Here is a 111,097-nt window from a genome sequence, read left to right on the forward strand (position 1 = left end):
GCACTGGGCACGCGCATCGAGTTCGTGACGCCGCACTGCGATCCGACGGTGAACCTGCACGACGTCTATCACGTGGTCGAAGGCGGGGCGCTGGTGGCGATCTGGCCGGTGGACGCGCGCGGGAAGCGATAGCCCGATGCAGGCGGTGCGCCCGGCATAAGCAAACTCGGAAAGCGCATTTCCCAAGCTACGTGGCGGCGGGCACAGTGCGGGGCCAATGCCCATCCTCCAAGACACCCCGCGCGCGGCGCGCGCCAACGCGGCGCCGGCCGCGCCCTCCTCGCAGCAACTCCTCGCGCGATTTCACCCCATCTTCAACCGCATCGCCGTGCATGCGGCGCAGCGCGAAAACGATCGCGAACTGGCCCATGAGCCGGTCGCCTGGCTCAACGCCGAACGCTTCGGCGCCCTGCGCGTGCCGGTCGAATACGGCGGCATCGGAGCGTCGGTCGAGCAGCTGTACGACCTGCTCATCGAGCTCGGCGAAGCGGACTCCAACCTGCCGCAGATCCTGCGCGCGCACTTCGGCTTCATCGAGCGGCTGTTCGCGGAGATCGATCCGTCGCTGCATGGCCCGTGGATGCGGCTTGCGGCCGAAGGCGTGATCTTCGGCAACGCCACCACCGAACTCGGCGAAGGCGCGCTCGGCGCGCTGCAGACCACGCTGTCGCGCGACGGCGATGCGTGGCGCCTGGACGGCGACAAGTACTACAGCACCGGCACGCTCTACGCCGACTGGATCTCGGTCTCGGCCCAGCGCCTGAACGCCGATGGCAGCAGCGACCGGGTGATCGCGCTCGTGCCCTCCGAAGCCGAAGGCGTGGAGCGCGTGGACGATTGGCGCGGTTTCGGCCAGCGGCTGAGCGCATCGGGCACCACGCGCTTTCGCAACGTGCGGGTGAAACCCGAGAACGTGCTGCTCTACGTGCGTGACCAGCCGACGCCGCTCACGGCGCATTTCCAGCTCACGCACCTCGCCACGCTGGCGGGCATCGCACGGGCGATCGTGCGCGACGCGGTCGCCTTCGTGCAGCCGCGCAAGCGCGTCTACAGCCACGGCAGCGGCGACACGCCGCGCGAAGATCCGCTGGTGCAGCAGGTCATCGGCCAGTTGGCGAGCACCGCGTTCATCGCGGCCTCCACCGTCCAGGCAGTTGCGCGCGGGCTCGGCGAGGTCGACCGCTTCCGCCAGCGCGGCGAGCCCGTTCCCGAGAGCCTGCTGTTCGAGGTGGAACTCAACACCGCGAAGGCGCAGGCCGGCATCGTCGATGCGGTGCTGCAGGCGGGCACGCGGCTCTTCGACATCGGCGGCGCCTCGGCGCTGCAGGAAGACCGCCGGCTCGACCGCCACTGGCGCAACGCGCGCACGTTGGCATCGCACAACCCGACGATCTACAAGGGGCGCGTGGTCGGCGACCACCTGCTCAACGGAGCAAGGCCGACGTTCTACTGGGCGGTGGGAGCGATTGCGGCCTGAGCTGGGTCAAGGCGCAAGAAGAAGGAGACAGGAGAGGGAAGCGAAGCCTCAGACGCGAGGCAGCGCGGCAAGGAAAGTGGAGACAACGATTGCTGCAGCGCGATCCAGCTGCAGGATGTCGGCCACATCGAAGGCGTGCGGCGCGGTGCGCCCGCTGGCGCCGAGGGGCTTGCGGATCTCGACAAGCACTTCGGCCGCGAGTTCGCGATCGCTGCGTGGCCCGCCGTCGGGGTGCATCACCCACTCATCGACTTGATCGAACGGAATGCTGCGGAAAACCCCGACGATGGGGATGTACTTGTAGCGATCCTCGCCCACCAGGATGGGCACGCTGAGGTTACAAAAGAACGTGGTGGTCGACATGCGGGGCCGCCGTCGCTAGGCAAAGCTGTCGATTGTTAAGGAGTGAGCGTTCAGGAGCCATCCTTCCAAGGGACTACTCCCCGGCAAGACGTGACCTTCTGCACACAAAGTGATTCCATTTCCATCCATCCCTCCCATAAAACAACTACTTAATTCTTACACACAGATACCCGATGTGTGTTAAATGCCGATTTATTCGGCAATCAGAATGCGTAAATCGTTCGGAAAGGGAGACGCCGCGCTTTCTTTCGGAGCGCGGACGATGCAACGCAACGGAGGCTTGCGGGTCAGGCGGGTGGATCGAAACGCGGTGCGCGGCGCTCGATGTTGGCCTTCACGGCTTCGGCCTGGTTCGCGCTGCCGATCAGCGCCTTCTGCTCGACCGATTCCGCCATCAGCAACTCCGCGGCACTCTGCGACATGGCCGCGTTGAGCAGGCGCTTGCCGGCGCGAATCGCATCGGGACTCTTGCCCGCGATCTCGTGCGCCATCCGCAGCGCCTCGGCCAGCGGGTCGGCCGAGAGGCGCGTGGCAAAGCCGATCTGCAGCGCCTCTTCGCCCGAGAAGATGCGCCCGGTGAAGGTGAGCTCGCGCACCACGTCGTTGCGCGCCAGCTCGCGCATCAGCACCATGCCGGCCATGTCGGGCACGAGGCCCCATTTGATTTCCATCACCGACAACTTCGTGTCGGGCGCAACGATGCGCACGTCCGCGCCCAGCGCCACCTGAAGGCCACCGCCGAAAGCCACGCCGTGCACCGCGGCGATGACCGGGACCGGCACGTCGCGCCAGACCATCGCGACGTGTTGCGCGGCATTGGAGATGTCGTGGGTGCGTTTCACCAGATCGGCCCCTGCCGCGCCCTCTCCCAGCACGCCCTCGCCGGCGCCCTGCTGCATGCGCTCGAACGAAGCCATGTCGAGCCCCGCGCAGAACGCCTTGCCGCGGCCGGAAATCACCACGGCGCGCACCGACGTGTCGCCGCGCAGGGCTTCACCGGCTTCAATCAGCGCATCGAACATCGCGGGGTCGAGCGCGTTCATCTTGTCGGCGCGTGCCAGCTGCAGTTCCACCACGCCGTCGGGGTGGCGGGTCCATTCGATGCGATCGCTCATGCGGGTCTCCTGTGGGTTTCGTTGGGTTTTGGCCAGTATCGCCCGGCACAGTGCCTGGGCGATGATGGCGGCTGTCGCCTACCCAACACCTCTGCCATGCCGCTGGACCGTCGCCATTTCCTTCTTCAATCGGGTTCGGCCGCCGCCGTGGTGGCGCTGTTCGGCCAGGGCTGCGCGGTGCCTTCCACGGCGCGCAGCAACGGCGATGCGCTCGGGTTCACCGGCGTGCCCGTGTCCCTGCGCGACACGGTCGTCGTGCCGCCCGAATACGAATGGCAGTTGCTCTACCCCTGGGGCACGCCCACCGGCATCGCGGGCCAGATGCCGGCCTTCGCGCCGGACGGTGCCAACAGCGCCGCCGACCAGGCGGTGCAGGCCGGCATGCACCACGACGGCATGCACTTCTTCGCGCTCGACGCGCGCGGCGAGCGCGGCCTGCTCGTGATGAACCACGAGTACACCGACGAGCAACTGCTGCACGCCGACGGCGTCAAGGTGTGGACCGCAGACAAGGTGCGCAAGTCGCTCCATGCGATGGGCGTCTCGGTGATCGAAATCCGCCGCACATCCACCGGCTGGCAGCAGGTGCAGCCCTCGCCCTTCGCGCGCCGCATCCACGGCAACACGCCGATGCGCATCACCGGCCCGGCCGCGGGCACACCCTTGATGCTCACCCTCGCCAACCCGGCCGGCGATCAGGTCTTCGGCACCTTCGCCAACTGCGCGATGGGCGTCACGCCCTGGGGCACGTATCTCACCTGCGAAGAAAACTTCCACGGCTACTTCGGCGGCCCGAAGGAAGCGGCGACCGGCATGACGGACGCACAGCGCCGCTACGGCACGGTCCCGGGCACGCAGTGGGTCGAGTACTGGCGCTTCGACGAACGCTTCGACCTCAGCCGTCATCCGAACGAGCCGCACCGCTTCGGCTGGGTGGTGGAGATCGATCCGTTCGACGCCACGTCCACGCCCGTCAAGCGCACGGCCCTCGGCCGCAAGCGCCAGGAGAGCGCCACCTGCACGACGTCGAAAGACGGCCGCGTGGTGGTCTACATGGGCGACGACGCGCGCTTCGAATACATCTACAAGTTCGTGAGCCGCGAGAAGGTGCAGCCAGGCATCGACGCTGCAGCGCGCGCCGCCAACCGCCACCTGCTCGACGACGGCACGCTCTACGTCGCGCGCTACGACGCCGGCGGACGCGGCCGGTGGCTCGAACTCACGCACGGCCGCAACGGCGTCGATGCGGCCAGTGGTTTTGCCGACCAGGCCGAGGTGCTGATCCACGCGCGCCTGGCAGGCGACATTGTCGGCGGCACGAAGATGGACCGCCCCGAGTGGATCGCCGTGCATCCGCACAGCGGCGAGGTGTACGTCACCCTCACCAACAACAGCCAGCGCGGCGACGCCGGCAAGCCCGCGCCCGATGCCGCCAACCCGCGTGCCAACAATCTTTTCGGCGGCATCCTGCGCTGGCGCGAGGACGGCGGCGATGCGGCGAGCACCGGCTTCGCCTGGGACCACTTCGCGCTCGCCGGCGACCCTGCAGAGGCGGGCGGCGGTGCGCGGTATCCCTCGACCGATGCCGACATGTTCGGCAGCCCCGATGGCCTGCACTTCGACAGCGGCGGCCTGCTCTGGATCCAGACCGACATGAGCGGCCAGGTGATCGGCAAGCCTGCGTACGCCTCGCTCGGCAACAACCAGATGCTGTGCGCCGACCCGGCCACCGGCCGGATCAAGCGATTCCTGACCGGACCGAACGGCAGCGAGATCACCGGCTGCGTGGTCACATCCGACCGCCGCACGCTGTTCGTGAACATCCAGCATCCGGGCGAGGCGCGCGACGATGGCAGCACCACTCACAACAGCGCATGGCCCGACGGCACCGCGCCGGGCAGCGCGCGGCCGCGTTCGGCAACCCTGGCGATCCGGCGACGCGACGGCGGCATCGTCGGCACCTGAAGAGCAGGCAGAAGGAGACCCCACCCATGAGCATCCGCATCGTTCGACTAGGTACGCCTCGGGCACCCGGCGAGGGCCTGCGTATCGGCACCGTGCGCCGTCCGCCGCGCGGCGTTCCGAAGACCGAGTTCGCTTCGCAGGATTGGTACGACGTCTGGTACCCCAACCTCGCGCCGTCCGCCGAGACGATGAAGCTGGGCCAAGAGGCGCAGGCGACGCAGGAGCCCGCGCAATGGAACGCCTTCGCGCGCAAGTACAAGTCCGAGATGGCCGAAGCCGACGCGAGCCGCAGCCTCGACCTGCTCGCCGCGCTGTCGCACAGCACCGCACTGGCGGTCGGCTGCTATTGCGAGGACGAATCGCGCTGCCACCGCTCGCTGCTGCGCGGGTTGCTGGCCGAGCGCGGCGCGGACATCGAGGGCTGAATCACACCTGGGGCAAGGCCTGGAACGCGGGCAGGCTTTCCGCGCGTGCGGCATATGCCGTCAGCAACGGGAAATTGGCCGGCGCAATCGCTTCAGGCGTCATCAACTGCGTGAAAGACCAGGCCACGGCGGCTGAAACGCCGGCCTGCGTCATCGTCGATTCATCGGCCGGCAGCGGCATCGCAGCGACTTCTTTCTCAAGCGCCGCGTACGCCGCGACGAGCTGCCCCTGCACCCGGTCGAGCCATGGCCGATGCAGCTTCTCGGCGGGGCGCAGGTTGTGTTCGTAGACGATCTGCACCGTCTTCTCGCAAGCGGCCAGCGCCAGCCCGGTGATGCGCAGCGCGCGCTGCCGCTGCGCCACGTCGGCAGGCGTCAGGCTGCGCCCGGCCAGCGCTTCCGCGTAGTCGATGATCAGCGTGGAGTCCATCAGCACCGTGCCGTCGTCGCACACCAGCGTGGGCGCCTTGACCACCGGGTTGATCGCGCGGAACTGCTCGAAGGTGCTGAAGACCGAGACCGGGCGGTGCTCGAACGCAAGGCCGAGCAGCCGCAGCGAGATGGCGGCGCGGCGCACATAGGGGGAATCGAGCATGCCGACGAGTTGCATCGTTTGTTTCTCCTGAAGGGTGTGCGCCACGATATCGGCGGCTGCGCTCGCGCCGAATGGCAACCCATCGAAAATCGGGGCCGCAAACCGATCACCCATCGGTCATGAAACACACCATGAACATCGACAAGAAGGACCGCCTGATTCTCGAAGCCCTGCAGACCGATGCGCGCCAGAGCCTGGCCGCGCTGGGCAAGCGCATCGGCCTCTCGCAACCGGCGATGAGCGAGCGCGTGCGCAAGCTCGAGGATGCGGGGGTGATCGAAGGCTACGGCGCCCGCGTCAGCCTGCGGGCGCTGGGCGTGGGGCTGCAGGCCATCATCCGCATCGAGACCACGCATGCGGGCATCGCCAAATACCTGAAGCTGTTCGATGCCATGCCCGAGGTGCTGAGCGCCGACCGCGTGACCGGCGAAGACTGCTTCTTCGTGCGCTGCGCCATCGCCGAGCCGGCCGACCTGCAGCGCGTGGTCGACGCGCTGGCGGTGGACGGCGCGGTGACCACCTCGCTGGTGCTGTCCAGCCCCGTGAACAAGCACGTCACCGTGCATGCGGCAAAACCGCCGCGCAAGTAACCGTCAGCGCTGCGCCTTGTCCTTCTGGTTCTGCGCCTCGATGCGTTCGCGCGCATCCTTCCAGTCGGTGTCGCTCCACTGGCGCAACTCGTAGAAGTTGCCGCCGTTGGCCAGCGCGTTGGCGCCGTCCATCATGATGCTCTGGCCCGTGAGCCAGTCGCATTGGCCTGGGGCCATCAGGAAGGCGGCGATGTTCTGCAGCTCGCTCATGCGGCCGGTGCGGCCCATCGGGCTCATCTCCTTGGTGCGCGCGCCCGGCTCCTCCCCGGGGTTCAGGCGCTTGCTCATGCCTTCGGTGGGAATCTCGCCGGGGCCCACGGCGTTCAGGCGGATGCCGTGCCGCGCCCACTCCACCGCGAGCGACTTGGTCATCACCTCGATGCCGGCCTTGCTCATCGCCGAGGGCACGACGTAGGGGCTGCCGTTGTCGACCCAGGTCACGATGATGCTCATCACGCTGCGGAAGGGGTCGCCCTGCTTCCATTGGCCCGACTTGGCTTCAGCAACCCAGCGTTTGCCCACCGCCTGCGTCACATAGAAGCTGCCGTGGAAGACGATGTTCGCGATCGCATCGAAGGCGCGCGGCGAGAGGCTCTCGGTCGGCGCGACGAAGTTGCCCGCCGCGTTGTTGATGAGCCCCGTGAGGCCGCCACTCTGGAACAGGCTCTCGACCATTTCGTCGACCTGTTGCGCGATGCGGATGTCGACGCCGAAGGTGTCGATGCGACGACCCGGGAACTGCTGGCGCCACTCGGCCGCCGTTTCCTCGCAGACCGACTGGCGCCGGCCGCAGATGGCGATGTCGGCGCCCAAGCCGAGGAAGCGCTCGGCCATCGCGCGGCCGAGGCCGGTGCCGCCGCCGGTCACGAGGATGCGCTGGCCGCTCATCAGGGAAGGTTGGAACATGGGGTCTCCTTGAGTCACGTTGGATCGTGCGGCAACGGCAAGAACGTGCGCTGCCATCGCGCATGCTACGCGCGGAGCCGACGTGACGGCTTGCGGAATCTGGCTCCCGCGCGGGTCGGGTGAGAATGTCCTTTGACCTGTTCTCCGGATCGACAACCATGTCCAGCCTCACCCCCTTCCTGCCGCTCGAAGGCGTGCGCGTCCTGAGCCTTGCGCTCAACCTGCCCGGCCCGGCCGCGCTGCTGCGCTGCCGCCAGATGGGCGCTAACTGCCTGAAGCTGGAGCCGCCTGCCGGCGACCCGATGGCGCTCTACAACCAGCCGGCGTATGCCGCGCTGCACGAAGGCATCGCCATCGAAACCGCGGACCTCAAGACCGAAGCAGGCCAGCAGCAACTGCACGCCGAACTTGCCAAGACCGACGTGCTGCTCACCTCGTTCCGCCCCTCCGCACTGCGCAAGCTCGGCCTCGATTGGCCGGCGCTGCAGGCGCGTCATCCGTCGCTGTCGCAGGTGGCCATCGTCGGTGCGCCGGGCGAGCGCGCCGAGGAGCCGGGCCACGACCTCACCTACGTCGCCGAGAGCGGTCTCGTGACCGGCACCGAGCTGCCGCCCACGCTCTACGCCGACATGGGCGGCGCGCTGCTCGCGAGCGAAGCGGTGCTGACGGCCGTGTTGCGTCGCGCCCGCGGCGGTGGCAAGGCAAGCGGCATTTATCTGGAAGTGGCCCTGAACGCCTCGGCCGACTGGCTCGCCCTGCCGCGCACCTGGGGCCTGACGCAGCCCACGGGCGCGGTCGGTGGCGCGCATGCGGGCTATCGCGTGTATCCCTGTGCCGATGGCCGCGTGGCGGTGGCGGCGCTGGAGCCGCATTTCGCGAATCGCCTCTGCGAAGCGGCCGGCGTGACGCCCCCCGACATGATGGCCACGGCCACGCACAAGGCGCTGGCCGCATGGCTCGCGACCCGCACGCGTGCCGAGCTCGATGCGATGAGCCGCGAGCGCGACGTGCCGCTGCTCACGCTGGCCGATTGAAGGCCCGGGTTTTCAGCGACCGTCGCGCTGCCGGTCTTCGCGCTTGAGCGCGAGGTAGGTGTCGAGATCCACCTCGTGCAGTTGCCGCGGGTACTGCTCGGCCGCCGTGAACCAGTGGCGCTGGCGGCGCTCGTCGGCATCCTTCGCATCGCTCGACAGGTAGGCATCGAGCGTGAGGAAGTAGCGCATCGCATTGCGCTCCACCAGCCCCCGCAGGCCCCGGATGTACTCGGGCTTGCCGTCGGGCGCCTTGCCCATCACCGTGAAGCCGACCTTGTCACGGCCGAAGGTCGCAAGGTAGGCCTGGGTGGCGAGCCGCACCATCATGTTGTGGTCGTAGCCGTAGCTGAAATGCACGAAGCTCTTCTGCGCATCGAGCGCAATCGCTTCGAGCGTGACGCGGTAGTTGCTCGTGCCGAACGGCCCGCTCGCCGCCGAAAGCTCGACCGACAGGTGCTCGGGTGTCGCGCTTGCCACGCGATAGACGAAGGGCAGCTCGAAGGCCTGGTCGACCGGCTTGTCATAGCGCCGCACGACGTAGAGCGTGAGCGTTTCGCGCCCCTGCGCCGTGCCGGTCTTGCAGCGCCGGTTGTTGATGTGCAGCGTGAGCAATTCGCACCAGTGGGCCGATCCCTTGAACGCGGCCGTGACCTCCGACAGCGGATGGTCGATCACCGCGTAGACGTCGCCCTCGAGCCCGCCGGGCGTTTCGCTCGAATCGAGCTGCACGGGGCGGCCGAAGCTGCTGTGATCGAGCTTGTCGTGGAGGCGCTGGTGGGTGTCGCGCAGCGCCTGGGCCGGCGCGGCGGACTCGGCAGGTGCCGCGCAACAGGCCAGCGAGGACGCGAACAGGACGGCGCCGCACAGGGTGCGTGTCCACGATGCCGGCAGGTGGGGCGAACTGCTCATGGGGCCACACCATACAACGGAGCGATCACTTTTGGCTTCAGTCGGCTTCTGTTTCGGGTGGCGTCTTCGCACCGCGCCGCATGAGCAGCAGCATCGCCACTGCGAGCAGCACGGCGCCCAGCCACTGCCGGGGCGCCATCGGCTCGGCGAACAACAGCGCCGCCAGCAACGCGGCCACCAGCGGCTCGATCAGCGTGCCGACCACCGCGGCCGTCGGCGACAGGCGCCGTGCGCCCCAGGCGAAGGCCAGGTAGGCCACCGAGGTCGTGACCACGCCGGTGTAGGCCGCGCCCAGCCATTGGGCCGCGCCGCTGGGCCAGGTGATGCCGCTCGGCCACGCGACCGCGAGCATGCACAGCGCCGCCACGCTCATGCCCCACGCCGACGCGGTGACGGCCGGCACCCGAACCGGCATGCGTGCGTTGCCGAGCACCACCAGCGCGTAGCAGAAGGCCGAGCCGAACGACCAAGCGAGGCCGGCGGCGTGCCCGGCTGGCAGCGGGCCCCATCCCTTGGCCGGCATGACGAGCAGCGCGACGCCTGCGAGCGCCAGCACGAGGCCGCCGAGCAGGCGCAGGCCGAAGGGCTCGTAGCCGCGCGCGACCGAGACGAGCGCGACGATCACCGGCGCGCAGCAGATCGAGATCACCGTCGGCAACGCGGCGCCCAGGTGCGCGATGCCCGCGAACCAGCAGCTCACGTTGAGCGCCATCGCGGCGCCGGTGCCGACGACCTGGAACTGCTCGCGACGGGCCAGGTCGCGCCAGCGCGCATCGGTGGCCTCCGCCATGCGCTGTGCCCGCCAATGCAGCCACCACAAGAGCGGCACCCCGAGCGCGAAGCGCGCCAGCGACAGGCTCTGCGGCGCGATGCCGCCATCGATGAGGAATTGCGCCACCAGCGCGCCGCCGCCCCACAGCGCGCCGGCCAGCAACACGCCGCCCCAGGCCAGGGCGGCAGACATTCTTGCGTTCATTGTTGAAAGTTCTCCATGACGCCCGCCGCTCTGTTTGTAGAGGGCAGGCATGACCATCCGGCCGTCACCCGGCCTTGCAGGAGGCGGACGACGGCGACCACTTGCGGGTCTGAGCGCGGCGCGAGGCGCGCGTCAGAGGCAGGTCGGCGGAGGGGGAGAGTGGTGCAGGTGCATGAGCGGCCGATGATAGAAGCCGGGTCTTGGAGGGGCAAGGGAAAGCACAAAGGAGAATTGCGGCCATGTGCCCTCCTCCCGCCCGCCACGAAACATGAAACGCCAAGGTCGACTCGTCCGCTGGGAGGCCGACCGCGGCTTCGGTTTCATCCGCAGCCCTGAGATATCGGCCGATGTGTTCGTGCATCAGCGCGACTTCAGCGACCGGCGGGTGTTGCCGCAGGTGGGCATGGCGCTGAGCTTCGAAGAGATCCATGTCGGCGGCAAGGGGCCGCGTGCCGTGGCGGTTCAGGCGATATCGGCCAATGCTTCGCGGTCCGCGGCGAAGCACACGCCCATCAACAGCCATCGCCGCTCTGCTCCGAAGCGCGCGAATCCGCGTCGCGCGGGCGCATCCGATGCTCCGGCTTCTTGGGGCCTGCTTTTCCTTCTCGCGTACGGAGTACTGCTCGGTGCGGCCGTCTGGTCCGGCCGCCTGCCCCTGCTGGTTCTGGGCGCAGTTCCGGCGCTGAGCCTGCTGGCCTTCTCCGCCTATGCCTTCGACAAGAACGCCGCGCAGACCGGCCGCTGGCGCACGAAGGAAAGCACCCTGCACCTGCTTGCGCTGGCGGGCGGCTGGCCGGGTGCCTGGGCCGCGCAACGGCTGCTTCGCCACAAGTCGAGCAAGCAGAGCTTTCTGATCGTGTACCGCGCCACCGTCGTGCTCCATTGCGCGGCGGTGCTGGCCTGGGTGTTCTGGCTGCGGGGTATCCCTGTCCTAGACTGAAACGATCCCAACCAGGAGAAACCTCCATGCCATTCGTTCGAATCGAACTGTCGGATGCCTCGCCGGAAACGCTGGGCCCGGCCATCGGTGACCTGATCTACCAGGCGATGACCGAAACCATCAATGTGCCCAAGGACGACAAATTCCAGGTCATCACCCGGCATGCCGCGCAGGACCTGGTTCATCCCAAGAGCTACCTGGGCGTCGAGTACTCGGCGGGTTTCGTCTTGATCCAGATCACGCTGAACCAGGGGCGCACGATCGAGATGAAGAAGGCCTTCTACAAGCGCGTGGCCGACGACCTGCACGAGAAGCTGGGCATCCGGCGCGAGGACGTGTTCATCAACCTCGTGGAGGTGATGAAGGAAAACTGGTCGTTCGGAAACGGCGAGATGCAGTACGCGTAGCGGTCGCCCGCTACCCGCCCGATCAACGCATCTTGCGCGATGAAGGCTTGTTGACCGGCTTGCCGCTGCCGCCACCACTGCCGTTATCGCGAGGCGGCAGACCCGTGTGCTGCGTGAGCATGCGGCCCTTGGAGGGCTTCACCGGCGCGAGCCTGACGGGCGCCGAGGCCTTGGCAGCCGCCGGCGCCGAAGTCGAGTTCTTGCGGCGCGCGCTCGTGTAGCCGCCATCGGTCAGCGGCTGCCACGTCGGGATGAGGTGATGCTTGCCGTTGCCGATCAGGTCGGCGCGACCCATGCTCTTCAGGGCTTCGCGCAGCAGCGGCCAGTTGTTGGCGTCGTGATACCGCAGGAACGCCTTGTGCAGGCGGCGGCGCTTGTCGCCGCGCACGATGTCCACCGTCTCGCTCTCGCGCGTGATCTTGCGCAGCGGGTTCTTGTTGGTGTGGTACATCGTCGTCGCCGTGGCCATCGGGCTCGGATAGAACGTCTGCACCTGGTCGGCGCGGAAACCGTTCTTCTTGAGCCAGATCGCCAGGTTCATCATGTCCTCGTCGCTGGTGCCCGGATGCGCGGCGATGAAGTACGGAATGAGGTACTGCTTCTTGCCCGCCTCGGCCGAGAACTTCTCGAACATCTGCTTGAACTTGTCGTAGCTGCCGATGCCGGGCTTCATCATCTTGGTGAGCGGGCCCTGCTCGGTGTGCTCGGGCGCGATCTTGAGATAACCGCCGACGTGGTGCTGTACCAGTTCCTTCACGTACTCGGGCGACTGCACGGCCAGGTCGTAGCGCAGGCCGGAACCGATCAATATCTTCTTGATGCCGCGCAGCGCACGCGCGCGGCGGTAGATCTTGATGAGCGGATCGTGGTTCGTGCCCAGGTTCGGGCAGATGCCCGGGTACACGCAGCTGGGCTTGCGGCACGCCGATTCGATCTCGGGGCTCTTGCAGCCGAGGCGGTACATGTTGGCCGTCGGACCGCCGAGGTCGGAGATGGTGCCGGTGAAGCCGCTTACCGAATCGCGGATGGCTTCGACCTCCTTGATGATCGATTCTTCGGAGCGGCTCTGGATGATGCGGCCCTCGTGCTCGGTGATCGAGCAGAAGGTGCAGCCGCCGAAGCAGCCGCGCATGATGTTCACGCTGAAGCGGATCATTTCCCACGCGGGGATCTTCGTCCCGCCGTCGTGGCTGCCGTTTTCGTCGGCGTAGCGCGGATGCGGGCTGCGCGCGTACGGCAGGTCGAAAACGTAGTCCATTTCCGCGGTGGTGAGCGGAATCGGCGGCGGGTTGATCCACACATCGCGCGCCGTGGTGCCTTCGCCGTGCGCCTGCACGAGCGCGCGGGCGTTGCCGGGGTTGGTTTCCAGGTGCAGCACGCGGTTGGCGTGCGCGTAGAGCACCGGGTCGCTGCGCACCTGTTCGTAGGAAGGCAGGCGGATCACCGAGCGGTCGCGCGGCGGAACGCTGATCTTGCCGCGGCTTTGCAGCGCGGGGTTGGGCATGAAGGTGAGCGGCTTGATGGCCGGATTCACCACCGACTGCACCGACCGAAGCGCCGGCGATCCGGCAGCTTCCGCGGCCTTGGCCACGTCCTGCGCCTCGTCTTCCTTCGCGCAGGTGGCGCCGTTGGCCTTGGCCTGGTCCGACACCATCAGGTACGGATTGACGTGCGCCTCGACGCGGCCGGGCTCATCGACGCTGGTGGAGTTGATCTCGAACCAGCCTTCGGGCGTTTCGCGCCGCACGTAGGCGGTGCCGCGCACATCGATGATCTGCTGCACCGGCTCCTTGGCGGCCAGGCGGTGCGCGATCTCGACGATGGCGCGCTCGGCGTTGCCGTACAGCAGCAGGTCGCACTTGGAGTCGACGACGATGGAGCGGCGCACCTTGTCCGACCAGTAGTCGTAGTGCGCGATGCGGCGAAGCGAACCTTCGATGCCGCCCAGGATGATCGGCACGTCGTTCCAGGCTTCCTTGCAGCGCTGCGAATAGACGATGGCGGCACGGTCGGGGCGCGCGCCGCCGATGTCGCCGGGGGTGTAGGCGTCGTCGCTGCGGATCTTCCGGTCCGCCGTGTAGCGGTTGATCATCGAATCCATGTTGCCGGCTGTCACGCCGAAGAACAGGTTCGGCTTGCCCAGCGCCTTGAAGGGCTCGGCGCTCTGCCAGTCGGGCTGGGCAATGATGCCCACGCGGAAGCCCTGCCCTTCGAGCATGCGGCCGATCACCGACATGCCGAAGCTGGGGTGGTCGACATAGGCATCGCCGGTGACCACGATGATGTCGCAGCTGTCCCAGCCGAGGGCGTCCATTTCCTTGCGTGAGGTCGGCAGGAACTTGGCCGTGCCGAAACGGGCCGCCCAGTACTTGCGGTAGCTGGTCAGCGGCTTGGCGGCGCGCGCAAAAAAGGAGACGTCGACGGGGGCGTTCATCAGTGGGAAGTTAGGGACAGCCTGTGCACGGCGGTGCTGCGGTGCTGTCGTGGGCAACCCGCGATTTTAGGGTTTTCGAGCATGTCTGTCGCTACAAACATCCAGTGACCGGGCTCTAATGCGGCCTTCAATTGATTGCCAAAGTCAAATACTCGAATGACAATGGCAACCATGTCCACGCCCTCGCCCACCACCGACGTTGCCGCCGTCAAGGCCATCCGGCAGTTCAATCGCTTCTACACGCGCCAGATCGGCGCTCTCGATCCGTACCTCGGCAGCGCCATGTCGCTCACCGATGTGCGGGTGCTGTACGAGCTGGCGCACCGCGAAACAGCGGTCGCCAGCGAGATCGGCCGCGACCTCGGGCTCGATGCCGGCTACATGAGCCGCATCCTGCGCCGCTTCGAATCCGAGGGCTGGCTCACGCGCGAGCCCCATGCGCGGGATGCCCGGCAAAGCGTACTGCGGCTGACCGAGGTCGGCCATGCGGCATTCGCGCCGCTGCAACAGAAATCGCGCGACGAAGCCGCCGCTTTGCTCGCCCCGCTTGCCCCGGCTCAGCGAAATCAGCTGGTGCGGGCGATGTCCACGATGCAATCGCTGCTCGATCCGGCCGCCGCGCCCGCCAAACCCCAGGCCGCGATCCTGCGCGACCCGGCGCCCGGCGACATCGGCTGGGTGGTGCAGCAGCACGGCGAAATCTACGCGCGCGAGTACGGCTGGGACAGCAGCTTCGAGGCGCTGGTGGCGCAGATCGCGGGGGAGTTCCTGCTCAAGTTCCAGCCCGAATGGGAGCGCTGCTGGATCGCCGAACTCCATGGCGAACGCATGGGCTCGATCTTCGTGGTGCGCAAGTCGGCCAGCGTGGCGCAACTGCGCTTGTTGATCCTGTCACCGGCCGCGCGCGGGCTGGGCCTGGGCGGCAAGCTGGTGGACGAATGCATCGCCTTCACGCGCCGCAAGGGCTACAAGAAGATGGTGCTGTGGACCAACAGCGACCTCGTGGCCGCGCGCGCCATCTATGCCAAGCGCGGCTTCCAGCTCGTCAAGTCGGAGCCGCACGAGAGCTATGGGAAGCAGCTCGTGGGCGAAACGTGGGAGATGAAGCTGTAGCGCCTATTGCATGAACCAGCCGTGGCTCACGACGAGCGACTGGCCGGTGAGCGCATTGGTCGGAAAGCCCGCGAACAGCAGCGCGACACGGGCCACGTCCTCGGTGGTGGTGAATTCGCCATCCACCGTTTCCTTGAGCATCACGTTCTTGATGACCTCCTCTTCGCTGATGCCCAGCGTCTTGGCCTGCTCGGGAATCTGCTTCTCGACCAGCGGGGTGCGCACGAACCCGGGGCAGATCACGTTGGCGCGCACGCCGTGCTTGGCGCCTTCCTTGGCGACCGTCTTGGCCAGGCCGATGAGCCCGTGCTTGGCCGTGACGTAGGGCGCCTTCAGCAGCGATGCTTCCTTCGAGTGCACCGAGCCCATGTAGATCACGCTGCCGCCGCGGCCCTGCGCGTACATGTGCTTCAGGCACGCCTTGGTGGTGAGGAACGCGCCATCGAGGTGAATGGCGAGCATCTTCTTCCAGTCGGCGAAGCTGAACTCCTCGACCGGATGAACGATCTGGATGCCGGCGTTGCTGATGAGGATGTCGATGCCGCCGAAGGCCTTGGCACCCTCTTCGACCGAGGCGTTGACCTGGTCTTCGTTGGTCACGTCGACCGCCACGCCGATGGCCTCGGCGCCCGTGGCCTTCAGCTCCGCGGCAGTGGCGTCGGCCGCTTCCTTGTTGAGGTCGGCAATGATGATCTTGGCGCCTTCCTGTGCGAACAGGATGGCGATTTCCTTGCCGATGCCGCTGGCCGAGCCGGTGATGTAGGCGACCTTGTCCTTGAGTTGCATGGTGAATGTTCCTTCGGGGTTGGGATGAAAAGAAGACAAGCAGGAATCAGGCGAGGTAGTCGTGCTCGACGGTACCGAGCGCCAGCGTCATGTCCGCGATGTAGTGCACCGCCGATTCGACCTTCAGCACCGGCAAATCGGCCACCGGTGCCAGCGCATGCGGATGCAGTTCGAGCGATGCCGGCGCGGTCCACGCGCCGTGCAGCGTGACATCGACCATGTGATAGCGCACCAGCTCGCAGATGCGGGCCGTGCCGTCGACGTGCGGAATGATCTTGAGCAGGAAGTTCGGCTGCGCGATGCCCGCAAGGATCGGCGCGGGGTCGAGTGCGCGGTGCTTGAAGCCCATCGTCGCCTTGGCCACGCGCACCTTGCCGTAGTCGAGCGTGCCGACGATCACATCGGTCTCGTAGTCGAGCGTCGGCGAGGCGAGCTTTTTCGGAAAGCCCCAGAGCTCGCGGCCGCCGGCGATCGGCGGATGGTCGTTCAGGTACATCGCATGCACATACGCGCCCTTCTCCACGCCCTTGGCGGTACGCAGTTGCACCGGAATGACCTGGCCCGATTCGGTGTAGTCGCCGAAGCCGGTGGAGTCGGGCATGCGGATGAATTCGTACTTCACCAGCGGCTCGACCACTTCGAGCGGCTCGGGCACCACGGCGCGCAATGCGTCCATGTCGGTGCGGTAGGTGACGATGAGAAATTCGCGGCGCATGAACCGGTACGGTCCGGGCGGAAAGGCGGGGCTGGTGAGCGGCATGGCGAAAGCCTGCCGCCGTACATCTTCAATGTTCATGAACATTTCCTCCTGGTGAAGTGACTGGCCCAGTCTGGCGCTGGTTTCTTAGTCGAAGCTGAACCGCGGTCGCATCTCTTCAGCGCGACAGGCCCGGCCGTTTGACGCGGCCCGGGCCGTGCTCGCCAAGGTCGAAGGTCGTCACGCCATTCACCGTGGCGTCGGCGCGCAGGGTCTCCGGATGGGCCAGCGTCGTCCGCATGTCGCGCGCGCCCGACTCCCAGTGCTCCTCGACCGCGGCGCGCGAGAACTCGTAGTCTTTCGACTCGAGCTCGTAAGGCTTGTCGCGGTAGATCAGGTGAAAGATGTCGATGGGCTCGTGCGTGAGCTGCGACTGCACCGCGAGCACGCTCGGGTCCTTGCGCAGGTTGGCCGGCAGCTTGGTGATCAGGTCGGCAATCGCTTGCTGCAGGTTCATGTTCGCGGCCATCGCATCGGTGTTCATGCGGGTGCGGCTCGAATAGGTGATGTCCTTCTGCCGCTCCATCACGCCCGCTATGTTGTGCGGCATTTCGCCGCGCGCATTGAACAGGTCGACCTGCAGCACCACCAGGGGTTCGTTGCGCGGATGGATGTCCAGCACGTACTGCAGCGGCGTGTTCGAGACGATGCCGCCGTCCCAGTAGTCGTCGCCGTCGATGTGCACCGGCGCAAAGCCCGGCGGCAGCGCGCCGCTGGCCATGATGTGTTCGGGGCCGATGCGCTGGCGCGTGTTGTCGAAGTACACCGAGTTGCCGGTGCGCACATTGACCGCGCCCACGCTGAAGCGGGCTTCACATGCGTTGATGCGGTCGAAATCGATGAGGCGCTCGAGCGTGGCCTTGAGCGGCGAGGTGTCGTAGTAGCTCAGGAGCGGCGCCGCACCGCCCATCAGCAGGGCCGGCGAATAGCGCGGCTCGAAGAATCCTGGAATGCCGACCAGCGATGCCATCGCCGCGCTGTACTGGTTCTGCGTGGCCCGATCACCAAACCATGAAGGCAGGCGCTGCGAAGGCCCGGAGGACACGAGGTGCCAGAACTCGCGCAGCCTGTCGACCCGGTGCTCGGGCGCGTTGCCCGCGATCAGCGCTGCATTGATGGCGCCGATCGAGACGCCGGCGATCCAGTGCGGCTGCAGCTCGGTCTCGCTGAGCGCGGCATACACGCCGGCCTGGTAAGCACCGAGCGCCCCGCCGCCCTGCAGCACCAGGGCCTTGCGGGCCTGGCGCATGTCTTCGCCACGCGATGCGAAAGGGTTGAGGGGCTGGGTGGATGCCGCACGGGCTTTCTTCTGGGAGGGCGTCGTCATGCATTCATTTGACACCACGCCCCGCGACAGCAACCTGACCGGGGGGTTCAAGCGCTTAAGCAGTCCCCGAAGAAAATCACATCTTCGGCAGCATCTGCCCGCGGATCTCGCCACCCGGGTTGGCCGCGGTGTGGATGTTGGCGTACCACTTGCCCGCGACCAGGTCGGCCGCCTGTGCCGGCGTGAGCGTGGCCTGCCCTTCGATCGGGCTGGCTGCGTTGGCGAACGGCAGCACCACGCCGGCATTCGCGCCAGCAGCGGCGGGACCGTGGAAATGCGCCGCGGTGGCCGGGCCACTCAGGCCCGTGTAGGTGATCTTGTACTTGAGGACGTTGGTGTCCCGGTTGAGCCAGGCCTCCGCCATGCCGCTGCCGCGCGTCATGTTGGGCGGGACTTCGCTGGCCGCGTTCATCGCGCCGCTGAAGCTGGCGGTGTTCGACTTGGACATCATCCCGCAGCCGACCAGCGCAGCACTGGCCACGCCGGTGATGAGGGCTGCGCGCAAAAAGGTGCCGTATCGGGTCATGAGCTTGTCTCCTGAAGTTGTGAAAGCTTCCACAGCATAGGCAGCGCTGGCGCCCCGCCATGTCGGCCACCGCCCCGTCTTTGCAGGTGCGCCACAGAGTGAAAGAGAATGCAACGATGACCTCCCAAGCCCTCCCTGCCGCCCGCGAAGTGGTCGATTTCTGGCGCGAAGCCGGTCCGTCGCGCTGGTTCGCCAAGAGCGATGCGTTCGATGCCGAATTCCTCTCGCGCTTCTCGGATGCACACCAGGCCGCCGCCCGCGGCGAGCTCGATCACTGGACCGACGATGCCGAAGGCACGCTCGCCCTTCTGGTGCTGCTCGACCAGCTGCCACGCAACGCCTGGCGCAACAACCCGCACATGCTCGCCACCGACGGCCTCGCGCTGGCCGTGGCGAAGAAGGCGATCGCCGCGGGCTTCGACCAGCAGTTCGAAAAGGAATTGCGCCCCTTCTTCTACCTGCCCTTCATGCATTCCGAAGTGCTCGCCGAGCAGGGGCGCTCGGTCGAACTCAACGCGGCGCTCGACGCCAACACGCAGCGCTACGCCGTGCTGCACCGGGACATCGTCGCGCGCTTCGGCCGCTTTCCGCACCGCAACCGGATGCTGGGGCGCAGCACGACTGCGGAAGAACAGAAGTTCCTCGACGAAGGCGGCTTCGCCGGTTGATCCAATGAGCGCTCAGAAGGTGTGAAGAAACCGTAGCGAGCGGTTCGAGCTTGCATCGAGGACCGGAGCCGTACTCTGTACGGTGAGGACCGCAGGTGCGAGATCGGACCGCGTGGTAGGTTTATTCACACCTTCTCAGGTGTCGTTGTGCGCGAGCGGCACGTCGCGCGTCGGCGACGGGTTGGCATCGGGCAGGCCCGCCTTGTCCTTCATCGAGCCGTAGGTGCGCGCGTAGACCCAGGTGAACTCGGCACCCAGCAAGAAGATCTGCGCCGAGTAGTACACCCACACCAGCACCACCACCAGCGAGCCCGCGGCGCCGTAGCCCGAGGCCACGCTGCTCTTGCCGATGTAAAGGCCAATGAGGTGCTTGCCCACCGTGAAGAGCAGCGCCGTCACGGCCGCGCCCACCCACACGTCGCGCCACTGCACCTTTGCGCGCGGCATGATCTTGTAGATCATCGCGAAGATCACCGTCACCATCGCGAAGCTGAAGACGAAGTTCACCACCTGGGCCAGGCTCTCCCACGCGCCGAACATCGGCGACCACCATTTGCCCAGCGCCGCCAGCGCCGCGCTGGCCACCAGCGACACCATGAGCAGGAAGCCGATGCCCATGATCATGCTGAACGACAGGAGCCGCACCCGCAGCAGGTTGAAGATGCCCGAGCTCTTGGTGCGTGCCGGTGCGCGCCAGATGCGGTCGAGCGCGTCCTGCAACTCGCCGAACACCGTCGTCGCGCCGACCACCAGCAGGCCGATGCCGATCACCGTGGCCACGATGCCCTCGGTCGGCTTGTTCACCGCCTGTAGCATGCCCTGCACCGCCGCCGCGCCCTGTGCCCCCATGAGGCCCGAGAGCTGCGCGAAGATCTCGCCGCGCGCTGCCTCCTGGCCAAACACTAGGCCCGCCACCGCGATCACGATCAGGAGCAGCGGCGCGATGGAAAACACCGTGTAGTACGCGAGCGCCGCGCCCATGCTGGGGGCGTAGTCGTTCGACCACGATGCGAAAGCTCGTTTGCAGAGATCGAAGAGCGCGCGGATTTGCATGAGCATGGAATTTCCCTGTTGAACCGGCCGGGTCATGTCGGCGCGATGCCCGGCATGTTGCAGGCCTGCCTACGATAATCGCATCCACATGCAAGCGCCCCTCTCCGATGCGGCAACGCCGCAAGACACGCCCCAGCCCCGGTCGCCACGCGACCTTTTTGTTTCATTCACCTGGCTCGCGCTGCAGGGCTTCGGCGGTGTCCTCGCCATCGTCCAGCGCGAGATGGTCGAGAAGAAGAAGTGGCTCACGCCCGAGCAGTTCCTCGAAGACTGGGCCGTGGCCCAGGTGATGCCCGGGCCCAACGTGATCAATCTCGCACTGATGATCGGCGACCGCTACTTCGGGCTGCGCGGCGCCATTGCGGCGGTGGCGGGCATGCTGACCATTCCCCTCGTCGTGATTCTCGCGCTGGCCGTGCTCTATGCGCACTACGCCGGCAACCCGCAGGTGGCGGCGGCGCTGCGGGGCATGGGAGCGGTGTCGGGCGGGCTGATCGCCGCCACGGGCATCAAGCTGATTCCGCAATTGCAGAAGCACCCGCTGGGCTTTCCGGTCTGCCTCGCGTTCACGGCGCTGGTCTTCGCGGCGATCGCGGTGTTCAAGGTGCCGCTCGGCTGGGTGCTGCTGGTGGTCGGCGGCGTGGCATGCGTCTGGACTTGGCGAAAGATTTCCCCATGAGCGCGCGCCGGGCCACTCCAAGCAAGCTCGCACCGCAGCCGAAGGCGGAGGTTTTCGAATGACCATCGCGATGCAATGGCACGACTGGCTCGCTCTCTTCGGCCAGTACCTGCTGCTCTCGCTGCTGTCGATCAGCGGCGCCATCACCACGGTGCCCGACATGCACCGCTACCTCGTCGCCCAGCACGGCTGGCTCACCGATGCGCAGTTCAGCTCGTCGGTCGCCATCGCCCAGGCGGCGCCCGGGCCCAACGTGCTGTTCGTCGCGCTGATGGGCTGGAACGTCGGGCTCAACGCGGGCGGCGGTATCGGCGCCGGGCCGACGGCGTGGCTCCTCGGTCTCTTCGGGCTGATGGTGACCATGGTGGGCATCATGGTGCCGAGCACCACCCTCACCTACTTCGCCACCCGCTGGGGCCACCGCAACCGCACGCGCCGCGAGGTGCGCGCCTTCAAGCAGGGCATGGCGCCGGTGGTCGTCGGCCTTCTCATCGCCACCGGCTGGGTGCTGGCCGCGGGTAACCATGCCGGCAACGCGCCTGCGTGGCACCTGTGGCTCTTGACCGGCGTGGCCGCGCTTATCGTCTGGCGCACGCGCGTCCACCTGCTCTGGCTGCTGGGCGCGGGGGCGCTGCTCGGCGCCGTGGGCTTCGTCTGATTTCTTCCCTCCATTTGCCTTCCATCTGTCTTCTTCAGGAAACCTCGTCATGTCTCAATTTCGCCCGCTCGGCCGCTCCGGCCTCCTGGTTTCGCCGCTCGCCTTCGGTGGCAACGTGTTCGGCTGGACGGTCGACGAGGCCGCGTCGTTCAAGCTGCTCGATGCCTGGCTCGACGCGGGCTTCAACTTCGTGGACACCGCCGACGTCTACTCGGCCTGGGTGCCGGGCCACACGGGCGGCGAGTCGGAAACCATCATCGGCAAGTGGCTCAAGCAGAGCGGCAAGCGCAACCGCGTGGTGCTGGCCACCAAGGTCGGCAAGCCGATGGGCGAAGGCAAGGTGGGCCTCGCACCCAAGTACATCCGCGAAGCGGTCGAGGCTTCGCTCAAGCGCCTGCAGACGGACCACATCGACCTCTATCAGTCGCACGACGACGACGCCAATACGCCGCTCGAGGAATCGCTCGGCGCCTTCGATGCGCTCATCAAGGAAGGCAAGGTGCGCGCCATCGGCGCCTCCAACTACACGGCGCCCCGGCTGGCCGAGGCGCTGGACGTGTCGGAGCGTCTGGGCATTGCGCGCTACGAGAGCCTGCAGCCGCTCTACAACCTGTACGACCGTGCCGTGTTCGAAGACGAACTGGAGCCGCTGTGCGTGAAGCGCGAAGTGGGCGTGATCAACTTCTACGCGCTCGCGGCCGGCTTCCTGACCGGCAAATACCGCACCGAAGCCGATGCCTCGAAGAGCGCGCGCGGCGCCAACACCACGAAGAAGTACCTGAACCCGCGGGGCCTCCGCATCCTCGATGCGCTCGACAAGGTGGCGCAGCAGTACAACGCCAAGCCGGGCCAGGTCGCCATTGCATGGCAGATCGCGCGGCCGGGCGTGACGGCGCCGATCGCCAGCGCCACATCGATCGCGCAGCTCGAAGAGCTGGTGGTCGCCACGCAGTTGAAGCTCGACGCAGGCACCATCGAAATGCTCGACCGCGCGAGCGCAGAGACGGCCGCCTGAACCGTACCTCAGCGATGAGCAGCAACATCTTCGATTCGATCGCCGCGCCCACGCTGGAGCACTTCGCTGACCTGCGCGTGCAGGTGGGCGTGCCGCAGGTGCTCGGCCAGAGCGCGCGCGGGCTGCGGCGCATCGTGCCCATCACGGGCGGCGAAGCGTCGGGCCACGGCTGGCGCGCACGCGTGCTGCCGGCCGGCAGCGACTTTCAATTGATCGTGAGCGACACGCTCTCCGAACTCGATGCGCGCTATGGCCTCGAGACCGACGCGGGCGACCTGATCTATGTGCAGAACCATGCGGTGCGCTCGGCTGCGCCAGAGGTGATGGCGAAGCTGTTGCGCGGCGAGCCGGTCGATCCGGCAGAGGTCTACTTCCGCTGCAACCCGCGCTTCGAGACGGCCTCGCCGGCGCTGCGATGGATCAATGAGCGGATGTTCGTCGGCGCCGGTGTCAGGCACCCCGCCGAAGTCGTGATGCGCTTTTTCGTGCTTGCCTAGCCGTCAACCGGGTTCAGCGGGGTCGCAAGAATCCGCTGGTAGAACGCCACGTCGAGCCAGCGGCCGAACTTGAAGCCGGCCTGCCGCACGGTGCCCGAGTGTTCGAACCCCAGCCGCTCGTGCAGGCCGATGCTGCCCGCATTCGCAGCGTCGATGGCGCCGACCATCACATGCACGTCCCGCGCGATCGCCTCGGCAATGATCGCCTCCATCAGCGTGCGCCCGAGCCCCGCACCGCGATGGCCGGCCTCGACGTACACCGAGTGCTCGACGGTGTACTTGTAGGCCGGAAACGCACGAAAGCTGCCGTAGCTCGCAAAGCCCAGCAGCTTGCCGTTCTCGTCCTCCGCACCGATCACCGGAAAGCCGTTGGCCCGCTTGGTGGCGAACCACGCGACCATGTTCTCGGGCGTTCGCGGCTTGTAGTCGTACAGCGCGGTGGAGGTGACGATGGCGTCGTTGAGGATCGCGAGGATGGCGCCGGCGTGGGCTTCCTCGGTGCAGGTGATGAGGCGCATGGTGCTTCTCTGTCGTTCAATATAAGAGAATAATAATCTCATATGAGAAACGAATCACCCCCGCCCAGCGAAGCCCCCGGCCACCTCGACGCCCTCATCGCGACCCGGCTGCTCGCGCTGCGGCAGGCCAAGGGACTCAGCCTGGCCGAGCTGGCCGAGCTGTCAGGCGTCAGCAAGGCCATGATCTCGAAGGTGGAGCGGGCACAGAGCAGCCCGACGGCCGTGCTGCTGGGCCGACTGGCGGCGGGCCTTGGCGTGTCGCTGGCGCAACTGCTCACCGAGGAAAAGGAAAAGGAAGCGCCCCAGCGGCTTCGCACGAAAGCGATGCAGGAAGTCTGGCGCGACCCCGAGGCGGGCTATTTGCGCCGCCAGGTGGCCGAGCGCGGCGCGACGGGCAGCGGGGTGGAACTGGTAGAGGTCGAGCTGCCGCGTTCGGCGCAGGTCGGCTATCCGCGATGGAGCGGCAAGCCCTATCGCCAATGCCTGTGGATGCTTGAAGGCGCGCTGCGGGTGGACTACGGCGACGAACGCTTCGAACTCGCGCCCGGGGACTGCCTGGACTTCGGCGTGGACCGGCCCCTCGTCTTCAAAGCGCTCGGGCGCACTGCCTGCCGCTACCTGCTGGTCGCGTCCGCGGACTAGCCTTGCGGTAGGCACCCTCCCACACACAGAGGCGGTCGGCGCTGGTTCGAGGTGTTCAGCACATCGGGATACTGCAGGCATCTCAGATACCGGAGGACATGATGTCTTTTGCGCTTTACATGATCGGTTTCCTGATCTTCCTGGGCGGCGTTGCCTGGGGTGCTTCAGTGGCTGGCGTTCCCACGCTCTACATCGGCATCGGTGCACTGATCCTTCTGGGCATCGGCATCTTCAGCGCGGTGGGCCGCACGCGCAGCAAAGACCCATCCTGACGCGCCGCGGCTGCGCGGGTTCACACAGCCTTCACGCCGCGCGCACATCGCCCGCATACCCCCCGCACATGGCGTAGCTAACTTCGCACGCGCACCACAAACCGTGGTGCGCATTGCCAAGTCAGCTGCCCATGCACTCCTCTTCCTGCTTCTTCTCCCCGCTCTCCACCTCATCCACGGCGCCTTGCCCGGCGCCGGTCGCCACGAGCGGCGGCCTCGCCAACATCAAGGTGGACCTGCTCGTCGTCGGCGCGAGCTTCGCGGGCCTCGCCTGCGCCCGCGCCGCGGCGCTCGCCGGACTCAGCGTGATGGTGCTGGAGAAGAAAACCAGCGCCGGCGCCAAGCTCCACACCACCGGGATCATCGTGAAGGATGCGGTCGACAGCGTCCCCTGGCTGGCCGAAGTGCCACCCGTGCTGGTCCGGCGCATCGAAGGCGTGCGGCTCTATGCGCCGAACATGCGGCACGTCGACCTGCACGCACCCGGCTACTGGTTCTGGGCCACCGATGCACCCGCGCTGCTCGACTGGATGGTCGATTCCGCCCGGGCCTGCGGCGTCGATGTGCGGCTCGGCACGCTCTTCGAGCAGGCGCTCTGGATGAACGACCGCTGGGAAGTCCCGGTGACGCACGGCCCTTGCATCACCGCGACCTATCTCGTGGGCGCCGACGGCCCGCATTCGCGCGTCGCCAAGGCGCTGGGCCTTTCGCGCAACACGCGCTTTCTCTACGGCGTCGAGCATGAATACCAAGGCGCCCGCATGGCGCCCGACCTCCTTCACTGCTTCATCGACCGCCAACTCGCCCCTGGCTACATCGGCTGGGCGCTCGACGGCGTGGGCGTGAGCCAGATCGGCCTGGCCCGCCGCCTGGGCCACAACGATGCGAACGCGCTGCGGCTCGCGCCGTTCCTCAAGAAGATCGAATCGGTGGTGTCGCCGGGCGATGCACCGCCGGTCGCGGTGCGCGCCGGAATGATTCCCTGCGGCGGCGTGCTCCCGGTCGTGGCGCGCGAACGGGCGTTGCTGGTGGGCGACGCGGCCGGCATGGTGTCGCCGGTCACTGCTGGCGGCATCCACACGGCGCTGCAGCACGGAGAACGAGCGGGCGAGGCGGTAGCGCGCTTCGTGCGCGGCGAGGTGGGTGATCCGGCGACGTGGTTCGTGCGCAGCTACCCGCGCTTCCTGCTCAAGCGCTCGCTGCGCTGGGCCTTCGACCACTTCCAGAGCGACTGGATGTTCAACCACCTGCTGGGCACGCCGCAGATGCGGCGCATGGCGGAACTCGTCTACTTCCACCGCAAGGGCGGGCCGCTGCCGAAGAAGGGCTAGCGGGAGCCGATCAGGCGCCGCGCTGGCGCATCGCCTCGTAGAGACACACGCCGCTGGCCACCGAGACATTCAGGCTCTCCACCGCACCGGCCATCGGGATGCTCACCAGCTCATCGCAGGTCTTGCGGGTCAGCTGGCGCATGCCATCGCCTTCGGCGCCCAGCACCAGTGCCAGGGGGCGCTTCAGGTCGCTTTGGTAGATCGTGCCCGGCGCGTCGTCGCTGGTGCCCACGCACCAGATGCTGCGCTCCTTGAGTTCATTCATCGTGCGCGCGAGATTGGTCACCATGAAATACGGCACCGTCTCGGCCGCGCCGCTCGCCACCTTGGCCACGGTGGCGTTGATGCCGGCCGCATGGTCCTTGGGGGCGATCACCGCATGGGCGCCGGCGCCGTCTGCGACGCGCAGGCACGCGCCCAGGTTGTGTGGATCGGTCACGCCGTCTAGCACCAGCAAGAGGGGCACGGTGCCGGCCTCTTCGAGACCCTCGAGCAGTTCGTCGAGCGAATGGATTTGGGCGGTGGGTTCGACCCGCGCCGCCACACCTTGGTGGCCGTGGCTGCCGGCGAGCTTGGCGATGCGCAGGCTGTCGGCCTCGACCAGCCGCACACCGGCTTCTTGCGCGCGCGCGATGAACTGTTTCATGCGCGCATCGCGCCGGCTGGCATCGAACAGAACCTCGAGCACCGATTTCGGCGCGGTCTTGATTCGCACGCCCACGGCATGGAAGCCGAAGATCACTTTGGGGGAAGACATCCCCCGATTATCCCTACCCTCGGGGATCGCCCCTCAGGCCCCTCAGGCGATCGGCAGACCGCTGAGCGCGCGCGTGCGCTCGTCATGCAGTTCCTGCACCGCCTGCGCATTCGGATGCACGCGCCCGGTGTTGCCCACGCTCTCCAGGTACTGGCAGGCGGCGTGGCCTTCGGCGGCCTTTTCGTATTGCGCGATCCAGGCGTCGCGCACCGGCAGCTTCTCGGGCGACACAGGCCACACGCCCGGCTGCGGCCGGATGTGCTCTCCGATGCCGATGCGCCAAGGCTTGGCGCTCAGGCGGGCACGAAAACAGTTCTGGTTGCGGCACATGCGCGCGTAGACCTTGTCCACGCCCAGCGCCTGGAAGCAGTCGGCCACCGTCATGTCGGTCGGACTGAAGACATCGTGCATCGCCAGCAGGCGAAAGCCCGCGGGCGTTCGGTACACCCGCAGGTGCCAGTCGGGATGCTGGTGCAGGAAGCGCCCGACGCGCTCGGCCGCGCGCTTTTCGGGCGCGGGGTTTGTGCTGGCCTCCCCACGCTTCTTGGCCAGGCCGATGCGGTAGGCGACGATGAAGACGACGATGGCGGCAATGAGTCCGCCTATCCAGGTCTTGGCGGTCCAGCCGCCGACGATGCCCGCAATCAGCGCCGGCACCAGCGCAAAGCCGAACACGCTGGTGCGCAGGGGTTCGTCGAAATCGATGTCGACGAACATCACGTCGGGCGTATTGAGGCAGCGTGCGCCGTAGCCGTTGCGGGTGACGACGCTCTCGCCCTGCCGCTCGACGATTTCCTCGCGGATCGGCATGCCGTCGGCGCCGTTGTAGGCCACCTTGCGTTCGCGGCGCTCGAGCGTTTCGCCGCTCGTGATGCGATCGAAGGCTTCGCGGGTGCGCTGGTCGGCATGCGCCTGCGCGGCCAGCGGGCTGTCGTCCGACCAGCCATAGCGCCGCACGGTGATCTGCTTGCCGTCCACTCGTTCCTGGATGCGGCCTTCGGCCCAGTACTGGGGAACGATCATCGCTTCAGGCGCCCTTCACGAAATACAGCCAGGCCAGCACCACGACCAGCACCACGATGACGATGGGCAGCAACTTGGAGCCCCCTTGCGACACCCGCCCCGGTTCGGCCATCGGATTCGTCGGAATGCCCGACGGCAAATGCCCGAAATCGCCGGCCGCCGGATTCTGGTGGTTTTCGACCAGCTGCTTGGCCTCGGCCAGCCCAAGGCCCGTGGCTTCGCGCGTGAGGCGGACGGCCTCGACCTTGTTGCCCTTTGCCAGCGCAGTAAGCGCAGCCGACGGCACCGCCGCTGGCCCGTTGCCCTGCATGCCCGCGCCCTCGGGTTCGCCGCGGCCCCAGTCGCCCTCCTGCCAGTCGGCCGGCGCGCCCTCGCCATTGGGGTAGCGCTCGACGGCTTCCTTGGACGACTTGAGGTCCATGCCGGTCTTGTCGCGCACGATCTTGATCGCCTCGATCAGGCTGCCGCGCTGCAATGCCGCAACGGCTTCGGGTGGAAGCTTGTCCATGGACCTCTCCTCGGGTTGTTTGTTGTTGTCTCTTCGCCGCGTCTTCGACGTTCAGGCGGCCTGTTCGACCGTCGAGACCGGCGTCTTCTCGTTGAGCGACACACGCCCGGCCTCGATGGTGATGCGGCGCTCGCAGCGGGACGCGATGCCGCGGTCGTGGGTGACCAGCACCAGCGTCGTTCCCAGTTCGCGGTTGAGGTCGAACATCAGCTTCATCACCTGCTCGCCGGTCGCGAAGTCCAGGCTGCCGGTGGGCTCGTCGGCCAGGAGCAGCGCCGGCTGGACCACGAAGGCCCGCGCCAACGCCACGCGCTGCTGCTCGCCGCCCGAGAGCACCTTGGGGTAGTGGCCCAGGCGCTGGCCGAGCCCGACGCGACCGAGCATCTCGGTGGCGGCCTTGCGCGCGTCCTTGCGGTTGGCCAGCTCCAGCGGCAGCATCACGTTTTCGAGCGCGCTCAGGTTGCCCAGCAACTGGAAGCTCTGGAACACGAAGCCCACGCGTTGTGCGCGGAGGGCGGCGCGTTCGTCCTCGTCGATGGCGAAGATGTCGTCGCCCGCGAGCTTGACCGTGCCGCGCGTGGGCGTATCGAGCCCCGCGATGATCGACAGCAAGGTGCTCTTGCCGGAGCCCGAGGCGCCGACGATGGCGGCGGTTTCCCGCGCACCGAGGGTGAAATCGATGTCCTGCAGAATGTCCAGCGTGCCGGCCGAATCGGTGACGGACTTGAAGACATGCTCGACGGCGACAATGGCATCAGACGGGGATTGGGACATGGAAAGGCTTTGGTTTTGAATCGACGTGACTTTATCTTGACCACCGCCGCACTAGGCGGTGCGGGCAGCGCGGGAACATGGATGGCCGCGGCGCACGCCCAGTCGACCGCAACCGGCAAGCCGGTCATCCTGGTGCTGGGCGATTCGCTGAGCGCAGAGTACGGCTTGAAGCGCGGCGAAGGCTGGGTACCCTTGCTGGAAAAAAGGCTTGCCCAGCAGAAGATCGCGGCCACCGTGGTCAACGCCAGCATCAGCGGCGACACCAGTTCCGGCGGACGCGCCCGCTTCCCCGCCCTCCTTACACAACACAAGCCCAGCCACGTGGTGGTGGAGCTCGGCGCCAACGATGCGCTGCGCGGCCTGCCGCTCTCGGACACCGAGGCCAACCTGCTGCAGATCACCAAGGCCGCGCAGGCCGCGGGCGCGAAGGTGCTGATCGTCGGCATCCAGGTGCCGCCGAACTACGGCGGCGACTACACGCGGCGCTTCGAGGCGGTGTTCTCGAAGGTGGCGGGCGCGACCAAGTCGGCGCTCGTTCCCTTCCTGCTCAAGGGCGTGGCGGATGCGCCCAATGCGATGTCGCTGTTCCAGGCCGACCGCATCCACCCGACGGCCGTGGCGCAGCCGCAGTTGCTCGACAACGTCTGGCCCGAACTGCGAAAGCTGCTGCCCAAGTAAATCGGGCGGCGCGCGAAAAGAAAAAAGCCGCCGCAGGCGCAGGCCTGCGGCGGCTTTTCGATGGGAACGCCAGAAGCGGATCAACCGTTCTTGGTGGGCAACTCGGGCACCGTGGGGGGATCGCGTTCGAGCGATGCCACGTCGGTTTCCGGGTCTCCGGGAGCCAGTCCGTCGCTGCTCGGGCTGAGCTTGCGATATTGCTTCTCGCGGAGCTTTTCTTCCTTTTTCTTCTTCTTGGCCAGCTCTTTCTGGCGCTTCTCGTAGCCGTAATTTGGTGTTGCCACTGCTTCTCCTTGAGGCGAGACAGTCACGGTGACTGTGCGTCGCCTACTGTAAGCGATAACGGTGCAGTCTCAAGGCGTGGCGCCGGGGGCCGTTTCGAACTCGAACACACCTTGCAAACCGGGGTAACGCTGGTGCATGAACCAGCCCATCGCACCCGCGCCGACCAGCATGGCCATGACCATCGCGAACACCATCCAGCCGATATGTTCGCCCAGCGGCCAGAGGAAGATCACGCCCAGCACCGGCACCAGCCCGCCGAGGGACGACAGCCACATCCAGCGCCTCGGGGCAAGCATCGGCTCCCAGGTCTGCGGGTCGATGCCGGCATCGATGAACACCTCCGCATCGAAGCGCAGGCGCGGCCGGGGCTGGGTGGCCAGATGCAGCAACAACGCGCGCAGCAGCGCGGCCCGGTTGCGAAAGCGAAGGACGCGGCCGGTGTCGAGGGTCAGCGCCAACGGCAGCCGGATCTCCCTGGGCTCGCCGCCCCGCACCGCCTGATGAAACACCAGCCGCTTGACGATGGCTTCGCTCGATGCGAACTCCGTCTTCACGTCATGGAAACCCATGCGCGCACGGCACACCTCGTGCCATGCCACGGCCTGCGGCGACGCCGGATCGCCCCAGCGCATTCCTTGCGCGTCGATCCGCAGCATCGCCCCCTCGCCCACCCGCGAAAACTGGCGCAGCAGATACCAGATGCCGCCGCCCAGCAGCCCGAACAACGCCAGTCCGAGGAGCACGAGGATCGCCTCGTTGCCGCGCGCGTTGGACCAGTCCTCCTGCAGCACGGCACCGGCGGCGAGTACCGCAGCCATCAACACGAAAAACGCCACGAGGCCACCGATCAGGAGCCGCGTCCCGCGCAGGTCCGGCACGCCTTCCAGCGGACCCGACTGTGCGAGCGACTCCAGCACCTGCGCGGGCACGGTCAGCACCCGCGGCGCAACGACTTGCGACGCGGGCGGCACCACCTCGCGCGCAGCACGCGGCGCGACGTGCCAGCTCTTGCGGTTTTTTCTGCCCACTGCGCGCAGCAGGCCTTACATCTGCCCCAGCGCCTGCTGCAGGTCGGCTCGCAGGTCGTCGACGTCTTCCAGCCCGATCGAAAATCGCACCAGCGTGCCCTTGTAGGGCCAGCGCGCCACGCTCGCATCGCGCATCAGGCCGATGTCGTAGGGCACCACCAGACTGATCGGGCCGCCCCACGAATAGCCGAGGCGGAAGAGCTTCAGGCTGTCGCAGAAACGGTCGACCTGCTCGGTGCTGTAGCGCTCGTCGAACACCACCGAGAACAGGCCCGCGGCCAGGTCGGTGGCGCCGCACAGTGCGCGCCAGTTGGCGTGGCCGGGCGAATCTTCCAGCGCGGGGTGCAGCACCTGCGCGATCTCCTCGCAGCCGTTGAGCCAGCCGGCCAGTTCGCGCGCCACACGATCGTGCGCCGCATAGCGCAGGCCGATGCTCGGCAGCGAGCGCAGCAGGGTCTCGACATCGCCCACGCCGGCGCCGAAGCCGATGCGCATGTGCGAGAGCTTGAGCGCGCGGTGCAGCCGCTCGTCATTGGTGACCACGCTGCCCATCAGCACGTCGCCGCCGCCGCTCGGGTACTTGGTGAGCGCGTGCACCGAGATGTCGACGCCCTGCCCCGTGCCGTTGAAATCGAAGGGCGCGAAAGCCAGGCCGGCGCCCCAGGTGTTGTCCAGCGCCGTCACCACTCCGCGCGAGCGGCAGACGTCCACGAGTGCGGGCAGGTTCGGAAATTCCATCGTGACCGAGCCCGCAGCCTCCAGCCACACCAGCCGCGTGCGATGCGAGATCTTGGCCTCCAGGTCGGCCGGGTTCATCGCGTCGTAGAGGCGATGGGTGATGCCGAAGTTGGCAAGCTCGCCCGTGGCCAGCGCCTTGTTGGGGCCGTAGGCGTTGTCGGGAATCAGCACCTCGTCGCCGGTCTTCAGGAACGCGAACGAAACCAGCGAAATGGCGGCCAGTCCACTGGGCACCAGAAGGCATTCGGTGCCGCCTTCTAGCGTGGCCAGGCGCTCTTCGAGCGTGAACGTGGTCGGCGTGCCGTGCAGGCCGTAGGTGTAGCCCGCCTTGGTCTTCCAGTCGCGTGCGCGCATGGCGGCCACGTCGGCGAAGAAGACGGTCGATGCCTTGAACACGCCGGGCTGCGGCGCGGCGAAGGTGGCCGGCGGGGTGTAGGGATGGTGGATCAGGGTCGTCGAAGGCTTGCTCATGTACCGATGCTAGCGCGCCCGTCACACGCGGGGAAACCGGGCGCCCTAGACTCGCGGCTTCGCGACCTCGCGCTTTTGCGAACCACGCCGCACACCCCTCACCAGGAGCCCGTCGATGCCGATCACGAACCCGCAGTTGCAGAACCACCCATTCCTTCAGGACATGTACCGCGACGCGTACTTTCCCGACTTCCTGGTGGACAAGTGCAAGCAGATCCTGGTCGAACTCTGCGAGGCGATCGAGGCCAAGAAACCATCCGACGACGCCGGCCTGCTGAAGCTGACGCACGCCGCCACGAATCGGTTCAACGACCTGGTCGAGGAATTCGAAGAGAACGACAGCGAACTGGAAACAGGCGCGCGCGAAGCCATTGGCGCGGACTTCGAGACCATCGTCAGGGCCTATGGGTTCGTCGATGTGGACATCGAGGACGTGATCGCCACGCGCGACTGGTAAGCGGGGCGGCGCCATCGCACAATCCGCCCGATGGGCCACAGCCTGTTCCAACCGGGGTTCGCAGCGTGCAGCTGACGCGGCCCCCTCCTCCCCATCTGCAGCCATTCATCAAGCTGCTGTGGGCCTCCGCACCCGAAGGCGCGCCGACTGAACGGCCGGGCGCCCGCGAACACGTGCTGCCTACTGGCGGCATGCACCTGGTGTTCCGACTGTCGGGTCCGCCGCTGAAGCTGTTCGGGAGTGCCGACGACATGCGCGGCCAGACCTGCGGCTACGCGATCGTCGGCGGCGCGCGCGCCGCCTCCTACATGCGCGATGTTTCGGTGGCCACACGCTCTGTCGGCGCGCAGCTTCAGCCCGGCGCCGCGCGCGCGTTGCTCGGCGCGCCCGAGGACGCATTGGCCAGCCAGCACACGCCGCTCGACGCGCTCTGGGGCGCGCGGCAGACAGATGCCGCGCTCGAACAAGTCCATGCGGCGGGCGACCTCGAAAGGCAGCTGAACGTCTTCGAAGCGCTGCTCGCCCAGCGTGTCATCGACGCGCTCGGTGCCGGCCTGCGCGGCCTGCATCCGGCTATCGCCGCAACACTCGGGCCGCTGGCCGATGAGAACCCCTCGATCACCGGACTGGTAGCGCGCAGCGGCTACAGCCATCGCCGCTTCATCGCGCTCTTTCGCGGCGCGATCGGCCTCAGTCCCAAGGAGTACGCGCGCGTGATGCGTTTCGATCGCGCACTGACCTTGGCAGGCGACCCCGCTCAAAGCTGGGCCGAGATCGCGCTCACCGCCGGCTACAGCGACCAGGCGCACCTGAGCCGCGAGTTCTCCGCGCTGGCGGGCATGTCGCCGCAGGCGTGGCGGCGGACCGGCGCCACGTCGCCGCGGCACGTGCCGACGGGCACGTCAACAGGTCAAATTCGTTCAAGACGCTAACGGCACGCCGGCTCAGAATCGGCGCCACGACAACTGCTTTCCCCCTTACGAAAGGCACCCTCATGGCGATCCACGAACTGTTTCCATACCTCTGCGTCGACGATGCCGGCGCGGCCATCGACTTCTATTGCGAGGTTTTTGAAGTGAAGGAAATCTTCCGCCTCACCGAGCCCAGCGGGCGCATCGGCCACGCGGAGCTGGACTTCCACAACGGCGCGATCCTGATGATCTCGGACGAGTTCGCCGAATTCAACATCCGCAGCGCCAAGACGCTGGGCGGCAGCGCAGTGACGCTGCACTTGCACGTGGACGATGCGGATGCGGTGGTGGCGCGGGCCGTGGCGGCCGGCGCGACGCTCGACATGGCGCCACAGGACCAGTTCTACGGCGAGCGCTCAGGGGTTTTTCGCGACCCCTTCGGCCATCGCTGGAACGTGGGCCACAGCATCGAAAAACTGACGCCGGAAGAGATGCAGCGGCGCTACACCGCAATGCTCACTTCCGGCAACGGAACGTGCGGGGCCTGATCAGGGCTTGATCAGACCGACCACTTCTCGAGCAGCTTCTCTGCGCCGAGCGAGTCATAGCCCTCGAAGGGCTGGTGGATCCAGGGGTTGGTCGCCAGGTACTCGACCGAGTAGTCGGGCGTGAAGGTCGACAGCGCCTTGGTCCAGATCACCGCGCTGCGCAGTTCGGTGATCGGCTTGTAGTTGTTGCGCAGCATGTCCATCACGGCATGCAGCGTGTGGCCCGAATCGGCCAGGTCGTCCACCAGCAGCACCTTGCCGGCGATCTCGCCCTTGGGGGTGGTGATGAAGCGGGCGATGTCCAGGTGGCCCTGCACCGTGCCGGCGTCGGCGCGGTAGGAGCTGGTCGACATGATCGCCAGCGGCTTGTCGAAGATGCGCGAGAGCACGTCGCCCGGGCGCATGCCGCCGCGCGCGAGACACAGGATGGTGTCGAACTCCCAGCCCGACTGGTGCACCTTGATCGCGAGCTTCTCGATCAGATTGTGGTACTCGTCGTAGCTGACGTAGAGATGCTTGCCGTCTTCGGTCAACATGGTCTGTTCGTTCCTGTTCAGTCTGCGAGGTAGGGGTGACGCATCATGATCGTGTGGTCGCGATCCGGGCTGGTCGACACCATGTGGATCGGCACACCCGTGATCTGCTCGATGCGCTGCAGATAGAGGCGCGCATTGACCGGCAGCTTGTCGTACTGCGTGACGCCCACGGTGCTCTCGGTCCAGCCTTCGAGGGTTTCGTAGATCGGCGTGCAGCGTTCGATTTCGTCGGCACCCATTGGCAGGATGTCGGTGGTTTCGCCGTCGAGTTCATAGCCGGTGCACAGCTCGAGCTTCTCGAGGCCGTCCAGCACGTCCAGCTTGGTGATGCACAGGCCCGACAGGCCATTGACCTGCGCCGAGCGCTTGAGCAGTGCGGCGTCGAACCAGCCGCAACGGCGGCTGCGGCCGGTGGTCACGCCTTTCTCGGCGCCCACGGTGCTCATGTGATAGCCGGGCGTGCCGGGCGTGGCCCAGTCGAGTTCGGTCGGGAACGGACCGCCGCCGACGCGCGTGCAGTAGGCCTTCGTGATGCCCAGGATGTAGTGCAGCATGCCCGGGCCGACGCCCGAACCGGCGGCGGCGTTGCCGGCCACGCAGTTGCTGGAGGTGACATACGGGTAGGTGCCGTGGTCCACGTCGAGCAGCGTGCCCTGCGCGCCTTCGAACAGCAGGTTGGCGCCGGCCTTGTGGGCGTCGTTCAGCTCGCGCGAGACGTCGGCCATCATCGGCTTGAGCAGCACGGCGTGGCGCATGGCTTCGTCGAACACGGTGTCGAAATCGACGGCCGGTGCGCCCAGCACCTGCGTGAGCACATGGTTGTGCAGGTCGAGCAGCACGCGCAGCTTGGCAGCGAAGCGCTCGGGGTGCTTCAGGTCCTGCACGCGCAGCGCGCGGCGGGCGATCTTGTCTTCGTACGCCGGGCCGATGCCGCGGCCGGTGGTGCCGATCTTCTCGACGCCGCCCTTTTCGCGGTAGGCCTCCCGCGCGATGTCCAGCGCGGCATGGAACGGCAGGATCAGCGGGCAGGCCTCGCTGATGCGCAGGCGCGAGCGCACTTCGACGCCGGCTTTCTCCAGACCTTCGATTTCTTCGAAAAGCTTGGCCGCCGACAGCACCACGCCGTTGCCGATGTAGCACTTGACGCCGGGCCGCATGATGCCGCTCGGGATCAGGTGCAACGCCGTCTTCACGCCGTTGATGACCAGCGTGTGGCCCGCGTTGTGGCCGCCCTGGAAACGGACCACGCCCTGGGCGCTTTCCGTCAGCCAATCGACCAGCTTGCCCTTGCCTTCATCGCCCCACTGGGTGCCGACGACGACCACGTTTCTTCCGGTGGTTACGCTCATGCTCGTTCCATTGCTTAAAAATTCAGATCGCTCGGACATTCCACTGGCCAGCTTGCTCGACGAGCTCGCGGTCGCAATGGAATTCATCGATTTCGCTGCCGTGTCCCGGCAGCACACAGACAACCGTTTCACCGGCCTTGCGCAGTTGGGCGATGGCCTGGCGCAGCCCCGCCGCATCGCTCCAGGGCGCGCGGATGGCGGCGCGCAGCGGGCGCGCCGGCAGCACGCCGACCAGTTCGCGCACATCGAGGCTGAAGCCGACGGCCGGGCGGTTGCGGCCGAACACGGCGCCCACCTCGTCGTAGCGGCCGCCGCGCACCAGCGAATCGGCGGCACCCGGCACGTAGATGCCGAAGCGCATGCCGCTGTAGTAGGCGTAACCGCGCAGGTCGGCCAAGTCGAAGCTGATCTGGCGTCCGGCCGAGCCGTTCAGGCCAGCGGCGAGCTGCTTCAGGTCGGCCAGCGCAGCGCTGACGGCCGGCGTGCCCTTCAGGGCTTTGGCGGCCTCATCGAGCACCGACGCGTCGCCGTACAACTGGACCAGCGCGCGCAGCCCGTCGCGTGACGCTGCCGGGAAATCCTTGGTGAGCAGGTGCAGTTCGCTCGCATCCTTGGCAGCCAGCGCGGCATGCACGCGGGCGAGCGCGGCGGCATCGACCGGCACGCCGGCAAACAGCGCACGCACGATGCGGGCATCGGCCAGGTCGACGATCACGCCGTCGCGGAGGCCCGCGGCATCGAGGCAGTCGAGTGCGAGCAGGAGCGTTTCGGTGTCGGCTTCGAGGCCGGCGTGGCCGTAGATCTCGGCCCCGAACTGCAGCGGCTCGCGCGTTGCATGCGGGCGATCAGGCCGGGTGTGAAGCACCGGGCCGCAGTAGCAAAGCCGGGCCACGCCGTCGCGGTTCAGCAGGTGGGCATCGATGCGCGCCACCTGGGGGGTGGTATCGGCACGAAGGCCCATGCTGCGGCCGGATAGCTGGTCGACGAGCTTGAAGGTTTGAAGGTCGAGCGCCTCGCCGGTGCCGGAAAGCAGCGACTCGAGGTGCTCGAGCAGCGGCGGCATCACCAGCTCGTAGCCATAGCCACGGGCGGTATCGAGCAGCTGGCGTCGAAGTTCTTCGATGTGGCGCGCCTCGGAAGGCAGCACATCGGCAATGTGATCCGGGAGGACCCAGGCGGACATGGGGATCGGGGGCGTGGTTAAACCGGGATTCTACCGGGACCGCGCTACGCCAAAACCCAAAGTAGTACCAAGCCCAGCAAGATGCTGCAAAGACCGAAGAATCGAAGCTGCCCGTCGCGCAACTGCATCAGTTGCCCGAAGCCGCGCCGCCACCCTCCCGGCGACACGAAGGGCAGGATGCCTTCGATCACCAGGACGAGCGCCAACGCGCTCCAGAAGGTCTCGGCGCTCACTGAACCCTGAAACGGATCAGCGGCGGGGTGCGTTGCCCGCGGAGCCGGAGCCCTGCATGGCACGGAAGAAGTCGGACGACGGGTCAACCACCAGCACGTCGCTCTTCTTGTTGAAGCTCTGCTTGTAGGCTTCGAGGCTGCGATAGAACTGGGCGAACTGCGGGTCGCGGCCGAAGGCCTCGCTGTAGGCGCTGGCGGCCTGGGCATCGCCCTCGCCCTTGATCTTCTGGGCGTCGCGATAGGCGTTTGCCACAATCACTTCACGCTGGCGATCGGCATCGGCGCGAATCTTTTCGCCTTCGGCCGTACCGGTCGAGCGCAGTTCGTTGGCCACGCGCTTGCGTTCGGCTTCCATGCGGCGATAGACCGATTCGGTGATCGCTTCCACATAGTCCACGCGGGTGATCCGCACGTCGACCACGTCGACGCCCCAGGGCTTGCTGCCCTTCACCACAGCCAGCACTTCGCGCTGCACGTCGGCCATCAAGGCCTCGCGACGGACCGAGATCAAGTCGCGCACGGTGCGCTTGTTGATGTTTTCCTGGAACGCATTGCGCACGACGCGGTTCAACTGCATGGCACCCGCGTTCTCGTCGAGGCCGACGTTCCGGATGTAGGCCTGCGGGTCGCTGATGCGCCAGCGCACATACCAGTCGATCACCACGCGCTGCTTTTCAGCCGTGAGCATGGGCTCGGTGTCGATGCTCGACAGCGTCAGGAGGCGCTTGTCGATGTACGACACGTTCTGGAACGGCGGCGGCAACTTGAAGTTGAGGCCGGGCTCGGTGATGACGCTCTTGATTTGGCCAAGGGCATAGACCACGCCGAACTGGCGCTGGTCGACCACGAAGAGGGTCGAGCTCAGCAGCACGAGCAAGACAAGGATCGACGAGGCGATGAATCCGATTCTGTTCATGTTCTTCTAGGCCTTTATCAACGCACGTCACGTTCACGCGAACGGCCGTCGCGTCCACGGCTCTCGCCCGTGGGCGGGGCCACCGGGATCACCGACGACTGGGCCGGTGCGGTGCCAGCCACGCTCGGGCTGGCAGCATCGACGGGCGTTGCGGCGTTGTTGCCGCTCATCTGCATGAGCTTGTCCAGCGGCAAGTACAACAGATTGGAGCCTTGCTTGGTGTCGACCAGCACCTTGGTCGTGCTGGCGTAGATCTGCTGCATGGCGTCGGTGTACATGCGGTCGCGGGTGACCTGCGGTGCCTTCTGGTACTCCGCCAGCACCGCGCTGAAGCGGCCGGCGTCACCTTGTGCCTGGGCCACGATGCGTGCCTTGTAGGCTTCGGACTCTTCCTTGAGGCGCGAGGATGTACCGGAGGCAAGCGGCACGACCTGGTTGGCGTAGGCCTGCGCATCGTTCTTGGTGCGTTCGCGCTCCTGGCCAGCCTTGAGCACGTCGTCGAACGCGGCCTGCACCTGCTCGGGAGGACGCACACCACCCTGTTGCAGGTTGATGCCGACCACTTCAACGCCAATCTTGTAGCGGTCGAGGATGGTTTGCATCAATTGCCGCACGCGCGGGGCGATCTGATCGCGCTCTTCGGCCAGTGCCGCATCCATCTTCATCTTGCCGACCACTTCGCGCACGGAGCTCTCGGCCACCTGCACGATGGTTTCAGCCGGCGACTTGCTCTCGTAGAGCCAGGCCTGTGCATTGCTCAGGCGGTACTGCACGGCGAACTTGATCTCGACGATGTTCTCGTCTTCGGTCAGCATGGCCGATTCGCGCAGGCCCGTGGAACGCACGATGGCGTCGCGGCCCACGTCGGTGGAACGGATCTGCGTGGTCACCACCACCTCGTGGCGCTGAATCGGATATGGCAGACGCCAATTGAAGCCGGCGTTCACCGTCGACTTATAGCGGCCAAACTGCGTGACAACGGCCTGCTGGCCTTCGTTCACGATGAAGAAGCCGGTGCCGAGCCAGATCAGGACCGCCACGGCAGCCACCAGGCCGAGGCCGAATCCTGCGTTTTTCATATCGGGTCTGTAGCCGTTGCCGCCACCGCCGCTGTTGTTGCCGTTGGGACGGTTTCCGCCGCCTTTGCCGCCACCGAAGAAACCGCCGAGCTTGCGATTGAGGTCGCGCCAGAGTTCATCGAGGTCAGGCGGACCCTGGTTGGGACCTTGGCCGCGGGGGCGGTTGCCGTTGTTATTGTTGTTGCCCGAAGGCGGGGGCGTCGGTGCGCCCGGAGGATCGGCATCGGGGGGCCGGTTGCCGGCTGGGCGGTCGCCGTTGGAGGACGACGGCTCGTCGCCGCGACCCCATCGGCCATCGTTCAGATTGAACATGCCCAGAAACCCTCTCCACGCTGGCTTTGCATTCATTCGCTTCGTTCTCTTGTCAGTGGCGGGATTGTGCCCAATCAAAGGGCAGCATCGTGCAATTCAGTGTCGTCCGCAGGGGTCATCGTATCGGCTACGGAGCCCGACAGCCGAGCCAGCTCGGCGCGCAGCAACGGCACGCCCTCGCCGCTTTTGGCACTGAGGAAGATGCGGGGAACCTGAACTCCATCGATTTCCATCTCGTCCTGCAGATGCAGTGGACGTTGCGCACTTTCAAGAGCGTCGAGCTTGTTGAATACCAACAGTTGCGGAACGGTGTCAGCGCCGATCTCGCGCAGGACGCTTTGCACCTCGGCCATCTGCTCGGGGTAATGGGGGTTGGAGGCGTCGATCACGTGCAGCAGCAGATCGGCATCGACCGCCTCCTGCAATGTGGCCTTGAACGCGTCGACGAGGCCGTGCGGCAGGTCGCGGATGAATCCGACGGTGTCGGAGATCGACACTTGGCGCTTCGCATCGCCGAGATAGAGGTTGCGGGTGGTGGTATCGAGCGTCGCGAAGAGCTGGTCGGCTGCGTAAGCGCGCGCCTTGACGAGCGCATTGAAGAGCGAAGACTTGCCCGCGTTGGTGTAGCCAACGAGCGAAATGTTGAAGGTCTCGCGCCGTTCGCGCTGCCGACGCTGCGTGCCGCGCTGCTTCTGCACCTTGGCCAGACGCTCGCGCGTGCGCTTGATCGACTCGCTGATCATGCGGCGGTCGAGCTCGATCTGCTTCTCGCCCGGGCCGCCGCGCACGCCTGCACCGCCGGTCTGGCGCTCCAGATGGGACCATCGGCGAACCAGCCGCGTGCTGAGGTACTGCAGGCGAGCGAGCTCTACCTGCAGCTTGCCCTCATGCGAACGCGCGCGCTGGGCGAAGATTTCGAGAATGAGGAAAGTGCGGTCGTAGACAGCGATGTCGAGCTGGCGCTCGAGGTTGCGCTGCTGCGCCGGGCTCAAGGACTGGTCGAAGATGACCTCGCTCGCCTGGTGCATGGCGGCGAGTTCTTTGATCTCGTCGGCCTTGCCGCTGCCAACGAACAGGGCCGCATCGGGCGCCTTGCGTTTGCAGGTGAGTCGGGCGACAGGCGTGAGGCCCGCAGTCTGCGCGAGCAGGCCGAGTTCCTCGAGTTCGCTGTCGAAATGGGGCAGCCCAAAGTCGACGCCGACGAGAACGGCGGCGCCTTCCTGGCGGTGGATCAGTTCAGACAAGCGGAATCAGAAAATGAAAAAGCGCGACGGAGGGGGCTCCGTCGCGCTCCGCGCGATCAGGCTGCGGCGTCGTCGTTCTCGGCAGCCGAGAAGTTGACGGCACGACCCGGCACGATGGTGGAAATGGCGTGCTTGTAGACCATTTGCGTCACTGTGTTGCGGAGCAACACGACGTATTGGTCAAAAGACTCGATCTGGCCCTGCAGCTTGATGCCGTTCACCAAATAAATGGAAACCGGCACATGCTCGCGACGCAGGGTGTTCAGAAACGGGTCTTGCAGAAGTTGCCCTTTATTGCTCACGATATTCTCCGTGTTCAAGAGTAGTTGTTGGAGAGATGACCTTAACACAGGGTTTCTGCGCTGCAGCAATAGGAGCCAAAAGCCTTGAGAAAATAACGGCTCTCAAAAGACGGAACTTCCATTCCAGCTGCAACTCATCGGCCGCCATCGGCGGCCAAGCGCCCCAAACTTAATTCAGCTGTCCTTGTCCGCAAAGGGATTCTGTGAACTCTTGAACTGGATCCGCAAGGGCGTGCCAACCAGGTCGAATTCCTTGCGGAAGCGCCCTTCCAGGAATCGCTTGTACGCGTCGGTCACGTGCTCCAGCGAATTGCCGTGGATGATGATCACCGGCGGATTCATGCCGCCCTGGTGCGCATAGCGCAGCTTGGGCCGGAACATGCCGCCGCGCTGGGGCGCCTGGAATTGCACCGCCTCCAGCAACAACCGGGTCAGCACCGGCGTCGACATCTTGCGGGTGGCCGATTTGTGCGCCTGCGCAATCGCCTGCCACACCGGACCGAGCCCCTGGCGCTTGATGGCCGAGATGAAATGCAATGACGCGAACTTCAGGAACGGCAACCGGGTCTCGATTTGCCGCTGGATCTGCTCGCGCTGATAGCTGTCGACGGCATCCCATTTGTTGATGGCGATCACCACCGCGCGGCCGCTCTCAAGGATGTAGCCGGCAATGTGCGCGTCCTGGTCAGTCACGCCTTGTGTGGCGTCGAGCAGCAACAGCACGACATTGGCCGACTCGATGGCCTGCAGCGTCTTGACCACCGAGAACTTCTCGATCGCCTCGAACACCTTGCCCTTGCGGCGCAGCCCCGCGGTGTCGATCAGCTCGAAGCGCTGGCCATTGCGCTCGAACGGCACCGAGATGGCGTCGCGCGTGGTGCCCGGCATATCGAAGGCCACCAGACGTTCTTCACCGAGCCAGGTGTTGATGAGCGTGGACTTGCCGACATTGGGCCGGCCAGCTACCGCCAGCTTGATGGGCTTGTTGACGTCGTCTTCGTCCGTCTCATCGTCCGGATCAGGCAGGTTCAGCGGCTCGAGGGCCAGCTCGACCAGATCGCGCATGCCCTGTCCGTGTGCAGCGGACACACCGTGCACATCGCCAAAGCCAAGTTCGTAGAAGTCGACCAGCTTGGTGCCGTCGTGCATGCCTTCGGCCTTGTTGGCCGCCAGCACGCAGGGCTTGCCCAGCCGGCGCAGCTCGTTGGCGATGTCGTGGTCTTGTGCCGAGAGGCCTTCGCGGGCATCGACCACGAAGATCACGACGTCGGCCTCGGCCACGGCCTGCCGCGTCTGCTTGGCCATTTCCTTGTAGATGCCGCTGCCGGCATCGGGCTCGAAGCCGCCGGTGTCGATCACGATGAACTCGTGCTTGCCCAGGCGGCCGTTGCCGTAGTGGCGGTCGCGCGTGAGGCCGGCGTAGTCGGCGACGATGGCGTCGCGCGTCTGGGTCAGGCGGTTGAAGAGCGTCGACTTGCCGACGTTGGGACGGCCGACCAGGGCCACGACCGGCTTCATGGCCGGCCTTTCGATGGCGCGGTTTTCATGGTCGGGCCTTGAGAGTGGGAAAAGAAAAGATTAGTCAGGGCGATAGCCAAACACGCCGCCCTTGGCAGTCACGACCACGACCGTGTTGCCGGCCAGGACCGGCGCAACGGTGATGGCGGAGCCATCGGGCGTGACACGATTGAGCAGCGCGCCGTCTTCTCGCGAGACGAAATGCAGCGAGCCGGTGTCCTCGCCGATGATCAGCGAGCGCCCCACCGCGAGCGGCGAGGTCAGCACACGGTTCTTGAAGCGGGTCATTTGCCAGGCGCGTTCGCCGTCGCCGCGGCGCCAGGCCGTGACGCTGCCGTCGGATTCAGTACCGTAGACAAAGCCTTCGTCACCGGAGACGCCGTCCGCGCCCGAGGCCGGTTTGCTCCAGACCAGCGTACCGCGCTGTGTCTCGACGCAACCGACGCTGGCGTAGTAGGCCCGCGCGCAAATGCTGTCACCGAAGCGGCTCACGCTGCCGGTCAGGTCGACCAGGCGCTCCACGTCGTTGGTGCCGCGCGGCGCCGCAATGGGCGACTCCCAGCGCGAGGTGCCATTGGCCGGGTTGATGCCGACCAGCCGGCCGCCGATGCCCGCGATCAGGGTATCGCCCACGGCAATCAGCACGCCCGACTTGCGCAGCACCAGGTTTTCACTGGGGCGTTGCTGCAGCCAGAGGCGGCGGCCGCTCTGGCCGTCCCAGGCGCTGATGCTGCGGTCGGCGGTCTGCACGAACACACGGCGGCCTGCGACCAGCGGTGCGGTGAAGGCCTGGGCCGCCAGCTTCTGCTTCCACAGGACCTTGCCGCCTTCGATGGCAACGAGTTCGTTGTTGGTGGTGACGACCGCGGCCATCGTGCCGTCGCTGCCGACGCCTGCCGCCAATGTGGCGCCGGCGCTCGCACGCCAGGTTTCACGGCCGGCACGGGCGTCGATGGCCACGACGGTGCCGTCGTTGCCGGCCACCGTCACGATGTCGCCGCTGACGTCGGTGGTGAGCGGGAAGCTCACTTCCGGGATCTTCACGCTCCAGGCCTGACGCACGCCGAGCGTGGCGGGGTTGGCGGGCAGCTCGGCCGGCTTCGGCTTGCCGGAGCCCGAACAGGCGGCCAACAGCGCTACCAAAACAAGAGCGGAACCTGCGCGCAGGGCGCCCGATTCAGGCATGAGACGCTTGAGATTCATGATGCGGTCAGGAGTTTTTGGGGGCTGCGGGTGTGACAGTGATGGTTGGCGCCAGGCTCTTCGGGTCGACACCGACCGCGTTCAGCTTGATCTCGACCAGGCGGCGGTAGTCGGAGGTTGCGCCGAGACCCGTCCAAGCCTTGCGGTATTCCTGCTGCGCCTCGTCGCGCTTGCCCTGCGCCATGTAGATGTCGCCCTTGCGGTCGGCCACCAGCGGTTCGAACTCCTTGGGCACATTGCCGTCGAGTTGCTTCAAGGCTTCGTCGTACGACTTGCCGTCGAGCAGTTCGGCCGCGAGCCGCAGCTTTGCGATGGCCTGGTAGCCCGGATCGACGGCGCTCTGCGCCACCCAACCCAGTGCTGCACGCGATTCCTCGACCTTGCCCTTTTCGTACAGCGTCTTGGCAGCCAGGAGGCCCGCCTGCTGCGCATAAGCGGTGCCGGCAAAGCGCTCCTTCATGTCGCCCAGCACGCGCTGGATGCGCTCGACGTCGCCGGACTGCGTGCTGCGCTCGACCTCGTCGTAAAGAGCCGCGGCCTGGGCTGCCTTGTTGCGCTGGAAGTACTGCCAGCCGTTCCAGGCCACGAAGGCGCCAGCGACAAGCAGCACGACCCAGGTAATCAGGGTGCCGTAGGTGTTCCAGAAATGCTTGAGCTGGTCGAGCTGTTCCTGTTCTTCGAGATCGAGATGGGTTGCCATGCGCTGTCAGGTGTTGGGAGCCGGGGATTGTAGGGTGGCGGCCCAGGTGGCCACCTCGGCGAGCGGCCGGGCGATTTGCGCGCCGCTGCCGTCGCGCAGAGACTTGAGAGTCACTTCGCCGCGTGCAAGTTCATCGGCGCCGAAGATCAGGGCGTAGGTGGCGCCGCTGTTGTCGGCCTTTTTCATCTGCGACTTGAAGCTTGCCAAGCCCTCGGCCGTGGCGCCGTGCATCTGCACGCGCACGCCGGCTTCGCGCAACTGCTGCAGCGTACGCAGCACCAGCGGCATGGCGCCCGCGTCGGGCACGACGGCGTAGGCATCGGGAGCCGGTACGGGAATGTCTGCGCCCTGCTCTTTCAGCAAGTCGAGGACGCGCTCCACGCCCATGGCCCAGCCCACGGCCGGTGCAGGCTTGCCGCCGATCTGCTCGATCAGGCCGTCGTAACGGCCGCCGCCGCAGACAGTGCCTTGCGCGCCGAGGCGATCGGTAACGAACTCGAACACCGTGAGGTTGTAGTAGTCGAGACCGCGCACGAGACGCGGGTTGATCGTGTAGGTGATGCCGTTGGCCTGGAGGATCGCCTGCAGCCCCTCGAAGTGCGCGCGCGATTCGGCACCGAGGAACTCGCTCAGCTTGGGTGCCGACTCGACCACGTCCTTCATGGCCGGGTTCTTGGTATCGAGGATGCGCAGCGGGTTGCTGTGCAGGCGGCGCTTGCCGTCTTCGTCGAGTTTGTCGGCATGCTGCTCGAAGTGGGCGATGAGCTGAGCACGATGCAGCGCGCGCTCGGCGGGCTGGCCCAGACTGTTGAGTTCGAGCCGCACATCGGTCAGGCCGATGGCCTTCCAGAGCGCGCTGGCCAGCAGGATCAACTCTGCATCGACATCGGGGCCGGCAAAGCCGAGCGCCTCGGCGCCAATCTGGTGGAACTGGCGATAGCGCCCGCGCTGCGGCTTCTCGCGGCGAAACATCGGCCCCGTGTACCAAAGGCGCCGGGGACCGTCGTAGAGCATGTTGTGCTCGATCACTGCGCGCACGAGGCCGGCGGTGTTTTCCGGACGCATCGCGAGGTGCTCGGCTTGGCCGTGCTTGTCCGAGCGGTCCTCGAAGGCGTACATCTCTTTTTCGACGATGTCCGTGACCTCGCCAATACCGCGCACAAACAGCGCGGTGTGCTCGAGGATCGGCGTGCGCACGTTGCGATAGGCGAAGCGGCCCATCTGCTCGCGCACGGTGGCCTCGAGCCACTCCCAGCGCGCCGATTCGGGCGGCAATATGTCGTTCATGCCTTTGACGGCATTCAATTTTTCAGCCATGAGTCTGCGGAGGTGTCAGGCGGCGACGGCGTGTTCGCCGCCGAAGCGCTTTTCGATATAGGTTTCGACGAGCTGGTGGAACTCGTTGGCGATATTGTCGCCGCGCAGCGTGAGGGCCTTTTCGCCGTCGATGAAGACCGGCGCGGCGGGCGCCTCGCCGGTGCCGGGCAGGCTGATGCCGATGTCGGCGTGCTTGCTCTCGCCGGGGCCGTTGACGATGCAGCCCATGACGGCCACCTTCAGCGTCTCGACACCCGGGTATTTCTTGCGCCAGACCGGCATCTGCAGGCGCAGGTAGTCGTCGATCTGCTTGGCCAGTTCCTGGAAGGTGGTGCTCGTGGTGCGCCCGCAGCCCGGACAGGCGGTGACGCTCGGCACGAACACGCGCAGGCCCAGGGCCTGGAGGATTTCGTTGGCGATCAGCACTTCCTGCGTGCGCGACTCGCCTGGCTGCGGCGTGAGCGACACGCGAATCGTGTCGCCGATGCCCTCCTGCAGCAGGATCGACAGCGCCGTGGCCGACGCCACCGTGCCCTTGGTGCCCATGCCGGCTTCGGTGAGGCCCAGGTGCAGCGGGTACTCGCAACGCTTCGCAAGTTCGCGGTACACCGAGATCAGGTCCTGCACGCCGCTCACCTTGCACGACAGGATGACCTGGTTGCCGGCCATGCCCATCGACTCGGCAAGCTTCGCGGACTCGATGGCCGAGGTGATCAGCGCCTCGTACATCACCTGCTTGGCGTCCCAGGGCTCGGGGCGCTGGCTGTTCGTGTCCATCAGGCTGGCGAGCAGTTCCTGGTCGAGGCTGCCCCAGTTCACGCCGATGCGCACTGGCTTGTTCCAGCGCATCGCGGCGTCGATCATCTGGCCGAACTGCTTGTCCTTCTTGTCGCCCTTGCCCACGTTGCCGGGATTGATGCGGTACTTGCTCAGCGCCTCGGCACAGGCCGGATAGTCGGTGAGCAGGCGGTGGCCGTTGTAGTGGAAGTCGCCGATCAGCGGCACGTCGATGCCCATGCGGTCGAGCTGCTCGCGGATGTAGGGCACCTGGGCCGCGGCCTCGGGCGTGTTGACCGTGATGCGGACCATCTCGGAGCCCGCGATGGCGAGTTCCTTGACCTGGATCGCGGTGCCGATGGCATCGACCGTGTCGGTGTTCGTCATCGACTGCACGCGCACCGGAGCGTCGCCGCCCACGGTAACGATGCGTGGGCCCCAGACCACGCTGGCCTGGCGCGAGCGGCGCGCCTTGGGCGCCGCTGATTCAATGGGTTGGGGTGTGCAGTCGGTCACGATTTCACCTCGAAGCGCGCTACGCCACCACCGCGGGTGACGGGCTTCAGATCGTAGGGCTTTCCGTTCACCTGCACATCGACCGCCGACGCACGGCCCACCACCACAGAAAGCGGCAGGGTGCCGGACAACCCGACAGTCTCGCCAGCCTGCAGGCTGCGGCGCAGCAGTTGTTTGCCACCGACTTCGGTCACGGTGATCCAGCACTCTTCGCGCGCAACGAAAACCAGTTGCTGGCTGCTGCTCGCGACGCCAGCGGGAGATGCCGCGCCGGGCGCGACGGTTGCAGGAGCGGCTGCAGCAGGCGCAGGCCCATTGACGGCAGCAGCGGGTGCGACACCCGCCGGCCCGGTGGGCGCCACGGCTTGCACGGGAACGTTTTCTGCCACGACGCCAGGCGTTCCCGAGGCTGCTCCGCCCGCAGGCGCTTCGCTCGTCGAAGATGCTTCAGGTTCGCCGCGCGATGTGAGGCGCGACACCGAGGCGCCGATCTGGTCGAAAACCGACTGCGGCAGCCAGAACAGCGCGCCCGCGCCGATCAGCAGGAGCACGACCACCGTCAGCAGCGCCCGCGACGGCAGCACGCTGGAGCGCCCGCCGTTCCAGCGTGGCGTGCCGGAGACGATGTTGGTCTTCAAGGTCCGGTCGGCCACCGCCAGACCCGCCTGTTTGGTGGCCGGCAGCTTGGCGAGCACTGGCGCCGGATCGATGCGCAAGGCGCGGCAGACGCTGCTGGCCAAGGCACGCGCGAAGACAGGATCGGGCAGCGAATCGATGTCGTCCGCCTCCAGCGCCGCGAGCTTCTGCGGCGGCACCTTGAGGGCGGCCGCCACCATTTCGATGTGCAGTCCGTGCGCCTCGCGCGCTTCGCGCAGCAGGTCGCCGGCCGTCTTGTGCGCGATGTCGCTTTCCTCGAGCGGCAGTGCCGCGGAGGTTCCGAACTCCGAAACCCGTTCAGTCATTGAAATTCCCGCGCTCGTACGCTGATGCCTCCCGCGATTGAGGGAAGCGGCGTTGCAGTTGGCCTCCCAACTGCGCGATCGCCTCGCGGTTGTTGAGCTTTCGTTCGATCTTGATGCCGAGCCACAGCGTCTCGGCACTGGCCGAGGGACTGTTGTTGACGCGGCGAATGTAGAACTGCGCGCGCTGCCACTCCTCGCGCTGCGCCAGCACCGACGCCAGGTTGAAACCGACCACCGGATTGCCCGCGTCGATTTCGTAGGCCTGCAAGAGGCTGCGCTCGGCCTGCGGGCGCAGCCCGGCCTTGAGCTCGCAGACGCCTTGCGTCATGAGCGTCTTGGCGCGGTCGTTATAGCTGGGTACGGCGAGCGCTTCGGTGAACTGCTGCGCCGCGTCGCCAAAGCGGTTCTGCTGGCACAGCAGCCAGCCGTAGTTGTGGCGGATGTTGGGGTCGCGCGGTGCGATCGCGATCGCGCGGCGGAAACTGTCTTCGGCCAGACCCGCATCTTCCAGGCGCATGTAGACGAGGCCGCGCAGGTTGTAGGCGTCCGCGTAGTTGGGGTCGGCCACCAGCGCCTGCTTGATCTCGTCGAGCGCGACGGTGGTCTGCCCATGCTCGAAATAGCCCGACGCCAGTTCCATGCGCAGCCGCGCGCGGCGCTGGCGGTTGGTTTCGTCGGATTCGGTGACGATCTCGGCGCCCTTGCCCGAGCTGGTGTCGGCCAGGCTGGTGGTGGTGGTCCGCGTGTTGACGCAGCCGGCGAGCAGAAACGCCACGGCGACACCGGCAAGGCTTGCAGCCAGGATGCGCTGCGTGCTCGCGGTGATCATCGGAAAGGCCTTGCTCATCGGTTCAATGCTCCTGGGAGACGGTGGGGTTCTTGCGCATCGGGTGCAAGACAACGGGACGTTCGGTTGCACGGCGCTGGGCCATGCGTTCGGCGGCGCGGGTGCGGTCCTTGACGTCGCCAGCGAGCTGCCCGCAGGCGGCATCGATGTCGTCGCCGCGCGTCTTGCGCACGGTGGTCACGAGGCCCGCCTCGCTCAGCGTCCGGGCGAACGCCAGCACGCGCGGCTGAGGTGAACGCAGCAGGCCCGAGGCTGGAAAGGGGTTGAACGGAATCAGGTTGAACTTGCACGAGACGTCGTGCTTGCGCACGAGCTCGACCAGCTGGCGCGCATGTTCGGGCTGGTCGTTCACGCCGTCGAGCATGCAGTACTCGAAGGTGATGAAGTCGCGCGGCGCATGTTCGAGGTAGCGCTTGCAGGCTTCGAGCAACTCGGCGATCGGGTACTTGCGATTGAGCGGCACGAGGTCGTCGCGCAGCGCATCGTTGGGCGCATGCAGCGAAACGGCCATGGCCACGGCGCAGTCGGTGCCCAGGCGGTCGATCATCGGCACGACGCCGGAAGTCGACACGGTGACACGGCGGCGCGACAGCCCGTAGGCGTTGTCGTCGAGCATGGTGCGCAGCGCGGGCACAAGCGCGGTGTAGTTCTGCAGCGGCTCGCCCATGCCCATCATCACCACGTTGGAGATGACGCGTTCGTCGCGTTTCAGGTGCTTGCGCAGGAAGTGTTCGGCAAACCAGAGCTGGGCGACGATTTCGCCCGTGCTCAGGTTGCGGCTGAAGCCCTGATGCCCAGTCGAGCAAAAGCGGCAACCGACCGCACAGCCGGCTTGGGACGACACGCACAGCGTGCCGCGGTCGTCCTCGGGAATGAATACGGCTTCGACGGCATTGCCGTCGCCGACGTCGAACAGCCACTTGATCGTGCCGTCCTTGGATTCGTGCTGCGTGAGGACCGGCAAGGCCTCCACGCGCGCGGTGGTCGCGAGCTTCTCGCGCAGCGACTTGGCCAGATCGGTCATCTGGGTGAAGTCGCTGGCGCCACGCTGGTGAATCCAGCGGAACAGCTGCGTGGCGCGGAAACGCTTCTCGCCGAGTTTTTCGCAGAACGCGGCCAGTCCCTCGAGATCGAAGTCGAGCAGGTTGGCCGTGGTCATGGAATCAGTCGGCAGACAGCCTCAGCGTGCGTAGACGTTGAGGCCGGCGAAGAAGAACGAGACTTCGTTCGCTGCGGTTTCAGGAGCGTCCGAACCGTGCACGGCGTTCGCGTCGATGCTGTCGGCGAAATCGGCGCGGATGGTGCCGGCGGCTGCCTTCTTGGGGTCGGTGGCGCCCATCAGGTCACGGTTCTTGGCAATGGCGTTCTCGCCTTCGAGCACTTGCACGAACACGGGGCCCGAGATCATGAACTCGACCAGGTCCTTGAAGAAGGGGCGCTCCTTATGGACCGAGTAGAACTGTTCGGCTTCGTTGCGCGACAGATGCACCAGCTTGGCGGCAACGATCTTGAGGCCGGCGGCCTCGAAGCGGGAAACGATCTTGCCGATGACGTTCTTGGCAACGGCGTCGGGCTTGATGATGGAGAGGGTACGTTCGATAGCCATTGAAATGCTTCCTGCAGCTTTGATTTTGAAGTGTTTTGTCACAACTGCAACGAGTTTGTTTCGCCACCAGTCGACAAAGCCTCTGATTTTAACCGGCCCAGCCTCCGGGATTGGTGAAAACCCCGCGAAAGCCGCGCCGCGACGGCTGGCTTTCAGCGTCCGCGTCGGCGCGAGCCTGCCGGCCCGCCGTAGCCACCACCGCCCGAGGTACCACCGCCGCCGGTGCGACGCCCCCCCGGTCCTCCGCGCTGCTCCTTGCGCTGGCGCGAGAAGCTGTCGGCGCCGATGTAGCCCAGCGAGGTCTTCATCGGATCGGGCTGGTTGGCGCCGCTCGGCTGGCGATCGTCGCCTTGTTGGCGATTGCCGCCGCCCTGCCCCTGGCGGTTGTTGCCGCCGGCATTGCCACGGCGCTGCTGCGGCGGGCCGCCGTTGCCACCACCGCCGCCACCGCGGTTGGCTCGGCCACCGCGATCGCCGCGCGGCGGACGACCGTCGCCCAGCGGATTCGGAATGGGCGCCTCGCGCCCGTCATCGCGCATCTCGCGCGGTTGCTGTTGTCCTTGCCCCTGACCTTGGCCGCCGCCATTGCGGTTGCCACGGCGCTTCTTGTTGCGTCCGTTGCGGCCACCGCCTTCGGGACCGCCAGGGCCACGTTGCTGCGGCGCCGCGGGGCGGGCCGCCGCACCGCCCGAGGCCTGGAACAGCGCACGGATATCGCGCTCGTCGAGTTCCATCCAGGCGCCGCGCTTCAGACCGCGCGGCAGCACCATCGCGCCATAGCGGATGCGAATCAGCCGGCTGACCGCATGGCCCACCGACTCGAACAGCCGGCGCACTTCGCGGTTGCGGCCTTCGGAAATGGTGACGCGATACCAGCAGTTGGAACCTTCGCCGCCGCCCTCTTCGATGGTGCCGAACTGGGCCATGCCGTCTTCGAGGCGCACGCCGTCGAGCAGCTTCTGCTTCTCTTCGCTGCTGAGGGCGCCCAGCACGCGCACCGCGTACTCGCGCTCCAGGCCGAAGCGCGGATGCATCAGTTGATTGGCCAGATCACCGGAACTGCTGAACAGCAGCAGGCCTTCGGTGTTCAGGTCGAGCCGACCGACCGATTGCCACTTGCCCTGCTGCAGCCGCGGGAGCTTGCGGAACACGGTGGGCCGGTTCTGCGGGTCGTCATGCGTGACCACTTCGCCGACCGGCTTGTGGTACGCGATCACGCGCGGCGGCGGCGGCGCGATGCGGTAGCGGATCGGCTTGCCGTTGATCTTGACCTGGTCGCCGTACTGGATGCGCTGGCCGATGTGGGCGGGTTCGTTGTTGACGGAAATGCGGCCCTGCAGGATCAGCGCCTCCATCTCGAGCCGCGAACCCAGGCCGGCTTGTGCGAGCACCTTGTGCAGCTTGGGCGAATCGGCCTCGGGCAGCAGCACGCGCTTGAGCGGCGGCACCTCGGGGCTTTCCTCGTCGGCGTCGAACTGGCCCGAGATGACGTCCGAGAAGCGGATCGGCTCGGTCGGGGGCGCGTTGCGTTGCTCGCGTTCGGCGGCACGGCGGGCACGGTCGAGGTCGTCTTCTTCCTCGTCGGGCTCTTCGTCTTCGTCCTCATCGTCACCCTGGTCGCCCTGGTCGCCTTGATCACCACGGGGAGCCTCTTCGGCAGGACGCTCTTGGCGAGCGGCTGCTACAGGAGCGGCTTCTTCGGATGCAGCCACTGGCGACTCGACTGCCGGCTCAACAGGCTCGGCTTGCTCGACTGCTGGAGATACCTCGGCCTCATCGGCCACAGCCTCGACGACCTTCTTCTTGCGCGGGCGCCGCTTCTTGGGAGCCTCGCCATCGGCAGGCGCTGCGGAGTCGATGCCAGCATCCGCAGCTTGCTCAGGCGCCGGCGCCTCTTTCTTCTCGGATTCAGGCGCGATCGGCAGGTTTCCCGCGTCGTCGATGTCAGATGGGCTCATGGGGTTTTTCCGGAGGAACTGCGTGGGGATCGACCTCGTCCTGGGACGCGGCATCGGGGTCGGAATCGGTGGTAACGGGGGCGGGCTCGGCTTCGGCGGGAGATTCGGCCTCTTCGCCCGCGGAAAGCGGGGCTTCCTCCGCTTCGGCAACGTCAGCGGACGCAATGTCTTCGGCTACTTGCGCTGCGGCGGCTTCCAGCACTTCGGGGGCGGCTTCGACGGAGTCGCCGGCGGACAGCGGCGCCTCTTGTGGCATCACATCTGCATCGCCAACGGCGGACGCATCGGCATCCGACTCGGCAACGGCGTCCATGGGCAGGCCCTGCTGGCTGCCGGACGCCTGCTCGAGCGCATCGACCAACGCGGCCTGCTGCGCGGGGGTTTCGATCAGCGGCAGTTGATCGAGCGAGGCCAGGCCGAGGTCGTCGAGAAACTGGCGGGTGGTCGCGTACAGCGCGGGCCGGCCAACGGTTTCGCGGTGGCCGATCACTTCGACCCAGCCGCGGTCCTCGAGTTGCTTCAGGATCAGCGAGTTGATCGTGACGCCCCGAATATCTTCCATGTCGCCGCGCGTGGCCGGCTGGCGGTAGGCAATGATGGCCAGGGTCTCGAGCGCGGCGCGCGTGTAGCGCGGCGGCTTCTCGGGGTGCAGGCGATCGAGGTGGTCTCGCATCTCGGGCCGGCTCTGGAAGCGCCAGCCGCTGCCGACGCTCACAAGCTCCAGGCCGCGTTGCGCCCAGTCTTCCTGCAGTTCAAGCAACAGCACCTTGATGGTGTCCACACCCAGCTCGTCGTCGAACAGCACGCGCAGATCGCGCACCGGCAACGGCTGACTCGAACAGATCAAGGCGGTTTCGAGAATGCGCTTGGCATCCGCCGTATTCATGGTTCGCGTTATCCGGGAAAAGGCGCCTCAAGGGCGCTTGTTCAGAAGGATGAAAGAAGAGGCGTTGCCGGCACGCGGCGAGTGCAACGCAGGGCCGGCTTAGGGAGGCCGGCGCGGCCCTTGGGCCGTCAGGCGCGATTGTAGTCCAGCCCCCAGGACTGCAAAGCCTGAACGAGGTCCGGCGGCGGCAGCGAGTGGAACTCGAGCGCCGCCTGCGTGACGGGATGCACGAAGGCCAGCCGGAACGCATGCAGCGCCTGACGCGCGAGCCCCACGGCCGGAGCGCCGCCGTAAAGCGCATCGCCAACCAGCGGATGGCCGATCGACGCCATGTGCACCCGAATCTGATGGGTGCGGCCCGTTTCGAGCGTGCAGCGCACCACACAGCCTTCCGAATGGCTGTCGAGCCGCTCGATCAGCGTGCGGGCCGTCTTGCCCGAATGGCGCTCCAGGTCGACCACGGCCATGCGCAGCCGGTTGCGCGGATCGCGCCCGATCGGCGCATCGACCTGGCGGGCCGCGGCGCCCACCCACGGCTTGTGCCCGATGGCGAGGTATTGCCGCTTGACCTCGCGCGCGGCGATCAGCGCCACCAGCGCGTCCATCGCGGCACGGGTGCGCGCGACGACCATCAGCCCGCTGGTGTCGCGGTCGAGCCGGTGCACGATGCCCGCGCGGGGCAGCAGCACGGCCTTCGGGTCCAGCGCCAGCAGCCCGTTCAGGAGCGTGCCGCTCCAGTGCCCCGGGGCCGGGTGCACGACGAGGCCGGCGGGCTTGTCGACGATGCGCAGGTGCTCGTCCTCGAACACGGTGACGAGATCCATCGGCTCGGGTCGGAAGGCCTGGCTCTGGGGCGTGGGGCGCAGCTCGATGCGCCCCGCCTGCCCCGCGCGCACCGTGGCCGAAGCCTTGGTGAGCGTGCGGCCCTGGAACTCGACGGCACCGGCCTCGATCAATTGCTGCAGGTAACTTCTGGAAAATTCGGGCACCAGGGCGGCCAACGCACGGTCGAGCCGCTGGCCGTGCAGTGCTTCGCTGACCACAAAGGGACGCAGCTCGCTCGGTTCGACCGGATCGGCGCCCTCTTCGAGTTCCATGGTTTCCGGGGGATCGGCCAAAGGGTCGGTCGATATAATTGAAGGCAACTGTTTCACGAAAGCCGTATGTGATGTTTCGCGCCAAATTATCGGTCCCTGCCTGGATCGCGCTCAGCGCGGCGGCCTTGCTCGCTACCGGCTGCTCCTCCACCAAGGAAGACAAGACCGCTTCCTGGAGCCCTAACCGCATTTACTCGGAAGCCAAGGAAGAGTCCAGTTCGGGCGCCTACGACAAGGCGGTTCCCCTGTATGAAAAGCTCGAAGGCCGCGCCGCCGGCACGCCGCTCGCGCAGCAGGCTCAGCTGGAAAAGGCCTACGCCCAATACAAGGGCGGCGAAAAGGCCAGTGCCATCGCCACCATCGACCGCTTCATGAAGCTGCACCCAGCCAGCCCGGCGCTCGATTACGCGCTCTACCTGAAGGGCGTCATCAACTTTAACGACGACCTGGGCATGTTCGCCTTCCTCACGCGCCAGGACCTGTCCGAGCGTGACCAGAAGGCCGCCAAGGAATCGTTCGAGTCGTTCCGCGACCTCGTGACGCGCTTCCCCGATTCGCGCTATGCGCCCGACGCGCGCCAGCGCATGAACTACATCGTGAATTCGCTCGCGCAATACGAGGTTCACGTGGCTCGCTACTACTACACGCGCGGCGCCTACCTCGCGGCCATCAACCGGGCACAGATCGCACTGGCCGACTACCGCGAAGTGCCGGCGCTCGAAGAAGCCCTGTACATCATGGTGAAGTCGTACGACGCCCTTGGCATGAAGGACCTGCGCGACGATGCCCAGCGCGTGCTGACCACCAACTACCCACAGAGCACCTACCTGGCGAACGGCTTCAAGGGCAACAACGACCCTTGGTGGAAGGTCTGGTGAGGTAAGAGAGCCTCCGGCTCTTCACTTCGCTTCGTGCTGCTCCCGCAAAGGGAGGCACATCAGTACGGGTTCTTGAGGGCGCCGATGGCGCTCTCGAAATCTGCCTCGGTTTCGAGCCGCCGCATCGGCGGCAGCGCCGCCAGCAAGCGGCGGCCATAGCCCATCGCCACCAGCCGGGTGTCGCAGATTGCCAGCACGCCGCTGTCGGTCTCGCGGCGAATCAAACGCCCCGCACCCTGCTTGAGCGCCACCGCCGCCTCGGGCAGCGAATAGTCGCTGAACGAACTGCGCCCTTGCGCTTCGAGGCGCTGCGAACGCGCCTCGACCAGCGGATCGTTGGGCGGCGGGAACGGCAGCTTGTCGATCACCACCAGCTGCAGCGCATCGCCGGGTGCATCGAAGCCCTCCCAGAACGACGCCGACGCCACCAGCACGCAGCCGGCACGCCCCTCGTTCGCGCCTTCGCGGAATCGCTCCATGAGCACACGCTTGGGCAGTTCGCCCTGGACCAATACTTCGGGTCGCACTGCCGCATCGAGCAGCTCGAAATGCTGTTTCATCGCGTCGCCGATGGTGCGCAACGCGCGCAGCGTGGTCGTCAGCACCAGCGTGCGTCCGCCGAGCTCCGCGGCGCCGCGTGCGGCCAATTGCGCAACCTTCGCGCTGTGCGATGGGTCGTTGGGTTTCGGAAAGACGCGCGGCACGTACAACGCCGCTTGCGATGCATAGTCGAACGGGCTCTGCACGCGCAGCACCTCGGCATCGCCCAAGCCGCAAGGCTCGGTGAACCAGCGCAGCGTGGGCTCGTCGCCCAGCGTGGCGGAAGTGAAGACCCAGGCGCGGCGGTCGTGTTCCCGCTCATGCGCCGCGGGGCGCTCGCCGTACGCGTCGGTGTCGCTGTCGTCGCCGTCGTCCGGCTCGCTGATCTTGAGCACGCGCTTGCGCATCGCCTCGGCAATGTCGAGGGGCGACTCGATGAGCCGCAGTTGAGAGCCCACGTCCACCCAGCGCACTGAATCGACCGCACACGGCAATGCGAAGCGCGCCGAGCGCTTGGCGAGCTGCTGGGCCCGCTCGTGCAGGCGCACGAAGTCAGGAGAAATTTCGCTGACGGTATCGAGCCCTTCGGCTGCAAGTTCGAACGAATGCTGCAGGTCTTCGAGCGCCTTCTGCCAGGCACCCGGATCGACGCCCTCGGGCGACTCACCCAGCCAGCGCAGCTTGGCGCCGGGCCATTGCTTGCCGACCACGAGCCGCAACTCGCGCGCGGCGCGCTCGACCGCCGCCACCAGCTGCTGCCAATCGACCAGCCCGCGCGCATGCTGCAAACCGGCGCCCAGCATGTCGCGCGCGAAGTCGAGCGCCTGGCCGCTGCCCAGCTGCGCACCGAGAAATTGCACGCCGGTTTCGTTGAGCTGATGCGCTTCGTCGAACACCACCACGCTCACGCTCGGCAGCAGTTCGGCCATGCCGGTCTCGCGCACCGCGAGATCGGCAAAGAACAGGTGATGGTTGATAACCACGATGTCGGCCGCCAGCGCCTCGCGCCGCGCCAGGTTCACGTGGCAGGGCTTGAACTGCGGGCACTGCGCGCCCAGGCAGTTCTCGCGCGTGGACGTGATGAGTGGAATGAGCGGCGAGCGCTCGTCGAGCCCCGGCAGCTCGGCCAGGTCACCGGTGCGCGTGGCCTTGGACCATTGCTCGATCTTGGCGAGCGTTCGCAGGCTGCCGCGTTCGGGCAGCGAGGCGTCGTGGCGCGCCGTGTCGAGCCGATGCAGGCACAGGTAACTGCCCCGTCCCTTCAATAGCGCCGTTCGCACCGGCAGCCCGAAAGCCTCGACCAAACGCGGCAGGTCGCGGCCGAACAACTGGTCCTGCAAGGTCTTGGTGGCCGTCGACAGCAGCACGCGTTCGCCGCTCAACAGCGCCGGCACGAGGTACGAAAAAGTCTTGCCGACGCCGGTGCCGGCCTCGACCACCAGCACGCCCCCCTGGTCGATGGTGCGGGCCACGGCCATCGCCATGTCGGTCTGGCCCGTACGTTCGCGAAACTGATCGGCGGCATGCGAGAGCACTCCGCCCTGCGCGAACGCATCGCGCACCTTGTCCTCGAGCGTCTCGGTCACGCGGGCTCTCTCGGATCGAGCATGTTCTCCACGCGCGTGATCTGGTCGCGCAGCGCGAGACGGCGCTTCTTCAGGCGCCGCAGCAGGAGCTCGTCTTGCGGCGAGGCTTCGGCGAGGCGGTCGATGGTGGCGTCGAGATCGGCGTGCTCGATGCGCAGTTCGATCAGCTGGCGGGAAAGGGAGTGGAGATTGGAGTCCAACGGTGGGGGTGCGAACGCGAGGTTTGCGCGGCGCATGTTCATTCGATAATACGTCCTGATACGAATTTACGAGAAGACAGGAAGCGCGCCTTCGGCGCACATGTGCTCATGACCCAAGGCTTTCGACTTGCCGCCGCCACCGGACTCCACAAGGGAGACCGCCCCTATCAACAGGACCAGGTGTTGATGATGAGCCATCCGCGCACGCCAGGCTGTGTCCTTGGCGTCATCGCCGATGGCATGGGCGGCCGCAGCGGGGGCCGCAAGGCCTCCGACCAGGTGCTGATGACGGCGCGCCAGCTCTTCACGCGCTACCACCCCGAGCGCGACGACCCCGAGGCCATCCTGCGCCAATTGCTCGACGACGCGCACACGGTCATCAAGCTCACCGCGATCTCCAGCGAGCAGGAGCCGCACAGCACGCTCGCGGCCTTCCTCATGAACCCCAAGGGCGACTGCGCCTGGATTCATGCAGGCGACTCGCGCATCTATCACTTCCGCGACGGGCAACTGGTCAAGCGCACGCGCGACCATTCGTACGTGCAGGCGCTGGTGGATCGCGGCCAGATCAGCGAGGCAGAGGCCAATGTGCATCCGCAGGGCAACATCCTGCTCGGGTGCCTGGGCATGGCGACGACGCCGCCGCCCATCGATCCGCACTACATCCCGAAGATGCAGCCGGGCGACCTGCTGATGGCATGCAGCGACGGGCTCTGGCACTACTTCAGCCCCGCGGAACTGGCGAGCGTGCTGTACGCGCAGTCGCCGCGCGATGCGGTCGAGATCCTGGTGGGAGAAGCGCGTCGCCGAGCCCGCGGCACGGGCGACAACATTTCCATTGCAGTGCTGAAGCTCGATTCGCTGCCGACGACGGCAACGGCCGCCACCGCAACAACGGCCTGATCGCAGCAGCAGCGCCCTCAGCGCGCTGGCGCTGACGCGGGCGCCGCTGGCGGCAGCGGTGCACCGCGTGGCTTCGTGCGATTGGCATTCTGGCGCTCGCGGCTCGCCCTGTGCTCTTCCGCCTTTCGCTGCTTTTCTGCAAAGCGCTCCGCCTCAGCGGGCGCCTCGGCACGGCGTTGAGCGGCCTTGGCCTGTGCGTCGGCGTGCGCCTTCTGCTTGTCGTCGAACTGCTTCTGCCGCTCGGCGGCTTCGGCCGCTGTGGAGGCCCGGCTGGCTGCATGGTCCGCTGCGCGCTGTTCGCGGTCCTTCTGGTCCTTGGCCGACTGGTCGCGCTTTTCCTGCGTATCCGCCGGGCGCTGCGTGGCGGCCTTCTGGTCGAGCTTCTGCTGCTCCGCCGCACCGGCACGTTGGCGCTGGATGTCGTTGATCGCCGTTTCCTGGCGTTTGATGCTGTCGAGCTCCGTGCGCCGGCGGCCGCGGCTCTCGCGCAGGCAATCCTCGACCGCGAATTTCTTGTAGCAAGCCGTTCGCTCCTGCAGGAAGCGCGCCTCGATCGCGTCGCGTTCGGCAGAAAGCCGGGTGCGCTCGGCTTCGAGATTGGCGTTGCCCGCCGCAGCATTCGACTGCGCCCAGAGCGGAAGGCTGGCCAGGGTCATCAGCAGGGCAAGGGCAATTTTTTTCATGTGAGTCGGGTATCGACGATGCGGCGTTCCAGGGAGAGGAACTCGCTCGACTGCATTTCAGTGAGGCGGGAAACCGTGCGCGGGAACTCGTGCGCGAGCGGCCCCTCGGTGTACAACGCCTCCGGCGGGACCTCTGCCGACATGATGAGCTTGACGCGCCGGTCGTACAAGACGTCGACCAGCCAGGTGAAACGGCGTGCTTCCGAAGCCATTCGCACGGGCATGTGCGGCACGTCGGACAAGAGCACCGTGTGGAACTGGCTCGCGATTTCGAGGTAGTCGTTCTGCGAACGCGGTCCGCCGCACAGCGTCTTGAAGTCGAACCAGACCACGCCGCCGGCCTTGCGCCGTGCGCGGATTTCGCGCGCCTCGATGTGCAGCACCGGGTTCTCGTCGGCCGTCTCGGCCAGCTTGTCGAAGGCCTTGCGCATTTCCTTCTCGGCCGCCGCATCGTTCGGCGTGAGATACATGCGCAGTTGCTCGAGCGTGCGGCGCCGGTAGTCGGTGCCGTTGTCCACGCTAAGCACTTCGAGCTTCTCCTTGAGCAGCGCGATCGCGGGCAGGATGCGGTCGCGGTGCAGTCCGCCGGGGTACAGGTCGTCGGGCTTGAAATTGGAGGTGGTGACGAAGCCCACGCCGTTCTCGAACAGCGACACCAGCAGCCGATGAAGAATCATCGCGTCGGTGATGTCCGCCACGTGGAACTCGTCGAAGCAGATCAGCTTGTAGCGCTTCGAAATCCGCAGGCCCAGCTCGTCGAGCGGATTGACCGTGCCCTGGAGCTCCCGCAGTTCGCGGTGCACTTCGCGCATGAATTCGTGAAAGTGCAGCCGCGTCTTGCGGCGCAGCGGCACAGCGTTGAAGAACAGGTCCATCAGGAAGCTCTTGCCGCGCCCGACGCCACCGTACATGTAGACGCCACGCGGCAGCTCGGGCCGGTTGATGAACTTCTTCAGCGCGTTGGAACGCTGGGCCTTGTACTCGGCCCATTCGTTCGCACAGCGGTCCAGCGCCTCCACGGCGCGCAGTTGCGCGGGATCGCTGTGGAACCCGCGCAAGGCGAGTTCCTTTTCGTAAGCCTCTTTGACGCTCAAGGGATCAGAAGTTGAGCGTGCGCTTGTCGACAGCGAGCGCGGCTTCCTTCGTGGCTTCCGACAGCGACGGGTGCGCATGGCAGATGCGCGCGATGTCTTCGGCGCTCGCCTTGAACTCCATCGCCACCACGGCTTCGGAGATCAGTTCGCTGACCTGCGGGCCCACCATGTGCACGCCCAGGATCTCGTCGGTCGTGGCATCGGCCAGGAACTTGACCATGCCGGTCGTGTCGCCCAGCGCGCGTGCGCGGCCGTTCGCGAGGAACGGGAAGGTGCCGGCCTTGTAGGCGCGGCCTTCGGCCTTGAGCTGCTGCTCGGTCTGGCCGACCCATGCGATCTCGGGGTGCGTGTAGATCACCCACGGAATCGTGTTGAAGTTGACGTGCCCGTGCTGGCCGGCAATGCGCTCGGCCACGGCAACGCCCTCTTCCTCGGCCTTGTGCGCGAGCATCGGGCCGCGCACCACGTCGCCGATCGCCCACACGTTGGGCAGGTTGGTCTTGCAGTCGCCGTCCACGGTGATGGCACCGCGCTCGTCGAGCGCCAGGCCCACGGCGTCAGCGGCCAGGCCGATGGTGTTGGGCACGCGGCCGATCGACACGATCAGCTTGTCGACGTCCAGCACCTGGGCTTCGCCCTTGGCGTTGGTCCAGGCGATCGAGACGCCCTTCTTGCCCGACTTGATCTCGCCGACCTTCACGCCCAACTCGATCTTCAGGCCCTGCTTGTCGAAGGCCTTCTTGGCTTCCTTGGCGATCTGTTCGTCCACTGCACCAAGGAACGTGGGCAGCGCTTCGAGCACTGTCACTTCGGAGCCGAGGCGACGCCAGACCGAGCCCATTTCGAGGCCGATCACGCCCGAGCCGATCAACGCGAGCTTCTTGGGCACTGCGCCGATGCGCAGCGCGCCATCGTTCGACAGGATGTTCTCTTCGTCGAAGGCCGCACCCGGCAGCGCGCGGGCGTTGGAGCCCGTGGCCACGATGATGTGCTTGCCGACGATGGTTTCCTCGGCGGCGCCCGCCACCTTGATTTCGTAGCCGCCTTCGGCAGCCTTCACGAACGAGCCACGGCCGTGGAACGACGTGATCTTGTTCTTCTTGAACAGGTAGGTGATGCCGTCGTTGTTCTGCTTCACGACCTGGTCCTTGCGGGCCAGCATCTTGCCGATATCGAGTTCCAGGCCCGACACCTTGATGCCATGGTCCGCGAAGCCGTGGCCGGCGTGCTCGAAGTGCTCCGACGATTGCAGCAGCGCCTTCGAGGGAATGCAGCCCACGTTCGTGCAGGTGCCGCCGAGCGCGGGACCGCCCTTGGCGTTCTTCCACTCGTCGATGCAGGCCACGTTGAAGCCGAGTTGCGCCGCACGGATCGCGGCGATGTAGCCGCCGGGGCCGCCGCCGATGACGATGACGTCGAATTGTTTGCTCATAGGGTTTCCGTTTCAGTTGGCGGACGCGTCACTGGATTGGCATCCTTCGCGGAACCCGCGGAACCGGCTTTGCCGGGCCGCAGGTGTTGCCCCCGGTAGGGGGTTGGCGAAGCGACACGAAGTGCGCGCAGCCTGGGGGTGAGTCAGATGCCGGTCAGATATCGAACAGCAGGCGCGACGGATCTTCCAGCGCTTCCTTCATCGCGACCAGGCCCAGCACGGCTTCGCGGCCGTCGATGATGCGGTGGTCATAGCTCATGGCCAGGTAGTTCATCGGACGGATGACGATCTGGCCGTTCTCCACCACAGCGCGGTCCTTGGTGGCGTGCACGCCGAGGATGGCCGACTGAGGCGGGTTGATGATCGGCGTCGAGAGCATCGAGCCGAAGGTGCCGCCGTTCGAGATGGAGAACGTGCCGCCGGTCATCTCTTCGATGCCCAGCTTGCCGTCTTGCGCCTTCTTGCCGTACTCGGCGATCTTCTTCTCGATGTCGGCAAAGCTCATCTGGTCGGCGTTGCGCAGGATCGGCACGACCAGGCCGCGCGGCGAACCGACGGCGATGCCGATGTCGAAGTAGCCGTGGTACAGGATGTCGTTGCCGTCGACCGAGGCGTTGATCACCGGGTACTTCTTCAGTGCGTGCACCGCGGCCTTCACGAAGAAGGACATGAAGCCGAGCTTCACGCCGTGTTCCTTGATGAAGCTGTCCTGGAAGCGCTTGCGCAGTTCCATGACGGGCGCCATGTTCACTTCGTTGAAGGTGGTCAGGATCGCGTTGGTCGACTGCGACTGGATCAGGCGCTCGGCGATGCGGGCGCGCAGGCGGCTCATCGGCACGCGCTGTTCCGGACGCTCTCCGAGGTCGGACGAACCGACCGGCGAGGCGACCTGCGGCAGTGCGGGCTTGGCAGCCGGTGCGGGGATGGCGGCAGCGGCAGGCTTGGCGCCCGAAGCCACTGCACCGAGCACGTCGCCCTTGGTCACGCGGCCGTCCTTGCCGGTGCCGACAACGTCGCCGGTCTTGAGGTTGTTGTCGGCCAGCAGCTTGGCGGCGGCGGGCATGGCAACGTCCGACTTCGAACCGCCGGTGGCGGCGGCAGCGGCTGCCGGAGCAGGCGCGGCAGCAGCCGGAGCAGCGGCAGCAGGTGCTGCAGCCGGGGCAGCGGCGCTGGCCTTGCCTTCGGTGTCGATCTTGGCGATCAGCTGATCCGCCACCACGGTGGCGCCATCGGGCTGCACGATTTCGGCCAGCACGCCGGCCGAGGGGGCGGGCACTTCCAGCACGACCTTGTCGGTCTCGATCTCGATCAGGATTTCATCGACGGCGACGGCTTCGCCGGCCTTCTTCTTCCAGGTGAGCATGGTGGCTTCGGCCACGGATTCGGAAAGCTGGGGGACTTTGACTTCTACGATAGACATTTGGAGGTTGCTCCGTATTTTTCTTGAGGGTGTTCGTGTGAAAAGAGGCTTGTATTACTTGGTCAGCACGAAGCCCTTGAGCTTGCCAAATGCGCCATCGACGAGCGCCTTCTGCTGTTCCTGGTGCAGGTGCGAATACCCGACCGCCGGCGATGCCGAAGCGGCACGGCCGGAGTAGCCGAGCTTTTGGCCTTCCTGCATGTTTTCGTGGATGTAGTGCTGCACGAAGAACCAGGCGCCCTGGTTCTGCGGTTCGTCCTGGCACCACACCACGTCCGTGAGGTTCGGGTACTTCTTGATCTCGGCGGCAAAGGCCTTGTGCGGGAACGGGTAGAGCTGCTCGACGCGGATGATCGCCACGTCGTCGTTGCCCTGCTCCTCGCGCTTCTTGGCCAGGTCGTAGTAGACCTTGCCCGAGCAGGCGATCAGGCGCTTGACCTTCTCTGCCTTCAGACCCTTGCTGTCGGGAATGACGGTCTGGAAGCTGCCCTTGGTGAACTCGGACAGCGGCGAGGTCGCGTCCTTGTTCCGCAGGAGCGACTTGGGCGTCATGATGATCAGGGGCTTCCGCAGGTTGCGCACCATCTGGCGGCGCAGCACGTGGAAGATCTGGCTGGCGGTGGTGGGCTGAACCACCTGCATGTTGGTGTCGGCGCTCAGCTGCATGAAGCGCTCCAGGCGTGCCGAGCTGTGCTCGGGGCCCTGGCCTTCGTAGCCGTGCGGCAGCATCATCGTGAGGCCGTTGACGCGGCCCCACTTCACTTCGCCCGAAGCGATGAACTGGTCGATCACCACTTGCGCGCCGTTCACGAAGTCGCCGAACTGGGCTTCCCAGATGACGAGCGTGTTCGGGTCGTTCGAGGCGTAACCGTATTCGAACGCGAGCACGGCTTCTTCGGACAGGATCGAGTCGATCACGACGAACGGTGCCTGGTTCTCGGCCACGTTCTGCAGCGGCGTGTAGGTGCCTTCGTCGAACTTCTCGCGGTTCTGGTCGTGCAGCACGGCGTGGCGGTGCGTGAACGTGCCGCGGCCCGAGTCTTCGCCCGACAGGCGCACCGGGTAGCCGCTGGCCACCAACGAGGCGAAGGCCATGTGCTCGCCCATGCCCCAGTCGACGTTGACGTCGCCGCGGCCCATGGCGGCGCGGTCGTCCAGCACCTTCTTCACCAGCGGATGCACGGTGAAGCCTTGCGGCACGGTGGTGATCTTCTCGGCCAGGCGCTTCCACTCGGACGACGGAATGGCGGTGTCGCCGGCGTCGGTCCACTTCTTGTTGAGGTACGGGCTCCAGTCGACGGCGTACTTGCTCTTGAAGTTGGTGAGCACCGGATCGACGGTGTTCTTGCCTTCGTCGAACGCGGCGCGCTGCGCCTTGACCATGTCATCGCCGAGCGTGTCGCCCAGGCCCTGAGCGGCCAGCTTGTCGGCGTACAGCTTGCGCGTGCCGGGGTGCTGGGCGATCTTCTTGTACATGAGCGGCTGGGTGAGCGAGGGCGTGTCCTGCTCGTTGTGGCCCAGCTTGCGGAAGCAGATGATGTCGACAACCACGTCCTTCTGGAATTCCATGCGGAACTCCAGCGCGAGCTGGGTGGCGAGCACCACGGCTTCGGGGTCGTCGCCGTTCACGTGCAGCACCGGCGCATCGACCATCTTGACGATGTCGGTGCAATACAGCGTCGAGCGGCTGTCGCGCGGGTCGCTGGTGGTGAAGCCGATCTGGTTGTTGATGACGATGTGCACCGTGCCGCCGGTGGAGTAGCCACGGGTTTCGGCCAGCGCCAGCGTTTCCATCACGACGCCCTGGCCTGCGAAGGCGGCGTCGCCGTGCACGATCACGGGCAGCACCTGCTTGCCCAGCGGGTCGGCGCGGCGGTCCATGCGGGCGCGCACCGAGCCTTCGACCACGGGGTTCACGATTTCAAGGTGCGAGGGGTTGAACGCAAGGCTCAGGTGCACCGGGCCGCCGGGGGTGGTCACGTCCGAGCTGAAGCCCTGGTGGTACTTCACGTCGCCGCTGGGCAGCTCTTCGGGGGCGGTGTGGTCGAACTCTGCGAACAGGTCGGCCGGCATCTTGCCGAGCGAATTGACCAGCACGTTCAGGCGGCCGCGGTGGGCCATGCCGATCACGATTTCCTGCACGCCCTTGACGCCGGCCTGGGTGATCAGTTCGTCCATCGAGACGATGAAGCTTTCGCCGCCTTCAAGCGAGAAACGCTTCTGGCCGACGTACTTGGTGTGCAGGAAGCGCTCGAGGCCTTCGGCCGCGGTCAGGCGGTTGAGCACGTGCTTCTTCTGCTCGGCGCTCAGCTTCGGGTTGGTGCGCGCGCTTTCGAGCTTCTGCTGCCACCAGCGCTTGTGGTTCTGGTCGGTGGTGTACATGTACTCGGCGCCCATGGTGCCGCAGTACGTTTCGCGCAAGGCATTGAGCAGGTCGCGCAGCGACATGGTCTCCTTGCCGAAGAAGGTGTTGCTGGTGTTGAACACCGTCTCGAGATCGGCATCGGCGAAGCCGTAGAACGAGGGCTCGAGTTCCGGAATGGCCGGGCGCTCGGCGCGCTTCAGGGGATCGAGGTCGGCCCAGCGTGCGCCGACGTTGCGGTAGGCGGCGATCAGCTGCTGGACGGCGGTGCGCTTGCGACCGAGTTCGGAGTCGGCGCCGCTGGCCTGCACGACTTTGGTCGTGCCCTGCTTCGCGCGTTCGGCGAAAGCATTGATGACCGGCAGGTGCGGGACGTCACGGGTGTTGGTGCCGTCGGCGGCGGGAACGTTCTGCAGGGCGTCGAAGTACGAACGCCAGTTGTCGGGAACGCTGCCGGGGTTGGAGAGGTAGTTTTCGTACATCTCCTCGACATAGGGCGCATTGCCGCCGAAGAGGTAGGTGTTGCCTTGATAGGCGGTGTACGCCGTGGGCGTAGAGGAATCGCTCATGATCCGCTGACCTTCGCTTCCCTGAAGGAAGCACTAGCTGGTTTAAGAAACCTTCCGCGACACGGCTGAACCGGTTGGCGGATGCGACTGTGGCTGGGGAAGGGCCTGAGTACCTTGGCATTGTGCCACGTCAACCATATGACGTCGCGATGGGGGTGTGCAACCCCCATCGGGGAGATATCAGCCCCGATCGAGTAACTGTTTGATCTGCTGCAGCGTGGCGGGGTCGTCGATGGTGGTCAGGTCGCCCGGGTCGCGCTGCTCGCACACGGCCTGGATGGCGCGGCGCAGCAGCTTGCCGCTGCGGGTCTTGGGCAAGCCAGAGACGAAGCGCACGCGGGCGGGTCTTGCAAGGGCACCGAGCTGATCGGCCACCACTTTCATGATCTCGCCTTCGAGCTTCAGCGCCGCCTCGGCATCGGTCGCCGCGCGCCCGTCCTTCGGCACGACGAAAGCCATCGCCACCTGCCCCTTGAGCGCGTCGGCCACGCCGACCACCGCGACCTCGGCCACGTTGGCGTGGCCCGAAATGCTCTCCTCGATCTCGCGCGTGCCGAGCCGGTGGCCCGCCACGTTGATCACGTCGTCGGTGCGGCCCAGGATGTAGAAATAGCCATCCGCATCGCGAATGCCCCAGTCGAAAGTCGAATAGACCATCTTGCCGGGCACGCTCTTCCAGTAGGTGTCGACGAAGCGCTTGTCGTCCTTCCACACGGTCTGCATGAAGCCGGGCGGCGTCGGGCCCTCGACCACGACCACGCCCTTCTCGTTCGGCCCCGTCAGTTCCTCGCCGGTCGATTCGTGAAGGATCTTGATGCGGTAGCCGTACATCGGAACGCCCGGGCTGCCGAACTTGCTCGGCTTGGCTTCCACGCCATTGGCGATGGTGATCATCGGCCAGCCCGATTCGGTCTGCCAGTAGTTGTCGATGATCGGCACGCCAAGGCCTTCGCTGATCCAGCGCGCGGTCGGCTCGTCGAGCGGCTCGCCCGCGAGGAACAGCGCGCGCAGGGTCGAGAGGTCATATTTCTTCAGCAGCGCCGGGTCTTGTTTCTTGAGCACGCGCACCGCGGTGGGCGCGCTGAACATCACCGTCACCTTGTACTTCTCGACCAGGCGCCACCAGATCCCGCCGTCGGGCTGCTGGTCGATGCCCTGGGTCGGCAGGCCCTCGTACATGATGGTCGCCATGCCGGCGATCAGCGGGCCGTAGACGATGTAGCTGTGGCCCACGACCCAGCCGATGTCGCTGGTGGAGAAGTACGTTTCGCCGGGCCGGCCGTCGAAGATGTGCTTCATGCTTGCGGCCAGCGCCACCGCGTAGCCGCCCACGTCGCGCTGCACGCCCTTGGGCCTGCCGGTGGTGCCGCTCGTGTAGATCGTGTAGCTGATGTCGGTGGAGGCCAGCCATGCGCAGGGCACTTGCGCATCGATGTGCTTCTGCCGCAGTTCGCTGGCCAGATGGTCGCGGCCAGCGACGAGCTCCATCGGCGCGAGGCCGCGGTCGGCAAGGAGGACGGCCGCCGGCTTGTACTTCGACAGCCGGATCGCCTCGTCGAGCAGCGGCTTGTACGCGATGACCTTGCCGCCGCGCGAGCCGGCATCGGCGCTCACGATCACCTTGGGCTCGGCGTCCTCGATGCGCGTGGCGAGCGAGCCGCTCGCGAAACCGCCGAACACCACGCAGTGGATCGCCCCGATTCGCGCGCAGGCCAGCATTGCGAAGGCGGCCTCGGGAATCATCGGCATGTATATCAGGACGCGATCGCCCTTCCCCACGCCCAGTTCGACCAGGCTGGCGGCGGTGCGCTGCACCTCTGCGTGCAGCTCGCTGAAGCTGTAGCTCTTCTCGAAGCCGGTTTCGGTGGAAACGAAGATCAGCGCCGGCTGGTCGCCGCGCGCGGCCAGATGCCGGTCGACCGCGTTGTGGCACAGGTTCGTCGTGCCGCCGACGAACCAGCGCGCGAACGGCGGCTGGCTGGCGTCGAGGATCTGCTCTGCGGGGGTCTGCCAGTCGATCAGCTTGGCCTGTTCGGCCCAGAAGGCCTCGGGCGCATCGACGGATTGGCGATAGAACTCTTCGTAGCGGCTCATCTGGACTTGTCTCCTGTTATTCATTCCATTCCGGCTGCCTCGCCGAAACTGAATTCATAATTATGGAGACCGATCTTGCAACAAGCTGACGGCCGGAACAATCCGGCCGCGCCCTGCCTTGCAGGCCGCGATGCGGCTATCGAACCAAGGCGAGCACTTCAGGAAATGCGGGATGTTCCGCGGTGCGCAGCCACTCGAAGGCGACCATCTCGGTCGTCACGAGTTCGGCACCGGCGCCGGCCAGCCGGTCGAAGGCGGCGTCGCGATTGCGCTCGGTGCGCGAGCCGCAGGCGTCGGTGACGACCCAGACCTCGAATTCGTCTTCCAGCAGGTCGAGCGCGGTCTGCAGCAGGCAGACGTGGGCTTCGCAGCCGGCGATCACGATGGTATTGCGTTCTTCGGCCGCGGCGGCCGGCTTCTGCAGATGCTTCGGAAGGCTGCGGGCATTGCCCTGCGGCGCCTTGGCCGGCACGCGCAGCCATTCGCCCAAGCCCTCTTCCACGCCGCTGAAATGCATCTTCGGCAAGGTGCGTTGGCACAGCGCGCGGATGTCGGGCACGTTCTCGCCCAGCTTGGAAGGGTTGTGCTCGGTGCCGAACACCGGCACCTCGAACAGCCGCGCCAGCTTGCCCAGCCGCACCGCGTTCTGCGCGACGGATTCACTCTCGAAGATCGCCGGCATCAGCCGCGCCTGGTAGTCGACCAGAACGAGTTGGGAGAGCGAGGCGTCGAGCAGCATGAACGGGATCTTTCAGGTATCGGTTGAATTGGGCTGAACCGTACCACCGAAAAGATCGGGTTGGCCCGCCTCGACCGGTTCGCCGGCATCTTCATTCATCGCCGGTGCGGCGGAACGCTGCGTCAGTTGCGCCAGATAGGTCTTGAACAAGGCATCGGCCGACTGCCGGAACATCCGGATGCGGCCGGTGTGCTGCATCAGCAGCAGGCCGACGCCGTGCGCGAAAAGGGCCGTGTTTTCCCGCAGCGCGAGGGCGTCGTCCAGGCCCATGGCGAGCAATGCGTCTTCGCAGGGGCGCAGCGCGTCGTAGAGGCGGTCGTTCAGTTCGTGGTCCAGCTCGCTGGTCAGCCCGCGGGGGCGCATGCCGTGCACCAGATAAAAGCCGAGATCGAGGTCGCGCGGGTTCGCCGCGTAGAAGTCGAACCAGGCCTGGGCTTTGGCCGCCAGGGTCTTGTCGGGCCGGCTTTTAGACACGTTCGCCTCGGCCACCGCGGCCTGCAGGCGCATCAGCGATTCGTCGAGCAGCGCGGCGTAGATCGCCTCCTTGCTCTCGAAGTACGAATAGATGGCGCCCGGTGTATAGCCGGCCTTCTTTGCGATCTCCCGGATGCTCGCGCCCTCGATTCCCGCTTCCGAAAACACCGTGCGGGCGGCGTCGAGCACCAGGGCACGACGGGCGTCGGTGAGGGTCTGGCGGCGTTGGAGCTTGGCGTGCATGGGGGGCACTATAAGTCTCGGATTACGCTCCGGTTCAAATTTTTTAACATTGATATAAAAAATAAACAATGTTCAAATATTTGTGCCGACGATCAAAAAACACGGAGACAAACGATGAACGCCCCGCTCCCCGCCAGCCTCATGTCCGGCGCCGACTACCGCGAATCGCTGCGCCGCTACAGCCCCAACGTGTTTGTCGATGGCCGCCGCGTCGACAGCGTGGCCGACGAAGCCGCCTTCCAGCCCGGCATCAATGCCATCGCCCTCACCTACGACTACGCGCTGAAGACCCAGTACGAGCCCCTGATGACCGCCGTGCAGCACACCAGCGGCAAGCGGGTGAACCGGCTCTCGCATATCAACACCAGCTCGGGCGACCTGCTCAACAAGCTGGAGGCCGTGCGGCTGGTCTGCCAGGAAACCGGCTGCGCCCAGCGCTACCTGACGCACGACGCGCTCAACGCCATCGCCCAGGTGTCGGCGCGCATCGACGACGCGCGCGGCAGCACCGAGCACACCGCGCGCTTTCACGAGTACCTGCACCGCGTGCAGGACCAAGACCTGACCCTGGGCGTCGCCATGACCGATGCGAAGGGCGACCGCAGCCGCCGGCCGCACGAGCAGGCGAACATCGACAGCTACCTGCACGTGGTCGAGCGCAATGCGCGCGGCATCGTGATTTCGGGCACCAAGGCCATCGTGACCGGCGCGCCTTATGTGCACGAACTGCTCGTCATGCCCTGCCGGAACATGGGCCGCGAAGATGCCGACTTCGCCGTGTGCTGCGCCGTGCCGCTCGACGCACCCGGCCTCACCATCGTCGCGCGACCGGCAGGCCGCCCTGGCGAAAAGCTCGAGCATGGCGATGCCCTCTTCAGCCGCAAGTACGGCCAGAGCACCGGCGTGTGCATGTTCGACAAGGTCTTCGTGCCCTGGGAGCGCGTCTTCTACGCCGGCGAATGGGAGCATTCCGGCCACCTCACCTACAGCTACGCCACGCACCATCGCCACAGCTGCATCGGTGCCCGCGCCGGGTTCGGCGACCTGCTGATCGGTGCCGGTGCTCTGATGTGCGAGGCCAACGGCTTCGACCCCGGAAAGGAAAGCCACCTGCGCGAGCAGATGGTCGAACTCATCACCATCACCGAGAGCTTCTTCGCCTGCGGCGTGGCGGCCAGCGTCTACGGCAAGGCCGACGAACACTGCGAGGTTTTCATGCCCGACCCGGTGTTCAGCAACATCGGCAAGCTGCTGCTGGCGACAAAGATCTACGACATGCACCGCATTGCGCACTACGTGAGCGGCGGCCTGATCGTCACCCTGCCCGGCCCCGACGAAGACCACAACCCCGAAACCGCCGCGCGTCTTTCGGACGTGCTGCGCGCCAACCCGGCGATTCCCTACGAGCAGCGCATCGAAACGGCCCGCTTCATCGAAGACCTCACCGCCGGCTACCAGGGCGGCTGGTACAGCGTGATCAGTCTGCATGGCGGCGGCTCGCCGGCGGCGATGAAGCAGGAGATCTGGCGCAACTACCCGGTCGGCTCGAAGGTCGAGCTGGTCGAGCGCATCCTGGAACGCGGCATCGCGGCAGATGGCTCGCCGGCAGCAGCGCCGCACGATCCGGCACGCGCCATCACCAGGAACCGCCAGCCCGGCAAATGCTGCGACACCGGCTGCACCACGCCCGGCCAGCCGGTGATGGTCGAACTGCCGGTGTCGCTGCGCATCTAGACTCCGGCGAATGCGAATTCTTCTGGCTGCTCTTTTCGCGACTGTTCTGGCCACCGGCTGCGGCGGCCTGCGCACGGCCAAGGTTCCTCTGGATACCAAGCTCGAAAAAAGCACCTGCACACCGAACGCCGACACGCTCGTTGTGATGCTGCCCGGCGCGTACTCGCACCCCGACGAGTTCGTGCGCGAAGGCTTCGTCAGCGCCCTGAACGACAACCGGCTCGCGGTGGATGTGATGCGGGTCGACGCCCACCTCGGCTACTACAACAGCAAGACCATCCTCGAGCGCCTGAGCCAGGACGTGATGGCGCCGGCGCGCAGCCAGGGCTACAAGTCGATCTGGATCGTCGGCATCTCGGTCGGCGGCTTCGGCGGATTGCTCTATGCGCAGACGCACCCCGGCGAGCTCGCGGGCCTCGTCACCCTTGCGCCCTACCTCGGAGAACGCGGCCTCAGCACCGACATCGCGAATGCCGGCGGCATCGCACGCTGGACCGGACCGCTGGGCGCCCCACCCGGCAGTGACCCGCGCACCCCGAACGAAACACAGCTCTGGCAATGGCTGCGCGGCTACGTCGGCACCACCGCCACCTTCGGCGCGCGGCCGCCGCTCTATCTTGGGTACGCGCTCGACGACCGCTTCGCCTTCAGCCACCGGCTGCTGGGGGCCGCGCTGCCTTCGGATCGCGTCTTCACGACGGAAGGCGGCCACGACTGGCCCGAGTGGACGCGGCTCTGGCGCCGCATGCTGCCGACCCTGCCGCTGCCGGGCTGCCCCGGCTGAAGCACAGCCTCAATTCGGACGCAGGCGCAGCAGCTTGCCGTCGGCCTCGTCCGTCAGCACGTAGAGCAGGCCATCGGGCCCCTGCTTCACGTCGCGGATGCGGGCTTTCCCATGTGCCAGCAGCTTGTGCTCGGCGACCACCTTGCCGTCCTTGAGTTCGATGCGGTCGAGGTAGCCGAACTTCAGCGAGCCCACGAAGAGGTTGCCCTTCCAGCCGGCGCCGTAGCGATCGCTCGTCAGGAACGCCATGCCCGATGTCGCGATCGATGGCACCCAGTAGTGCAGCGGCTGCTCCAGGCCGTCCTTGGCCGTGATGCCGTCGCCAATCTTCCCGCCCCCATAGTTCTCGCCATAGGTGATCACCGGCCAGCCATAGTTGCGGCCAGCCTGCGGGACGTTGATTTCGTCGCCGCCCTGCGGGCCGTGCTCGGTCATCCAGAAGCGGCCGTCGGGCGCGAGCGTAGCGCCCTGCCCGTTGCGGTGGCCATAGCTCCAGATCTCGGGCAGCGCGCCTGCCTTGCCGACGAAGGGGTTGTCCTTCGGCACCGAGCCATCCTTGTTGACGCGCACCACCTTGCCCAGGTGGTTGTCTAGCTTCTGTGCATCTTCCTTGCGGCTGAAGCGATCGCCCAGTGTGAGGAACAGCGTGCTGTCGCGCGCTTCGACGATGCGGCAACCGAAATGCGCGCGGCTCGCCACCTTGGGTTTTTGGCTGAAGATGATCTTCAGGTTTTCGAGCCGGGCGCCGTCGGTCGACAGCTGCGTGCTCGCCAGCGCGGTGCTGTTGCCGGAACCGCCGGCTTCGGGTTCGGAGAAGCAGAAGTACAGCGTGCGATTCTTGTCGAAGCCGGAGTCGGCCAGCACATCGAGCAATCCACCCTGGCCGCCGGCCGCGATGGCGGGTAAACCAGCAATGGGCGCGTTCACCTTGCCGTCCGCATCAATCAACCGCAGGCGTCCCGGACGTTCCGTGACCACGTAGCGGCCGCCCGGCAGGAAGGCGAGGCCCCATGGGTTCTCCAGGCCCGACGCCAGGATTTCGGACCGTGCTTGCGCCAGAGCGAGGCCGCAAAATCCGAATCCGGCAATGACCGTGGCACGGCGCGCAAGGCGAAAGGCCGCCTGAATTTGCAAGTTCATGTCTTTTCCGAAGAGTTGGCACGATCTTGACGATAAATAGCGCCCGAATCCAGACTGTTGGCCATTTCACCTTGGTCACGAGGGCCCATTCGAAACGAACCGCTTATGGCGCATAAAGATCGACCGTTACATTTTTTCTTAGGCGAGATCGAAAAACTTCAAGCAAATCAACGATTTGCAGCCATATTCGCTAATCCGGATTAAATTGACATAACCGCGCGTCATCAATATCCTACGCGCCATGCGTTTTTTCGTCCTACCCGCGTCCCTCCTCTTTGCCGTCGCTGTTCATGCAGCCCCTCAACAGGACCGACCCGATGACGAATTGGCCGGCTTGCTCGCAGACAAGGGCCTGATCAGCCAGCTCAAGCAGGTCCGTCAAACAGTCACCGAACGAACTTCCGACCTGGTGGTGACTGCCATCGGTTTCCTCGGAGTTCCTTACCGCCGCGGCGGTAACACGGCGGAATCCGGTTTCGATTGCAGCGGCTTCGTCCGCGCGATGTACAACCAGACCGTCGGCCACATGCTCCCCCGCCGCGCCGAAGAGCAAGCCGCCGCCACCGAAAAAATCGATCGCAGCCAGCTCAAGCCCGGCGACCTCGTGTTCTTCAACACCATGCGCCGCGCCTTCAGCCATGTCGGCATCTACGTCGGCGAAGGCAAGTTCATTCATTCCCCCCGCTCCGGCGCGCAGGTTCGTGTCGAAGACATGAACGGTAGCTACTGGCAGCGCCGCTTCGACGGCGCCCGCCGCGTGCTCGGCGGCGCAGTACCGACCGAAGAGATCAAGGCCGCAGCGGCCAACGCCCGCACCGGCGACGACTGATCGCCCTCCCCGCATCCAAGACGAAAAAATCCCGCCGCGGCGGGATTTTTTGTGGGCGCTCGATGGCGCCCCTGGCCGATCAGGCCGCCTTCTTTGCTGGCGGCAGGTCGGTGCAAGTGCCGTGCGCCACTTCCGCCGCCATGCCGATGCTTTCGCCCAGCGTCGGATGCGGATGGATGGTCTTGCCGATGTCGATCTCGTCCGCACCCATCTCGATGGCCAGCGCGATCTCGCCGATCATGTCGCCCGCATGCGTGCCGACGATGCCGCCGCCCAGGATGCGATGCGTCTCGGCGTCGAACAGCAGCTTGGTGAAGCCCTCGTCGCGACCGTTGGCGATGGCGCGGCCCGAAGCGGTCCACGGGAAGTGGCCCTTCTTGACCTTGATGCCTTCGGCCTTGGCCTGGTCTTCCGTGAGGCCGACCCACGCCACCTCGGGGTCGGTGTAGGCGACGCTCGGGATCACACGGGCGTTGAAGGCGGCGCTGGAGAGCTCCTTGTCGCCCTTCTGCTCGCCGGCGATCACCTCGGCCGCCACATGGGCCTCGTGCACCGCCTTGTGCGCCAGCATGGGCTGGCCCACGATGTCGCCGATGGCGAAGATGTGCGGCACGTTGGTGCGCATCTGGATGTCGACCGGAATGAACCCACGATCGCTCACCGTGACGCCGGCCTTCTCGGCGCCGATCTTCTTGCCGTTGGGGCTGCGGCCCACGGCCTGCAGCACCAGGTCGTACACCTGCGGCTCCTTGGGCGCGTTCTCGCCCTCGAAGGTGACCTTGATGCCTTCCTTCGTGGCTTCGGCGCCGACCGTCTTGGTCTTCAACATGATGTTGTCGAAGCGCGGTGCGTTCATCTTCTGCCAGACCTTCACCAGGTCGCGGTCGGCGCCCTGCATGAGACCGTCGAGCATTTCGACCACATCGAGGCGCGCGCCCAGCGTCGAATACACCGTGCCCATTTCGAGGCCGATGATGCCGCCGCCCAGCACGAGCATGCGCTTGGGGTCGGTGCCCATTTCGAGCGCACCGGTGGAATCCACGATCCGCGGATCGCCCTTGGGCATGAACGGCAGGCTGACCGACTGCGAGCCGGCCGCGATGATCGCGTTGCGGAATTTGACGGTCTGCTTCTTGCCGGTGGTGTCCCAGCTGGTGCCGGAGGTTTCTTCGACTTCCAGGTGGTACGGATCGATGAAGTTGCCCACGCCGCGCAGCACCGTCACCTTGCGCATCTTGGCCATGGCCGTGAGGCCGCCGGTGAGCTTGCCCACCACTTTGTTCTTGTGGCCGAGCAGCTTGGCGCGGTCGACCGTGGGCGCGGCGAAGCTCACTCCCAGGTCGGCGAAGTGCTTGACCTCGTCCATGACCGAAGCCACGTGCAGCAGCGCCTTCGAGGGGATGCAGCCGACGTTCAGGCACACACCGCCGAGGGTGGCGTAGCGCTCGATCAGCACGACCTTCAGGCCCAGGTCGGCCGCGCGGAAAGCTGCCGAATAGCCGCCGGGGCCGGCGCCGAGCACGATCACGTCGCACTCGACATCGACCTTGCCGCCATAGGTGGATGCGACAGGCGCTGCGGCCGGAGCTGGCGCAGGTGCCGCGGCCTTGGGCGCAGGAGGCGCTGCGGCAGGCGCCGGCGCAGCGGCGGCCGGAGCAGCAGCCGCGGCAGCCCCCTCCACCTCCAGCGTCAGCACGACCGAGCCTTCCTTGACCTTGTCACCCACCTTCACGGCAATGGCTTTCACCACGCCGGCCGCAGACGACGGAATCTCCATCGAGGCCTTGTCCGATTCGACCGTGATCAGCGACTGCTCGGCCTTGACCGTGTCTCCGACATTGACCAGCACCTCGATCACCGCGACTTCGTCGAAGTCGCCGATGTCGGGCACCTTGATTTGTTGTTCGCTCATTTGGACACTTTCAGTTTGAGTGTGAGAACGTCGACCGGTGGGGCCGAATTGCGATCGAATTCGCAGGCGGCGGCGATCCCCGCCTCCGCCACGTCGCGCGCGCTGCGCGACTTGATGTCATAGGCCGCGTGCATGGCGCCGAGCGCAAAGCTGCGTCCCGAACCGATGGCCCAGAACTCCTTGAACTCGAACACCTCGCGGTAGCTGTAGATGCCGTAGATGCCGCTCTGGTTGGCCATCAGCATCGTGAACTGGCTCGACTCGTAGGGCTCGTGGTCGTCTTCCTTGGTCTGCATGAAGAACGAGTCCTTGAGCACCGGATGCAGCATCGTGAAGGTGCGGAAGATTTCGTGCTTGCTGCCGAACAGGAGCTTCTCGCGCTCCTGCGCGGCCAGCGCGTGCTGCAGCACCAAAAAATGGGCCGCGGCGCCGGCCATGGCGAACAGGCTGGTGCCCGCCGCGTCCTCGACGGTGAAGATCTTCTGGTTCTTCTCGGCGCGGTGCGAGAGCCGCGTGTCGCCGAAGGTCACCAGTGAATCGGCTGCCATCGTGACCTGGCCGCCTTTGCGGACGGCCACTACGGTGGTCATAGCAGGATTCGACGGTAGTCCGCGAGCACTTGCCCAAGGTAGGCGTTGAAGCGCGCAGCCAGAGCCCCGTCGATCACGCGGTGGTCGTAAGACAGCGACAGCGGCAGCGTCAGGCGCGGCACGAACTGTTTGCCGTCCCACACCGGTTTCATCTGGCCCTTGGAGAGGCCGAGGATGGCCACTTCGGGGGCGTTGATGATGGGCGTGAAGTGCGTGCCGCCGATGCCGCCGAGCGAGCTGATCGACATGCAGCCGCCCTGCATGTCGGCCGAGCCGAGCTTGCCGTCGCGCGCCTTCTTGGCGAGCTCGCCCATCTCGGCGCTGATCTGCAGAATGCCCTTCTTGTCGGCATCTTTCAGCACCGGCACCACGAGCCCGTTGGGCGTGTCCGCCGCGAAGCCGATGTTGAAGTACTGCTTGTAGACGAGCTGGTCGCCATCCAGGCTGGCGTTGAAGTCGGGGAATTTCTTCAGCGCCGCGACCACCGCCTTGATCACGAAGGCCAGCATCGTGACCTTCACGCCCGACTTTTCGTTCTCCTTGTTGGTGGAGACGCGGAAGGCCTCGAGCTCGGTGATGTCGGCTTCGTCGTTGTTGGTGACGTGCGGAATCATCACCCAGTTGCGGTGCAGGTTCGCGCCGCTGAGCTTCTTGATGCGCGATAGGTCCTTGCGCTCGACCGCGCCGAACTTGGCGAAGTCGACCTTGGGCCACGGAATGAGGCCCAGCGCCGCGCCATCCGCGCTGCCACCACCGGCCGGCGCCTTGGCCGCCGAGGCCTTGGTGCTGGCCTGGCCGCTCATCACGGCCTTGGTGAAGCCCTGGACGTCTTCCTGCGTGATGCGGCCCTTGGGACCGGAGCCCTTGACCTCTTCGAGCGGCACGCCGAGTTCGCGGGCGAACTTGCGTACCGACGGCGAAGCGTGCGGCAGGTTGGCGCTGGGCGCCGTGGTGGGATCGTGCGGTGCAGCGGCGGCTGCCGGGCTTGCGGCCGGCGCCGGCGAAGCAGCGGCCGGCGCGGGGGCGCTGGCGGTTGCCGCGGCCGGGGCTGCTGCGGCAGCTTGCGCAGGCGCGGGTGCGGCAGCACCTGCCGAACCTTCCAGGATCGCGATCAGGTCACCGATGTTGACCGTGTCGCCGACCTTGACCTTGAGCTCCTTCAGCACGCCGGCACCCGACGACGGAATCTCCATCGAGGCCTTGTCCGACTCCACCGTGATCAGCGACTGGTCGGCCGCGATCGTGTCGCCGGGCTTGACCAGCAGTTCGATGACCGCGACGTCCTTGAAATCGCCGATGTCCGGCACCTTGATCTCGACCGGTCCGGAGGCTGCTGCGGGCGCGGCAGCCGGTGCAGGCGCCGTGGCTGCGGGTGCCGGAGCGGCAGCCGCAGGAGCCGGAGCTGCTGCAGGCGCGGGGGCCGGTGCGGCGGCGGCACCTTCGGCCTCCAGCACGAGCACCACCGAGCCCTCTTTCACCTTGCCGCCGATCTCGACCTTGATTTCCTTGACCACACCGGCCGTCGAAGAAGGAATCTCCATCGACGCCTTGTCCGATTCCACCGTGATGAGCGACTGCTCGGCCTTGACCGTGTCGCCCACCTTCACCAGCACCTCGATCACCGCGACTTCATCGAAATCGCCGATGTCCGGCACCTTCACTTCCACTGCTGCCATATCGTTGTCTCCCGCCGCGAGGCGCCGTTCGTTCGTTGGTTGTTGATGTTCAAGCGTAGAGCGGGTTGACCTTGTCGACATTGATGCCGTACTTCTTGATCGCTTCCACCACCTTGGCCACCGGCACGGTGCCATCTTCGCTCAGCGCCTTGAGCGCGGCCACCACGATGTAGTGACGATTGATCTCGAAGTGTTCGCGCAGCTTGTTGCGGAAGTCGCTGCGGCCGAAACCGTCGGTGCCCAGCACCTTGTAGGTGCGGCCCTTCGGAATGAAGGGGCGGATCTGTTCCGCATAGGCCTTCATGTAGTCGGTCGATGCGACCACCGGGCCGGTCGTGGGCGCGAGTTGCTCGGCCACGAAGGGCACGCGCGGGGTCTGGTCGGGGTGCAGCAGGTTCCAGCGGTCGGCGTCCTGGCCGTCGCGGGTGAGCTCGTTGAAGCTCGGGCAGCTCCACACGGAAGCCGACACGCCCCAGTCCTTCTCGAGCAGCTCTTGCGCCGCGAAGCTCTCGCGCAGGATGGTGCCGCTACCGAGCAGTTGCACGGTCGGCGCTTCCTTGCTGCCCTTGGCGGCCTTGACCACCGGCCCCTGCTTGGACAGGTACATGCCCTTGATGATCTGCTCTTCGGTGCCGGGCTGCAGGCCTGGCATCGCGTAGTTCTCGTTCAGCAGCGTCAGGTAGTAATAGACGTTGTCCTGCTTCTCGACCATGCGCTTCAAGCCATGGTGCAGGATCACGCCGACTTCGTGCGCGAAGGTCGGGTCGTAGCTCACGCAGTTCGGGATGGTGTTGGCCAGGATGTGGCTGTGACCGTCTTCGTGCTGCAGGCCTTCGCCGTTGAGCGTAGTGCGCCCCGAGGTGCCGCCCAGAAGGAAGCCGCGCGCCTGCATGTCGCCGGCCGCCCAGGCCAGGTCGCCGATGCGCTGGAAGCCGAACATCGAGTAGTACACGTAGAACGGCACCATGATGCGGTTGTTCGTGCTGTACGAGGTGGCCGCCGCGATCCAGCTGGACATGCCGCCGGCCTCGTTGATGCCTTCCTGCAGGATCTGGCCGGCCTTGTCTTCCTTGTAGTACATGACCTGGTCTTTATCGACCGGGGTGTACTGCTGGCCTGCGGGGTTGTAGATGCCGATCTGGCGGAACAACCCTTCCATGCCGAAGGTGCGGGCTTCGTCCACCAGGATGGGCACCACGCGCGGACCGAGCGCCTTGTCGCGCAGGAGCTGCGTGAGGAAGCGAACGTAGGCCTGCGTCGTCGAGATCTCACGGCCTTCGGCCGTGGGTTCCATCACCGACTTGAAAGTCTCGAGCGAGGGCACCGTGAAGCTCTCGTCGGCCTTGGTGCGGCGGTGCGGCAGGTAACCGCCCAGGGCCTTGCGGCGCTCGTGCAGGTACTTCATTTCCGGGGTGTCGTCAGCCGGCTTGTAGAACGGCAGGTCGGCGATCTGGCTGTCCGGGATCGGGATGTTGAAGCGGTCGCGGAAGGCCATGATGTCCTCGTCGCTCAGCTTCTTGGTCTGGTGGACGTTGTTCTTGCCCTCACCGATCTTGCCCATCCCGAAGCCCTTGACCGTCTTGATCAGGAGCACCGTGGGCTGGCCCTTGTGCTTGACGGCCGCGTCGAAGGCCGCGTAGACCTTCTGCGAGTCGTGGCCGCCGCGGCGCAGCTGCCAGATGTCGTCGTCGCTCATCTTGGCGACCATCTCCAGCGTGCGCGGATCGCGGCCGAAGAAGTGCTTGCGTACGTAGGCACCGTCGTTGGCCTTGAACGACTGGTAGTCGCCGTCGTTCGTCTCCATCATGATCTTGCGGAGGGCCCCTTCCTTGTCGCGTGCTATCAACTGGTCCCAGCCGCTGCCCCAGATCAGCTTGATGACGTTCCAGCCCGAGCCGCGGAATTCGCCTTCCAGTTCCTGGATGATCTTGCCGTTGCCGCGCACCGGGCCGTCCAGGCGCTGCAGGTTGCAGTTGATGACGAAGACAAGGTTGTCCAGGCCTTCGCGCGCTGCGAGGCCGATGGCGCCCATCGATTCGACTTCGTCCATTTCGCCGTCGCCGCAGAACACCCAGACCTTGCGGTTCTCGGTGTTGGCGATGCCGCGGGCATGCAGGTACTTGAGGAAACGAGCCTGGTAGATGGCCATCAGCGGTCCGAGGCCCATCGACACCGTGGGGAACTGCCAGAACTCGGGCATCAGCTTCGGATGCGGGTAGCTGGAGAGACCCTTGCCGTCCACTTCCTGGCGGAAGTTGAGCAGTTGCTCTTCGGTCAGGCGGCCTTCAAGGTAGGCGCGGGCGTAAATGCCGGGGGAGACGTGGCCCTGGATGTAGAGGCAGTCGCCGCCGTGGTTTTCGCTCTCGGCGTGCCAGAAGTGGTTGAAGCCGGCGCCGAACATGTTCGCCAGCGAGGCGAAGGAGCCGATGTGGCCGCCGAGGTCGCCGCCTTCAGGGGGATGGTGACGGTTGGCCTTGACCACCATCGCCATCGCGTTCCAACGCATGTAGGCGCGCAGGCGCTCCTCGATCTCGAGGTTGCCGGGGCAACGCTCTTCCTGATCGGGCTCGATGGTGTTGACGTAGGCGGTGTTGGCAGAGAACGGCTTGTCGATGCTGTGCTGCCGGGCATGTTCGAGCAGCTGCTCGAGAAGGAAGTGGGCCCGCTCCGGACCCTCGCTCTGGATGACGGAGGACAGTGCATCCATCCATTCACGGGTCTCCTGGGCGTCCGCATCGTTTGCGGCCGAGCCGAACAGGTTCTCGGGATTTGCCGACATGCTTGTCTCTCCTTTTAGGGCTGTGGCTGTAATTTAGTGCGCTCTGCAATAAACGCGGGCGAGTTTCGCATAGAAATCCCGTTATTTCAAATGGCGCATGATGATTTCTTATTGTGATATTTTTTGTGAGTTTCCAAGCCGAACGCGACCGCAACCGGATCAATGGCACTGGCGCTTTTCCGTCAGCTCTCAAGGGGCAATCCCCTAAACTCGCCGGATGCCCCTCTCCTCCCCGCTGGCGGTTGCCCGCAGTGCCGTGAATGCCTCGCCGCTCTCCTGGTGGCGCCGCTGGTGGCGTCGACAAACGCCGGTCCTGCAGGACGCGGTCGCCATGCTCGCGCCGATGGCGGCAGTGCTGCTTTTCCTCGCGGCCATCGTTTCCGCTTTCTGGTATCTGCGAACCGAGGAAGTCGAGCGCGAGCAGGAGTCGGTACGCCGCGACGTCGAATACGCCCAGCAGCGCATGCGCCTTCGGTTGCTGGAGCGCCAGGAACAGTTGATGCGCATTGCGCGCGATGCGTCCAACCGCGAGATCGACCCGACCGAGTTCACGAGCCGCGCCGAATCGCTCGTGAGCCAGTTCCCCGAGTTGCAGACCATCACCTGGATCGACGACCGCCGCCGCTTCAAGGCCGGCTATGCGGCGCCCAGCGTGCATCCCGCGCAGCAGCACCTGATCGGCGACGTGCTGCGGCCCGGCGACATCGAAAGCAACTACGCCCTGGCGCGCGAACTGCGCCAGCCGGTGTATTCGCAACCCGTGGCCGGCGGCGATCCGGCCGCGATGCTGCAGTTGCACATTCCTCTTTTCGATCAGGGCCTGTTCGCGGGGGTGGTGCTCGGCGAGTTCTCGGTCGATGGGCTGCTGCGCTACGGCATGCCTTCTGAAGTGCAGGCGCGCTACGCGGTCTCGCTGCTCGACGCCAAGGGCAACGTGATCGCCGGCAACACGACCAACCTGAAGGACAGCGGCACGCGGCTGCTGCCCTGGTCGGAGCGCACCAACGAATACGAGGTGCCCGTGTCCCCCGTCGGCAATGCGCTGATCCTGCGTGCGCAGGCTTACCGCACCTCGCAGGGCGTGGTGGGCAACGGCCTCTTCTGGCTGGTCTGCGCGCTCAGCGTGCTCACGAGCTGGATGCTGATCGGCACCTGGCGCCACACGCGCCGACGGCTGCAGGCCCAGCAACGCCTGGTCGCCGAGACGAATTTCCGCCGAGCAATGGAAAACTCCATGCTGACCGGCATGCGCGTGCTCGACCTGCAAGGCCGCATCACCTACGTGAACGCCGCGTTCTGCGCGATGACCGGCTGGAGCGAAGCCGAACTGGTCGGCCAGTCGCCGCCCTTTCCCTACTGGCTGGAATCCGACCGCGAAGTGATGAACGAGCGGCTCGAAGAAGAGCTGCACGGACGCGCCCTCCCCGGCGGCTTTCAGGTACGCGTGAAGCGCAAGAACGGCAGCGTGTTCAACGCCCGCCTCTACGTCTCTCCACTGATCGATGCGCGCGGCCATCAGACCGGCTGGATGACGTCGATGACCGACATCACCGAGCCGACGCGCATCCGCGAGCAGTTGTCGGCGTCGTACGAACGCTTCACCACGGTGCTCGAGGCGCTCGATGCGGCGGTGTCGGTCGCGCCCATCGGCAGCGAGGAACTGCTGTTCGCCAACAAGCTGTACCGCCTCTGGTTCGGCTCCGACACCGTGGGCCACTTGGGCATGGTGGCGCAGGCCGGCGTGCCGGCGTCGAACGCGCACGACGAGGGCCTGGACGACGTGGACCCGTACGCCGGTCTTCCCATCGACACGCTCACCGCCGCGCAAGCCGCCAACAACGAAATCTTCGTGCCGCACCTCGGCAAATGGCTCGAAGTGCGCTCGCGCTACCTGACGTGGGTGGACGGCCGTCTTGCGCAACTCGTGATCGCCACCGACATCACGCCGCGCCGCGATGCCGAGGAGCAGGCAGCCGCGCAGGCGGACAAGGCCCAGGCCGCGAGCCGCCTGATCACGATGGGTGAAATGGCATCGAGCGTGGCACACGAACTCAACCAGCCGCTCACGGCCATCACCAACTACTGCAACGGGATGATGTCGCGCATCAAGGGGCAGACGATCGACACCGAGGCGCTGCTTGCAGCGCTGGAGAAGACATCGAAGCAGGCCCAGCGCGCCGGCCAGATCATTCAGCGCATCCGCTCTTTCGTGAAGCGCAGCGAACCGAACCGCACGCCTGCCGACGTGGCCACCATGGTGAGCGAAGCCGTCGAGCTCGCGGGCATCGAGCTGCGCCGCCGCAACGTGCGCCTGAACCACTACGTGGCCGCGCGGCTGCCGGTGGTGCGGGTCGATCCGATCCTGATCGAGCAGGTGATGGTCAACCTGCTGAAGAACGCGGCCGAATCCATCGACCTCGCCGACCGGCCGCTCGCGCGCCGCAGCGTCGAGCTGCGCGTGCTGCCCAAGACCATCGAGGGGCAGAACGCCATCGAGTTTTCGGTGCAGGACACGGGCAAGGGCCTGTCGCCCGAAGTCATGGACCGGCTGTACGAAGCCTTCTTCTCCACCAAGCCCGAAGGCATGGGCATCGGGCTGAATCTGTGCCGCACCATCGTCGAGTCGCACCGCGGCCGGATGCAGGCGGAGAACATCTACAATGGCCCGGATGTGATCGGATGCCGTTTTTCCTTCTGGATTCCGGTGTTGGACGCTATCAGTTCCGTAGCTAGCGACGAGGCAAAGGTACCTGCATGAGTTTGATTCCGAAGAAGGGCACGGTCTATGTCGTCGACGACGACGAAGCCGTACGCGATTCGCTGCAATGGCTGCTCGAAGGCAAGGACTACAGAGTCCGCTGTTTCGATTCCGCCGAATCCTTTCTCTCCCGATACGACCCGCGCGAAGTCGCCTGTTTGATCGTCGACATCCGCATGGCCGGCATGACCGGCCTCGAATTGCAGGATCGGTTGATCGAGCGGCGCTCCCCGCTGCCGATCGTGGTCATCACCGGTCACGGCGACGTGCCGATGGCGGTCGACAGCATGAAGAAGGGCGCGATGGATTTCATCCAGAAGCCTTTCAACGACGAAGAACTCGTCACGCTGGTCGAGCGCATGCTCGAACATGCGCGCGGCGCGTTCACACAGCACCAGCAGTCGGCCAGCCGCGACGCGCTGCTGTCCAAGCTCACCGGCCGTGAGGCGCAGGTGCTCGAGCGCATCGTCGCCGGCCGCCTGAACAAGCAGATCGCCGACGACCTGGGCATCAGCATCAAGACGGTGGAGGCGCACCGCGCCAACATCATGGAAAAGCTCAACGCCAACACCGTGGCCGATCTGCTGAAGATCGCGCTCGGCCAAGCGGCCCCTGCTGCCAAGGCCTAGACGCTATCTCCGCTATAGCGATGCATATCCCTCACGCCTGCGCAAGCGGGCGTTTTTACTTGGAAAATCGAAACCGATGACCGCCCAACTGATCGACGGCAACGCCCTCGCCAAAACCATCCGCGCCGAAGTCGCAGGCCGCACCGCCGCACTCAAGGCCCGTGGCGTGAACCCGGCTCTTTCCATCATCCTCGTGGGCGAAGACCCGGCCAGCCAGGTCTACACGAAGCACAAGGTCAACGACAGCACGCAGACGGGCCTCGAGGCCACGCTGGAGACCTACCCCGCCGACATGACCGAGGCCGACCTGCTGGCCCGCGTCCGCGCCCTCAACGACGACCCCGAGGTGCACGGCATCCTGGTTCAGTTGCCGCTGCCCAAGCACATGGACAGCCAGAAGGTCATCGAGACCATCTCGCCCGCCAAGGATGTCGACGGCTTCCACGTTGCCAGCGCCGGTGCGCTGATGACCGGCGCTCCCGGCTTCTGGCCCTGCACGCCGCACGGCTGCATGAAGATGCTCGAAGCGATCGGCTACGACCTGCGCGGCAAGCATGCGGTGGTCATCGGCCGCAGCAACATCGTCGGCAAGCCGATGGCCATGATGCTGCTCGCCAAGAGCGCCACCGTGACCATCTGCCACAGCGCCACGCAAGACCTGGGCGCCATCACGCGACAGGCCGACGTGATCGTCGCCGCCGTCGGCAAGCTGAACCTGCTCACGGCCGACATGGTGAAGCCCGGCGCCGTCGTCATCGACGTCGGCATGAATCGCAAGGCGGACGGCAAGCTGGCAGGCGACGTCGATTTCGACGGCGTGAAGGAAGTGGCCGGATGGATCACCCCCGTACCCGGCGGTGTCGGCCCGATGACCCGCGCCATGCTGCTCGCCAACACCCTTGAAGCGGCCGAACGCGCCGCCAAGTAACTTTCATGGCCATGACTAACAACCCCCTTCTCGACTTCACCGATCTCCCGCTGTTCGACCGCATCAGGCCCGAGCATGTGGCGCCCGCCGTTGACATCCTGCTGGCAGAAGGCGAGGCCAATCTGGAGACTGTGGTCGCGCCGGAGTTTCCCGCGGATTGGCTCAAGATTTCGCGGGTGCTCGACGTGGGGGGAGAACGATTCACCCGCGCCTGGAGCGCCGTCGGCCACCTCAACGCCGTGGCCGACACGCCTGAATTGCGTGCCGCCTACAACGAAGCCATGCCCCGCGTCACCGCGTTCTGGACCCGGGTGGGGTCCGACGAACGGCTCTACGCCAAGTACAAGGCCATCGACGTCGCCACGCTCAATGCCGAGCAGCGCCAGGCGCACCGCAACGCCGTGCGCAACTTCGTGCTTGGTGGCGCAGAGTTGCAGGGCGACGCAAAGAAGCGCTTTGCCGACATCCAGGAACGCCAGGCCGAGCTCAGCCAGAAGTTCAGCGAGAACGCACTCGATGCCACCGATGCCTTTGCGTACTACGCCAAGCTCGGCGAACTCGAAGGCGTGCCTGAAGACGTGGTGAGCGCCGCGCGCGCTGCCGCCGAAGCCGACGGCAAGGACGGCTACAAGCTCACGCTCAAGATGCCCTGCTACCTGCCGGTGATGCAGTTCGCCAAGAGCAGCGCCTTGCGCGAAACGCTTTACCGCGCCTACGTCACGCGTGCGAGCGAGTTCGGCGATGCGGCCTTCGACAACACCGCGCTGATCACCGAGATCCTGGCGCTGCGCGAAGAAGAGGCGAAGCTCCTGGGCTACAAGAATTTCGGCGAGTTGTCGGTCGTTCCGAAGATGGCCGAATCGCCCGAGCAGGTCGTCAAGTTCCTGCGCGATCTGGCAACGAAGGCCAAGCCGTATGGCGAACGCGACCTGGCCGACCTGCGCGCCTTTGCCGCCGAGCAACTGAACATCACCGACCCGCAGCCCTGGGACTGGAGCTACATCGGCGAGAAGCTCAAGGAAGCGCGCTATGCCTTCAGCGAACAGGAGGTGAAGCAGTACTTCCCCGCGCCGAAGGTGATGGCGGGTCTTTTCAAGATCGTCGAGACGCTGTTCGAAGTGTCGATCCGCCGCGACAGCGCGCCGACGTGGCATCCGAGCGTCGAGTTCTATCGCATCGAACGTGCGGGCCAGAAGGTCGGCCAGTTCTATCTCGATCCCTCCGCCCGCGCCGCCAAGCGCGGCGGCGCATGGATGGACGACGTGCGCGCCCGGTGGCTGCGCCCCGACAACGGCGTGCTGCAGACGCCGGTCGCGCAGTTGGTCTGCAACTTCGCAAGCGGCGTTGACGGCAAGCCGCCACTCCTTACGCACGACGACGTGACCACCCTCTTCCACGAGTTCGGCCACGGCCTGCATCACATGCTCACCCAGGTGAACGAGCGCGACGTCTCGGGGATCAGCGGCGTGGAGTGGGACGCGGTCGAGCTGCCGAGCCAGTTCATGGAAAACTTCTGCTGGGAGTGGGACGTGCTCAGCCACATGACGGCCCACGTCGACACCGGCGAGCCGTTGCCGCGTGCCCTCTTCGACAAGATGACCGCTGCCAAGAACTTCCAGAGCGGCCTGCAGACGCTGCGCCAGATCGAGTTCTCGCTGTTCGACATGCTGCTGCACACCGAATACCACGCGGCCGCCGCGAAGCCGGGCGACGTGATGGCGCTGCTGGGCAAGGTGCGCAGCGAAGTGGCGGTGATGCCCTCGCCGCCGTTCAGCCGCACGCCGAATACTTTCAGCCACATTTTCTCGGGCGGCTACGCGGCCGGCTACTACAGCTACAAATGGGCCGAGGTGCTGAGCGCCGACGCCTATGCGGCCTTCGAGGAAACCGTGGGCGCCGACGGCGAGCCGAACATCGAGACCGGCCGCAAATACCGCCAGGCCATCCTGGAGGCTGGCGGCAGCCGCAGCGCCATGGATTCGTTCAAGGCTTTCCGCGGCCGCGAGCCCCAGCTTGATGCATTGCTGCGACATCAGGGCATGGCCGAGGCCCAGCCTGCTTGATGCGGCGCTGAAGCTTGCGATACTCGGGACATGTATCTGAAGCCTTACAAATTCCCGTCGCATCGCCTGACCGGCCTCGCCCTGCTGCTCGTCGCCGCAGGCGCGATGGCCCAGCCGATCTATCGCAACGTCGACAAGAACGGCAAGGTCACTTTCTCGGACCGCGCGCCTACGGCCAGCACCGAACCGGCAGCGGCCCCGCAAGGCGCCAGTTCACCGGCCAGCATGGCAGGGCTGCCCTACGAGTTACGGCAGGTGGCGCAGCGGTATCCGGTCACGCTGTACACGAGCGAAGACTGCGCACCCTGCAGCGCGGCCCGCACGCTGCTCACCACGCGCGGCGTCCCATTCGAGGAACGCACGGTCAAGAGCAATGAAGAAATCGAGGCGCTGCAGCGCCTGAGCAGCCAGAGTTCGCTGCCGCTGCTCACCATCGGTTCGCAGCAGCTCAAGGGCTATGGCGATGCGGAATGGTCGCAGTACCTCGATGCGGCCGGCTACCCCAAGAGCAACAGTTTGCCTGCGGGCTACCGCAATGGGCCGGCACGGCCCCTGGTCGCCGCACAGCAGGCGGCGCCGGCACCCCGCGCCGCAGCAGCACCCGCCGCGCAACCCGCGCCGCCGCCCGCTGCACCGAGCGATCCGGGGGCAGGCAACCCGGCCGGCATCAAGTTCTGACGCCGGGCGGTTCGCCTTCTCAGGCGAACTGCATCGTCTTCACGCCCGTCGCGGTGCCCAACAGGCACACGTCGGCCTTCTGGTGGGCAAAGACGCCGACCGTCACCACGCCGGGCCATTGGCTCACCTCGGACTCGAAAGCGAGCGGATCGGCGATCTGGAGGCCCGTCACGTCGACGATGTGCTGGCCGTTGTCGGTGACCAGCGGCAGGCCGTCCTTCTCGCGCACCTGTGAGATTCCGCCCAAGCTGGCGAACTGGCGCATCACACGGCGCACCGCCATCGGGACCACCTCCACCGGCAGCGGGAAGGCGCCCAGCGTCTCGACCAGCTTGGAGGCGTCGGCGATGCAGACGAAGCGCTTGGACTGCGCCGCGACGATCTTCTCGCGCGTGAGCGCCGCGCCGCCGCCCTTCACCATGAAGCCCCGGTGATCGATTTCATCGGCACCGTCGATGTACACGGCCAGTTCTTCCACCTCGTTGCTGTCGAATACCTGAATACCCAGCGCGCGCAGGCGTTCTGTCGAGGCCACCGAGCTCGAGACGGCACCCTTGATCTCGTCCTTGATCGTCGCCAGCGCATCGATGAACTTGTTGACCGTCGAGCCGGTGCCCACGCCGACGATCTCGCCCTTGACCACGTAGGCCAGCGCGGCAAGGCCGACCTGGGTCTTGAGTTCGTCCTGGGACAGGACAGGGGTCGCGGGGGCTGGGGAGGCGGGTGCGGTCATCGCGGAGAATCCTTGGCTCATTGAAGTCGAGACGAGAATTATCCGATGCCCCTGCTGCTGCCCTCTTCGCTCTATGGCCTGGCCCGCCCTTTCCTGTTCGGTTTCGATCCCGAGCACGCCCATGAAATCACCCTCGACGGCCTCGCCCGTACGCAGAACACGCCGCTGGCCTGCGCCTATTCCGCCCCGCGCGCGGACGACCCCGTCACGCTGGCCGGGCTGACCTTTCCGAACCGCGTGGGCCTGGCTGCAGGGCTCGACAAGAACGCCCGCTGCATCGACGCCTTTGCAGCCATGGGTTTCGGGTTCGTCGAAGTCGGCACGGTCACACCGAAAGCGCAGCCGGGCAATCCGAAGCCGCGCATGTTCCGCCTGCCGCAGCGCGATGCGCTGATCAACCGGCTCGGTTTCAACAACGAAGGGCTCGACGCCTTCCTGGCCAATGTGCAGAAGGCACGTTTTCGCAAGAGCGGCGGCGGCAAATCGCCGATGCTGCTGGGCCTGAACATCGGCAAGAACGCTGCCACGCCGATCGAGCGCGCGGTGGACGATTACCTCGCCTGCCTGGACGGCGTGTACCCGCATGCCGACTACGTGACGATCAACATCTCGAGCCCCAACACGGCCAACCTGCGCACGCTGCAGAGCGACGAAGCGCTCGATGCGCTGCTCGGCGCAGTGGCCGAGCGCCGCGAGACCCTGGCCACGCGCCACGGCAAGCGCGCGCCACTGTTCGTGAAGATCGCGCCCGATCTCGATGAAGCCCAGGTCGCGGTCATTGCCGCAACACTGCAACGCCACCGGATGGACGGCGTGATCGCGACTAACACCACGCTGGCTCGCGATGCGGTGGCCGGACTGCCGCATGCGGAAGAAGCCGGTGGCCTGTCTGGCGCGCCGGTACGCGAGGCGAGTAACCGCGTGATTGCGCAACTGCGTGCTGCATTGGGAAAGGACTTCCCGATCATTGGCGTGGGCGGCATCCTGAGCGCGGCCGATGCCAGGGCCAAGATCGCCGCGGGCGCGGACGTGGTGCAGATCTACACCGGCCTCATCTACCGCGGCCCGGCGCTGGTCCGCGAGACGGCCCAGGCGTTGCTGCGCGATCGCAGCAAGGCCTGAGACCTTTCACACTTCTTCGTCAGCGCATGCGCCAAAGAATCGGCGCGATAACAGCTGCCCAGCGCAGCAGGCGCTTCGGGCGGAGCACCACCACGGCGGCGGCTGCGACAACGCCGGTCGCCACCGGATGCGCCCGCGCAATTCGCAATGCGGCGGCAGAAGCCGTCTCATTGGGCGGAGGCGCTGCGCGCTCCGGACTGGCTGGCTCTGTTTCGCGGCCACCTTGCAGCGTCGCGATGCGCTCGCGTTGACGCTCCATGCGTGCCAGCAACTCCTCGCGCGTGGACGGGCGCGGGGGTCGCGGAGCTTCCTCGTCTTCCGGGTCCTTGCCGAGCCCGAAACTGTCCTGCACCCAGGCCCAGTCGCGTTCGAACTCCTGGCGTGCCGGAGTGAAGCTGTTGGAGGCATTGCGCAAGGTCTGCAGCAGTCCGACCACCGCAGCCAGCCAGAGCACGACCCAGACACCGGCGACCGACCATGCGGCCGTGATGCGGTACGGCGTTTCCCAGAAATGCACCACCACCGCCACCGACAGCAGCGCGACGGTGACCGTGGTGAGCCCGAGCACGGCCACCACGAGGACGAGCATCAGCTTCAGGCGCTGCTTCTCGTCTTCCCAGGCCATGCGCAGCAGTTGCACCCGGTCTTCGGCTGCCAGCGCGCCTTCGGCGGCAGCAATGCGCAGTTGCCGTATGCGGCCATTCAGCCCCAGTAGCGAGAGCAGCCTCATGGGCATGCTCCAGCCCCGCTCAACGCGCGGAAACGAATGACCCGGCAGTGCGCGCTTGGATCAGCGCGATCAGCGGCGGCCAAGCAACAGACCCACCAGCACGCCGACGGCCAGTGCGGCGCCTGCGATCTGCCAAGGTTCGTCGTGGGCGTAGGCGTTGGTGGCGGTGGCCGCCTCGCGCGCCTTCTTGGCGGCGAGCTTGCTCTTCTCGGCGGCGAGTTCGCGCGCGATGGCGAGCTTGGTGTCGATGCGCTGACGCAGCGCCTTGATGTGGGGAACCGAATCCAGGTCCTTGCTGGCCAGCACGCCGCGCACGTCGCTTGCGATGTCTTCGGCTGCTGCTTCAAGATTGTTGGATGCACTCATTGGAATCTTTCCTCCGTGATGGCACCGGCACCGCGCCGGCGGCTTCACGCCAGCATATGGCGTGGTGTCATGTTACAGGCTCGAAAGCCCCTCATGCGCGGCAGATGTGCAGACTTGTGCGCGCGATGGCTCAGGCATCGGCCAGCAGCCGGGCGACATGGGCGCCGATCGCGAGACTGCTGGTGAGCCCCGGCGATTCGATGCCGAACAGATTGACCAGCCCCGGCACGCCGTGCGACGCGGGGCCGTCGATCATGAAGTCGGCCGCCGGCTCGCCGGGGCCCGATATCTTCGGCCGCATGCCGGCGTAGCCCGGGATCAATCCACCATCGGGCAGCGCGGGCCAGTACTTGCGCACCTCGGCATAGAAGCCGTGGCCGCGGGCGGGGTTCACCACGAGGTCATCGGCCGACTCGACCCACTGCACGTCGGGGCCGAACTTGGCCTGGCCGCCGAGGTCGAGCGTCAGGTGAACGCCGAGGCCTCCGGGCTCGGGCACCGGGTAGATGAGACGGCTGAAGGGTGCCCGGCCGGACAGGGTGAAGTAGTTGCCCTTGGCGAAATACTCGGTCGGGATAGTCGAGGCAGGCAGCCCTTCGAAGCGCCTGGCCAGCGCCGGTGCACCGAGCCCCGCCGCATTGACGACGCTGCGGCAGCTCAGCGCCGTTCCGTCCTCGGCGATCAGGACGATGCCGCGCTCGCTGCATTCGGCGCGCGTGATGGGCGACTTCAGCGCCAGCATGCCGCCCGCGTTTTCCAGATCGCCGAGCAGGCTCAGCATGAGTGCGTGGCTGTCGATGATGCCGGTGCTGGGCGAATGCAGCGCCGCCGTGCAATGCAGTTGCGGCTCCATCTCCAGTGCCTGCTGCGCGGTGATCTGCACGAGGTCGTCGACACCGTTGGCCTCGGCTTTCGCGCGGATCGATTCGAGTTGGCCCACCTGCTCGGCGGAGGTTGCCACGATGAGCTTGCCGCAACGCCGGTGCGGCACACCGCGCTCCGCCGCATATGCGTAAAGCGCGTTCCGTCCTTCCACGCACAACTTCGCCTTGAGCGAGCCTTGGGGGTAATAGATGCCGGCATGAATGACTTCGCTGTTGCGCGAACTGGTTCCTGTGCCGATCGCACCTTCGGCTTCGAGCACCAGCACCTCCCGGCCCGCGAGCGCCAATGCGCGCGCCACTGCCAGCCCCACCACACCACCGCCAATGACGGCGCAATCGAGTTCGTCCATGGCGCGAGCTTATCGCGGCCCACCCAGCGGATCACGAGATGGAGGGCGGCGGCTCCGGATCCGTAGGCTCGTCGGGGGGCGTGCTCGGCCCTTCATCGGGCTCCACCGGCAACTTGGGTGACACGGGAGCTGGAATATCGGGATGTGTAGCCATGGTCGCCTCCTTTCCCTCCTTCTATGCGGTTGCCGCCAGTGGCCAGCCAGCATGCAGCGGGACTTGGCGTCAGCGCGGGCCGACAGTGCAAATACAGGCGAGAACTGCTGTTTAAGATTCGCCGTCACGCCGATTCAGCCGGCATCCAATCCGGATGCATTCATGTTTCAAGAAAACTGGAGGGAAATCAATGGGCATCAGAGACACGCTCGGGCATGCGCTGCTCGACAACGAGAAGCTTCATTTCGGCACCGCGGAGACGCTCACGGCAGACGAGCAATGGCTGGTCACGCTCAGCGCGCCGCTGTCCGCGTTCAACGGCGATTTCGTGAATGCCGTGGCTACCGGGAAAGATGAAGACGAGTTGCGCGGCGGCATCGCCGAGGTCTGGAACGTGCACGATCGTGAGAGCTTCGAGGAAACGGCGCGGTGGCTGGCGGAGGAAGGACAGCGTTCGACCTATCTGTCCACCTGGCAGGCCATCGCCGCGGTCGATGCGGCGACCCAGAGCACGCCAGCCGTTCTGCGGCTGGTCATGGATGCGTGGTTTCCGGCGTTCTTCCAGATCAAAGCGCGCAAGAGCCTGGACTACCGCGCGCTGGGGGCGGAAAGCGGACGGTCGGTGACGGACCTGAGCCAACTGGTATCGGGCAGCCCGAGCTGGGTCAATGCCTTGCGCAAGCATTTCAAGGTTTCGCCGTCCCAGATCTCCAATCTGGTCGCCTGGGATGCCGTGCGGTTGGCGAGCCTTTCGCGTTGGGCGGTGCAGCTCGGCTTCATCGGACGCGAGGAGTTCGCCGGTTTCGCGGGCGCGTTGAACCCGCAGGTGCGCGCGGCGTATACCGATTGGTCGCAGGTAAGTGCCGCGTACATCGCCGCCGGCCTGATCTGGCGCTATTCCGACGCGCGCGAGGAACACCTGCTGCGCACGAACCGCATGCTGCTGAACGACGCCCGCAGCCCCTATCGCAGCGTGCCCTTTCGCTGAAACGGCGGCACCAACGAAAACGGCACCCGAAGGTGCCGTGTCGTGAAATTTTGGTGGGCGGTGGAGGTTTCGAACCTCCGACCCCAGCAGTGTGAATGCTGTGCTCTACCCCTGAGCTAACCGCCCGTGGCACAGCGAGTTGCTGTGCCGTGGAATCAATCGCGTTGTCTGCGAAGCCTTCGATTATGCCACAGCATTTCCGCCGTTTTGGCGAAACAGCGTGCGGCCGCCGCTGGATTTGTCGAGCTGCGACAACACCGCCTCGTGCGCAGCCAGCTCCTGTTCGCCCGCCGCGATCACCGGCAGCTCGAACTGGCTCAGGTCGATCGCCACCACCGTGGTGCCCTGCGCGGGCTCGTTCGATGCCACGTCGATCAGCAGCGCATCCTGCCCGCGCGTGAGATTGATGTAGACGTCGGCCAGCAGTTGCGCGTCTAGCTTCGCGCCGTGAAAAGTGCGGTTCGAGCGGTCAACGCCAAAGCGGTCGCACAAGGCGTCGAGTGAGTTCCGCTTGCCGGGATACACCAGCTTCGCCATGGCCAGCGTGTCCGTCACTTCGGCAACGAAGGTGCGCAGCGGCGGCAGGCCCGCGCGCTCGAATTCCTTATTGAGGAACCCCACGTCGAACGCCGCGTTGTGGATGATCAGCTCAGCGCCACGCAGGTACTCGATGATGTCGTTGGCGAGCGTGGCGAACTTCGGCTTGTCGCGCAGAAAATCGGTCGTCAGGCCGTGCACCTTGAGCGCGTCTTCATGGCTCTCGCGCTCGGGGTTGAAGTAGATGTGCAGGTCGTTGCCGGTGAGCTTGCGGGCGAACAGTTCCACGCAGCCGAGCTCGATGACGCGATCGCCGTTCTCGGCAGAAAGCCCGGTGGTTTCGGTATCGAGGACGATCTGGCGACTCATGCCTGCCCCCAGTCTCGGCACTTCGTGTCTTCGCCGCCCCCCAAGAGGGTGCGAGCTTGCTTGGGGCGGCCCGGCGCTGCGCTCATCAGTGGTTTTCCTTGGCGTGATTGATCGAGTACTTCGGAATCTCGATCGTCACATTCTCCTGCGCCAGGATCGATTGGCAACTCAGGCGCGATTGCGGCTCCAGGCCCCAGGCGCGGTCGAGCAGGTCTTCTTCACCCTCTTCAGCCTCGTTGAGCGAATTGAAGCCTTCCCTCACGATCACGTGGCAGGTGGTGCAGGCGCAGCTCATCTCGCAGGCGTGCTCGATGTTGATGTGGTTGTCGAGCAGCGCCTCGCAGATCGAGGTGCCGGCGGGCGCGGTGATCTCGGCGCCCTGCGGGCAATACTCGGGATGCGGATAGATCTTGATCGTGGGCATATTGTTGTTCTAGAGGGATTCGACCTTGCGGCCGGCGAGTGCGCGCGCAATGCCCGCGTTCATGCGCTGGGCGGCAAAGGCTTCGGTGTCGTTGGCCAGCGTCTTGGTGGCGGCTTCGATGGCGGCAGCGTCGGTGCTGCCCTTGGCGGCTTCGCGCAGCTTGGCCATCGACGCGTCGATGACGGCGCGCTCGTTCTCGTTCAGCAGGTCGCCGTCGGCATCCAGCGCGCTCTGTGTGGCGAGCAGCATGCGGTCGGCATCGACGCGCGCCTCGACGAGCGCGCGGGCCTGCATGTCCTGCTGCGCCGTGGAGAAGCTCTCCTGCAGCATGGTCGCGATCTGGTCGTCCGAAAGGCCGTATGACGGTTTGACCGCCACGCTGGCTTCGACGCCGCTGCCCTGCTCCTTGGCGCCGACGCTCAGAAGGCCATCGGCATCGACAGTGAAAGTCACGCGGATGCGCGCCGCGCCGGCCGCCATCGGCGGAATGCCGCGCAGAGTGAAGCGTGCGAGGCTGCGGCAGTCGGACACCAAGTCGCGCTCGCCCTGCACCACATGCAGTGCGAGGGCCGTCTGGCCGTCTTGATAAGTCGTGAAGTCCTGCGCCATCGCGGTCGGGATGGTCTGGTTGCGCGGCACGATGCGCTCGACCAGGCCGCCCATCGTCTCGATGCCAAGCGAGAGCGGGATCACATCGAGCAGCAGCAGATCGCCCGCGCCGTTGTTCCCGGCCAGCTGGTTGGCCTGGATCGCTGCGCCGAGCGCGACGACTTCATCCGGGTTCAAGTTGACCAGCGGGTCACGGCCAAAGAACGCAGCCACCGCCTCGCGAATCTGCGGCATGCGGGTGGAACCGCCAACCAGGACGATGCCCTGCAGGTCATCAGCCTTGAGCTTCGCATCGCGCAAGGCCTTGCGGACAGCGGCGATGGTCTTGTCTGTGAGCGGTTTGGTCGCTGCATCGAAATGTGCACGCGTCAAATCGAATCGCACAGAACCACCGGCCAAATCCACGTGGAAGGCGACGGCGTCCGAATCGGTGAGCGCCTCTTTCGCAGCGCGGGCTGCCACGAGCACCGCTGCTTTGTCGCTGTCGTTTCTGACCTTCACGTCGGTTTGCGCGAGCACGAAATCGGCGAGCGCGTGGTCGTAGTCGTCGCCGCCGAGCGCCGAATCGCCACCGGTGGCGATGACCTCGAACACGCCCTGGGTCAACCGCAGGATCGAGATATCGAAGGTACCGCCGCCAAGGTCGTAGACCGCGTAGACGCCTTCGCTCGCATTGTCGAGGCCGTAGGCGATGGCCGCGGCCGTGGGCTCGCTGATCAAGCGCAGGACGTTAAGGCCAGCGAGTTGCGCGGCGTCCTTGGTGGCCTGGCGCTGGCCTTCGTCGAAGTAGGCCGGCACTGTGATGACGGCGCCGTAGAGCTCGTCATCGAAGGTGTCTTCGGCGCGGAAGCGCAGCGTGGCGAGAATCTCGGCGCTGATCTCTACGGGCGACTTCTCGCCCACCGAGGTCTGCACCTTCACCATGCCACCCTCGTCGCCGCCGATGCGGTACGACATGGATTCGCGGTTCGCGATGTCGGCAAGGCCGCGACCCATGAGGCGCTTGACCGAGGTGATGGTGTTGGCGGGGTCTTCTGCGCGTGCGGCGAGCGCATCGAAACCGATCTGACGGCGGTCCCCGTCGAGGTAACGCACGGCCGAAGGCAACAGCACACGGCCCTGGTCGTCGGGCAGGCACTCGGCCACGCCATTGCGCACTGCGGCCACCAACGAATGCGTGGTGCCGAGGTCGATGCCCACGGCGATGCGGCGCTGATGCGGATCGGGCGCCTGGCCGGGTTCGGAAATCTGAAGAAGAGCCATAAGGGCCTATTGTCCCAACTGATCGAATCTGGCTTCGACGTCCTGTCCGAAGCGCTCAATGAACATGAGGGCTCTCACCTGCTGCGCGGCGGCGGGGTAATCGCCTTTCTCGTCGATCAGCCAGTCGAGGGACGACAGCGCCCGGGTGCGCGAAGCCTCGACCTCGGCCTGCAGCTTCTCGACCGCGGCGATGTTCCCGGCGTCGTCGAGCGCCTCGCGCCATTCCATCTGCTGCATCAGGAAATCGGGCGGCATCGCCGTGTTGTTCTCGGCGTTCAGCGGCGCGTCGTGCAGCTCGCAGATATAGCTCGCGCGGCGAATCGGATCCTTCAGCCGCTGATAGGCCTCGTTGATGCGCACCGACCACTGCATGGCCACGCGCTGCGCCGCGGCGCCCTGCGCGGCAAAGCGGTCCGGGTGCGCTTCGCGCTGCAGCTCTTTCCAGCGCGCGTCGAGCGCGGCGCGGTCCTGCGCGAAAGTCGCCGGGACGGCGAACAGTTCAAAGTCGGTGTCGTTCAGGTTCATGGCAAGAAAAAACCGCCAGCACATGACATGGTGGCGGCTGTGGTCGCAATCAGCGACGACGCATCAGATGCGGAAGCTCTCTCCGCAACCGCAGCGATCGCGCTCATTGGGGTTGATGAACTTGAAGCCTTCGTTCAGGCCTTCGCGCACGAAGTCGAGCTGCGTGCCGTCGATGTAGGCCAGGCTCTTGGGATCGACCAGCACCTTCACGCCGTGATCTTCGAACACCACGTCTTCAGGCGTGAACTCGTCGACGTACTCAAGCTTGTAGGCCAGGCCCGAGCAGCCAGTCGTCTTCACGCCCAGCCGCACGCCCACGCCCTTACCTCGTTTGCCGAGGTAGCGGGTGACGTGGCGCGCAGCGGCTTCGGTCAGCGTGACGGCCATTTCAGTGAACAGCTTCGGCGGCCGACTCGGCGGTCTTGGCACCGTGCTTGGCCTTGTAGTCGCTCACGGCCGCCTTGATGGCGTCTTCCGCGAGGATCGAGCAGTGGATCTTGACCGGCGGCAGCGCCAGTTCTTCGGCGATCTGCGCGTTCTTGAGTGCCGCCGCTTCGTCGAGCGTCTTGCCCTTGACCCATTCGGTCACGAGCGAGGACGAGGCAATGGCCGAGCCGCAGCCGTAGGTCTTGAAGCGCGCGTCTTCGATCACGCCCGTTTCGGGGTTGACCTTGATCTGCAGCTTCATCACGTCGCCGCAGGCCGGTGCGCCGACCATGCCGGTGCCCACCGAATCGTCGCCCTTTTCGAAGGAGCCGACGTTGCGTGGATTTTCGTAGTGGTCGATGACCTTGGAAGAATATGCCATGGTGTACCTCTCAAACTTTGTTCAATCGTGGAGCCTTGGGCGGGCCTGGGTCAGTGGGCCGACCACTGGATCGTGCTGATGTCGACACCGTCCTGGAACATCTCCCAAAGGGGGCTCAGCTCGCGCAGCTTCGCGACGTTGTGCTTGATGGTCGAGATGGCGTAGTCGATTTCTTCTTCGGTTGTGAAACGGCCGATGGTCATGCGAAGGCTGCTGTGAGCCAGCTCGTCGCTGCGGCCGAGGGCGCGCAGCACATAGCTGGGTTCCAGGCTGGCCGACGTGCAGGCCGATCCCGACGACACCGCCAGGCCCTTGATGCCCATGATCAGCGATTCGCCTTCGACATAGTTGAAACTCATGTTCAGGTTATGTGGCACGCGGCGCTCGAGGTCGCCGTTGATGAACACCTGCTCGACATCCTTCAGCCCGTCGAGCAACCGCTGCTGCAGGCGGCGCGCATGGGCGATGTCGTCCTTCATCTCAAGCTTGGCAATGCGGAATGCCTCGCCCATGCCGACGATCTGGTGCGTGGGCAGAGTGCCCGAACGCATGCCGCGCTCGTGGCCGCCGCCGTGCATTTGCGCTTCGAGGCGAATGCGCGGCTTACGACGAACATACAAGGCGCCAATGCCTTTGGGGCCGTAGGTCTTGTGCGAGGCGAGGCTCATCAGGTCGATGGGCAACTGCGTGATGTCGATGTCGACCTTGCCGGTGGCCTGCGCCGAATCGACGTGAAAGATCACACCTTTTTCCCGGCAGACGTTGCCAAGCGCGACCACGTCCTGAATCACGCCGATTTCGTTGTTCACGAAGAGCACGCTCGCGAGGATGGTGTCGGGACGGATCGCTCCCTTGAACTTCTCGAGATCGACCAGGCCGTTTTCCTCGACGTCGAGGTAAGTGACTTCGAAGCCCTGGCGCTCGAGTTCGCGCATGGTGTCGAGCACAGCCTTGTGCTCGGTCTTCAGCGTGATGAGGTGCTTGCCCTTGCCTTTGTAGAACTGGGCTGCGCCCTTCAGCGCGAGATTGATCGACTCGGTCGCGCCGGAGGTCCAGACAATCTCGCGGGGGTCCGCATTGATCAGAGCCGCCACCTGGCCGCGCGCCTTCTCGACAGCCTCTTCAGCCTCCCAGCCCCAAGCATGGCTGCGCGAAGCCGGGTTGCCGAAGTGCTCGCGCAACCAGGGAATCATGGCGTCGACCACACGCGGGTCGACCGGCGTGGTCGCGCCGTAATCGAGATAGATCGGGAAATGAGGAGTGACGTCCATGGCTGGCTCGGGCTGGCGTGGGGGTTGTTCTTTGATCTGGGCTTCTCTCGCGGCAGCGCCCGATGGCACTTGCCGCGATTCAGGGCATCAGGACTTGGCGAAGGCGTTGCCGAGGGCAAAAACCGAATTCGGCGCATTCACACGAATCGGCTTGACCACTGGCTGGGCCGAGATCGCGCGCTTGACGACCGGCTTGTTTTCGATCTGCACGCCCTTGGCGATCTGATCGTCGACGAGTTTCTGCAGCGTGACGGAATCGAGAAACTCGACCATGCGCTGGTTCAGCGAAGCCCAGAGTTCGTGCGTCATGCAACGGCCGGCTTCGCCGAGGCAGTTTTCCTTGCCACCGCATTGCGTGGCATCGATGGGCTCATCGACGGAAACAATGATGTCGGCCACGGTGATATCCGCAGCCTTGCGGCCAAGGCTGTAGCCGCCGCCGGGGCCACGGGTCGACTCGACCAATTCGTGACGGCGCAACTTGCCGAACAGCTGTTCGAGGTACGACAACGAAATCTGCTGCCGCTGACTGATTGCAGCCAAGGTGACCGGACCGGTGTTCTGGCGCAGGGCCAGATCGATCATGGCGGTGACCGCAAAACGGCCTTTGGTAGTGAGACGCATCGCAAGCTCCTTCAAGTGCTTACCGTTGAAATGACACCGTGGTCCTGGACCGCGGTGACTTCGTCTCCGCCCTGCCCGACCCTTGACGCTGGTGAACCAGTCGGTAGGAGTCGGTCCTTCATCGCGAAGTTCTAGTTTTTGTTGTTGAGTGTTTCGGTCAAGTATAGCAGAAGGCCCTCAACTCTGCTGGGGTAAACCCCAGCGCCAACCACTTGAAGAACGCGGACTTCCAGCCTACGACGGCAAGATCACGATGTTGTCGCCGCCCGAAGCCCCGAACGCCTGCTCGCGCAGCAGCGCCAGTTGGTCCCGCACCCGCGCCGCCTTCTCGAATTCAAGGTTGCGAGCGTGTTCGAGCATGAGCTTCTCCAGCCGCTTGATTTCCCGGGCGATGTCCTTCTCGCTCATGTCCTCGACCTTGGCGCGTTCCAGGTCGAGCTTGGCCATTTCCTTGCCAGTTTTCTCGCTGTAGACCCCGTCGATCAGGTCGCGTACCTGCTTGACGATGCTGCGCGGCGTGATGCCATTGGCCTCGTTGTGCGCAATCTGCCGGGCACGACGGCGCTCGGTTTCGTCGATCGCCTTCTTCATCGAGTCGGTCATCCGGTCGGCATACAGGATCGCCTTGCCGTGCAGGTTCCGCGCGGCGCGGCCGATGGTCTGGATGAGCGAGCGCTCGGCGCGGAGGAACCCTTCCTTGTCCGCATCGAGGATCGCCACCAGCGACACCTCGGGAATGTCCAGGCCTTCCCGCAAGAGATTGATGCCCACAAGCACGTCGAAAGTGCCCAGCCGCAGGTCGCGGAGGATCTCCACCCGCTCGACCGTGTCCACATCGCTGTGCAAATAGCGCACCTTGACCCCGTTGTCGCCCAGGTAGTCGGTCAGTTGCTCGGCCATGCGCTTGGTCAGCGTGGTGATCAGCACGCGCTCGTTCTTCTCGACGCGGATGCGGATCTCGCCCAGCACGTCGTCCACCTGGTGCGTTGCGGGACGCACCTCGACCTCGGGATCGATCAGACCCGTTGGCCGTACCAGTTGCTCGACGACATTGCCCGAATGGTCTTTTTCGTACTGCGCGGGCGTGGCCGAGACGAAAATCGCCTGCCGCACCCGCGCTTCGAACTCCTCGAACTTGAGCGGACGGTTGTCCATCGCTGAAGGCAGCCGGAAACCGTACTCGACCAGCGTGGTCTTGCGCGCGCGGTCGCCGCTGTACATGGCGTTGAGCTGGCCGATCATCTGGTGGCTTTCGTCGAGGAACATCAGCGCGTCCTTCGGCAGGTAATCCGTCAGCGTGGCCGGCGGATCACCGGGCGCCGCGCCCGAGAGGTGCCGCGAGTAGTTCTCGATGCCCTTGCAGTGGCCGATCTCGGCCAGCATTTCCAGGTCGAATCGGGTGCGCTGCTCCAGGCGCTGCGCCTCCACCAGCTTGCCTTGTGACACGAACTCCTTGAGCCGCTCGGCCAACTCGATCTTGATGGTCTCGACCGCGCCCAGCACCTTGTCGCGCGGCGTCACGTAATGGCTCGATGGGTACACCGTGAAGCGCGGAATCTTCTGACGGATGCGCCCCGTGAGCGGGTCGAAGAGCTGCAGCGATTCGATCTCGTCGTCGAACAGCTCGATGCGGATCGCCAACTCGCTGTGCTCCGCCGGAAATACGTCGATGGTGTCGCCGCGCACGCGGAACGTGCCGCGCGCGAAGTCCTGCTCGTTGCGCGTGTACTGCATGCGGATCAGCCGGCTGATCACGTCGCGCTGCCCGATCTTGTCGCCCACCCGCATGATGAAGCGCATCTGCGTGTAGTCCTCGGGCGTGCCGATGCCGTAGATCGCGCTCACCGTGGCCACGATGACCGTGTCGCGCCGCTCCAGCACGCTCTTGGTGGCCGACAGACGCATCTGCTCGATGTGCTCGTTGATCGAGGAGTCCTTCTCGATGAACAGATCGCGCTGCGGCACGTAGGCCTCGGGCTGGTAGTAGTCGTAGTAGCTCACGAAGTACTCGACGGCGTTCTTCGGAAAGAACTCGCGAAACTCGCTGTAGAGCTGCGCCGCCAGGGTCTTGTTGGGCGCGAACACGATGGCCGGCCGGCCCAACCGGGCGATCACGTTGGCCATGGTGAAGGTCTTGCCCGAGCCCGTGACGCCCAGCAGCGTCTGGAACACCTCGCCATCGATCACGCCATCGACCAGCCCCTGGATCGCCTTCGGCTGGTCGCCGGCCGGTGGATAGGGCTGGAAAAGCTCGAACGGGGAGTCGGGGTACTTGACGAATTCGCCCTGCTTGACCGGACCGATCGGGTCCAGTTTCTTCAGGTCTGCTATGGCTTCGGTGTTCTCTGGCATGGCTGTTCCCGACAGGTGGCGATGGCGCCGGTAAAATTCAAGGCAACCGGAAAGCGTAGCGCAAGTCCGGTTGCCAGCGAAGCTTTCATCCCAAAGGACCTTTCCATGTCTATGTTCACCGCGGTCGAAATGGCACCGCGCGACCCGATCCTCGGCCTCAACGAGCAATTTGCAGCCGACACCAACCCCAACAAGGTCAATCTCGGCGTCGGCGTCTATTACGACGACAACGGCAAGCTGCCCCTGCTCCAGTGCGTGCAGGCCGCCGAGCGGGACATGATGAAAGCGCCCTCGGCGCGCGGTTATCTCCCCATCGACGGCATCGTGGCGTACGACAACGCCGTGAAGACGCTGGTTTTCGGTGCCGACAGCGAACCGGTTACCTCGGGCCGCGTGGCCACCATTCAAGCGATCGGCGGCACCGGCGGCCTGAAGGTCGGCGCCGACTTCCTGAAGAAGCTCAACCCCAACGCCAAGGTGCTGATCAGCGATCCGAGCTGGGAAAACCACCGCGCCCTGTTCACCAACGCGGGCTTCGAAGTCGAAAGCTACCCCTACTACGACGCCGCCAAGCGCGGCATCAACTTCGACGGCATGCTGGCCGCGCTCAACGCGGCGCCCGCGGGCACCGTCGTCGTGCTGCACGCCTGCTGCCACAACCCGACCGGCTACGACATCACGTCCGAGCAGTGGGACCAGGTCGTCGCCACGGTCAAGGCCAAGGGTCTCGTGCCCTTCCTCGACATGGCCTACCAGGGCTTCGGCTACGGCCTGAAGGAAGACGGCGCGGCCGTCGCCAAGTTCGTGGCTGCCGGCCTCACCTTCTTTGTCTCGACCTCGTTCTCCAAGAGCTTCAGCCTGTACGGCGAACGCGTCGGCGCCCTCTCGGTGCTGTGCGAGAACAAGGAAGAAGCCGGCCGCGTGCTGTCGCAGCTCAAGATCGCCATCCGCACCAACTACAGCAACCCGCCGATCCACGGCGGTGCCGTGGTGGCCGCGGTGCTCGGCAACGCCGAACTGCGCGCCCTGTGGGAAAAGGAACTCGGCGAGATGCGCGTGCGCATCAAGGCCATGCGCCAGAAGCTGGTCGACGGCCTCAAGGCCGCGGGCGTGAAGGAAGACATGAGCTTCATCACCACGCAGATCGGCATGTTCAGCTACTCGGGCCTCAGCAAGGACCAGATGGTGCGCCTGCGCAATGAGTTCGGCGTGTATGGCACCGACACCGGCCGCATGTGCGTGGCCGCGCTCAACAGCAAGAACATCGACTACGTCTGCGCGTCGATCGCCAAAGTCATCTAGGTGACAGCAAAGTGTGGAGGAATCTGTCTTTCGACGATTCCTTCACACCTTTCGCCAGAAGGGCCCACGCGGCCGGGTCGGACTAGGGGTTAGGCCCCCTGCGTGCCCGCAGATGCACTGATATATTGCACCGCAACATTCCACTCCAAGACCAGCGATGCTCTATCAACTCTACGAAGCCCAGCGTTCCCTGATGGAGCCGTTTTCCGACTTCGCACAGGCGGCCTCCAAGCTCTACGGCCAAGGCGCCGTGTGGGGCCAGCTGCCGATGGCACAGCGCATGGCCGCCGGCTACGACCTGCTCTATCGCCTGGGCAAGGATTACGAGAAGCCCGAGTTCAACATCAAGTCCGTGAAGGTCGATGGTGAAGAGGTCGTCATCCAGGAGGCCGTCGAGCTCGACAAGCCCTTCTGCGAACTGCGCCGCTTCAAGCGCTTCACCGACGAGCCGCACATCCTCAAGACGCTCAAGAGCCAGCCCGTGGTGCTGATCGTGGCGCCGCTGTCGGGCCACTACGCCACGCTCCTGCGCGACACCGTGCGCACCATGCTGCAGGACCACAAGGTCTACATCACAGACTGGAAGAACGCACGCCTGGTGCCGATGTCGGAAGGCGAATTCCACCTCGACGACTACATCAACTACGTGCAGGAGTTCATTCGCCGCCTGCAGGCCGAGTACGGCAACTGCCACGTGGTGAGCGTGTGCCAGCCCACCGTGCCGGTGCTCGCGGCCGTGTCGCTCATGGCCAGCCGCAATGAGCCGCTGCCGCTCACGCTGACGATGATGGGCGGCCCGATCGACGCCCGCAAGTCGCCCACCGCGGTGAACAACCTCGCCATGAACAAGAGCTACGAATGGTTCGAGAACAACGTGATCTACCGCGTGCCGCAGGGCTTCCCCGGTGAAGGCCGCCGCGTGTATCCGGGCTTCCTGCAGCACACCGGCTTCGTCGCGATGAATCCCGACCGCCACGCATCGAGCCACTACGACTATTTCAAGGACCTGATCAAGGGCGACGACGCCAGCGCCGAGGCGCACCGCAAGTTCTACGACGAGTACAACGCCGTGCTCGACATGGACGCCGATTACTACCTCGACACCATCCGTACCGTGTTCCAGCAGTTCGAACTCGTGAACGGCACCTGGGACGTGAAGAACCCCGAAGGCCAGATCGAGCGCGTGCGTCCGCAGGACATCCGCACGGCCGCGCTGCTGACGGTCGAAGGCGAACTGGACGACATCTCCGGCTCCGGCCAAACCGAAGTCGCGCACAGCCTGTGCACCGGCGTCGCCAATTCGAAGCGCGAGCACTACGAAGTCAAGGGCGCGGGCCACTACGGCATCTTCAGCGGCCGCCGCTGGCGCGAACTGGTCTATCCGAAGCTGATGAAGTTCATCGCTGCCAACGACCAGCCGCAAAGCCGTGCCGGTGCGCGAGAAAGCCTGGCGGCCGAAGACCGGATCAAGCCGGGTCGGAAGATCCCCGCCGTTGCCGCCAAGAAGTCACCGGCCGCAAAGAAGGCTGTTGTGGCCGCCCCTGCCAAGAAGCCCGTGGCGGCAGCCAAGAAGCCGCGCGCCCGCACCGCGCGCTGAGGCGCGCGCAACCCACAGTGAACGGGCTGGCCGCACGCATCAACGACGCACTGCCGCAAACGCAGTGCACACGGTGCGGCTATCCCGATTGCGCCGGCTACGCGCAAGCCGTGGCCGATGGCGAAGCGGGCATCAACCAATGCCCGCCCGGTGGCGCCGAGGGCATCGAGCGCCTCGCACTGCTCACCGGCCGCCCCGCGCTGCCGCTCGATCCGCAATTCGGCACCGAAGGCCCGCGCGCCATGGCGGTCATCGACGAGGCCTGGTGCATCGGCTGCACGCTCTGCCTCGATGCCTGTCCGACCGATGCGATCGTCGGCATCAACAAGCGCATGCACACGGTCGTCGAGGCGCATTGCACGGGCTGTGAACTCTGCATTCCGGTCTGCCCGGTCGATTGCATCTCGCTCGAAGTCGAAACGCCGGGCCGCAGCGGCTGGCAGGCGTGGTCAGAGGCACAGGCCGAAGCCGCGCTGCAGCGCTACAAGCTCCATGGCCAGCACCGCGCCACTGCGAAGCGCGAGGCTGAGCCGGCCCCCGCCGTCGCCGAGCCGCAAGCCGCCGACACGCGCAAGCGCTCCATCGTCGAAGCCGCCTTGGCGCGCGCCCGCGCCGCTGCCGAGCAACGCGAAAAAGCCGCCCCCAAGCCATGACACTCGACACCCTTTTGATCTATGTCGTCGCGTCACTCGCCCTCGCCGTGATTCCCGGCCCTACGATGCTGCTGGCGCTGTCCAACGGCATCGACGGCGGCATGCGGCGCGCGAGCTGGGGCATTGCCGGTGCATCGCTCGGCAGCATCACGCTGATCGCAGTCGTCGCGCTCGGGCTGGGTTCGCTGCTCGCGGCATCGGAAGTGCTCTTCAACGCGATCCGCATTGCGGGCGTCGCCTACCTTGTCTGGCTCGGCATCAAGCTCTGGCGCAGCGAAGCGACCGACCTCGGCACGGCGCTGGCCCAGTCCGCCACAGAGGTCCGACCGCATGGCCGTGTCGCGCTGATGCGCAGCCTGCTCGTGGCGCTGTCGAATCCGAAGACGGTGCTGTTCTTCGCGGCCTTCCTGCCGCAGTTCATCGACATCACGCAGCCGCAAGGTCCGCAGTACCTGCTGCTCGGCGCGATCTTCGTGGTGCTCGACACCTGCGTGATGCTGGCCTACGCAGCCGCCGGCACGCAGGCCGTGCGCTGGCTTTCGCGCCGCGGCCTCAAGGTGCTGAACCGCAATTGCGCGGCCGGCATGTGGCTGTTGGCAGCCACGCTCGCATTCTGGCGCCGTCCCGGTACCTGAAGGCGTTCAGCGCTTCAATCCTTTTTCGGACGCTTGAAGAGCAGCAACAGCACCCCCGCCAGCACGACTGCCACCGCATACCACTCGAAGCGGGTGACGGTCTCGTTGGCGATCCACACGCCCAGCAGCATCGCGATCACCGGGTTCACGAAGGTGTAGCTCGCCGCCAGCGCGGCCGGCGCCTTCGCGAGCAGCACCATGTAGGCGTTGAAGGCGATCAGCGAACCGAACACCACCAGGTACAGCCAGGCCCAGACGGCCTCGGGCGCCGGCGGCCACACCAGGCTCTCGCGCGAGACGGCCGCCAACACCAGCAGCACCACGCCGCCGCAGATCATTTCGCTGGCAAAGCCCATCGCACCGGGCGCGAGCGGCAGGCTGCGCTGGCTCAGCACGCTGCCCATCGACCAGCAGATGCAGGCAATCGAAATCGCCGCCAGCCCCGCGGGCGACGACTGGAAGCCGCTCCCCTGCGTGAGCATCAGCACGCCGATGAGCCCGAGCGCGATGCCCGCCGCTTCCATGCGAGTCGGCTTGATGCCCCAGATCAAATTGAGCAGCGCGATCAAGAGCGGCACCACCGCGATGAACGCCACCACCAGACCCGAGCCGATCGTCACCTCGGCATGCGCCGTGCCGCCCATGCCCCCGCCGAGCATCAACGCGCCGACCACCAGCGCATTGCGCCACTGCAGCCGCGAAGGCCACGCGGCACCGCGCCAGCGCATCCACACCGCGAGCAACACGCCCGCAAAAAGAAAGCGCGATCCCATCTGCAGGAACGGCGGAAAGCTGATCAGCGCGTACTTGATCGCCAGGTAGGTCGAGCCCCAGACCACCCAGGTGGCGGCAAGGCAGAGCCACAGCAGAGGCGGAAGCGCGCCATGGTTGGCGCTGGGCGCGGCTGGGGCTGAAGAAGAAAGGGTCGGCATGTCGAGGAGCCTCTTGTTTTATTGGTGCTGAAGCGCCGCCCATGGTATGAAAGCCGCCTCCCGTGAACCATGGAAATTCCACGGTTCTATGGCTCCATTACCGTCGATTTAAAGGAGTTCCATGGACTTCACCTTGAACCCAGCTTTGGACGCCCACGACACCCGCATCCTTGCCGAATTGCAGAGCGATGCGCGGCTCACCATGGCCGAGCTCGGCCGCCGCGTGCACCTGAGCCAGCCGGCCGTGACCGAGCGCGTGAAGAAGCTGGAGGCCGCGGGGGTCATCAGCGGCTATCGCGCCACCGTCAACCTCGGCAAGCTGGGCTATGGCATCCGCGCGATCATCCGCGTCGGCCGCGCCGACTACGACCTTGTCGTGAAGCTCGTGCAGGACACGCCCGAATGCGTGAACGCCTACAACGTGACCGGCGAGGACAGCTGGATCCTCGAGATCGCGGTGATCGACGTGAGCCACCTCGACGCGGTGGTCACCAAGTTCTGCATCCTCACCGAGACGGCAACATCGATCATCCTGAACCCGGCGCGCGAGCACCAGCCGATGCTGCCGCCACACCGCTCCGACGTGCGGCCGCCGATCAAGAAGGTTCTGAACGCCTGATAGCCCCAAAACCCGTCGGGCTGAGCCTGTCGAAGTCCTCAAACCCGTTCGGGCTGAGCCTGTCGAAGTCCTCAAACCCGTTCGGGCTGAGCTTTCGAAGTCCTCAAACCCGTTCGGGCTGAGCCTGTCGAAGTCCTCAAACCCGTTCGGGCTGAGCCTGTCGAAGCCTTGCTCGGGGCTTCGACAAGCTCAGCCCGAACGGTGGTTGGCGAATCAGGATCAGCGATTCGCGAGCGCGTTGAAGGCCCTCACCACCTCGGGCGGCGCCTGCACCATTTCGATCAGCACGCCCTCGCCCGCAATCGGAAACTCCTCGTTCGCCTTCGGGTGCAGGAAGCAGATGTCGAACCCCGCAGCACCTTGACGGATGCCACCGGGCGCAAAGCGCACGCCCTGTGCCGTGAGCCATTCGACGGCCTTGGGCAGGTCGTCGATCCACAGCCCCACATGGTTGAGCGGCGTCGCGTGCACCGCGGGCTTCTTGTCCGGGTCCAGCGGCTGCATCAGGTCGACCTCGACCTTGAACGGCCCGCTGCCCATCGAACAGATGTCCTCGTCGACGTTCTCGCGTTCGCTCTTGAAGGTGCCGGTAACCTCGAGCCCCAGCATGTCGACCCACAGCTTCTGCAGGCGCATCTTGTCGAGCCCGCCGATGGCGATCTGCTGAATGCCCAGCACCTTGAAGGGGCGCGCCGTGGTCGTCATGCGCAGACCTCCACCGTTTCAGTGGTCGTCGTGCGGCGCGACTGCAAGCCGAGCTTGCGCAGCAACTGCACGTCCGCGTCCACATCGGGGTTGCCCGTGACCAGCAGCTTGTCGCCATAGAAGATCGAATTCGCACCGGCCATGAAGCACAGCGCCTGCACGGCATCGCCCATCTGCTGGCGTCCGGCCGACAGCCGCACGCGCGCGGTCGGCATCGTGATGCGCGCGACCGCGATCATGCGCACGAAGTCGAAGGGATCGACCGGTTCCGAATCGGCCAGCGGCGTGCCCGGCACTCGCACCAGGCTGTTGATCGGCACAGATTCCGGGTACGGGTTCAGGTTGGCCAGTTGCGCGATCAGCCCCGCGCGATGCACCGGCTGCTCGCCCATGCCGACGATGCCGCCGCAGCACACGCTGATGCCGGCACTGCGCACATGCGCGAGCGTGTCGAGCCGGTCCTGGTACGTGCGCGTGTCGACGATGTCCGTGTAGTACTCGGGCGCGGTGTCGAGGTTGTGGTTGTAGTAATCGAGCCCCGCGGCCTTGAGCTGGTGTGCATGGTGCGGCTCCAGCATGCCGAGCGTGGCGCAGGTCTGCATGCCCAGGCCCTTCACCGCCTCGACCAGCACAGCGACCTTCTCCACGTCGCGGTCCTTGGGCGCGCGCCATGCGGCGCCCATGCAGAAGCGCGTGGCGCCCGCGTCCTTGGCAGCCTGCGCGGCGCGCACGACCTCATCGACCTCCATGAGCTTCTGCGCCTTCACGGCTGTGTCGAACTCGGCCGACTGCGGGCAATAGCCGCAGTTCTCGGGGCAGCCGCCGGTCTTGACCGAGAGCAGCGTCGCGAGCTCGATGTCGCCTTCAGGGAAATGCTGGCGGTGCACCGTCTGCGCCTCGAACAGCAGGTCCATCAGCGGCTTGTCGAGCAGCGCCTGGATCGCCTCGACAGACCACGGGCCTTGCGGCGTCACCGGCTTCGCGGGCCGGTGCAGCGTGATCGTCTGTTGCAGGTCGTTGGCACCCATCAATTGAACTCCAGAATGATTTGGTCGACGGCGAGCGATTCGCCCTTGCCCGCCGAGATTTTTCCGACCACGCCGTCCTGCGTGGCGAACAGCACGTTTTCCATCTTCATCGCCTCGATGACAGCCAGCTTCTCGCCGGCGCGCACCTGCTGCCCCGGCTCCACCGACACCTCGACCAGGAGGCCCGGCATCGGCGACATCAGGAACTTGCTCAGGTCCGGCGGCGCCTTGTAGGGCATCAGCTCCAGCAGGCGCGCGCCCAGCGGCGACAGCACCATGGCCTCGATCTGCGTGCCGTCGTGCGACACGCGCAGCGCCAGAGGGTTCTTGCCCGCGCCGCGCTCGACCTGCGCGGTGAAGGGCTTGTCGTTGACCATGCCCTGCACGCGGATCGCGCCGAGCGCGGAACCGCTGTCGATCTTGTAGTTCTTGCCGCCGACGGCAATGGCGCTCGCGCCGGTCTTGCCGTGGAAGTCGGTCACCGACACCGGGTGATGCACATGCTTGCCCTCGGGCCCGAGCTCCACCACCACGAACTGCTCACCTACCTTCACACCGTGGCCTTCGAGCTGTCCGCTGATGCCCGAGGCTCGCGCGCGATAGCGGCGGTGCACATAGGCCGCGAGCGCAACGAGGAACGACGGATCGGCGTGCGGCACGTCTTCCGCATGGAAGCCCTTGCCGTAGTGCTCGGCGATGAAGCCGGTGTTGAAGTCGCCCGCCACGAACTTCGGATGCGCAAGCAGCGCCGCCTGGAACGGGATGTTGCTGCTGATGCCGCGGATCACGAAGCCGTTGAGCGCTTCGCGCATGCGGGCAATCGCGTGCTGGCGATCCTTGCCGTGCACGATGAGCTTGGCGATCATCGAGTCGTAGTACATCGGGATCTCGCCGCCGTCGTACACGCCGGTGTCCACGCGCACGCCGTTCAGGTGCTCGGTGTCGCTCGCGAACATGGTCTCGGCGGGCGGCTGGAACTTCACGAGCCGGCCGGTCGAAGGCAGGAAGCTGCGGAACGGGTCTTCGGCGTTGATGCGGCACTCGATGGCCCAGCCGTCGCGCTTGACCTCTTCTTGCGTGAGCGGCAGCTTCTCGCCGGCCGC

110 protein-coding genes and 1 tRNA gene (2 of these 111 running past the window's edge) are annotated in these 111,097 nt (G+C 65.9%); 38 read left to right on the forward strand and 73 right to left on the reverse strand.

Annotated features, from left to right (window positions below):
- On the forward strand, positions 1–132 hold the end of the coding sequence (locus VARPA_RS18215) for a DSD1 family PLP-dependent enzyme (protein ID WP_013542061.1). The gene continues 1,011 nt to the left of window position 1, outside the view; the window shows 132 of its 1,143 coding nt (coding positions 1,012–1,143); the start codon falls outside the window, past its left edge; its stop codon occupies positions 130–132.
- 85 nt (positions 133–217) lie between these two features.
- Complete coding sequence (locus VARPA_RS18220; protein ID WP_013542062.1) at positions 218–1,477, forward strand: acyl-CoA dehydrogenase family protein; 1,260 nt, start codon at positions 218–220, stop codon at positions 1,475–1,477.
- 48 nt (positions 1,478–1,525) lie between these two features.
- On the opposite strand, the gene VARPA_RS18225 is transcribed toward VARPA_RS18220, so the two are convergent.
- Both VARPA_RS18225 and VARPA_RS18230 read right to left on the reverse strand, forming a co-directional pair.
- Positions 1,526–1,840 carry a hypothetical protein gene (locus VARPA_RS18225; RefSeq protein ID WP_013542063.1) on the reverse strand — a complete coding sequence of 105 codons (315 nt, stop codon included), beginning with the start codon at positions 1,838–1,840 and terminating at the stop codon, positions 1,526–1,528.
- A gap of 287 nt (positions 1,841–2,127) precedes the next feature.
- Positions 2,128–2,955, reverse strand: coding sequence for a crotonase/enoyl-CoA hydratase family protein (locus VARPA_RS18230; protein WP_013542064.1), 828 nt, complete (start codon positions 2,953–2,955; stop codon positions 2,128–2,130).
- Positions 2,956–3,051: 96 nt separating this feature from the next.
- Between VARPA_RS18230 and VARPA_RS18235 the strand changes: the two genes are divergently transcribed.
- Both VARPA_RS18235 and VARPA_RS18240 read left to right on the forward strand, forming a co-directional pair.
- Complete coding sequence (locus VARPA_RS18235; protein WP_013542065.1) at positions 3,052–4,920, forward strand: PhoX family protein; 1,869 nt, start codon at positions 3,052–3,054, stop codon at positions 4,918–4,920.
- A 26-nt stretch (positions 4,921–4,946) separates the two neighbouring features.
- The gene (locus VARPA_RS18240; RefSeq protein ID WP_013542066.1) at positions 4,947–5,345 is read left to right on the forward strand and encodes a DUF488 domain-containing protein; all 399 of its coding nucleotides are present in this window, start codon (positions 4,947–4,949) and stop codon (positions 5,343–5,345) included.
- Position 5,346: 1 nt separating this feature from the next.
- On the opposite strand, the gene VARPA_RS18245 is transcribed toward VARPA_RS18240, so the two are convergent.
- Entirely contained in the window at positions 5,347–5,955 is a 609-nt protein-coding gene (locus VARPA_RS18245; protein ID WP_013542067.1) for a glutathione S-transferase, read from the reverse strand.
- Positions 5,956–6,071: 116 nt separating this feature from the next.
- On the opposite strand from VARPA_RS18245, the gene VARPA_RS18250 reads away from it, so the two are divergent.
- A complete protein-coding gene (locus VARPA_RS18250; protein WP_041943808.1) occupies positions 6,072–6,530 on the forward strand; it encodes an Lrp/AsnC family transcriptional regulator in 459 nt (152 codons plus the stop codon).
- 3 nt (positions 6,531–6,533) lie between these two features.
- Here VARPA_RS18250 and VARPA_RS18255 read toward each other — a convergent pair whose 3' ends face one another.
- Positions 6,534–7,436: an SDR family oxidoreductase gene (locus VARPA_RS18255; protein WP_013542069.1), complete on the reverse strand. Its 903-nt coding sequence runs from the start codon at positions 7,434–7,436 to the stop codon at positions 6,534–6,536.
- 158 nt (positions 7,437–7,594) lie between these two features.
- Between VARPA_RS18255 and VARPA_RS18260 the strand changes: the two genes are divergently transcribed.
- Complete coding sequence (locus tag VARPA_RS18260) at positions 7,595–8,470, forward strand: CoA transferase (protein ID WP_013542070.1); 876 nt, start codon at positions 7,595–7,597, stop codon at positions 8,468–8,470.
- Positions 8,471–8,482: 12 nt separating this feature from the next.
- Here VARPA_RS18260 and VARPA_RS18265 read toward each other — a convergent pair whose 3' ends face one another.
- The gene (locus VARPA_RS18265) at positions 8,483–9,379 is read right to left on the reverse strand and encodes a hypothetical protein (RefSeq protein ID WP_013542071.1); all 897 of its coding nucleotides are present in this window, start codon (positions 9,377–9,379) and stop codon (positions 8,483–8,485) included.
- Between the two features lie 37 nt (positions 9,380–9,416).
- Positions 9,417–10,343 carry a DMT family transporter gene (locus tag VARPA_RS18270; RefSeq protein WP_234974773.1) on the reverse strand — a complete coding sequence of 309 codons (927 nt, stop codon included), beginning with the start codon at positions 10,341–10,343 and terminating at the stop codon, positions 9,417–9,419.
- A gap of 253 nt (positions 10,344–10,596) precedes the next feature.
- Here VARPA_RS18270 and VARPA_RS18275 point away from each other — a divergent pair, with 253 nt between their 5' ends.
- Complete coding sequence (locus tag VARPA_RS18275) at positions 10,597–11,295, forward strand: cold shock and DUF1294 domain-containing protein (protein ID WP_321163479.1); 699 nt, start codon at positions 10,597–10,599, stop codon at positions 11,293–11,295.
- Positions 11,296–11,321: 26 nt separating this feature from the next.
- On the forward strand, positions 11,322–11,702 hold the full coding sequence (locus VARPA_RS18280) for a tautomerase family protein (RefSeq protein WP_013542074.1): 381 nt from the start codon (positions 11,322–11,324) through the stop codon (positions 11,700–11,702).
- 22 nt (positions 11,703–11,724) lie between these two features.
- On the opposite strand, the gene VARPA_RS18285 is transcribed toward VARPA_RS18280, so the two are convergent.
- Positions 11,725–14,136, reverse strand: coding sequence for a YgiQ family radical SAM protein (locus tag VARPA_RS18285; RefSeq protein WP_013542075.1), 2,412 nt, complete (start codon positions 14,134–14,136; stop codon positions 11,725–11,727).
- Positions 14,137–14,292: 156 nt separating this feature from the next.
- Here VARPA_RS18285 and VARPA_RS18290 point away from each other — a divergent pair, with 156 nt between their 5' ends.
- Positions 14,293–15,249, forward strand: coding sequence for a GNAT family N-acetyltransferase (locus VARPA_RS18290; RefSeq protein WP_041942949.1), 957 nt, complete (start codon positions 14,293–14,295; stop codon positions 15,247–15,249).
- A 3-nt stretch (positions 15,250–15,252) separates the two neighbouring features.
- Here VARPA_RS18290 and VARPA_RS18295 read toward each other — a convergent pair whose 3' ends face one another.
- The 4 genes from VARPA_RS18295 to VARPA_RS18310 all read right to left on the reverse strand — a co-directional run bounded on the left by VARPA_RS18295 (position 15,253) and on the right by VARPA_RS18310 (position 18,645).
- Positions 15,253–16,035 carry a 3-hydroxybutyrate dehydrogenase gene (locus VARPA_RS18295; RefSeq protein ID WP_013542077.1) on the reverse strand — a complete coding sequence of 261 codons (783 nt, stop codon included), beginning with the start codon at positions 16,033–16,035 and terminating at the stop codon, positions 15,253–15,255.
- Between the two features lie 46 nt (positions 16,036–16,081).
- Positions 16,082–16,831 carry an acetoacetate decarboxylase gene (locus VARPA_RS18300; RefSeq protein WP_013542078.1) on the reverse strand — a complete coding sequence of 250 codons (750 nt, stop codon included), beginning with the start codon at positions 16,829–16,831 and terminating at the stop codon, positions 16,082–16,084.
- A 79-nt stretch (positions 16,832–16,910) separates the two neighbouring features.
- On the reverse strand, positions 16,911–18,041 hold the full coding sequence (locus tag VARPA_RS18305; protein WP_013542079.1) for a patatin-like phospholipase family protein: 1,131 nt from the start codon (positions 18,039–18,041) through the stop codon (positions 16,911–16,913).
- A 154-nt stretch (positions 18,042–18,195) separates the two neighbouring features.
- Positions 18,196–18,645, reverse strand: a complete 450-nt coding sequence (locus VARPA_RS18310; RefSeq protein WP_013542080.1) for a CHRD domain-containing protein — start codon at positions 18,643–18,645, stop codon at positions 18,196–18,198.
- A 116-nt stretch (positions 18,646–18,761) separates the two neighbouring features.
- Here VARPA_RS18310 and VARPA_RS18315 point away from each other — a divergent pair, with 116 nt between their 5' ends.
- Complete coding sequence (locus VARPA_RS18315) at positions 18,762–19,313, forward strand: DUF924 family protein (protein WP_041942951.1); 552 nt, start codon at positions 18,762–18,764, stop codon at positions 19,311–19,313.
- Positions 19,314–19,448: 135 nt separating this feature from the next.
- Here the strand turns inward: VARPA_RS18315 and VARPA_RS18320 are convergent, their stop codons facing one another.
- Positions 19,449–20,372, reverse strand: a complete 924-nt coding sequence (locus VARPA_RS18320; protein WP_013542082.1) for a YihY/virulence factor BrkB family protein — start codon at positions 20,370–20,372, stop codon at positions 19,449–19,451.
- An 82-nt stretch (positions 20,373–20,454) separates the two neighbouring features.
- Between VARPA_RS18320 and VARPA_RS18325 the strand changes: the two genes are divergently transcribed.
- The 4 genes from VARPA_RS18325 to VARPA_RS18340 are packed head-to-tail and all read left to right on the forward strand — an operon-like array spanning position 20,455 to position 23,215.
- Positions 20,455–21,045: a chromate transporter gene (locus VARPA_RS18325; protein WP_013542083.1), complete on the forward strand. Its 591-nt coding sequence runs from the start codon at positions 20,455–20,457 to the stop codon at positions 21,043–21,045.
- A 58-nt stretch (positions 21,046–21,103) separates the two neighbouring features.
- On the forward strand, positions 21,104–21,703 hold the full coding sequence (locus tag VARPA_RS18330) for a chromate transporter (protein ID WP_013542084.1): 600 nt from the start codon (positions 21,104–21,106) through the stop codon (positions 21,701–21,703).
- Positions 21,704–21,752: 49 nt separating this feature from the next.
- Entirely contained in the window at positions 21,753–22,718 is a 966-nt protein-coding gene (locus tag VARPA_RS18335) for an aldo/keto reductase (RefSeq protein WP_013542085.1), read from the forward strand.
- 14 nt (positions 22,719–22,732) lie between these two features.
- On the forward strand, positions 22,733–23,215 hold the full coding sequence (locus tag VARPA_RS18340) for a DUF3237 domain-containing protein (RefSeq protein WP_013542086.1): 483 nt from the start codon (positions 22,733–22,735) through the stop codon (positions 23,213–23,215).
- On the opposite strand, the gene VARPA_RS18345 is transcribed toward VARPA_RS18340, so the two are convergent.
- The gene (locus VARPA_RS18345) at positions 23,212–23,733 is read right to left on the reverse strand and encodes a GNAT family N-acetyltransferase (protein WP_013542087.1); all 522 of its coding nucleotides are present in this window, start codon (positions 23,731–23,733) and stop codon (positions 23,212–23,214) included. The two genes, VARPA_RS18340 and VARPA_RS18345, sit on opposite strands and share 4 nt — an antisense overlap.
- Before the next feature lie 42 nt (positions 23,734–23,775).
- On the opposite strand from VARPA_RS18345, the gene VARPA_RS18350 reads away from it, so the two are divergent.
- The 3 genes from VARPA_RS18350 (at position 23,776) to VARPA_RS18360 (ending at position 25,978) form a co-directional block, all read left to right on the forward strand.
- Positions 23,776–24,375, forward strand: a complete 600-nt coding sequence (locus tag VARPA_RS18350; RefSeq protein ID WP_013542088.1) for a helix-turn-helix domain-containing protein — start codon at positions 23,776–23,778, stop codon at positions 24,373–24,375.
- 101 nt (positions 24,376–24,476) lie between these two features.
- Positions 24,477–24,647, forward strand: a complete 171-nt coding sequence (locus tag VARPA_RS31385; RefSeq protein WP_013542089.1) for a hypothetical protein — start codon at positions 24,477–24,479, stop codon at positions 24,645–24,647.
- A 131-nt stretch (positions 24,648–24,778) separates the two neighbouring features.
- Positions 24,779–25,978, forward strand: coding sequence for an NAD(P)/FAD-dependent oxidoreductase (locus tag VARPA_RS18360; RefSeq protein WP_013542090.1), 1,200 nt, complete (start codon positions 24,779–24,781; stop codon positions 25,976–25,978).
- A gap of 10 nt (positions 25,979–25,988) precedes the next feature.
- On the opposite strand, the gene rlmB is transcribed toward VARPA_RS18360, so the two are convergent.
- Genes rlmB through VARPA_RS18380 form a run of 4 tightly spaced genes read right to left on the reverse strand, consistent with a single transcriptional unit; the run spans position 25,989 to position 29,040 of the window.
- The gene (rlmB, locus tag VARPA_RS18365) at positions 25,989–26,735 is read right to left on the reverse strand and encodes a 23S rRNA (guanosine(2251)-2'-O)-methyltransferase RlmB (protein ID WP_013542091.1); all 747 of its coding nucleotides are present in this window, start codon (positions 26,733–26,735) and stop codon (positions 25,989–25,991) included.
- 42 nt (positions 26,736–26,777) lie between these two features.
- Positions 26,778–27,758 (reverse strand): hypothetical protein, encoded by a 981-nt coding sequence (locus VARPA_RS18370; protein ID WP_013542092.1) that lies wholly within the window; start codon positions 27,756–27,758, stop codon positions 26,778–26,780.
- Positions 27,759–27,762: 4 nt separating this feature from the next.
- The gene (locus VARPA_RS18375; protein WP_013542093.1) at positions 27,763–28,266 is read right to left on the reverse strand and encodes a ribosomal protein L7/L12; all 504 of its coding nucleotides are present in this window, start codon (positions 28,264–28,266) and stop codon (positions 27,763–27,765) included.
- Positions 28,267–28,317: 51 nt separating this feature from the next.
- Positions 28,318–29,040 (reverse strand): ABC transporter ATP-binding protein, encoded by a 723-nt coding sequence (locus VARPA_RS18380; protein ID WP_013542094.1) that lies wholly within the window; start codon positions 29,038–29,040, stop codon positions 28,318–28,320.
- A gap of 81 nt (positions 29,041–29,121) precedes the next feature.
- On the opposite strand from VARPA_RS18380, the gene VARPA_RS18385 reads away from it, so the two are divergent.
- Positions 29,122–29,718: an arylesterase gene (locus VARPA_RS18385; RefSeq protein ID WP_013542095.1), complete on the forward strand. Its 597-nt coding sequence runs from the start codon at positions 29,122–29,124 to the stop codon at positions 29,716–29,718.
- A gap of 80 nt (positions 29,719–29,798) precedes the next feature.
- Here the strand turns inward: VARPA_RS18385 and VARPA_RS18390 are convergent, their stop codons facing one another.
- The 3 genes from VARPA_RS18390 to VARPA_RS18400 form a co-directional block, all read right to left on the reverse strand.
- Positions 29,799–30,002: a hypothetical protein gene (locus VARPA_RS18390; RefSeq protein WP_013542096.1), complete on the reverse strand. Its 204-nt coding sequence runs from the start codon at positions 30,000–30,002 to the stop codon at positions 29,799–29,801.
- A gap of 69 nt (positions 30,003–30,071) precedes the next feature.
- Entirely contained in the window at positions 30,072–31,031 is a 960-nt protein-coding gene (locus VARPA_RS18395) for a hypothetical protein (RefSeq protein WP_013542097.1), read from the reverse strand.
- A gap of 15 nt (positions 31,032–31,046) precedes the next feature.
- The gene (locus tag VARPA_RS18400) at positions 31,047–32,240 is read right to left on the reverse strand and encodes a PLP-dependent transferase (protein WP_013542098.1); all 1,194 of its coding nucleotides are present in this window, start codon (positions 32,238–32,240) and stop codon (positions 31,047–31,049) included.
- Positions 32,241–32,355: 115 nt separating this feature from the next.
- Between VARPA_RS18400 and VARPA_RS18405 the strand changes: the two genes are divergently transcribed.
- The 3 genes from VARPA_RS18405 to VARPA_RS18415 all read left to right on the forward strand — a co-directional run bounded on the left by VARPA_RS18405 (position 32,356) and on the right by VARPA_RS18415 (position 34,156).
- Positions 32,356–32,697 (forward strand): DUF5713 family protein, encoded by a 342-nt coding sequence (locus VARPA_RS18405; RefSeq protein ID WP_013542099.1) that lies wholly within the window; start codon positions 32,356–32,358, stop codon positions 32,695–32,697.
- A gap of 65 nt (positions 32,698–32,762) precedes the next feature.
- Complete coding sequence (locus VARPA_RS18410; protein ID WP_013542100.1) at positions 32,763–33,629, forward strand: helix-turn-helix domain-containing protein; 867 nt, start codon at positions 32,763–32,765, stop codon at positions 33,627–33,629.
- Between the two features lie 62 nt (positions 33,630–33,691).
- Complete coding sequence (locus VARPA_RS18415) at positions 33,692–34,156, forward strand: VOC family protein (protein ID WP_013542101.1); 465 nt, start codon at positions 33,692–33,694, stop codon at positions 34,154–34,156.
- Positions 34,157–34,167: 11 nt separating this feature from the next.
- Here VARPA_RS18415 and VARPA_RS18420 read toward each other — a convergent pair whose 3' ends face one another.
- From VARPA_RS18420 to VARPA_RS18515, 20 genes are all read right to left on the reverse strand, one after another.
- A complete protein-coding gene (locus VARPA_RS18420) occupies positions 34,168–34,692 on the reverse strand; it encodes a phosphoribosyltransferase (protein ID WP_013542102.1) in 525 nt (174 codons plus the stop codon).
- A 17-nt stretch (positions 34,693–34,709) separates the two neighbouring features.
- Positions 34,710–36,041 (reverse strand): adenylosuccinate synthase, encoded by a 1,332-nt coding sequence (locus tag VARPA_RS18425; RefSeq protein ID WP_013542103.1) that lies wholly within the window; start codon positions 36,039–36,041, stop codon positions 34,710–34,712.
- Between the two features lie 22 nt (positions 36,042–36,063).
- Positions 36,064–37,224, reverse strand: coding sequence for an ATP phosphoribosyltransferase regulatory subunit (locus VARPA_RS18430; RefSeq protein ID WP_013542104.1), 1,161 nt, complete (start codon positions 37,222–37,224; stop codon positions 36,064–36,066).
- Between the two features lie 44 nt (positions 37,225–37,268).
- Positions 37,269–37,457, reverse strand: a complete 189-nt coding sequence (locus VARPA_RS18435; RefSeq protein ID WP_013542105.1) for a DUF2065 domain-containing protein — start codon at positions 37,455–37,457, stop codon at positions 37,269–37,271.
- Positions 37,458–37,473: 16 nt separating this feature from the next.
- Positions 37,474–38,373 carry a protease modulator HflC gene (gene hflC, locus VARPA_RS18440; RefSeq protein WP_013542106.1) on the reverse strand — a complete coding sequence of 300 codons (900 nt, stop codon included), beginning with the start codon at positions 38,371–38,373 and terminating at the stop codon, positions 37,474–37,476.
- 17 nt (positions 38,374–38,390) lie between these two features.
- Positions 38,391–39,764, reverse strand: coding sequence for an FtsH protease activity modulator HflK (hflK, locus tag VARPA_RS18445; RefSeq protein ID WP_013542107.1), 1,374 nt, complete (start codon positions 39,762–39,764; stop codon positions 38,391–38,393).
- Positions 39,765–39,838: 74 nt separating this feature from the next.
- Positions 39,839–41,008, reverse strand: a complete 1,170-nt coding sequence (hflX, locus tag VARPA_RS18450; RefSeq protein ID WP_013542108.1) for a GTPase HflX — start codon at positions 41,006–41,008, stop codon at positions 39,839–39,841.
- A 56-nt stretch (positions 41,009–41,064) separates the two neighbouring features.
- Positions 41,065–41,310, reverse strand: a complete 246-nt coding sequence (hfq, locus tag VARPA_RS18455) for an RNA chaperone Hfq (RefSeq protein ID WP_012747311.1) — start codon at positions 41,308–41,310, stop codon at positions 41,065–41,067.
- A gap of 174 nt (positions 41,311–41,484) precedes the next feature.
- Entirely contained in the window at positions 41,485–42,828 is a 1,344-nt protein-coding gene (der, locus tag VARPA_RS18460; protein WP_013542109.1) for a ribosome biogenesis GTPase Der, read from the reverse strand.
- A 60-nt stretch (positions 42,829–42,888) separates the two neighbouring features.
- Positions 42,889–44,031 carry an outer membrane protein assembly factor BamB gene (gene bamB, locus VARPA_RS18465; protein ID WP_013542110.1) on the reverse strand — a complete coding sequence of 381 codons (1,143 nt, stop codon included), beginning with the start codon at positions 44,029–44,031 and terminating at the stop codon, positions 42,889–42,891.
- Between the two features lie 7 nt (positions 44,032–44,038).
- The gene (locus tag VARPA_RS18470; protein ID WP_013542111.1) at positions 44,039–44,731 is read right to left on the reverse strand and encodes a YfgM family protein; all 693 of its coding nucleotides are present in this window, start codon (positions 44,729–44,731) and stop codon (positions 44,039–44,041) included.
- A 6-nt stretch (positions 44,732–44,737) separates the two neighbouring features.
- Entirely contained in the window at positions 44,738–46,048 is a 1,311-nt protein-coding gene (hisS, locus tag VARPA_RS18475; protein WP_013542112.1) for a histidine--tRNA ligase, read from the reverse strand.
- 15 nt (positions 46,049–46,063) lie between these two features.
- On the reverse strand, positions 46,064–47,341 hold the full coding sequence (gene ispG, locus VARPA_RS18480; RefSeq protein WP_013542113.1) for a flavodoxin-dependent (E)-4-hydroxy-3-methylbut-2-enyl-diphosphate synthase: 1,278 nt from the start codon (positions 47,339–47,341) through the stop codon (positions 46,064–46,066).
- On the reverse strand, positions 47,338–48,303 hold the full coding sequence (locus VARPA_RS18485) for a helix-turn-helix domain-containing protein (protein WP_013542114.1): 966 nt from the start codon (positions 48,301–48,303) through the stop codon (positions 47,338–47,340). The genes ispG and VARPA_RS18485 overlap by 4 nt, the downstream gene beginning before the upstream one ends.
- Positions 48,296–49,150 carry a type IV pilus biogenesis/stability protein PilW gene (gene pilW, locus VARPA_RS18490; RefSeq protein ID WP_013542115.1) on the reverse strand — a complete coding sequence of 285 codons (855 nt, stop codon included), beginning with the start codon at positions 49,148–49,150 and terminating at the stop codon, positions 48,296–48,298. The genes VARPA_RS18485 and pilW overlap by 8 nt, the downstream gene beginning before the upstream one ends.
- Positions 49,151–49,154: 4 nt before the next feature.
- Positions 49,155–50,309, reverse strand: coding sequence for a 23S rRNA (adenine(2503)-C(2))-methyltransferase RlmN (gene rlmN, locus VARPA_RS18495; RefSeq protein ID WP_013542116.1), 1,155 nt, complete (start codon positions 50,307–50,309; stop codon positions 49,155–49,157).
- A 21-nt stretch (positions 50,310–50,330) separates the two neighbouring features.
- Entirely contained in the window at positions 50,331–50,756 is a 426-nt protein-coding gene (gene ndk / locus VARPA_RS18500; protein ID WP_013542117.1) for a nucleoside-diphosphate kinase, read from the reverse strand.
- A 152-nt stretch (positions 50,757–50,908) separates the two neighbouring features.
- A complete protein-coding gene (locus VARPA_RS18505) occupies positions 50,909–52,714 on the reverse strand; it encodes a pseudouridine synthase (RefSeq protein ID WP_013542118.1) in 1,806 nt (601 codons plus the stop codon).
- Complete coding sequence (gene scpB, locus VARPA_RS18510) at positions 52,701–53,600, reverse strand: SMC-Scp complex subunit ScpB (protein ID WP_013542119.1); 900 nt, start codon at positions 53,598–53,600, stop codon at positions 52,701–52,703. Before scpB ends, VARPA_RS18505 begins: the two co-directional genes overlap by 14 nt.
- Positions 53,601–53,728: 128 nt before the next feature.
- Entirely contained in the window at positions 53,729–54,697 is a 969-nt protein-coding gene (locus VARPA_RS18515; protein WP_013542120.1) for an RluA family pseudouridine synthase, read from the reverse strand.
- A 71-nt stretch (positions 54,698–54,768) separates the two neighbouring features.
- Here VARPA_RS18515 and VARPA_RS18520 point away from each other — a divergent pair, with 71 nt between their 5' ends.
- Positions 54,769–55,575, forward strand: a complete 807-nt coding sequence (locus VARPA_RS18520) for an outer membrane protein assembly factor BamD (RefSeq protein WP_013542121.1) — start codon at positions 54,769–54,771, stop codon at positions 55,573–55,575.
- Positions 55,576–55,634: 59 nt separating this feature from the next.
- On the opposite strand, the gene VARPA_RS18525 is transcribed toward VARPA_RS18520, so the two are convergent.
- Positions 55,635–57,701, reverse strand: a complete 2,067-nt coding sequence (locus VARPA_RS18525; protein ID WP_013542122.1) for an ATP-dependent DNA helicase — start codon at positions 57,699–57,701, stop codon at positions 55,635–55,637.
- Positions 57,698–57,901, reverse strand: a complete 204-nt coding sequence (locus VARPA_RS18530) for a YdcH family protein (protein ID WP_041943815.1) — start codon at positions 57,899–57,901, stop codon at positions 57,698–57,700. Before VARPA_RS18530 ends, VARPA_RS18525 begins: the two co-directional genes overlap by 4 nt.
- A 108-nt stretch (positions 57,902–58,009) precedes the next feature.
- On the opposite strand from VARPA_RS18530, the gene VARPA_RS18535 reads away from it, so the two are divergent.
- Complete coding sequence (locus tag VARPA_RS18535; RefSeq protein WP_013542124.1) at positions 58,010–58,804, forward strand: PP2C family protein-serine/threonine phosphatase; 795 nt, start codon at positions 58,010–58,012, stop codon at positions 58,802–58,804.
- A gap of 17 nt (positions 58,805–58,821) precedes the next feature.
- Here VARPA_RS18535 and VARPA_RS18540 read toward each other — a convergent pair whose 3' ends face one another.
- From VARPA_RS18540 to VARPA_RS18575, 8 genes are all read right to left on the reverse strand, one after another.
- Complete coding sequence (locus tag VARPA_RS18540) at positions 58,822–59,487, reverse strand: hypothetical protein (protein WP_013542125.1); 666 nt, start codon at positions 59,485–59,487, stop codon at positions 58,822–58,824.
- Positions 59,484–60,581 (reverse strand): cell division protein ZapE, encoded by a 1,098-nt coding sequence (zapE, locus tag VARPA_RS18545; protein WP_013542126.1) that lies wholly within the window; start codon positions 60,579–60,581, stop codon positions 59,484–59,486. The genes VARPA_RS18540 and zapE overlap by 4 nt, the downstream gene beginning before the upstream one ends.
- 4 nt (positions 60,582–60,585) lie before the next feature.
- Positions 60,586–62,013, reverse strand: a complete 1,428-nt coding sequence (gene lpdA, locus VARPA_RS18550) for a dihydrolipoyl dehydrogenase (protein ID WP_013542127.1) — start codon at positions 62,011–62,013, stop codon at positions 60,586–60,588.
- A gap of 154 nt (positions 62,014–62,167) precedes the next feature.
- Entirely contained in the window at positions 62,168–63,433 is a 1,266-nt protein-coding gene (gene odhB / locus VARPA_RS18555) for a 2-oxoglutarate dehydrogenase complex dihydrolipoyllysine-residue succinyltransferase (protein WP_013542128.1), read from the reverse strand.
- A 54-nt stretch (positions 63,434–63,487) separates the two neighbouring features.
- Positions 63,488–66,364 (reverse strand): 2-oxoglutarate dehydrogenase E1 component, encoded by a 2,877-nt coding sequence (locus tag VARPA_RS18560; protein WP_013542129.1) that lies wholly within the window; start codon positions 66,362–66,364, stop codon positions 63,488–63,490.
- A gap of 180 nt (positions 66,365–66,544) precedes the next feature.
- Positions 66,545–68,482, reverse strand: a complete 1,938-nt coding sequence (locus VARPA_RS18565) for a propionate--CoA ligase (protein ID WP_080559397.1) — start codon at positions 68,480–68,482, stop codon at positions 66,545–66,547.
- Positions 68,483–68,594: 112 nt separating this feature from the next.
- On the reverse strand, positions 68,595–69,197 hold the full coding sequence (locus VARPA_RS18570; RefSeq protein WP_013542131.1) for an isochorismatase family protein: 603 nt from the start codon (positions 69,195–69,197) through the stop codon (positions 68,595–68,597).
- Between the two features lie 12 nt (positions 69,198–69,209).
- Positions 69,210–69,914: a TetR/AcrR family transcriptional regulator gene (locus tag VARPA_RS18575; RefSeq protein ID WP_013542132.1), complete on the reverse strand. Its 705-nt coding sequence runs from the start codon at positions 69,912–69,914 to the stop codon at positions 69,210–69,212.
- A 114-nt stretch (positions 69,915–70,028) separates the two neighbouring features.
- Here VARPA_RS18575 and VARPA_RS18580 point away from each other — a divergent pair, with 114 nt between their 5' ends.
- Positions 70,029–71,648 carry a 4-hydroxyphenylacetate 3-hydroxylase family protein gene (locus VARPA_RS18580; RefSeq protein ID WP_013542133.1) on the forward strand — a complete coding sequence of 540 codons (1,620 nt, stop codon included), beginning with the start codon at positions 70,029–70,031 and terminating at the stop codon, positions 71,646–71,648.
- A gap of 10 nt (positions 71,649–71,658) precedes the next feature.
- Positions 71,659–72,432, forward strand: coding sequence for an alpha/beta fold hydrolase (locus tag VARPA_RS18585; RefSeq protein WP_013542134.1), 774 nt, complete (start codon positions 71,659–71,661; stop codon positions 72,430–72,432).
- Between the two features lie 9 nt (positions 72,433–72,441).
- Here the strand turns inward: VARPA_RS18585 and VARPA_RS18590 are convergent, their stop codons facing one another.
- A complete protein-coding gene (locus VARPA_RS18590) occupies positions 72,442–73,572 on the reverse strand; it encodes a PQQ-dependent sugar dehydrogenase (protein ID WP_013542135.1) in 1,131 nt (376 codons plus the stop codon).
- A gap of 241 nt (positions 73,573–73,813) precedes the next feature.
- Between VARPA_RS18590 and VARPA_RS18595 the strand changes: the two genes are divergently transcribed.
- Entirely contained in the window at positions 73,814–74,401 is a 588-nt protein-coding gene (locus VARPA_RS18595; protein ID WP_013542136.1) for a C40 family peptidase, read from the forward strand.
- Between the two features lie 79 nt (positions 74,402–74,480).
- Here VARPA_RS18595 and lpdA (VARPA_RS18600) read toward each other — a convergent pair whose 3' ends face one another.
- Genes lpdA (VARPA_RS18600) through aceE form a run of 4 tightly spaced genes read right to left on the reverse strand, consistent with a single transcriptional unit; the run spans position 74,481 to position 81,358 of the window.
- Positions 74,481–76,313 carry a dihydrolipoyl dehydrogenase gene (gene lpdA / locus VARPA_RS18600; protein ID WP_013542137.1) on the reverse strand — a complete coding sequence of 611 codons (1,833 nt, stop codon included), beginning with the start codon at positions 76,311–76,313 and terminating at the stop codon, positions 74,481–74,483.
- On the reverse strand, positions 76,310–76,903 hold the full coding sequence (locus VARPA_RS18605) for an MFS transporter (RefSeq protein WP_013542138.1): 594 nt from the start codon (positions 76,901–76,903) through the stop codon (positions 76,310–76,312). The genes lpdA (VARPA_RS18600) and VARPA_RS18605 overlap by 4 nt, the downstream gene beginning before the upstream one ends.
- On the reverse strand, positions 76,900–78,579 hold the full coding sequence (gene aceF, locus VARPA_RS18610; protein WP_013542139.1) for a dihydrolipoyllysine-residue acetyltransferase: 1,680 nt from the start codon (positions 78,577–78,579) through the stop codon (positions 76,900–76,902). The genes VARPA_RS18605 and aceF overlap by 4 nt, the downstream gene beginning before the upstream one ends.
- Positions 78,580–78,628: 49 nt before the next feature.
- Entirely contained in the window at positions 78,629–81,358 is a 2,730-nt protein-coding gene (gene aceE, locus VARPA_RS18615) for a pyruvate dehydrogenase (acetyl-transferring), homodimeric type (protein ID WP_013542140.1), read from the reverse strand.
- A gap of 217 nt (positions 81,359–81,575) precedes the next feature.
- Between aceE and VARPA_RS18620 the strand changes: the two genes are divergently transcribed.
- The 5 genes from VARPA_RS18620 (at position 81,576) to VARPA_RS18640 (ending at position 88,414) form a co-directional block, all read left to right on the forward strand.
- Positions 81,576–84,116 carry a PAS domain S-box protein gene (locus VARPA_RS18620; protein WP_013542141.1) on the forward strand — a complete coding sequence of 847 codons (2,541 nt, stop codon included), beginning with the start codon at positions 81,576–81,578 and terminating at the stop codon, positions 84,114–84,116.
- Positions 84,113–84,745 carry a response regulator transcription factor gene (locus VARPA_RS18625; protein ID WP_012747279.1) on the forward strand — a complete coding sequence of 211 codons (633 nt, stop codon included), beginning with the start codon at positions 84,113–84,115 and terminating at the stop codon, positions 84,743–84,745. The genes VARPA_RS18620 and VARPA_RS18625 overlap by 4 nt, the downstream gene beginning before the upstream one ends.
- A gap of 76 nt (positions 84,746–84,821) precedes the next feature.
- Positions 84,822–85,673: a bifunctional methylenetetrahydrofolate dehydrogenase/methenyltetrahydrofolate cyclohydrolase FolD gene (gene folD / locus VARPA_RS18630; RefSeq protein WP_013542142.1), complete on the forward strand. Its 852-nt coding sequence runs from the start codon at positions 84,822–84,824 to the stop codon at positions 85,671–85,673.
- A 5-nt stretch (positions 85,674–85,678) separates the two neighbouring features.
- Positions 85,679–87,736 carry a M3 family metallopeptidase gene (locus VARPA_RS18635; RefSeq protein WP_013542143.1) on the forward strand — a complete coding sequence of 686 codons (2,058 nt, stop codon included), beginning with the start codon at positions 85,679–85,681 and terminating at the stop codon, positions 87,734–87,736.
- A 30-nt stretch (positions 87,737–87,766) separates the two neighbouring features.
- Positions 87,767–88,414, forward strand: a complete 648-nt coding sequence (locus VARPA_RS18640) for a glutaredoxin family protein (protein ID WP_013542144.1) — start codon at positions 87,767–87,769, stop codon at positions 88,412–88,414.
- 19 nt (positions 88,415–88,433) lie between these two features.
- On the opposite strand, the gene rpiA is transcribed toward VARPA_RS18640, so the two are convergent.
- Positions 88,434–89,147 (reverse strand): ribose-5-phosphate isomerase RpiA, encoded by a 714-nt coding sequence (gene rpiA / locus VARPA_RS18645; protein WP_013542145.1) that lies wholly within the window; start codon positions 89,145–89,147, stop codon positions 88,434–88,436.
- Between the two features lie 45 nt (positions 89,148–89,192).
- On the opposite strand from rpiA, the gene VARPA_RS18650 reads away from it, so the two are divergent.
- Entirely contained in the window at positions 89,193–90,269 is a 1,077-nt protein-coding gene (locus VARPA_RS18650) for a quinone-dependent dihydroorotate dehydrogenase (RefSeq protein ID WP_013542146.1), read from the forward strand.
- A 19-nt stretch (positions 90,270–90,288) separates the two neighbouring features.
- Here the strand turns inward: VARPA_RS18650 and VARPA_RS18655 are convergent, their stop codons facing one another.
- The 3 genes from VARPA_RS18655 to VARPA_RS18665 all read right to left on the reverse strand — a co-directional run bounded on the left by VARPA_RS18655 (position 90,289) and on the right by VARPA_RS18665 (position 92,599).
- Positions 90,289–90,999 (reverse strand): phage holin family protein, encoded by a 711-nt coding sequence (locus VARPA_RS18655; RefSeq protein WP_013542147.1) that lies wholly within the window; start codon positions 90,997–90,999, stop codon positions 90,289–90,291.
- Between the two features lie 69 nt (positions 91,000–91,068).
- Positions 91,069–91,365 (reverse strand): glycine zipper domain-containing protein, encoded by a 297-nt coding sequence (locus VARPA_RS18660; protein ID WP_013542148.1) that lies wholly within the window; start codon positions 91,363–91,365, stop codon positions 91,069–91,071.
- A 130-nt stretch (positions 91,366–91,495) separates the two neighbouring features.
- Positions 91,496–92,599 (reverse strand): NAD(P)/FAD-dependent oxidoreductase, encoded by a 1,104-nt coding sequence (locus tag VARPA_RS18665; RefSeq protein WP_013542149.1) that lies wholly within the window; start codon positions 92,597–92,599, stop codon positions 91,496–91,498.
- A 344-nt stretch (positions 92,600–92,943) separates the two neighbouring features.
- Here VARPA_RS18665 and VARPA_RS18670 point away from each other — a divergent pair, with 344 nt between their 5' ends.
- Complete coding sequence (locus tag VARPA_RS18670) at positions 92,944–93,741, forward strand: DUF1266 domain-containing protein (RefSeq protein ID WP_013542151.1); 798 nt, start codon at positions 92,944–92,946, stop codon at positions 93,739–93,741.
- A gap of 51 nt (positions 93,742–93,792) precedes the next feature.
- Here the strand turns inward: VARPA_RS18670 and VARPA_RS18675 are convergent.
- From VARPA_RS18675 to uvrB, 10 genes are all read right to left on the reverse strand, one after another.
- A tRNA-Val gene (locus tag VARPA_RS18675) sits at positions 93,793–93,867 on the reverse strand.
- A 57-nt stretch (positions 93,868–93,924) separates the two neighbouring features.
- Entirely contained in the window at positions 93,925–94,647 is a 723-nt protein-coding gene (gene dnaQ, locus VARPA_RS18680) for a DNA polymerase III subunit epsilon (protein WP_013542152.1), read from the reverse strand.
- 85 nt (positions 94,648–94,732) lie between these two features.
- Complete coding sequence (gene fdx / locus VARPA_RS18685) at positions 94,733–95,071, reverse strand: ISC system 2Fe-2S type ferredoxin (protein WP_013542153.1); 339 nt, start codon at positions 95,069–95,071, stop codon at positions 94,733–94,735.
- Positions 95,072–95,080: 9 nt separating this feature from the next.
- Positions 95,081–96,943, reverse strand: a complete 1,863-nt coding sequence (gene hscA / locus VARPA_RS18690) for a Fe-S protein assembly chaperone HscA (RefSeq protein WP_013542154.1) — start codon at positions 96,941–96,943, stop codon at positions 95,081–95,083.
- 6 nt (positions 96,944–96,949) lie between these two features.
- Positions 96,950–97,468, reverse strand: coding sequence for a Fe-S protein assembly co-chaperone HscB (hscB, locus tag VARPA_RS18695; protein WP_013542155.1), 519 nt, complete (start codon positions 97,466–97,468; stop codon positions 96,950–96,952).
- A gap of 63 nt (positions 97,469–97,531) precedes the next feature.
- Entirely contained in the window at positions 97,532–97,855 is a 324-nt protein-coding gene (iscA, locus tag VARPA_RS18700) for an iron-sulfur cluster assembly protein IscA (RefSeq protein WP_007828190.1), read from the reverse strand.
- A 1-nt stretch (position 97,856) separates the two neighbouring features.
- A complete protein-coding gene (gene iscU / locus VARPA_RS18705; protein ID WP_013542156.1) occupies positions 97,857–98,276 on the reverse strand; it encodes a Fe-S cluster assembly scaffold IscU in 420 nt (139 codons plus the stop codon).
- Positions 98,277–98,326: 50 nt separating this feature from the next.
- On the reverse strand, positions 98,327–99,547 hold the full coding sequence (locus VARPA_RS18710; protein WP_013542157.1) for an IscS subfamily cysteine desulfurase: 1,221 nt from the start codon (positions 99,545–99,547) through the stop codon (positions 98,327–98,329).
- A gap of 87 nt (positions 99,548–99,634) precedes the next feature.
- Positions 99,635–100,171 carry a Fe-S cluster assembly transcriptional regulator IscR gene (gene iscR, locus VARPA_RS18715; protein ID WP_007828186.1) on the reverse strand — a complete coding sequence of 179 codons (537 nt, stop codon included), beginning with the start codon at positions 100,169–100,171 and terminating at the stop codon, positions 99,635–99,637.
- Positions 100,172–100,405: 234 nt separating this feature from the next.
- Entirely contained in the window at positions 100,406–102,523 is a 2,118-nt protein-coding gene (gene uvrB / locus VARPA_RS18720; RefSeq protein WP_013542158.1) for an excinuclease ABC subunit UvrB, read from the reverse strand.
- 105 nt (positions 102,524–102,628) lie between these two features.
- Here uvrB and VARPA_RS18725 point away from each other — a divergent pair, with 105 nt between their 5' ends.
- The 4 genes from VARPA_RS18725 (at position 102,629) to VARPA_RS18740 (ending at position 106,710) form a co-directional block, all read left to right on the forward strand.
- A complete protein-coding gene (locus tag VARPA_RS18725) occupies positions 102,629–103,825 on the forward strand; it encodes an amino acid aminotransferase (protein WP_013542159.1) in 1,197 nt (398 codons plus the stop codon).
- Positions 103,826–103,982: 157 nt separating this feature from the next.
- The gene (locus VARPA_RS18730) at positions 103,983–105,422 is read left to right on the forward strand and encodes a polyhydroxyalkanoate depolymerase (protein ID WP_013542160.1); all 1,440 of its coding nucleotides are present in this window, start codon (positions 103,983–103,985) and stop codon (positions 105,420–105,422) included.
- A 17-nt stretch (positions 105,423–105,439) separates the two neighbouring features.
- Positions 105,440–106,075: an RnfABCDGE type electron transport complex subunit B gene (locus VARPA_RS18735; RefSeq protein ID WP_013542161.1), complete on the forward strand. Its 636-nt coding sequence runs from the start codon at positions 105,440–105,442 to the stop codon at positions 106,073–106,075.
- Entirely contained in the window at positions 106,072–106,710 is a 639-nt protein-coding gene (locus VARPA_RS18740) for a LysE family translocator (protein WP_013542162.1), read from the forward strand. Before VARPA_RS18735 ends, VARPA_RS18740 begins: the two co-directional genes overlap by 4 nt.
- A gap of 14 nt (positions 106,711–106,724) precedes the next feature.
- On the opposite strand, the gene yedA is transcribed toward VARPA_RS18740, so the two are convergent.
- Positions 106,725–107,642 carry a drug/metabolite exporter YedA gene (gene yedA, locus VARPA_RS18745; protein ID WP_013542163.1) on the reverse strand — a complete coding sequence of 306 codons (918 nt, stop codon included), beginning with the start codon at positions 107,640–107,642 and terminating at the stop codon, positions 106,725–106,727.
- 121 nt (positions 107,643–107,763) lie between these two features.
- Between yedA and VARPA_RS18750 the strand changes: the two genes are divergently transcribed.
- Entirely contained in the window at positions 107,764–108,261 is a 498-nt protein-coding gene (locus VARPA_RS18750; protein WP_013542164.1) for an Lrp/AsnC family transcriptional regulator, read from the forward strand.
- 219 nt (positions 108,262–108,480) lie between these two features.
- On the opposite strand, the gene VARPA_RS18755 is transcribed toward VARPA_RS18750, so the two are convergent.
- The 3 genes in view from VARPA_RS18755 to accC are tightly spaced (each overlapping or abutting the next) and all read right to left on the reverse strand, a layout consistent with a single transcriptional unit that may run on beyond the window.
- Positions 108,481–108,966 (reverse strand): VOC family protein, encoded by a 486-nt coding sequence (locus VARPA_RS18755; protein ID WP_013542165.1) that lies wholly within the window; start codon positions 108,964–108,966, stop codon positions 108,481–108,483.
- Positions 108,963–109,994, reverse strand: a complete 1,032-nt coding sequence (bioB, locus tag VARPA_RS18760; RefSeq protein WP_013542166.1) for a biotin synthase BioB — start codon at positions 109,992–109,994, stop codon at positions 108,963–108,965. The genes VARPA_RS18755 and bioB overlap by 4 nt, the downstream gene beginning before the upstream one ends.
- Positions 109,994–111,097: the 3' portion of an acetyl-CoA carboxylase biotin carboxylase subunit gene (gene accC / locus VARPA_RS18765; protein WP_013542167.1), read on the reverse strand. Its footprint extends 945 nt past the window's final position; the window shows 1,104 of its 2,049 coding nt (coding positions 946–2,049); its start codon lies beyond the right edge, outside the window — the gene reads right to left on this strand; it ends in the stop codon at positions 109,994–109,996. The genes bioB and accC overlap by 1 nt, the downstream gene beginning before the upstream one ends.

It is taken from the genome of Variovorax paradoxus EPS (assembly GCF_000184745.1).
Lineage (GTDB): Bacteria > Pseudomonadota > Gammaproteobacteria > Burkholderiales > Burkholderiaceae_C > Variovorax > Variovorax paradoxus_C.

Coding starts and splice junctions, on each gene's coding strand:
- VARPA_RS18220 (WP_013542062.1), top strand. CDS start 218: ATGCCCATCCTCCAAGACACCCCGCGCGCGGCGCGCGCCAACGCGGCG.
- VARPA_RS18225 (WP_013542063.1), bottom strand. CDS start 1,840: ATGTCGACCACCACGTTCTTTTGTAACCTCAGCGTGCCCATCCTGGTG.
- VARPA_RS18230 (WP_013542064.1), bottom strand. CDS start 2,955: ATGAGCGATCGCATCGAATGGACCCGCCACCCCGACGGCGTGGTGGAA.
- VARPA_RS18235 (WP_013542065.1), top strand. CDS start 3,052: ATGCCGCTGGACCGTCGCCATTTCCTTCTTCAATCGGGTTCGGCCGCC.
- VARPA_RS18240 (WP_013542066.1), top strand. CDS start 4,947: ATGAGCATCCGCATCGTTCGACTAGGTACGCCTCGGGCACCCGGCGAG.
- VARPA_RS18245 (WP_013542067.1), bottom strand. CDS start 5,955: ATGCAACTCGTCGGCATGCTCGATTCCCCCTATGTGCGCCGCGCCGCC.
- VARPA_RS18250 (WP_041943808.1), top strand. CDS start 6,072: ATGAACATCGACAAGAAGGACCGCCTGATTCTCGAAGCCCTGCAGACC.
- VARPA_RS18255 (WP_013542069.1), bottom strand. CDS start 7,436: ATGTTCCAACCTTCCCTGATGAGCGGCCAGCGCATCCTCGTGACCGGC.
- VARPA_RS18260 (WP_013542070.1), top strand. CDS start 7,595: ATGTCCAGCCTCACCCCCTTCCTGCCGCTCGAAGGCGTGCGCGTCCTG.
- VARPA_RS18265 (WP_013542071.1), bottom strand. CDS start 9,379: ATGAGCAGTTCGCCCCACCTGCCGGCATCGTGGACACGCACCCTGTGC.
- VARPA_RS18270 (WP_234974773.1), bottom strand. CDS start 10,343: ATGTCTGCCGCCCTGGCCTGGGGCGGCGTGTTGCTGGCCGGCGCGCTG.
- VARPA_RS18280 (WP_013542074.1), top strand. CDS start 11,322: ATGCCATTCGTTCGAATCGAACTGTCGGATGCCTCGCCGGAAACGCTG.
- VARPA_RS18285 (WP_013542075.1), bottom strand. CDS start 14,136: ATGAACGCCCCCGTCGACGTCTCCTTTTTTGCGCGCGCCGCCAAGCCG.
- VARPA_RS18290 (WP_041942949.1), top strand. CDS start 14,293: ATGACAATGGCAACCATGTCCACGCCCTCGCCCACCACCGACGTTGCC.
- VARPA_RS18295 (WP_013542077.1), bottom strand. CDS start 16,035: ATGCAACTCAAGGACAAGGTCGCCTACATCACCGGCTCGGCCAGCGGC.
- VARPA_RS18300 (WP_013542078.1), bottom strand. CDS start 16,831: ATGAACATTGAAGATGTACGGCGGCAGGCTTTCGCCATGCCGCTCACC.
- VARPA_RS18305 (WP_013542079.1), bottom strand. CDS start 18,041: ATGCGCCAGGCCCGCAAGGCCCTGGTGCTGCAGGGCGGCGGGGCGCTC.
- VARPA_RS18310 (WP_013542080.1), bottom strand. CDS start 18,645: ATGACCCGATACGGCACCTTTTTGCGCGCAGCCCTCATCACCGGCGTG.
- VARPA_RS18315 (WP_041942951.1), top strand. CDS start 18,762: ATGACCTCCCAAGCCCTCCCTGCCGCCCGCGAAGTGGTCGATTTCTGG.
- VARPA_RS18320 (WP_013542082.1), bottom strand. CDS start 20,372: ATGCTCATGCAAATCCGCGCGCTCTTCGATCTCTGCAAACGAGCTTTC.
- VARPA_RS18325 (WP_013542083.1), top strand. CDS start 20,455: ATGCAAGCGCCCCTCTCCGATGCGGCAACGCCGCAAGACACGCCCCAG.
- VARPA_RS18330 (WP_013542084.1), top strand. CDS start 21,104: ATGACCATCGCGATGCAATGGCACGACTGGCTCGCTCTCTTCGGCCAG.
- VARPA_RS18335 (WP_013542085.1), top strand. CDS start 21,753: ATGTCTCAATTTCGCCCGCTCGGCCGCTCCGGCCTCCTGGTTTCGCCG.
- VARPA_RS18340 (WP_013542086.1), top strand. CDS start 22,733: ATGAGCAGCAACATCTTCGATTCGATCGCCGCGCCCACGCTGGAGCAC.
- VARPA_RS18345 (WP_013542087.1), bottom strand. CDS start 23,733: ATGCGCCTCATCACCTGCACCGAGGAAGCCCACGCCGGCGCCATCCTC.
- VARPA_RS18350 (WP_013542088.1), top strand. CDS start 23,776: ATGAGAAACGAATCACCCCCGCCCAGCGAAGCCCCCGGCCACCTCGAC.
- VARPA_RS31385 (WP_013542089.1), top strand. CDS start 24,477: ATGTCTTTTGCGCTTTACATGATCGGTTTCCTGATCTTCCTGGGCGGC.
- VARPA_RS18360 (WP_013542090.1), top strand. CDS start 24,779: ATGCACTCCTCTTCCTGCTTCTTCTCCCCGCTCTCCACCTCATCCACG.
- rlmB (WP_013542091.1), bottom strand. CDS start 26,735: ATGTCTTCCCCCAAAGTGATCTTCGGCTTCCATGCCGTGGGCGTGCGA.
- VARPA_RS18370 (WP_013542092.1), bottom strand. CDS start 27,758: ATGATCGTTCCCCAGTACTGGGCCGAAGGCCGCATCCAGGAACGAGTG.
- VARPA_RS18375 (WP_013542093.1), bottom strand. CDS start 28,266: ATGGACAAGCTTCCACCCGAAGCCGTTGCGGCATTGCAGCGCGGCAGC.
- VARPA_RS18380 (WP_013542094.1), bottom strand. CDS start 29,040: ATGTCCCAATCCCCGTCTGATGCCATTGTCGCCGTCGAGCATGTCTTC.
- VARPA_RS18385 (WP_013542095.1), top strand. CDS start 29,122: ATGGCCGCGGCGCACGCCCAGTCGACCGCAACCGGCAAGCCGGTCATC.
- VARPA_RS18400 (WP_013542098.1), bottom strand. CDS start 32,240: ATGAGCAAGCCTTCGACGACCCTGATCCACCATCCCTACACCCCGCCG.
- VARPA_RS18405 (WP_013542099.1), top strand. CDS start 32,356: ATGCCGATCACGAACCCGCAGTTGCAGAACCACCCATTCCTTCAGGAC.
- VARPA_RS18415 (WP_013542101.1), top strand. CDS start 33,692: ATGGCGATCCACGAACTGTTTCCATACCTCTGCGTCGACGATGCCGGC.
- VARPA_RS18420 (WP_013542102.1), bottom strand. CDS start 34,692: ATGTTGACCGAAGACGGCAAGCATCTCTACGTCAGCTACGACGAGTAC.
- VARPA_RS18425 (WP_013542103.1), bottom strand. CDS start 36,041: ATGAGCGTAACCACCGGAAGAAACGTGGTCGTCGTCGGCACCCAGTGG.
- VARPA_RS18430 (WP_013542104.1), bottom strand. CDS start 37,224: ATGTCCGCCTGGGTCCTCCCGGATCACATTGCCGATGTGCTGCCTTCC.
- hflC (WP_013542106.1), bottom strand. CDS start 38,373: ATGAACAGAATCGGATTCATCGCCTCGTCGATCCTTGTCTTGCTCGTG.
- hflK (WP_013542107.1), bottom strand. CDS start 39,764: ATGTTCAATCTGAACGATGGCCGATGGGGTCGCGGCGACGAGCCGTCG.
- der (WP_013542109.1), bottom strand. CDS start 42,828: ATGAAGCCGGTCGTGGCCCTGGTCGGCCGTCCCAACGTCGGCAAGTCG.
- bamB (WP_013542110.1), bottom strand. CDS start 44,031: ATGAATCTCAAGCGTCTCATGCCTGAATCGGGCGCCCTGCGCGCAGGT.
- VARPA_RS18470 (WP_013542111.1), bottom strand. CDS start 44,731: ATGGCAACCCATCTCGATCTCGAAGAACAGGAACAGCTCGACCAGCTC.
- hisS (WP_013542112.1), bottom strand. CDS start 46,048: ATGGCTGAAAAATTGAATGCCGTCAAAGGCATGAACGACATATTGCCG.
- VARPA_RS18485 (WP_013542114.1), bottom strand. CDS start 48,303: ATGACTGAACGGGTTTCGGAGTTCGGAACCTCCGCGGCACTGCCGCTC.
- pilW (WP_013542115.1), bottom strand. CDS start 49,150: ATGAGCAAGGCCTTTCCGATGATCACCGCGAGCACGCAGCGCATCCTG.
- rlmN (WP_013542116.1), bottom strand. CDS start 50,309: ATGACCACGGCCAACCTGCTCGACTTCGATCTCGAGGGACTGGCCGCG.
- ndk (WP_013542117.1), bottom strand. CDS start 50,756: ATGGCTATCGAACGTACCCTCTCCATCATCAAGCCCGACGCCGTTGCC.
- VARPA_RS18505 (WP_013542118.1), bottom strand. CDS start 52,714: ATGAGCCCATCTGACATCGACGACGCGGGAAACCTGCCGATCGCGCCT.
- scpB (WP_013542119.1), bottom strand. CDS start 53,600: ATGAATACGGCGGATGCCAAGCGCATTCTCGAAACCGCCTTGATCTGT.
- VARPA_RS18515 (WP_013542120.1), bottom strand. CDS start 54,697: ATGGAACTCGAAGAGGGCGCCGATCCGGTCGAACCGAGCGAGCTGCGT.
- VARPA_RS18520 (WP_013542121.1), top strand. CDS start 54,769: ATGTTTCGCGCCAAATTATCGGTCCCTGCCTGGATCGCGCTCAGCGCG.
- VARPA_RS18535 (WP_013542124.1), top strand. CDS start 58,010: ATGACCCAAGGCTTTCGACTTGCCGCCGCCACCGGACTCCACAAGGGA.
- VARPA_RS18540 (WP_013542125.1), bottom strand. CDS start 59,487: ATGAAAAAAATTGCCCTTGCCCTGCTGATGACCCTGGCCAGCCTTCCG.
- lpdA (WP_013542127.1), bottom strand. CDS start 62,013: ATGAGCAAACAATTCGACGTCATCGTCATCGGCGGCGGCCCCGGCGGC.
- odhB (WP_013542128.1), bottom strand. CDS start 63,433: ATGTCTATCGTAGAAGTCAAAGTCCCCCAGCTTTCCGAATCCGTGGCC.
- VARPA_RS18560 (WP_013542129.1), bottom strand. CDS start 66,364: ATGAGCGATTCCTCTACGCCCACGGCGTACACCGCCTATCAAGGCAAC.
- VARPA_RS18565 (WP_080559397.1), bottom strand. CDS start 68,482: ATGAATAACAGGAGACAAGTCCAGATGAGCCGCTACGAAGAGTTCTAT.
- VARPA_RS18570 (WP_013542131.1), bottom strand. CDS start 69,197: ATGCTGCTCGACGCCTCGCTCTCCCAACTCGTTCTGGTCGACTACCAG.
- VARPA_RS18575 (WP_013542132.1), bottom strand. CDS start 69,914: ATGCACGCCAAGCTCCAACGCCGCCAGACCCTCACCGACGCCCGTCGT.
- VARPA_RS18580 (WP_013542133.1), top strand. CDS start 70,029: ATGAACGCCCCGCTCCCCGCCAGCCTCATGTCCGGCGCCGACTACCGC.
- VARPA_RS18585 (WP_013542134.1), top strand. CDS start 71,659: ATGCGAATTCTTCTGGCTGCTCTTTTCGCGACTGTTCTGGCCACCGGC.
- VARPA_RS18590 (WP_013542135.1), bottom strand. CDS start 73,572: ATGAACTTGCAAATTCAGGCGGCCTTTCGCCTTGCGCGCCGTGCCACG.
- VARPA_RS18595 (WP_013542136.1), top strand. CDS start 73,814: ATGCGTTTTTTCGTCCTACCCGCGTCCCTCCTCTTTGCCGTCGCTGTT.
- lpdA (WP_013542137.1), bottom strand. CDS start 76,313: ATGAGCGAACAACAAATCAAGGTGCCCGACATCGGCGACTTCGACGAA.
- VARPA_RS18605 (WP_013542138.1), bottom strand. CDS start 76,903: ATGACCACCGTAGTGGCCGTCCGCAAAGGCGGCCAGGTCACGATGGCA.
- aceF (WP_013542139.1), bottom strand. CDS start 78,579: ATGGCAGCAGTGGAAGTGAAGGTGCCGGACATCGGCGATTTCGATGAA.
- aceE (WP_013542140.1), bottom strand. CDS start 81,358: ATGTCGGCAAATCCCGAGAACCTGTTCGGCTCGGCCGCAAACGATGCG.
- VARPA_RS18620 (WP_013542141.1), top strand. CDS start 81,576: ATGCCCCTCTCCTCCCCGCTGGCGGTTGCCCGCAGTGCCGTGAATGCC.
- VARPA_RS18625 (WP_012747279.1), top strand. CDS start 84,113: ATGAGTTTGATTCCGAAGAAGGGCACGGTCTATGTCGTCGACGACGAC.
- folD (WP_013542142.1), top strand. CDS start 84,822: ATGACCGCCCAACTGATCGACGGCAACGCCCTCGCCAAAACCATCCGC.
- VARPA_RS18635 (WP_013542143.1), top strand. CDS start 85,679: ATGGCCATGACTAACAACCCCCTTCTCGACTTCACCGATCTCCCGCTG.
- VARPA_RS18640 (WP_013542144.1), top strand. CDS start 87,767: ATGTATCTGAAGCCTTACAAATTCCCGTCGCATCGCCTGACCGGCCTC.
- rpiA (WP_013542145.1), bottom strand. CDS start 89,147: ATGACCGCACCCGCCTCCCCAGCCCCCGCGACCCCTGTCCTGTCCCAG.
- VARPA_RS18650 (WP_013542146.1), top strand. CDS start 89,193: ATGCCCCTGCTGCTGCCCTCTTCGCTCTATGGCCTGGCCCGCCCTTTC.
- VARPA_RS18655 (WP_013542147.1), bottom strand. CDS start 90,999: ATGAGGCTGCTCTCGCTACTGGGGCTGAATGGCCGCATACGGCAACTG.
- VARPA_RS18660 (WP_013542148.1), bottom strand. CDS start 91,365: ATGAGTGCATCCAACAATCTTGAAGCAGCAGCCGAAGACATCGCAAGC.
- VARPA_RS18665 (WP_013542149.1), bottom strand. CDS start 92,599: ATGGACGAACTCGATTGCGCCGTCATTGGCGGTGGTGTGGTGGGGCTG.
- VARPA_RS18670 (WP_013542151.1), top strand. CDS start 92,944: ATGGGCATCAGAGACACGCTCGGGCATGCGCTGCTCGACAACGAGAAG.
- dnaQ (WP_013542152.1), bottom strand. CDS start 94,647: ATGAGTCGCCAGATCGTCCTCGATACCGAAACCACCGGGCTTTCTGCC.
- fdx (WP_013542153.1), bottom strand. CDS start 95,071: ATGCCCACGATCAAGATCTATCCGCATCCCGAGTATTGCCCGCAGGGC.
- hscA (WP_013542154.1), bottom strand. CDS start 96,943: ATGGCTCTTCTTCAGATTTCCGAACCCGGCCAGGCGCCCGATCCGCAT.
- hscB (WP_013542155.1), bottom strand. CDS start 97,468: ATGAACCTGAACGACACCGACTTTGAACTGTTCGCCGTCCCGGCGACT.
- iscA (WP_007828190.1), bottom strand. CDS start 97,855: ATGGCCGTCACGCTGACCGAAGCCGCTGCGCGCCACGTCACCCGCTAC.
- iscU (WP_013542156.1), bottom strand. CDS start 98,276: ATGGCATATTCTTCCAAGGTCATCGACCACTACGAAAATCCACGCAAC.
- VARPA_RS18710 (WP_013542157.1), bottom strand. CDS start 99,547: ATGGACGTCACTCCTCATTTCCCGATCTATCTCGATTACGGCGCGACC.
- iscR (WP_007828186.1), bottom strand. CDS start 100,171: ATGCGTCTCACTACCAAAGGCCGTTTTGCGGTCACCGCCATGATCGAT.
- uvrB (WP_013542158.1), bottom strand. CDS start 102,523: ATGCCAGAGAACACCGAAGCCATAGCAGACCTGAAGAAACTGGACCCG.
- VARPA_RS18725 (WP_013542159.1), top strand. CDS start 102,629: ATGTCTATGTTCACCGCGGTCGAAATGGCACCGCGCGACCCGATCCTC.
- VARPA_RS18730 (WP_013542160.1), top strand. CDS start 103,983: ATGCTCTATCAACTCTACGAAGCCCAGCGTTCCCTGATGGAGCCGTTT.
- VARPA_RS18740 (WP_013542162.1), top strand. CDS start 106,072: ATGACACTCGACACCCTTTTGATCTATGTCGTCGCGTCACTCGCCCTC.
- yedA (WP_013542163.1), bottom strand. CDS start 107,642: ATGCCGACCCTTTCTTCTTCAGCCCCAGCCGCGCCCAGCGCCAACCAT.
- VARPA_RS18750 (WP_013542164.1), top strand. CDS start 107,764: ATGGACTTCACCTTGAACCCAGCTTTGGACGCCCACGACACCCGCATC.
- VARPA_RS18755 (WP_013542165.1), bottom strand. CDS start 108,966: ATGACGACCACGGCGCGCCCCTTCAAGGTGCTGGGCATTCAGCAGATC.
- bioB (WP_013542166.1), bottom strand. CDS start 109,994: ATGGGTGCCAACGACCTGCAACAGACGATCACGCTGCACCGGCCCGCG.